The organism is Candidatus Poriferisodalis sp., assembly GCF_965205175.1.
In the GTDB taxonomy this organism is placed as follows: Bacteria; Actinomycetota; Acidimicrobiia; order Acidimicrobiales; family Poriferisodalaceae; genus Poriferisodalis.
Genome location: NZ_OZ242038.1, coordinates 286545 through 401887, shown reverse-complemented (window position 1 = coordinate 401887; position 115343 = coordinate 286545). Strand labels below are relative to the sequence as shown.

Here is a 115343-nt window from a genome sequence, read left to right as displayed (position 1 = left end):
ACCCACATGAACGAACTCGGCGCCTGAGCCGGCACCGCCCCCGGCCAGATCACCGCCCGGACAATCTCTTGATGAGCAGGCAACTGAGCAGGTAAGTCTCATGCTTCGACTTGGCATCAAATCGCTGCTGGCCCACAAGGTCCGCTTCGCGCTGACGGCCAGCTCCATCGTCATCGGCGTGGCCTTCGTGGTGGCCTCGTTCGTGACGGCCGACTCGCTGCGGTCCGGCTTCGACCAGCTCGCAGAGGACATCAACACCGGCACCGATTATACCGTCCGAGGCGAACTCCCGTTCGGCGACCTCACCGATGCCGTTCCGTCACCGGTGTCTGCCGAGCTGGTGGACCAAATCGCAGCCCTCGACGGCGTGAGCGCCGCCGCCGGCACGTTCTTCGTGGACGGAGTGATCCCGGTGGACGGCGCCGGCGAGGCGGTCACCACCTTCGGGCCGCCGGCGGCCGGCGCCAACTGGCTCGAGGATGAGACGCTGTCGCAGCTCTACCTGATGGAAGGCCGCTGGCCCGTCGGCGGCAGCGAGTTCGCCATCGACATCGACACCTTCCAGGGCCGCGACTTCGAGCTGGGCGGCGCCTATCGGGTCGTCACTCCCACCGGCCCACGCGACTTCACGCTCACGGGCGTGGCACAGTTCGGCTTCCCCGACAACGCCAGCTTCGGCGCGGTGTTCTCGCTGTTCGACACGGCCACGGCCCAAGAAGTGCTCGGCTACCCGGGCCAGTTCACCGTCATCAGCGTGCGTGCCGCGGCCGGCGCAGACCTCGAAGCGGTGCAAGACCGCATCGAAGCGGTACTGCCCGATGGCATCGAAGTCATCACTGCGGCCGAGTCCACCGAAGAATTCAGCGACGCCACCGAGATCTTCATCGGACCGTTCCAGACGATCCTGCTGGTGTTCGCGTTCATCGTGCTGTTCGTGGCCACGTTCATCATCTCCAACACGTTCAACATCGTGCTGGGCCAGAGGGTGCGGGAGCTCTCGCTGCTGCGCGCCGTCGGCGCCACGCCCCAGCAGGTGCGCCGGTCGGTGCTGACCGAGTCCGCCATCATCGGCGTGTTCGCCTCGGTGGCCGGCTTGGGGCTGGGGCTGCTCGGCGCCCTCGGGCTGCAGGGGCTGTTCAACGCGCTCGGCGCGTCGTTGCCGCCCACCTCGCTGCCGCTGACGCTGCGCACGGTGCTGTGGGCGGTCTTCGTGGGCGTGGGCTTCACGGTGGTGGCCTCGCTGGTGCCGGCCGTGAAGGCCTCGCGCATCTCGCCCATCGCCGGCTTGACCGAGGGCGCGACCTCCGAGGAAGGTGCCGGCCTGGGCTGGAAGCGACTCGCCGTCGGGTCGCTGCTGCTGGCCATCGGGCTGCTGCTGACCGGCAGCGGGCTGTTCGCCGACTTCGACGGTGCCACGCCGCAGCTGATCACCCTCGGTACCGGTGCTGCGGTCACGTTCGTGGCAGTGGCGGTGCTGAGTCCGCTTGTCGCCCGATCGGTGGTGTCGCTGCTGGCGCGCCCGTTGGAGTGGCTGATGCCGATCTCGGGCCGGCTGGCCCGCGCCAACGCCGCCCGCAATCCGCGGCGCACCGCTGCCACGGCGGTGGCGCTCACCATTGGGCTGGCCCTCGTCACGATGGTGTCGATTGTGGGCCAGTCCCTCAAGACGTCGTTCGGCGAGCGCCTTGCCAGCGCGGTGAGAGCCGACTTCGTGGTCACCGGGCCCGCCCAGTCGGGGCTGCCCAAGACGCTCAGCGCCGAGATCGGCGCTGCCGGCATCGGCACGCCGGTGGGGTTCGACTTCGACCGGGTGCTGATCGAGATGCCGGGTGGACGGGCCGAGGCCTTCGAAGCCGACCTGACTGCCGCCCGCATCAGCGACCTGCCCTTGGTGGTCGACCTCGGCGTGGTCGAGGGCAGCCTGGACGGCGTCAACCCGCAGACCGGACTGCTGGTGGATCGCGAGGTGGCAGTCGACGAGGGCTTAGCGGTCGGAGACGCCGTCAATCTCAGCTTCGTCAGCGGGGACAGCGTCACCACGGTCGTGGCCGCTCTCTTTGAGAACCGCGCCTTCTGGGCGAGCTGGATCATCGACAGTATGCTCTATGAACGGGTGGCGACTACAGCGCTGGACGACCTCGTGCTGGTGAGAGCCGCGGACTCCCTGGACGCAGATGCTACCCGCGCAGCTGCCGACGAAGTGCTGGCCGACTACCCGCAGGCCGACTTGGAGGACCGCCAAGAGTTCCAGGAGAGCATCGAGTCCAGCCTCAACACCGTGCTGGCGCTGGTGAACGTGTTCCTGGGCTTTGCGCTGCTGATCGCGCTGGTGGGCATCGTGAACACGCTCACGCTGTCGGTGTTCGAGCGCATCCGCGAGATCGGGCTGCTGCGCGCTGTCGGCATGACCCGCCGGCAGATGCGGCGCATGATCCGCTGGGAGGCTGCCGTCGTCGCGCTCTACGGCGCCGTGATCGGCGTGGTGCTGGGGGGGGCCTTCGGCATCGCCACCTCCTTGGCTATCCCCGACGACATCATCAACATGGTGTCGGTGCCCGTCGGGCAGGTGGTGCTCTTCTTGGTCGTCTCGGTGCTGTTCGGCTTGTTCGCCGCGTTGTTCCCGGCGTTTCGGGCCAGCCGGATGAACGTGCTCGAGGCCATCGCCGACGAGTAGCCGAAGGGCGGCTCGGTTGGCCGAAGCCGCTTGCGGCACCGTTTCTAAACTGCCGCGATGACGTGTCCGGCGTGCGCGGCCGAGGTCCCTCAGGGCGCACGCTTTTGCCCGGCCTGCGGCAAGCTGCTCGTGCAGACCGAGGAGCGACGCGTCGTCACGGTGCTCTTCGCCGATCTCGTGGGCTTCACCTCGATGGGCGAGGCTGCCGACCCCGAGGAGTTCAAGCACCTCATCGACCAGTGCTTCCAGCGGTTGGTGGCCGACATCACTGCCTTCGGCGGCACCGTCGACAAGATCATCGGCGACGCGATCCTGGCGCTTTTCGGCGCGCCCACAGCGCACGAAGACGATCCCGAGCGTGCGCTGCGCGCAGCGTTCCGGATGCAGCGCTCTTTGGAGGCCTTCAACGCGCAGCGCGGTCTCGACCTGCAGATGCGCATCGGCATCAACACCGGCGAGGTGCTCGTTGGGGCGCTGCGCGCCGGCGGCGACTACACGGCCATGGGCGACACCGTAAACATCGCGAGCCGCCTGGAGACGTTGGCCGAAGCCGGCGAAGTGCTGGTCGGCCCGACCACACAGGCGGCCACGGTCGGCATCGTGAACTACACGGCCCGAGGCGAGATCGGCCTGCGCGGCCGCGACGAGCCTGTGCGCGTCTACTTGGCCAGCGGCGAGTTGGCGCCGCCCGGCCGTCATCGCAGCCCCACGCTCTCGCCGCTGATCGGGCGCGACCTCGAGCACGCCCTGCTGAAGACGGCCATCGACACGGCTGTGGCCCGCAGGCGTGCGGGGCTGTGCCAGATCGTCGGAGAAGCGGGCATGGGAAAGACGCGCCTGGCCCGCGAGGCAGCGCGAGGCGCTGCGGAGCGCCACGACGCGATGGTGCTTGAGAGCATGGCGCTGCCCTACGACGAGACCAATCCGCTGCGCTGCTTGGGTGATGCCATCGCGTCCGCGGCTGGGGTGCATGCAGGCGATTCGACCGTGGTGGCCACCCGCCGGATCACCTCGCTGGTGGCAGAAGCGCTGCAGCCGGCGACTCCCGCCGGCAACCCCAGAGGCGAGCGTGCAGGTGGCCTCCACAACCGGAGCAACGCAGGTGCCCACAGCGTCGCGGCCAACAGCGCGGTGATCACTCCGGTGGTCAACTACGAGGAGATCGACGAGATCGCCGACGTGGTGCTTGCCGTGCTGGGCAGGGTGGGCAGCGGCGATCCCGCCGAGATCGAGTGGCGAGCCGACGCCACCTTCCGGTCCCTGCGGCGCTTCTTGGGGGCGCTGGCGCAGCGCAGGCCGGTGGTGCTGCTGCTCAGCGATGTTCACTGGGCAGAGGAGCGGCTGCTGGGCGTGCTCGAGCGGCTGCTCGCGGCGCTGGCAAACCAGCCGTTCATCGTGATCACCACCGCCCGATGGAACGTGGACGAGCAGCGGTGGACGGTGCCGCCGGGTCGTCACAGCACGGTGGTGCTGAATTTGGATCCGCTCGGCCGCGAAGCCACCTCCGATCTCGCAGCGGAGCTGCTGGGCGGCGCGGTTCCGGCCAATTTGGCCGATCAGCTCTACGAGCGCAGCGGCGGCAACCCGTTCTTCTTGGAGGAGATGTGCGTGTTGCTGCGTGAGTCGGGCGTGGTGAGCCCCGGCGCTCGTCCGGACCACGAGGAGCGGTCGCTGGCGGAGCTGCCGCACACGTTGCGAGGACTGGTCGCGGCTCGTCTCGACACGCTGAGCCCGCCCGAGCGGCGCCTGGTGGACGACGCCTCGGTGCTCGGCAGCGGCTCGATCGGGGAACTGCTGGAGATGACCTCGGCGATGCACCGCGAGACCGGCAGCGACGGCGACCTCGCCACCTTCCAGCGGCTGGTGGACAAGGACATCCTCACCAGCGACGCGGACAGCTGGACGTTCCGCAGCGACGTGGCGCGCGACGTCGCCTACAGCATGCTCACCAAGATCGACCGGGCCGAACGACATCTCAACGTGGCGTCGTGGCTGGCGCGCAACCGAGATGACCCTGCCGGCGATGCGGTGGGCGCCATCGCGGACCATTTCGCCTCGGCGGTGGAGCTGGGCGCCGCCGGCCAGATCGGCACGGACGGCGCGGCGTCAGGCATGGCGGACGACAGTGATGGCGATCTGGCCGAAGTGGCCATCAATTGGCTCGGCAGAGCCGGCGAGTGGGCGGCCGCTCGCGACAGCCACTACGCCTCGGCGCAGTTCTACCGTCGAGCCATCGAGCTGCTCGGGGATGCCGATCCGCGCTTGGTCCAGATGGCGCTGGGTCGGGCCGGGGCGCGCTTGCGGCTGGGCGAGCTGCACGGTGCGCGTGCCGACGCCGAGCTGGCGCGCGCTTTGGCGACGCTGAACGGCAACCGGATCGCCGCCGCGCACGGTTTGCGCGTGCTGGGCGAGGTGGCCTTGGCCGGCGACGAACACGCGGCAGCGGACAAGCTGCTGGCCGACGCGCTGGACCAGTTCCGCACGATGGGCGAGGTGCGTGATGCGGCGGAATCGCTGCGGCTGCGGGGCCTTGCCTCGCTTCGGGCGGGCGAGTACCCGCGCGCCGACCGCTACATCAACGAAGCGAACGGCACCTTCGCCCACCTCGGCGACGAGAGCGGCGTCGCGTGGTGCCTGCAGAACCTGGCATGGCTCTCCTTCGAGCAAGGCCTGATCGCTGAGGCCGGCGATCGCATCACCACGGCCATCGAGCGCTTCAGCGATCTCGGCGACGCCGTCGGCTTGGCGACGGCAGAAGGCTTGCAGGCCTTCTTGTTGTTTCATGCCGGAGAGCGTGATGAGGCCGAACAGCTGGCGCGCTCGGTTTACGCGACCGCTCACGAGCGGGGCGAGCGCTTCACCGAGGCCATGATGGACCTGCTGTTGGGGTCGCTCAGCCTGTGGTCGGGCCGTGCTGCCGATGCCGTCGAGCGCGCCAAGGCAGCCGAGCAGGTGTTCCGCGACGTGTACAGCGATTTCGGCGTGGTGCAGGCGCTGGGTCTGCTGGGACGGTCCTTCGCTGCGGTCGGCGAGCTGCAGCGCAGCCGGGCAATGCTGGCCGAGTGCTTGCAGCGCGCCAACGACATGCGGGGCCGGCCGCTGGAGGGATTCGCTCGGGCTGTGCGCGCAGGCGCCGCGGTGCAGATGGGCCACCCCGAGATGGTGACCGAGGACTTGACCCATGCCGGTTGGCAACAGTCGTCCGAGCCGGCGTCGCGCGAGGTGCCACGACTGCGCGAGCCCGAACGCAGCCCGGACCAAGTTGCAGTCATCGGCCAGCGCGACCTCGACGTCTCCTTGGGGCTGGCACTCGTGCAGCTCGGCTGCGTGGACGACGCAATAGCTGCGTTGGAGGCCGTGCCCACAGCAGGCCTTCCTTCGATCTACCTGCACTCCTGCTTGGCGATCGCCTACGCCGCGGCCGGCCGCACCGTCGATGCGCTGGAGCAGTCCCGCTTCGCCATGGCCAGCGGAACCGGCACCTACGTCGATGTGCGCAATGCGCTCGTGGCGCGGGCCCTTGCGCACGCTCGTGACGGGGACCGGCCCGCGATGGCGGCCGCGTTCGACCAAGTGATGGTTCTCACCGACGCCACCGACAGCCGCCTCAGCCAGGCAGTCGTGCGTCTCGCACGTGCTGTCGGCCACGAAGCCTTCGGCGAACCGAACGCTGCCGCACTGCGCGCCGAGGCCGAGGTGGCGATTGCGCAACTGGGTGTGCGTCCGGGCGGCTGGGAGACAGCATTTCTCCTGGCGGCCGGCGTAGAGGCCCCGAGGCTTGCCGTGGCCGGACCGCTGCCCGAGGCCATTCCGTTCCCGGGACGGACCGACACCTGATGCTCCCTCAAGACTGCTGATCCCGTAAGGTCGCCCTATGCCGGCAAGACCGACGTCAGCGGGAAGGGTGCTGATCGCGAAGCTCGGTCTGGACGGGCACGACCGCGGGGTCAAGGTGGTTGCCCGGATGCTGCGCGACGCCGGCTTCGAGGTCATCTACACCGGCTTGTTCCAGACGCCCCAGAGCGTGGTTGCGGCTGCCATTGACGAGGACGTGGACGCGATTGGCGTGTCCATGCTGTCGGGCGCCCACGAAGCGCTCATGCCGTTGGTCGTCCAGGAGCTGCGCGATCACGACGCCGAGTCGATTCCCGTCGTCCTGGGGGGAATCGTGCCGGACGGCGATCTGGAGGCGATGCGCCAAGCGGGCGTGGCCGCGGTGCTGACGCCGGGCGCGACTGCGGAGGAGGTCGTGGCCGCAGTACGCGGCGCCATCGACCGCTCACAGCAGCCTGCTTGACGCGTCCCGCTAGATTGCCCTGCGTGTCTGACGGGGTAGGCGGTATGCAGAGCGGGTCCATCGATCGGGTTGGCGTCGTCGGCTGCGGCTTGATGGGTTCGGGCATCGCCGAAGTCGCAGCTCGCAACGGCTGCGATGTCAAGGTGGTCGAAGTCGACGAGCCTGCGCTCGCGGCAGGCATGGCCCGCATCGAAAAGAGCCTGGGCCGGGCGGTCAACGCCGGCAAACTCGACGACGCCGAGCGGCAGGCAGCGTTGGGCGCCATCTCCTTCGGACTCGACCTCGGCGATCTTGCCGACCGGCAGTTCGTGATCGAGGCAGTGGTGGAGGCCGAAGCGGCCAAGCTGGAGGTGTTCGCGCAGCTGTCGAAGGTGCTCGCGGACCCCCGCGCGGTCATGGCCTCCAACACGTCCGCCATTCCGATAATGAAGCTGGCGATGGCGACCGACCGACCGGCGCAGGTCATCGGCATGCACTTCTTCAATCCGGTTCCCGTCATGGGCTTGGTCGAGGTCATCTCGTCGCTGCTCACGGGTGAGGACACCGCCGCGCGATGCAGAGAGTTCGCATCGCAGCGGCTCGGCAAACGCGTCGTGAACTCCCAGGACCGGGCCGGATTCGTGGTGAATGCGCTGCTGATTCCCTACATCTTGTCCGCCATTCGGATGCTCGAGTCCGGCTTCGCTTCGACCGAGGACATCGACGCGGGCATGGTGCTGGGCTGCAACCACCCGATGGGTCCGCTGGCACTGTGCGATCTGATCGGCTTGGATACCACCTTGGCGGTGGCGGAGTCGCTCTATGAGGAGTTTCGCGAGCAGCTCTACGCGCCGCCGCCGATGCTGAGCCGCATGTGCGACGCCGGGTTGCTGGGACGCAAGACCGGCCGAGGCTTCTACACCTACGGCTGAGGTTTCCTCTGGCTGCGGGGACTGACGGGGTGACCGTGCCAGCGGGAATCGACGCGCCGGCGCTCAGCTGCTGGTTCGCGGCCCATCTGCCTCACGTGGCGCAGCCGCTTCGTTTCGAGCTGCTCTCAGGCGGCCGATCCAACCTCACCTACCGGGTGCGCTGCGCAGACGGCGACTCGCTGGTGCTGCGCCGGCCGCCGCTGGGCCACGTGCTGGCCACCGCACACGACATGGCCCGTGAGCACACCATCATCTCGGCGGTGGGCCACACCGCGGTGCCGGTGCCCCGGGCGTTGGCGCTGTGTACCGACGAGACGGTGAATGCGGCGGCGTTCTACGTGATGAGCCACTGCGAAGGCGCCGTGCTGCACTCGGCGGACGAATCAGCGCAGCTGCCCGCCGGCGAGCGCATGTCGTTGAGCCGGCAGGTGGCCGAAGTGCTGGCGTTGCTGCATGCCGTGGTGCCCGAAGACGTCGGCTTGGGCGATCTCGGCCGACGGGAGGACTACCTCGGGCGACAGCTGCGACGCTGGAAGCGCCAGTGGGAGCAGTCCAAGACCCGTGAGCTGCCGATCATGGACGACGTCGCTGCAGAGCTGGAGGCTCGCAAGCCCGAGCAGATCGGCTCGTCCATCGTTCATGGCGACTACCGGCTCGGCAACATGATCAGCGCAGACGGCGGCATCGTCGCGGTGCTGGACTGGGAGCTGTGCACGCTGGGCGACCCGATGGCAGACGTGGGCTACCTGATGAACAACTGGGCGTCACCCGACGAGCCGTCGGCGGGCACCTCAGCGCCGACGCAGGCAGGGGGCTTTGCAGATCGCGGCGAGATGCTGGAGTGGTACGCAGCGGCGTCGGGGCGGGACCTCTCGGACATCGACTACTACCGCGCGTTCTCCTACTGGAGATTGGCTGCTATATCAGAAGGCGTGTTGAACAGGTACGTGCGCGGCGCGATGGCCGACGCAGAGGAGACTGACACCGAAGTCTTCCGTGAGCAAGTCGATTTCTTGTCGACGAGCGCGGCTGAGCGTCTCGCTGCCCGCTCATGACGCGCCCCGACGCTGCTGGACCTGTCCAGCCGGACGACTCTGAGCCGCCCGAACAGCCCGCCCAGCCTGACCAGTCATCACCGCCGGAAGACCCTGCGTTGCCGGAACAGCCAGTCCAGCCTGAACAGGCGACGCAGGCCCAACAGGCGGCCGGAGTGCTTGGGTCCCGGCCGGGCTGTGTGCTGACGGCCGTGGCGGGTGCCGTCGGCGCGTTGGCCGGTGCGCTGGTGGCGGGGCTGATTCTGGTGATCGTGCTCAGCGGGGACGACAACGCGCCGGCCGGCGCGCCAACAGCCCGTCCCGACACGGCCTTGCCGACGCGTAGCGCTGCTTCGCCGTCGACCTCTGCCCTCGAAACCGTTTCGTCGCCGTCGGGCGCTGCCGGCGAGCAGGCGGGGGCTACCGGCGATCCTGCCGGTTCGCATGGGTCCGCGAGCGCCGATCCGGACCAGAGCGTTCGCGACCAACTCTCCGACCGCTGGGCGCAGCTGACCGGCGAGGTGGTCGAGCCAGGGGCGCCGTTGGGCAGCCGCATCGACGGCATCAACGTCAAGGCGGTGCTCGAGGCGGTGCAAGAAGCGGTGGTGATCGTGGAGGTCACGAGTGCTGACGGCGAAGGCGGCGGCTCGGGCTTCATCGTGACGCCCCAGGGGCGCATCGTCACCAATGCGCATGTCGTCGACGAGGCCGACACGGTCGAGGTGCGGCTCTTCGGCGGGGAGCTCTTGTCGGCCGAGGTGGTCACCGTCGACCCGACGAGGGATCTCGCCATCCTGCAGGTGGACCGCGAGGGACTGCCGACCGTGCGATTGGGCTCCACCGACGGGGTGGAGGTGGGCGACGAGGTCATCGCCATCGGCAACGCGCTGGACATCACCGGCGAGCCGACGGTGACCTCAGGCATCGTGTCGGGGCTGAATCGCTCCATCGAGCTCGACGAAGGCCGACGACTGGTGCGGCTGATACAGACGGATGCGGCGATCAATCCCGGCAACTCCGGCGGACCGTTGGTGAATGCGGCGGGCGAGGTGATCGGGGTCAACACCGCGATTTCGGCCCTGTCGCCGGACTTTCGCGGCATCGCTGAGGGCATCGGCTACGCCATCTCCATCGACCATGTGCTTCCGATCATCGACGACATGCTCGAAGGCGTAGTGCAGGCTCGAGCGTTTCTGGGCGTGCGCGTCACCTCGGTGGAGGACTTCATCGCCATGAAGCAGCCTCCGGCTGACGTACCCGGCGAGGTCGTGCCCGAGACGGTTCAGCCCGAGGCCGTGCCCGACGAGTACGCCGATATCGAGTTGCCGCCCGGGGTCACCTTCGGTGCGCTCGTCGTGTCCGTGGACCCGGGCGAAGCAGCGGAGGGGGCAGGCATCGAGGTGGGCGACGTCATCGTCGAAGTCGAAGGAGTGGAGATTCGCACGAACGGCGATCTTGTGGTGGAGATCCTGGCCCGGGTGCCTGGAGACGAAGTCGACATGGGCGTGATCGGCGTTGACGGTCAGCGCAGAAGCGTCCGCCTGCAGCTGGGTTCCTTCGTTCCCGACGAGCCGCCCGCGTAGGCCCAGGCACGCGGTCGGCGTGCGGTGTGGTCGGGCGCGCGGTGCGGCGTTTCGCGATACTTGCGGCACTGGCTGCGCTGCGCTCCGGCGACGAGTCCACGTGAACAATCCTGCGAACCGAACAACTGATGTGAACCATGGAGGTACACACGATGGCTGACCGAGTGTTCGACACCGGCACCGACGACATCGGGGTCGAGATCACCGACGGTGTGATGACCATCACGCTGAATCGGCCCGAGCGCCGCAATGCGCTGTCCACTGCGATGCTGGACGGCTTGTCGGCTGCGATTGCCGATGCCGAGGTGGCCTCCGACGTGGGGGCGCTGGTGCTGACCGGCGCAGGCGGCGCATTCTGCGCGGGCGGCGACGTGAAGGGCATGGCAGCCGCCGGCGGCGAGGGCGGAGGCAGCCCGCTGCAGTACGACGCGCGGGTGCACCGGCAGCGTCGAAGCCAACGCGACACCTCAGGGAAGCTGTACGAGATGCCCAAGCCGACCATCGCTGCGATCCCCGGAGCTGCCGCCGGCGCGGGGCTGTCCTTGGCGCTGGCGTGCGACCTGCGCTACGCGGCGCCCAACGCCATCATGACCACGGCGTTCGCTCGGGTCGGGTTCAGCGGCGACTACGGCGGCACGTGGTTCATGTCGCGCTTGGTCGGCTCGGCCAAGGCACGTGAGCTCTACTACCTGTCCGAACGGGTGGGCATGGACGACGCGGCGTCGCTGGGCTTGGTGAACGGGGTCTTTCCTGCCGAGAGCCTGATGGACGAGGTGGCGGCGATCGCGCGGCGGCTGGCTGCCGGCCCGACGGTGGCCTACAGGTACATGAAGGAGAACCTGAACCGGGCTGTACACGGCGAGATGGGCGAGTGCCTGGACATGGAGGCTGCGCACCACATCCACACCGGCCAGACCGAGGACCACAAGGAGGCCGCACAGGCCTTCGTGGACAAGCGAGAGCCGGTCTTCCACGGCCGCTAGCCGCTCGGCTGAGCGATTCGGGGCGCGGACCTGTCTCCGCGCAGGTCCCCTAACGTCAACTTGCCTAACGACTTGCCTAACGACAATTCGATTCTCGTGGCTGTGGGCCGCACACCAGCCCTACGCTGATGTGAGTGCGCCACGAGGTCGAACAGCAGCCCGAACAGCAGTCGGTGGACCTCCGGCGCGTACCGCAAATTCGCCGTCGCACCGCACAGATCGTTCGAGTCGACGGCGATCCAGCCACTGCCGCTACTGCTGTCGATTCGTCCGCCGGCGATTCATCTGCGACCGCTGAACGCAGCGGCCCTGCGGCGCATGGCGCCGGTCGCACCCGTGTTCGCGAGCAGGTGTCGGCTCGGGCCTGGCGAGCACTCGCGGTGGCCTCGCTGGGCACGGTGCTGGTCGGCTTCAACAGCACTGCGACGAACATTGCGCTGGACGCGATTCGCAGCAGCTACGTCGGCGCCACCGCTGCCGACGTCGGCTGGGGCGTCGCCGGATTCATGATCGGCACGGCGGCATTCCTGCCGCTGGCCGGGCGCCTGGCAGACCGCATCGGTCGCAAGTTCATCTTCCAGCTGGGGCTGATGCTGTTTGCGCTGTCGGCGGTTGCCTCGGCGCTGGCGCCCACGGTGTGGACGCTGAACCTGGCGCGGGTGCTCCAAGCTGTGGGCGGCGCGGCGATCCTGCCGGCGTCGCTCAGCTTGGTGCTGCCGCTGTTCCCCGAGTCGCGGCGTACCACAGCGGTGGGGCTGTGGTCCGCTGCCGGCCCGCTGTCCGCGGGCATCGCTCCGGGACTGTCCGCTCTGCTGCTCGACACGATGGGCTGGCGCGTGCTGTACTTCGTGAGCGCGCCGGTTGCCGTAGGAATGCTGCTCGTTGCATGGCGCGTGCTGACCGAGCTGCCGCCTCCAGTGCTGTCGCATCGGCTCGACGTCATCGGCGCAGCTGCGGGCACGGTCGGCCTCGCTGCGTTGGTCACGGCGATCATGCAGGGCGGTCGTGTCTGGGGCTGGATGTCGCCGATCACGCTCACGGTCGCGGCCGTCGGCGTCGTTGCGTTTGCGTTGTTCGTGGTCAACTCGCTGCGCCATCGGGCGCCTCTGCTGAACCTGCACCTGCTAAGAGGCCGCGGCGTGTGGGTGACGCAGTTGGCCAACTTCTTGGTGAGCGTCTCCTCGCAGCCGATCTGGCTGATTTGGCCGCTGTTCATGTTCAACTTCTGGGAGTACTCGGCCAGCCAAGTCGGGCTCGGTGTGACCGTCGGGCCGATCGTGGCCGGAACGTCCACCGTGGTGTTCAGCCGGCTGGGGGAACGCTGGAACGCGATTGCGCTGTGCCGCATCGGCGCGGCAGTGCAGGTCGTGGCCATCGGGTGGCAAGTGGTCGGCTTGGGTGCCGAGGCCGACTATCTCCGTGAGATGGTGCCGACCATTGCGCTGTTCGGGCTGGGCTGGGGCATGTGCGTACCGCTGCTCAACAGCGTGGCGCTGGCATCGGTGGACGAGACCTACTTCGGCGAGATCAGCGGGCTGTTCAACACGCTGCGCTATGCGGCGTCCGCTATCGGCATCGCCGGAGTGTTCGCACTGTTGAAGGAGGAATCCGGGTCGATCGTCTACTACCAGCACGTGCTGGCGTTCTTCTTGGTCTCTGCCATCGCTGCGTTCGTGACCCTGTGGATCCCGATCGGGCCGAGGCCTGGCGCGCGACCTGGACATGCAGCTGTGGCACGCTGATCGGTCGTGACCCTGAGCCAAGCGCTCCGGCTGTTTGCTGTTGCGGCGATTGCGTGCAATGTGGCGACACTCGGTCTCGTGGCCGCCGTCGTGCGGCGCCGGGTGCGCAGCCGAGAGCTGGTGCGCGGCCGGGCTGGTGCCGGCCACCGGTCGATCGTGGGTGTTGCAGCGCTGCTCGCGACTGCGGCCACGGTGGGCTCGCTGTACTTGTCTGAGGTCGCGCACCTCGAGCCGTGTCGCTGGTGCTGGTTCCAGCGAATCGCGATGTACCCGCTTGCGCTGGTGCTCCTCGTGGGCTGGGCACGTCGCGATCGGGGCGTACACCTGTACGGCCTGCCGATGTGTGTGGCAGGCACCGCGATGTCGGCGTGGCACTACGCCCTGCAGCATTTCCCCGACCTCGGGGGTGCCGACACCTGCAGCCTCGCCAGCCCGTGTACGGTGCGCTACGCATGGGAGTTCGGGTTCGTGTCGATCCCGTACATGGCAGGCAGCGTGTTCGTGCTGATCGGTGGGTTGCTGATCGCGTCGCGCCGCCGCTGAAGCGCTGCAGTTCGGGCGTTGCTGTTGTGGCACCGCGGTTCTGGCGCTGCGCCCTCGGCAGGATTCGAACCTGCGACGCACGGTTTAGGAAACCGACGCTCTATCCCCTGAGCTACGAGGGCCCGCAGCACCGAGGCTAAGTCCGAGACTCGGCAGCTGAACCCCGTACACGGCAGCCGCTGTCGCCGGATCGGACGGATCCACAAGAACCTGCATTTGCAGGTACAGCGGTGGGCGCGTACTGCCTACGGTTGCAGCGTGCGGCGGCTGGGACAAGCAGGTTGCGCCATCCGCCTCCGCCGACAGCGAAGGGGGAAGCCGATGCCTGTGCCCGCACCCGAACTGGACGACCTCGCAACCATATCGCAACGGTGGGGCCTGGACATTGACGACAGCGACCTAGCCGTCTTCAAGGCGTTGATCGAGGGCGCCTTGGGCGCCTACCAGCATGTGGACGCGATGTACGAGGCCTCGGCACCCGACGCGCCGCAGCGGCCCAACCGCCGGCCCGCAGATGCGGACAACCAGCTCGGCGCCTGGTATTGGCACTGCGACCTGCAAGAGTCCGACAGCGGCCCCTTGGCGGGCAGGACCGTCGCCGTCAAGGACAACACCGCCGTCGCCGGGGTGCCGATGATGAACGGCTCTCGCATCCTCGAGGGCTACGTGCCGCGCCGCGATGCCACCGTGGTCACGCGCATCCTTGAGGCGGGTGGCCGGATCCTGGGCAAGTCCGCCTGCGAGGACCTGTGCTTCTCCGGCGCCAGCCACACCTGCGCCACGGGGGTGATTCGCAATCCGTGGGACACCGCCCGCACGTCGGGCGGCTCCTCCGGCGGCAGCGGCGCGCTGGTGGCGGCCGGAGAGGTGGACATGGCTATCGCCGGCGATCAGGGCGGATCGATCCGGATGCCTTCGGCGTGGTGCGGCGTCGTCGGGCTGAAGCCGACGTTCGGGTTAGTGCCCTACACCGGTGCCTACCCGATCGAGTCGACCATCGACCATCTGGGCCCGATAGCCCGCAATATCAGCGACTTGGCCGCATTCCTGACGGTGATCGCAGGCCCCGACGGCAACGACCCGCGTCAGGCCGGCGCGCCCTCGGGAATCGACTACGCCGCCGGAATCGATGACGGCATCGAGGGATTGCGTGTCGGCGTGGTGGCGGAGGGATTCGGTTTCGAGGGCCTGAGCGACCCGGACTCCGATGCCAAGGTCGAGGCCGCGGCCCACCGTCTGGCCGACGCCGGCGCCGTCGTTGAGCGAATCTCGATCCCAGAGCACCTCGACGCGCTGCACGTGTGGAACGTGATCGCCACCGACGGTGCCATGTGGCAGATGATCCGCGGCAACGGGTATGGCATGAACTACCGCGGCCTGTTCGATCCCGAGCTCATGGAGCACACCATGCGCGGCTGGCGTGCAGGCGCGCACGAGACTTCCCATACTCTGAAGTTCGTGATGCTCTGTGCCGAGCACGTGTTCGGCCACAGCGGTGGAGGCAGCTACGCGCGTGCCTCCAACGTCAGAGCTCAGATCAGTGCTGCGGTGGAAGATGCGCTGCACCGCTGCGACGTGCTCTGCTATCCGACGCTGCCGTTCCCGGCCAAGGAGATCCCCGCCGCCGACGCGCCCGTGGACGAGTACGTTGCCCGCGCCCTGGAGATGATTCCCAACACGGCGGTCTCCAACGTGACCGGGAACCCTGATCTGACGATTCCCGTGGCGGGCGGCGACGGCATGCCCGTAGGAATGAGCATCGTGGGCGGGCGGTGGAGCGAGCCCGTGCTGCTGAGGGTCGGACGAGCCTATGAGCGACTCGTCGGCGGATTCGCGCTCTCACCGATGGCTGCAGCCCGGCTCGAGTAGAAGGCCGGCCGCTCCATGACGATTGTGGACGCCGAGGACCTGGAGCGGCTGGAGGACCTCAGCCAGAACCTGATCGGGTTTCTGGACCCGGCAGCACTCGCGCAGCGCACCGCGTTGGACCTGTATCGCATACTCGGCTTGCCGCTGGTGTCGGTGGCGGTGCGAGAGGCTTCTTCGCATTTCGCCATGAGGGGGGTTCACGGCGCCCGCACCGAGAGGTTCCGACAGGTCAAGGTGTCCACAGGCAGGGGCCTCGGAGGACGCGTGATGCTGGAGCAACGGCCCGTCGAAGTGCACAGCTACCTCGACGACCCGCGCATCACCAACGACTTCATTGACGTGGTCAGTGCCGAGGGCCTCGGCGGCATGGTCGCCGTGCCGGTCGAACACGACCAAGAGCTCGTGGGCCTGCTCTACGGCGGCCTGCGGTCCATCGGTTCGGTGGGGGACCGCGCCAAGCAGGTCCTCGAACGGGCCGCCTCGGACTTGGCGCCGATGATGGCCGCGTCGATCCATGCTTCGGCGGCGATCCGGCACCGCGTAGATGCCGAGCGCCAGCGCATCGCCGGCAACCTGCACGACGATGTGGGTCAGCTGCTCTTCTCCATCAGCTGCGCGGCGCAGCGACTGCGCGAGGGCGGTGACCATGGTCTTCTCGCCGTGGCCGAACTCATCGAGCAGCAGGCGCAGGAGGCTGCACGGCGCATGCGCCAAGCGTTCAAGGTGCTCGGGCCGCTGTCCTGCGAGGAGGCCGCGGCCACCGCATTGCAAGGTGAGATCGACGACTTCACGCTCCGCTCGGGGGTGGCGGCTCACTTCGTAGTGCGAGGCGTCGCCCGCAGGCTGCCCCCGAACACGGAGGCGGTGCTGCTGGGCGTGGCGCGCCAGGCGCTGTTCAACATCGAGCAGCACGCCGGCGCGTCGCTGGTGGTCGTGACGCTGCACTTCGCCAAGTTGGAGGTTTCGCTGGTCATCCAAGACGACGGCGGCGGCCTGCCCGACGGCTTCGAGCTGGCAGCGGTGCCACGAGGCGGTTCGCACTGGGGGCTGGCTTCCATACTGCGCCAGGCCCAGCGCCAAGGCGGAGATCTGGAGATGCGACCGGGCGAGGATGGGGGCACCACGGTGCGCGTCGCTCTGCCGGTCGACGGCGCCGGCTGAGCGCTCGATCCGAACTCGTCCAGGAGCGCGATGAGCCGACCCACCGCCGAGAGGGCAGTGTCCGCCGCTTCCGCCGCCTCGGCCACGGTTCTGGTAATCGACGACCACCCGGTGGTGATCGACGGCGTCCGGCAGTTGCTGGCGGCAGAGCCGGACTTGGATCTCGTGGGTCATGCCACCGACGGCGAGGAGGGCGTGAGCCTGGCTCGGCGCCTCGCACCGGATGTGGTGGTGCTGGATCTGAAGCTCGGCGAGAGCTTCGCTCCGCATCTGTGCCGGTCGCTCCTGGATGCCTCGGGAACCTCCCGCGTCGTGATCCACACCGCGTTCGGCGCTCGCGAGCCGTTGCGTGCCTGTCTCAACGCGGGCGCGGTCGGCATTGTGCTGAAGGACGCCAGCAATCTGGTCGAGGCGCTGAGGAGGGTGCTGGCAGGCGAGCTGTATGTCGATCCGTCCTTGGTCGAGGACCCGAGGGCGCGGGCGCTGCGCCTCGGCGACGACGGCGGGGTGTACGAATCGCTCACGCAGCGCGAGTACGAGGTGCTCTGCGTGATGGCGCTGGGCCGCACCAGCAAGGAGATCGCAGCCGAGCTCTACCTGGCCGAGAACACCGTGCGCAGCTATACCCAGTCGTTGCTGACCAAGCTGCACGCGCACAACCGCATCGAGGCTCTGGCCAGAGCGCGCGAGCTGAGGCTGCTCTAGCCGTCTCGGGCACCGACGGTCGCTGCTCCCCGGCTCGCTGCGGTGCCAAGCGGAGTGAACCTGCATTCGCGTGTAGTTGGCGGCTGACCTGCATTCGCGTGTGTCGCCGAAGCGTGATCTGCCAGTAGCACGAGTCCCCAGAGAGTTCCGCCGATCCTCAAGGGGCTGCTGCGGAGCCCGCCGCTCACGGCATCGACAGCCGGTGCCCGAGCGTCGAACGACAGGAGGGAAACCATGAGTTCAGCAATCATGAGTTCGCCGGGAACCATCGAGCACCGCCGACCCCGTCTGGCCCGCAGGGGACTGGTAGCGGTCGTCCTCGCGCTAGGGCTGTTCGCGGCAGGCTGCGGCGCCGACGGCGATGACGACACCGCTTCGGCGCCCGCTGCGACGGCGGCGCCCGTCGCGACCTCGGCGCCGGACACGTCGCCGTCGCCCGCCGGCGCCGATTCTGAGGGCGTTGATTCTGAGGGGGCGCCCGAGCCGACGCAGCCAGAGTCCGAGACCGGCGAGCCGATCCGGGTCGGGAGCCTGCTCGATGAGACCGGCCCGCTCAACATCTACGGCACCCCGATGGCCGACGCCACCCGGCTCGCGGTGGCGAGCATCAACGCTGCGGGTGGCGTGCTCGGGCGGCAGCTCGAGCTGGTGGCGCTCGACTCCAAGTCCGATCAGAACGAGTACATCGCCGGCGCAGACCGGCTGGTGGCCGAGGACTTGGCCGTGGTACACGCCGGGATCACCAGCGCTTCGCGCGAGGCGATCCGCCCCACCTTCGGCGAGGCCGAGCTGCTGTACTTCTACAACGTCCTGTACGAGGGCGGCGTGTGCGAACGCAACACCTTCGTGACCGGCGTGGTTCCCACGCAGCAGCTGCAGGTGCTGATCCCGTGGGCCGTCGAGAACTACGGCCCCCGCCTGTACGTGCTGGCAGCGGACTACAACTACGGGCAGATCTCGGCTGACTGGGTGCGCCGCTACGCAGCCGAGGCCGGCGGCGAGATCGTGGGCGAAGACTTCTTCCCCCTCGATGTGGCCGAGTTCGGCACAACCATCTCCGAGGTCCAGCGCGCGGCACCCGACGCAGTGGTGTCGATCCTCGTCGGCGGCGCCCACATGTCCTTCTACAGCCAGTACGCCGCCACTGGCGCTGAGATACCGATTGTCTCGACGACATTCGGGCTCGGCAGCGAGCAGGTGGCCCTCGACGCGGCCTCCTCGGAGGGCATCATCGTGGCGTACCCGTACTTCGAGGAGATCGATACACCTGCCAATGCAGAGTTCACCGCCGCTTGGCACGAGGCCTACGGCGGCGACTACCCCTACATCACGGACCTGGCCGTGTACGTGTGGGAAGGCTGGCACCTCTGGGCAGCCGCCGTGAATGCTGCGGGCACTTTGGACCGCGAGGCTGTGATCGCGCAGCTCCAGAGCGGCAACGTCAGCTTCGACAGCCCCAAGGGCACAGTCGCCCTGGACGGACCGTCGCACCATCTGGTGCAGCCGGTCAGCTTGGCTCGTGCCAATGCCGACAACGGCTTCGACGTGATCGAGACGTTCGCGAACATCCCGCCGTCGTTCGAGCAGGAGAGCTGCGACCTGATCGCCAACCCCGGCACCAACGAGCAGTTCACGCCCTGACTCGCGGGTCCGATGGCGCCTGACAGGATCTTCAACCTCGGTTTCCACCTCGCCACCACGATCTCGATCCTGGTACTGGTGTCGCTTGGACTCGCGGTCATCTTCGGGATGCGCGGCGTCATCAACCTCGCGCACGGCGAGTTCATCATGCTGGGCGCGTTCGCGACGCTCACCGGAGTGCGCAGCGGCCTCAACATCTGGCCGGCGATGGCGCTGGCCGCCTTGGTGGTGGGCGCCTTCGGGATCGTGATCGAGCGACTGCTGATACGGCACCTCTACGGCAGGCTCGCCGACACCATGCTGGCCACCTGGGGCCTGTCGCTGATCCTGGTCCAGGCGGTGGAGAATCTCTACGGCTCGGTCACCGAGGGTCTTGCGGTGCCGGTGGGCAACTTAACGTTCGGTGAGTTCTCGATGTCGACATACAACCTGGTGCTGATGGCCGCAGCCGGGGCCGGGGTGCTGGCGACCCGGACGATCATGCGACGCTCGCGCTACGGACTGCTGGCGCGGGCAGCTACCCAGTCTCCGACGATGGCCGAGGGGCTCGGCGTGAACACCTCTGCGGTGAACATGTGGACCTTTGGGCTCGGGTCGGCTCTCGCCGGCGCGGCCGGCGCGCTGCTCGCGCCAGTCGTCGGGGTGATTCCCACCATGGGCCAGACTTACGTCGCCCGCGCCTTCATGGCCGTCATCGTGGGAGGACCTTCTTTTCTCGCCGGGACCGCGTCGGCGAGCGGGCTGCTGGGCTTCGTCGAGAACGTGGGCACGAACTGGTTCACTCCGGTCATCGGCCAAGCGATGCTGCTCATGGCCGCAATCGTGATGCTGCGGTTCAGGCCTCAGGGACTGACGGGAACACGGCTCGGGCGATGAGCGCAGTCGCTGCCGCCGGCACTCGTCGCGACCTGGCCGGCGCCGGGGCAGTGTTCGCCGCGACAGCGGTGCTGGGCAACTGGGTGGAGGAGTTCACGGTCTTCGAGTGGTCGCTGTGGGCGGTGCAAGCCATTCTCGCCCTGTCGCTCACGCTGGTCTGGGGATACGCGGGCATCTTCAGCCTCGGCCAGGCCGCCATCTACGGGATCGGCGGCTACGCCTACGGGTTCTGGGCCATCAACTTCGCAGACAACACGGGCGAGTCGGTAACTGCACTGGCTGCGGCCGTGGTCGTCGGTGCCGTCTTCTCGGCACTGCTGGGGTACTTCGTGTTCTACGGCAACGTGACCGATGTGTACGTGGCCATCATCACGCTGGCTGTGAGCTTGGTCCTCTTCGCGTTCATGAATTCGACTTCGGGACGCGCCTATCGCATCGGTGACGCGGCGTTCGGCGGCTACAACGGCATGACCGGCATACCGCGCCTCACTTGGCGACTGCCAGGCGGCGCCGGCCAGGAGCTGACCAGGACCCAGTTCTTCCTCTTCTGCGTAGCGGCCGGCCTGTTGATCGCGGTGGCCATTCGCCTGCTGGCGCGCCGGCCGTTCGGTCGTATCGCAGTGGCGCTGCAGCACAACGAAGAGCGCACCGGTCTGCTCGGATACGACGTGAGATGGCACAAGCTGGCGGTGTTCACGATTGGCGGCTGCATTGCCTCGTTCGCCGGCGCGCTGCTCGCCGCGTGGGGCCGGTTCATGAGTCCGACGGTCTTCTCGCTGACGCCCGCCGCTCTGGTGGTGATCTGGGTGCTGGTCGGAGGCCGCGGCAGCGTCGCCGGCGCATTCGTCGGGGTTCTGGTGGTCAAGGGATTCTCGTCGGTGCTCGGGGGTGCCAGCGGCGACAACGAGCCGATCGTGCTGGGCGCGATCCTCGTGCTGATCGTGCTGGCCCTGCCCGGCGGGATCGTCGCCGGCATCGCCAGACTCCTGGGCCGAGTGGACCTGCGCCAGCGTTCCCGCAGACCGTCTCGGGTGCCCGGCAGGGCCGCGACCGGCGCGGCCTCTGAGCCCCCAGCGGCCTTGGAGCACCACGAAGCGCGTGCCGGAGCGGCCGCGCCACCGGGCGGCCCGCAGCGTGCCCGGCTGATCTCGACCGAGGCGGCGACGAAGCGCTTCGGCGGGCTGGCCGCCGTGGACTCGGTGACCCTTGAGTTCCCGCGCGGCGTTTCGTGCCTGATAGGGCCCAACGGCGCCGGCAAGAGCACGCTGCTGGACTTGCTTTCGGGACGCCAGCGCCCCACGGCGGGAGTCGTGAAGCTCGACGGAGCGGACCTCACCAAGTGCGAGCCGTTCCGCAGGGCCCGCGCCGGGCTCGGCACCAAGCTGCAGGTCGCCTCGGTCTACGCCGCCCTGACCGTGCGGGAGAACCTCTGGCTGGCCTGTTACGCCATGCGACGCGACTCCGACGAGGCAGATCGGCGCGTCGCCGGACTGCTGGAGTGGCTCCACCTCACCGACGACGCCGAGCGGGCCGCCGGCACCCTGTCACACGGCAAGAAGCAGTGGCTCGAGATCGGCATGGTCGTGTCAACTGAGCCCTCCGTCGTGCTGCTCGACGAGCCCACCGCAGGCATGACCCGCACCGAGACGGCGCGCACAGCCGACCTCGTCCGGGAACTGGGTGCGACGGCATCGGTGATCGTGGTCGAGCACGACATGGACTTCGTGCGCCGACTCGATGCCCCGATCACCGTTTTGCATATGGGGTCGGTGTTCGCTCGGGGTACCTTCGAGGAAGTCTCCAGCGACGAGAGCGTGATCGAGATTTACCTGGGCACCCACCACGGCGATACCGCCGATACGGACCGGGCTGATGCTGGCGCTTGACGGTCTGCGGGCCGGGTACGGCGCTGTGCCGGTGCTGCACGGCGTCGATCTGGAACTGGCGGCCTCGGAGTGCGCCGCGGTGCTGGGCCGCAACGGCGCCGGCAAGACCACCTTGATGAGAGCCATCACCGGCGCCATCGCCAGCACCGGGGGATCGATCGCGCTCGACGGCACCGACCTGCGCTCGCTCAAGGCCTACGAACGGGCCCGGCTGGGAATCTCCAGCGTGCCGCAGGGACGCGACATCTTCCCGAAGCTGACGGTGCTGGAGAACCTCCGGGTGGGCACCGCGACCCGCCGCCAACTCGGCGGCGACGCGGTCGAGGAGGTTCTCGCAAGGTTTCCCACGCTCGACCGGCGCAGGCACGACCGCGGCGGGCGCCTCTCGGGGGGACAGCAGCAGCTCCTGGCGCTGGCCAGGGCACTGGTGGCCGCGCCCCGTCTGCTGCTGCTGGACGAGCCGTCCGAGGGAATCCAGCCGTCGGTGCTCGACGAAATCGCTCAAGCGGTCAGCAGGATCGACGCCGAGGGCGGTGTCGCCGTGCTGGTCGTGGAGCAGAACCTGGACTTCGCGGCCCGCATCGCCCGGCGCGCCCTGATCATGGAGAAGGGCGAGATCATTGCCGAAGCCACCACCGCGGAACTGCTCGCTGACCGAGCCCTCCACAGGAAGTACTTGGCGCTGTAGTCCGCTTCGACCCGGCTCGCACACGACAATCACTCCCCGATGCATGCACAATTGCACGATCACCCGAAACAGCGAAGAGGAGCACACCCATGAAGTTGTCGTCGGATGCCGGGCCGACCTCGGTGCCGCTCTTGGAAGAGACCATCGGTGAGAACCTGGCTCGAACGGTTGCGCAGCACGGCGACCGCGAGGCATTGGTCTCTGTCGAGCAAGGCGTGCGCCTCACTTACTCGGATTTCGCCTGCGAGGTGGACCGTCTGGCCCGTGCGCTGATGGGCATCGGGGTCGACAAGGGCGACCGGGTGGGCATCTGGAGTCCGAACTTCGCCGAGTGGGTGCTGCTCCAGTACGCCACGGCCCGCATCGGCGCCATCTTGGTGACCATCAACCCGGCGTATCGCACGTCAGAGCTCGAGTACGTGCTGAACCAGTCGGGCACATCGGTGCTGGTGGCGGCCGAGCAGTTCGCCGGCAGCGACTACCGGTCGATGATCGCCGGCGTCTGGGACCGCTTGGCGGTGAGGCAGGCGGTCTACCTGCACACACCGGACTGGGAGCGACTGCTGGAGGCAGCGGACTCCGTCACTGCGGAACAACTCGAGCAGCGCGCCGCGCAGCTCTCGCCCGGCGACGCCATCAACATCCAGTACACCAGCGGCACCACCGGGTTCCCCAAAGGCGCCACGCTGAGCCATCGCAATATCTTGAACAACGGCTACTTCATCGGCGAGGCCTGCAAGTACACGCCTGAGGACCGGGTGTGCATACCTGTTCCCTTTTATCACTGCTTCGGGATGGTGCTGGGCAACCTGGCGTGTACGACTCACGGCGCCGCCATCGTGATTCCCGCGGCGGGCTTCAACGCGGCCGCCACTCTGAGCGCCTGCGCCGTCGAGCGTTGCACGAGCCTGTACGGGGTGCCAACCATGTTCATTGCCGAGCTTGCCGAGCCCGACCTCGACGGTTATGACCTGTCATCGCTGCGCACCGGGATCATGGCGGGCTCGCCGTGCCCCATCGAGGTGATGCGCCAGGTCGTCGAGCGCATGAACATGGCTGAGGTCACCATCGCCTACGGCATGACCGAGACATCGCCCGTGTCCACCCAGACATCCGCGGACGACCCGCTGGACAAGCGCGTGTCTACGGTCGGGCGGGTGCATCCCCATGTCGAAGTTAAGATCGTGGACCCCGACAGCGGCGAGACCGTCCCCCGCGGCGCCGGCGGAGAGTTTCTCACCCGCGGCTACTCGGTGATGGTGGGCTACTGGGACGACCCAGAGCGCACCGCGGAGGCCATCGACGGCGACGGCTGGATGCACACCGGCGACTTGGCGGTCATGGACAGTGAGGGATACGTCAACATCGTCGGTCGCATCAAGGACATGATCATCCGAGGCGGCGAGAACGTGTATCCCCGCGAGATCGAGGAGTTCCTCTACACCCACCCCGACGTGGTGGAGGTGCAGGTGATTGGCCTGCCCGACACGCGCTACGGCGAGCAGGTCATGGCCTGGATACAGCGGCGCGACGGTGCCGACGTGACAGAGGCGGATATCAAGGAGTTCTGCCGGGGCACCATCGCCCGGTACAAGGTGCCCCGCTACGTCAAGTTCACCGACTCGTTCCCGATGACCGCCACCGGCAAGATCCAGAAGTTCAAGATGCGCGAGATCTCGATAGCCGAACTGGGCCTGCAGGAAGCAGCCGGCATAGTCAGCGCCTAGCTGGCCGGCAGACGGTTGGTGCCGCTGGCGACTGAAGCGGGCACGCATCCGGTGCCGCACCGCCCCGGCAACTCACGGCTTCGGGCGAGCAGGCGTCGCATCTCCGTATGTCAGGCATTTCGCTTGTCGGAAGGCCGGCTTCAGGCTCTGTGTCGGTTTGGTGACAACCTGCTGCGGCGCGGATGACCTGCCGTGACATGAACCCGTGGACATGGTAAGCCCGTGACATGGCGACGCGGTCGGCGCGGTGCTGTGCTCGGGTGTTGGGTGTCCTCGGGATCCTCGCCGTTGCGGCGTGCGGTGCGGTTGATCGGTCGGAGCAGATCTCAACTGTCGGCACGAATGCGTCGCAGGTGCCTTCGACTGCCACTTCGGCCGCGCCGACCGACGGTGACGCGCTGCCGACGAACACAGGGGAAGTGCCCTCCGACACTGACCCGTCCGGACGGGCGGCCGCTGGGCTCGAGCTGATCGGCGGGTTCACGCAGTGCGATGACCTCCCAGAAGTCGAGAGCGTCTTCGGGCCAGGGCCGGCATACGACATCCTCCCGAATGCCGTGCTGGAGTCGGTCTACGAATACGGAACGCAGCACGGTGAGCAGTTCGGGCTCCTGTGGAGCGCTCAAGCGCCGGGCGGGGCGGTGGTCGCGGCATTCACCGGCAATCTCGACATGCACCGCGACGCGCTGGCGTCACTGCTGCCCGAGGGAACGCGCTTCGACGTCGTGCAGGTAGACCACTCCTGGGAGGCGCTCACGGTCCTCCAAGACTCCATCGGCGACCTCCAAGGCTTGCAGGGCACCGGCATCACCACGCTGCGAAATCGGGTGTCGCTCGATTTTGTCGATCCGACTGACGCCGCGCTCGAAGCGCTTGCCGAGACCGTCCCGACGGACATGGTCTGCCTCGATGTCGTCTACTCCGTCGAGCCGCCCAGCGGACCGCTCGACGTCATCCCTGCCGTCGGCACTGTTGCCGACACTGGCGCCAGCGCTGTGGACACCGAGTGCTGGTGGGGTGGCTACGGCCTCAGCGCCACCAGGTGCGAGAACCGTGTCGTGCTGCCGCCTGGGCTCGGCCATGTCGCTGTCCATCTCGACCCCAGTGCGCTGCCCGACCCGGCTGCGACCACCATTCAGTTGCTGGTGGCAGAGGCCGGCTGCACGAGCGGTCGCGAGATGGGCGATGCGCTGCGAGGTCCGCAAGTCGTCGAGACGGACGAGGCAGTGCTCGTGGCTTTCGCCGTCGTGCCGTACTACGGCCTTGCCACGTGCCCCAGCAGTCCGGATACCCACGCCACTGTCGAGCTGGCGCAGCCCTTGGGAGACCGCGCACTGCTGCACGGCGTCATGGTGCCGCCGACGCCGATCGAACGCCGGCCCGAGCAGCCCTGAGCGCCAACAGCCGTTGTTGCAGCAGCCGTCGCGGAATCAGCCCGTGAGCGGGTCGCAGAAGCACGGCTGCAGTTCGCTTCCGAGCACATTGTGGGCCACGCCGCAGTATCGCGAGGTTTCTCTCAGGACTCTCGGGCTGTTCTCTCAGGCTGCAGGTGAACGCTGCTGGACCAGTTGCCGCGCCACGTCGAGGAGTCGTTCCTTCCACGCGACTCGGCCGAGCCATTCTGTGGGAATTCCGGACAGGCCGTAGAGGGCGCCGGCGAGTTGGCCGGTGACTGCCGCGACGGTGTCGGCATCGTCAGCCAGGTTGGCTGCCAGCAGGACAGCACTGCGGAAGTCTGCCGTGCGGGCGACCGACCACAGCGCCGCCTCCAGCGTGTCTACCACGTAGCCGCTGGAGCGAATCTCGTCGCGGGCCGCACCGTGCCACGAGCCCCCGAGCACTCGCTGGATCGCCGGTGCGCCGCTGAACGTCCGCCGCGCAAGCACCTCTCGCCGCGGCATGCCGGCAATGGCGTCCGCCAGCAAGCCGGCGAATGCGCGGCACGCATCGACCGCCTCCGCGGCGCCGTGTGTGGTGCGCGACTGGCTCGCGGCGAAACGGTCGAGGCCCGCTCGGTCGTCCCAGTAGCGCAGGACGATCGGCGCGAGCCGCATCAGCGAGCCGTTTCCCGCCGAGTGCGGATCAGTTGAGCCGGCCATGAGGTCGCCAGTGCAGCCGTAGCGCTCGAGGGACTCCCAGGTCGTTGTGCCGATGTCGAAGCAGTGTCCTGTGCAGGAGTATTCGCCGTGATGCCACCACGACGTGAAGCGCTCCATCAGGTCCTCACAGTCGAGCGTCCCGCACGAGCGCAAGCTGTCCGCCAGCGCGAGGGCCATCGCCGTGTCGTCCGTCCAGTAACCGGGCGCAAGGTCGAACGGACCTCCACCGATCATGTCGACGAGCCTCGGCGCCGAGTCGCGGAGGCAGAACTCCAGTGTCGTCCCGAGCGCATCGCCAACGGCCAATCCGAGCAGAGCACCGACCGCGCGGTCTTCGACGGCCTCGGCTGCACCGGAGGGCAGTTCCCGCGACAGCGGCTGGCAGTGTCTGACGTGAGCCTGCTGTTCCTCGGTCTCGATGGCGCCCAAGGAGTGGCTCTCGCGGACTCGCTGAATCGCGTCGTCGGCTGGCTCGCCGAGTTCGACCAACAGGCGGGAGGCGACGGTCGCTGCGCGGTCCAGTCCGCCCTCGCAGTGAACCAGCACGTCGAACCCGAGTTCCAGCCGATCGCGCACGGCACCGCCGACGGTGTTGTCGCCGACAGCACGGCCGCGGTCAGCATGGTCGCCGACAGCGCTGTCGCCGGCTGCACTCTCGTCCGCTGCATTCCAGACGCGTTCGAACCCGGCGCCCGGTGCGCAGCCGTCGGGGACGGGTGCGTGCCACCACTCCATGTGCCGGTCCTGCACCGCTGCGGGCAGCCTGTCCGCTCCCAGCGCATGCAGCTCTTGGTCCGTGTTCAGGCTGATGACCGCGGTGGCGCCCCACTGCTGCACTGCGTCAAGGTCGGAGTCCAGGTCAGCGAGGAGATCGCGTGCGCGTGTGCCGCCTTCGTGGTGTGGTTCTTGGGCAGCGGGCCAGACGGCGATGCCGATCCGTCCGAGGCCGTCTCGCGGCTGTACTGCAGCAATACGAACAGAGGCGGGCATCGGGCCAGGATTCAACGCTGCGCTGCCTGCTCGCGCAGACGGGTTTCTTGCTCGACGAGCTCCGGCGTCATGGCATCGCCGAAGTCGTCGATCTCGAGGATGGGCCGCAGCTCAACCTCGCTCGGCCCCGGCATCCCACCCGCCTCGCTCTCCGCACTGGCCTTGATGATCACCATGATTCCCACGCCCGAGTTTCTGCCCGCTGATGTTTCCCTCAGCCTGTCCTTGGTGCCGATAGCTCACCGCTGCCGAGCAGCCTGCGGGCATCAGCCTGCGGGCATCGCCCAGCTCAGCACCAGCAGGCAGCCTGCCAGCACAACGGCCATCGCCAGCAGCCAGTCGCCCGTGCAAGACCGCGGTTGACCGACACGAACCGCAAGCCGCCCCGCGGGGGTCCGAGACGAACCGATGGCTCGTGACGGATCGGCGTGAGCTTGCAGCGGCCGGCCGGCTGCCCGAGCTGCGCCCACCTGAGTGTGAGATGCCCCCGTGCGAATTCGAGGTGAGCCGGTGTCGGCCGGTGATCCGTCGGCGTGCGATCGAGACGGGGTCGAGATGTGCATCGTGGTGGCTCCGCTGTCGTGAGCAGAGCCGGCTGGGCGTCCCGAGTCCGCGTGCTGCTCGCTGTCCTGCCTGCAAGCACACCAAGGGGGTGTGACATACGAGAGCGACACCCATGAGCAACAGCCATGTGCAACAGCCATGGACAGCGTCAGCGGCGACCGCCGATGCGGGCGGTGCCGAGCGTGTCTGGACTCACCAGGTCGGGCGGGTGAGCACGCCTCCGTCCACCACAAGGTCGATGCCGGTGATCCACCGCGCGAGATCCGAGCACAGGAACACGCAGGCGTCGCCGATGTCCGCAGCGGTGCCGAGCCGTCCCAGCGGTGCCGCTGCGCGCCAGCGCGCCACGCCCTGGGGCCAGTCAGCAGCGAGGCCGGGCCGGTCGATGAGGCCGGGCGAGACGGCATTGACGCGTATCCCCTCGCGCCCGAGTGCGCCTGCCGCTGCGCGGGCATGCATCAGCAGTCCCGCCTTGGCGACGGCGTAGTGGCCGTGCAGGTCAGTGGGCTGATGCCCCTCGATGGAGGCGATGTGGACGATGGACCCGCCGGTGCCGACGCAGCGCATCGCGGCGGCCGCACACTGCGTCAACCGGTGTGCCGCGGTCAGGTTCACCTCGATCATCTCCGACCAGTCGTCGTCGCTCAGCTCACGAAAATGCACCAGCGGCTGAACCGCAGCGTTGTTGACGAGCCCGTCCACACGGCCGTGCTGCGCGATCGCGGCATCGATCACACGCTGGGGCCCGTCGTGTGCGGTCAGATCAGCTTGCACTGATGCTGTCGGTACGCCATCGGCACCAAAGAGCTGATCGACAGGCGACGAGCGGGTGTGAGCCACGACGCAGGCACCCGCAGCGATGAGCCGACGGGCGATGCCGCCGCCGATGCCGCCGCCGGCACCGGTCACCACGATCACCCGGCCGTCCAGCCGAATCAGCCGGTCGGGCGGCACCAGATCGTTCGCTGGCGCATCGTTTGCCCGCACGTCGTCTGCTGGGGCATCGCTTGCCGGCATCTCGTGTGTCGGGGAGTCGTCTGCCGGCATCCCGCGAGACTGCAGTCCGTGCTCAGCCATCAGCCTCGTCCTCGCAGAGCTGTCCTCGCAAGTGTGGTCCTCACGGGCCGTCAGCGCGTTCTTCGAGGTGTGCCGCGGGAACTTCTGGCGAGCGCCGGCCGTCGCTGGCGCACTGCTCGCGTGTGAAGCGCTCAATATCTGCTGCAGCGGCGGGGTATGCAGCTGTCAGCTCGGCGCGGTCGCCCAGTTCACAGCCGGCGTCGTCGAAGGGCGGCGCCATGGTCGTACCCACGAGCGACCACTCCCCACGCGTGTCCGCCGCCATCCACGTGCCAGCCGCCACCGCCGTCATCGGCTGCTCGCTCGCTGCCAAGTCATCTCCGAGCCGCGGCCGTGACACCGTGCCGTCGGGCTGGAGCAAGAGCATCTCCACTGCCGCACCTGCGTAGTGGTGCCACAGCTCGACGCCGTCCAATCGATGCAGCGCCGAGAAGTCGCCGGGGCGGAGCAGGAAGCAGATCGCCGAGGAGTGCCCGTCGCGCCACGTCTGTGCCCACATGCCGCCTTCGCCCGCCAGCGGCTCGAGCCCGAGCAGTTCGATCACCTCATCGGCACCCACCAACTCAACGTAACCTGCTCAGCGAGTCGCGGCAGTTCTACGCTGCCTGCATGGCGAGCGACGGTGCTGTCGGTGTTGATGCTGTCCGTGCCGATGAAGTCCGTGACGATGCTGTCCGTGAAGAGGCGCGCACGTGGCTCGAAGAGCACTGGCACCCCGAGCGGCCGCTCGTCGAGTGGCGCCATCTGCTGGCCGACTCCGGCTGGGGCACGCCGTCGTGGCCCCTCGAATGGCACGGGCGCGGCCTGCCGCCGTCAATGGACGCCGTGGTCGCCCGCGAATTCGATGCCGTCGGAGCGGTGGGTGCCGCAGCGGGCATCGCGATGTACCTGGTCGCGCCGACGCTGCTCGCCCACGCCGATGCCGACCAGAAGCGCCGTCACCTGCGCCCCATCCTGACCGGCGAGCACCGGTGGTGCCAGCTCTTCTCCGAGCCGACCAATGGCTCGGACCTCGCCGGTCTGGTGACCAGGGCCGACCGCGACGGCGACGAGTGGATCGTCAACGGTCAGAAGGTCTGGAACTCAGGGGCGCACCGGGCGCGCTTCGGCATCCTGCTGGCCCGCACCGACTGGGAGGCGCCCAAGCATCGGGGAATCTCGTTCTTTCTCCTGCCGATGGAGCAGCCTGGCGTCGAGGTCCGTCCCCTGCGCCAGATGAACGGCCACGCGACCTTCAACGAGGTGTTCTTCCGCGATGCCCGTGTGCCGGCCGGCGAACTGGTCGGCAGCGCCGGAGACGGCTGGCGCATCGCGCTGACCACGCTGGCGCACGAGCGCTCAGCGGTGGCCACCCGCCGTCCTCGTTACCGGGCCGACGGCGGACCGACAGTCCAGCAGGCCAAGCAGGAGAGCGACGAGTACTTCGCCACCTACCGTTGGTACCCGCAGCGGGCGGGGCGGGCGAATCTCGTCGTTCCCGAGGCGGTGCGGACCGGTCGAGTCAGCGACCCGCTGGTCCGCCAGCAGATTGCCCGGGTGGAGGCGCTGCGACGAATCTCGTCGTGGACCATCCGGCGCGCCCGAGATGCCCGCGCCGCCGGCAAGCCACCCGGCCCAGAAGGATCGCTGACCAAGCTCAACATGTCGGTGACCGCGCGGGCGTGCCACGCTGCGCATTCGATGATCGCCGGCTCGATGGGCATGCTCGTGGGCGCAGGCTCGAACGCGAACGGCGTCGTGTCGGAAGTGCTGATGTCAACGCCGGCCATGTCCATCGCCGGCGGCACGGACGAGATACAGCGAAACATCATCGGCGAGCGGGTGCTGGGCCTGTCCAAGGAACCCGACGAGACCAAGGACATTCCCTACAAGCACGCCCGCCGCAACTGACGCTCTCCCTAGGGTAATTTCGCGGTAGGAGGCGTCATGGCCACGCTCGGCATACGACACGCAGTGCTGTGGGTGACCGACCCGCAGGCATCGGCGGGCTTCTACCGTCGAGCGCTCGGGCTCGAGGTGACCAGCCGCGTCGGCACCGCCGTCTTCATGGCATCGCCGGAATCGAACACCGACCACGACCTCGGCCTGTTCGTCGCAGCGGGCGATGCGGCACCGGCACGACATGTCGGCCTGTACCACCTGGCTTGGGAGGTCGCCACCCTCGCTGAGCTGGCAGAGGCCAAGGTCCGGCTCGACGCCATGGGAGCGCTCGTGGGCGAGAACAACCACGGCACCAGTCGCAGCCTCTACTGCCACGACCCCGACGGCATCGAGTTCGAGCTGATGTGGGAGGTGCCGCCGGAGCTCTGCGACCCCGACGCTGTCCGCAATGTCCCGCTCGACCTTGACGCCGACATCGCCCGCTGGGGCGCCGACTGCCTCAGCCGAGGCGCACGCCCCGTCACTCGCGCTGCGAAGCCGTGAGCTGCTCCTGGCGACGCACCACGAGGAACCAGGTCAACACGAACGACACGGCCACCAGCACCACTCCCATCAGGCCCGCTTCGGCAATGAACGCATCCTCGAACGAGCCGAAGATCTGAGTCGCCAGCGTCGAGAAGCCCAGCGGCGAGATGAGCAGGCTGATCGGCAGTTCCTTCATCACCGACAGCAGCACCAAGCCGGCGCCGGCAACCAACGCAGGGCCCATGAGCGGCAGGTCGATCGTCACCAAGCGGCGCACGGGGCCTGCGCCCAACAGGCGCGCGGAGTCGTGCAGCCGGTCGGGCACGCTGCGCACCGCCACCACGCTCACGCCCATCGCCAGCGAACCGAAGCGGACGACGTAGGCGAAGATCAGCAGCGCGAACGTGTCGCCGAACAGCGAGAACGCGACATCCGAACGCAGCGTCCAAAAGCGCATCGACAACGCGATGAGCAGCCCGGGCAGCGCGAAGGTGCTGATGATCACGGCGTGGGCGAGCCAGCCTGTCCGCGAGCGGTAGCGGCCGACGAGGAAGGCGATCGGCAGTACGGCGGCCACCGCCACCACTGCGGCGATCACGCTCACCCACAGCGTGCTGAACGTGACTTCGAAGATGCGGGGGTAGTCCACGGCCAGCGGCCGCGCATCGGTGAGTGTCCGAGCGATGCCGCCGCCTGCCCAGTCCAGCAGTGCCAGCAGGGGGGCGCCCACGCCGGCGAATCCTGCCGCCGCCACGGCAACGGTCGCCAGCGGCCGCCAGCGGCCGAGACTCAGCGTCGTCGGCTGCAGGCCGCCGATGCCAGAACCGTCGGGCAGCCGTTTGGAGATCCACCGCTCCGCCGTCACCACCACCGCAGCGAGCGCCAGCAGCATCAGGCTGAGCGCAAGCGCCGCAGGCGGATCGGCCAGATGCTTGGTGGCGATGGCGCGCGTCAGCGTGTCGTAGCGCATGAGCTGCACGGCACCGAAGTCGCTCAGCGTGTAGAGGAACACCAGCAGCGTTCCGGCGCCGATCGCCGTGGCGGCGTGGGGCAGCGCGACACGCCAGAACGCGGTGAGCGCGTTGTCGCCGAGCAAGCGGGCGCTCGCTTCCACCGACGGCGGCAGCTGTGTCAAGCGCATGGCGACGGGCAGGTACACGTAGGGGTAGCACATCAGCAGCAGGACGACCCAAGCGCCGAAGAACCCCCGCAGCTCTGGTGTCGAATCGACGCCGAGTCCGACGAGCAGGTCGTTTGCGAGGCCGCCGGGATTCAGGGTTCTGATGAATGCAGCCGCACCCAAGAAGGTCGGATAGACCAGCGGCAGCGGCAGCACGACCCGCCAGACCCGTCGGCCGGGCAGGTCGGTGCGATGGGTCAGCCAAGCCAAGCCGGTGCCCAGCACCAGTGAGCCCGCCGACACCGCCGCGGCGAGCGTGAGCGTCCTGCCCAACGGCGCCAGCGTGCGCTCGCTGAACAGCAGGCTTGCGGGGTCGGAACCCTGGCCGAATGCCCGGTAGGTCAGGTAGATGCCCGGAAACGCGAACACGAATGCGAGCGCCAGCCCGCCGGTGCGCAGCAGCGCCGGTGCCTTGGATCGCCTCGGGCCTCCGGCCAGCTGCGCGGGCCCGGGCGCAACCACACTCACGCGACTGCACCCGCCGTCGGCGCGGCGCCGCTCACCGGCAGGTGCTCAGCGTGCATGGGCTCACTGGTTGAGGATGCCGCTCGCCTCGATGATGGCGGTGGTTTCGGCGAACCCGTCGCCCAAGGCGTCGAAGTCCACGCTGCCGACTGCACGCGCGGTCAGCGGTGGCAGGACGTCTGCGGGCTGGACTCCCGCTGCCAGCGGATACTCGAAGGTCTCCTCGGTGAAGTAGCGCTGGACCGGCTCGCTGAGCAGGTAGGCCAGCAGCTGGGAAGCCTCGGCGGTCTTGTCGCTGGAGGCCGTCAAGGCGGCGGCGGTGATGATGAGCAGGCCGCCGATGTCGTCGTCGGCCAGATCCCAGTTCGCCGCTCGGTGGCCGTCGCCTGCCGCAGCAGCTTCTTGGTGTTGGTAGTAGTGGTTCACGAGTCCCATCTCGATCTCGCCGCGGCCGGCCGCTTCCACGATGGATCGATTGTTGGGGTAGTAGCGGGCGCCGTTCGCGACCATGTCAGACAGCCATTGCGCTGCGATGTCGGATCCGTACTGGTCTGCGAGCACGGTGAACCAGTCGACGAACGAACCGTTCGTCGCCGGAATCGCCACCTTGCCGCGGTACCGCTCGTCGGTGAGGTCGAACACTGATCGGGGCAGCTCATCGGGTTCGACGTTGTCGATGTTGTACACGAGCACCCGCTTGCGCCCTGAGAATCCGACCCAAGTGCCAGATGCCGAGCGATGCTGAGCTTCGACCAAGCCCAGCACGTCAGCGTCGATCGTGCCGAGCAGACCCTGGTTCTCGAGGAAACCCACCGGACCTGGAGAGCGGGACAGGTACACGTCGGCCGCAGTTCGGTCGCCTTCCTCGGCCAGCAACAGCGCCAGTTCGGTCGAATCGCCCCAGCGCACCGTGACGTCGATGCCGGTCTCGCAGGTGAAGGCGTCGAGGACCGGCGCGATGAGATTCTCGGTTCGGCCCGAATAGACGGCGATGGCGCCGTTGTTCTCCGTGGTGCATTCGCCGCCGTAGATTGCTGCCGCAGTGCCGTCGAGGGTGCGTGCTGAGCTGGTGCTGCACGCCGACGCGAGCAGCGCGACTGCCGCGATGAGCGCTGTGATCGTCTGGGCTGAGCGTGTTCGGCGCCGAACGCCGCGCAGCGGGGCCAACAGGTGGAGGGGTGGTGTCGTCATGGGGCGTGACTCTAGCGGTCCTGGTTCCTAAATGTAAGGTATGCCTAACTACATGTAGTGTGCATCGTGAACTCGATGAACGCCCTATCGCTTGGCTAGCGCGCCACATGCTCGGCCACACAGCCCGACTGCCGACATTTGATTCCGAGCAATGCATAAATTCGACACCATTGAGTGCCGTTTGTCGACATCGGCTTGGGGCGCTGGGCCGTGACACGTCCACGGGACGCACGGCGAGCGCTCGCCCGGCGGCAACGGCGTGCTCGACGCACTCGGCGTCACTGCCGCCGAGGCTCACCCTCAGCAGCACTGCTATCAGGAGACGACCTACGTCAACCGCGGCGGCTACGTCCCGACCGGCGTCACACGAACCGTTTGTGTCGACATCGCCCACGAACACTCAAGCTGGTGGACGCGAGCACTCTACTGGGGCGCTACTACAACCTTGTGCGGCACGTTCGCCGTGGCCGTTGGCGGCGCAACAGCGGGGGCGGGCACCTTTCCTGCTGCGGCCGGCTGCGGTGCGACATTTGCGATCCTGCCCGGACCGTAGGGTGTTGATCATGCAGTACGTGTACAACACGAAGTCGTACAGGAGCAAACGTGAAGCGCTGATGTGGAGCTTGAGCGCAGCTGGCGCGCTGGCGCCCATTATGTTGTCCTACGGCCTGCTGGGCTATCCGCGTTCCCTCTACCTAGTCCTGTTGGCCGGATATATGCTGCTGGGCCTCGCTGTGTGGTCGTGGTGGAAGCGTCGGGGGCGTGACAGGTTTCCGCTGCGCCCGTCTGCTGACCGCGAAGAGTGAAGCTCGCTGCGTCAGCAATCGCGGTGCTGCTCATTTCGGCGTTGGCTATAGCGGCGTGTTCTGCTGTTGAGCCGTCGGCGGCGTGCGCGAACGCTGCCGAGCGGGCCTACGGCACCAGTGTCGAGGCTCATGAAGCGGCGCATGCTGCGGGCGAGGATCACACCGACGAAGACATTTTCGACGCTCGTGTGGCGATGATCCTCGCGGAGGCCGAGACGCGGCGGCACTGTGGCTGAGACTTAGACGGTCTCAGCACAGCAACACTGCTGTGCTGCAGCGGTTCGGCGTTGGCTTCGGCTTTATCGGTGCGTTCGTGTCATGCACTGCAGGCATCGATCGCTGCGGGGTTGTTCATCGCACACCGGTTCGTTGACTTCATCGCTTGCAGCGATGGGATCAACGCCGGCGACAGAAATCGTTCAAGCTGACATCTCGCACCCAAGACCGCATTGTTCGTCTGTGCCACAAGTGTGCAGCCGAGTTGATGGTGAGGTCAGGTGAAGTGCAGAGGGTTGGCTTGGCTCCAGTGGACTGGTTGCTGGTCGAGACTGAGTGTCAATCGATTCCAGAACAGCTCGACGGCACTCGACGTTGCCGGATCGCTCTGGTCGGCGTCGGATGCGGCGTACACCGTCAGCTCGTACATGGCACCGTCGGTCTCTTCGGTCGGTCGGGCCAGCAGCGCCATGAACGCTTTGGCCATCTCATACGGCTCCAGCATTCGCGGCTGCCAGCGGCCGAACACCCGCTCATTGCCGGCGTATTCGTTGGTCATGCCGGTTCGCACGAAGGGAAGCAGCAGCGTGAAGCAGCTGACCAGATCGGCGCTGCGGCCCAAGTTCACCTTCAGCACCTTGGGCAGCTGCAGCACTGCCCAGTTGCTGAGCGCGTAGCCGGGCACGGCTGGGCCCGGGTCAACCGCTTGACGGGACGACACGTAGACAATCTGCGCTGGCGTCCCGGCGTAGACCGCCTCGCCCGCCCACAGATGCGTCGACGCCAGAAAGCCGTCGACCTTGGTGTCCAGCACCAGCCGCGACTGTTCCAGGTTGTCGATGAAGTGCTGACGCACCCGAGCCCGCCGCAGCGATGTGGACTCGCCCTCGACTGGCCGCAGCGTCCGTCCCAAGTTGTAGCCGGACTCGGTGAGGCCGGAGTTGCAGATCACCAAGTCCGGCGGCAGCCCGCCCATCTGGTCCATCACGTAGCTGCGAATCGCCCAGAGGTCTCGCAGGTTCGTCACATCCGCCTGCACCGGAAAGGCATGTACGCCCTCGTCGCGGAGGCGGTCGACCAAATCGAAGCCGTCCTCGTAGCTGCGATGAAAATGCACGCCGACCGACGCGGCGCCGTTCAGACCGGCGCTGAGCGCGAACGCCTGGCCGATGCCGCCGTCCTTGCCGGCCCCGGTGATGAGGACGCGGCGGCCTTCGGCTGCGCGGCGATACTCAGCGAACCGGAACGCATCGGTCGGGGCGGTGTAGGCCATGGTGTTGTACCTCCCAGCAACGGATGGCTCAGCAGCGGATGGTTCGGCAGCGGACGTCGGGCGCGCCGAGGCGGGCAGCATCGGCGGTTTGATCATCGTGCCGAGTCTGACTGTCTCGCTCGGCCGCAACTCGCGCCCGATAGTGCGAGACCTCGCGCTCGACAGTCTCGGGTGACCAGCCGAGTTCTGCACCCATCAGCTCCGCGGCGTCTACGGCTGCGTCGATGCCACGGTTCCAGGACTCGACAGACAGCCGAGTGCGCCGGGCGAGCACGTCGTCGAGGTGCAAGGCGCCCTCGGCTCGCACAGCGTGGACCACCTCGGCCCGCAGGTAGGCCAGCTCGGGTGTCAGCGGCTCGCCCAGATCGGGTTGGGCGGCAATCAGACCGAGCACATCGTGCACTTGGTCGCCGTGGCGGTCCAATAGGTGCGCAGCCGTGGCGCGGCTCATGCCCATATGGGCACCCAGTTCGTCGTGACGTCGACGCAGCTCCTCGTAGCCGTGTGCGCCGACGAGCGGCGTGACCAACGTGGGGGATCGACGGGCCGCAGCGCCGCGGCGCCGCCACCGTGGGGTTCGTCGCGGCGCAGCGTCGCCTCGGGCAGCGGTCACCTCGTCGAGTGCAACCTCGACGGCGTCTGCTGCCATGACCCGGTACGTCGTGTACTTGCCGCCCGCCACCGAGACCAGCCCTGGCGCCACCCGCGCGACGGTGTGCTCGCGGCTCAGCTTGGCTGACTCCGGGGCATCCCCGGCCAGCAGCGGGCGCAGACCGGCATAGACGCCGCAGATGTCTTGGTGGCTGAGCGGGTTTGCCAGCACGCTGTTGAGGCGTTCGAGCAGCAGGTCGATGTCGGCCCGGCTCGCGGCTGGGTGGGCGTAGTCGAGATCCCAGTCGGTGTCGGTAGTGCCGATGATCCAGCGCTCGCCCCAAGGCACCACGAAGAGCACGCTGGGCGGCATGGCCACGATCAGTCCGCACTGCAGGTCGATGCGATCCCGCGGCACCAGCAGGTGAATCCCTTTCGACGCCCGGAGGCGTGTGCGAGACGGCTGCGTGCTGGAAGCCGGCGTGTCGGCCAGCTGCTCGATCTGGCTCGTCCATACCCCTGTGGCGTTGACCACGGCATCGGCGTGAACCTCAAAGCAGCGACCGGTCTCGGCGCAGTGCGCGATGACGCCTCGCACGGCACCATCGGCGACGAGCAGTTCTCGCACGCAGGCCGAGGTCAAGATGCGCGCGCCGTGCGCAGCGGCGGTGCGGGCGATCGCCACGACCAGTCGGGCATCGTCGGTCTGGCCGTCCCAGTAGGTGATGCCGCCCCGCGCCATGTCGGCATCGAGGGCGGGCGCGAGACGACGGGTGTTGCGCGCGCTGAGGTGGCGGTGCGAGCCGTGCGCGTGAGGTCCCCGGCCGGCCAGCGCGCTGTAGAGCGCGATGCCGAGCCCGGTGTACAGCCGCTCGCGCCAGCCGCGCCGAATGGGGTAGAGGAACTGCACCGGATGCACCAGGTGTGGCGCCAACCGACCGAGCAGCAGGCGGCGCTCGGCCAGCGACTCCCGTACCAAGCCGAACTCGAGACGCGCTAGGTAGCGCAGTCCGCCGTGAACGAGTTTGGACGAGCGGCTCGACGTGCCTGCCGCCAGGTCGCGCTGCTCAAGCAGCGCCACGCTGTGGCCACGCAGCGCGAGGTCTAGCGCGCAGCCCGCTCCGGTGGCGCCGCCGCCGATGACCACGACATCGACACGGCCGCCGTCGAGCTCGTCGAGCCAAGCGGCGCGCTGGGCTGGTCCCAGCCGGCTGTCCGCCGCAGCACGATGGCCGTTGTTCGCCGTGCTGGGATTCGCTGCTGCGAGTTTCACGGCTTCGCCATGGCGAGATCGGCGTCTGCGCGATGCGATCGGCTCGACGTGCTCAGTCGAGTTCGCAGGACAGGTGGCGGCGCGTCGCCCACCCGAACAGGTTCCAGCCGAAGTCGCCGCGGGTCAGATCGTCGCGGGCGATACGCGCGGCCGGCGCAGAGATCGGGACGGCCGCCGGTGCCTTCATCTGCACCTCAGCAACGCGCTCGGCGAGCACGAACCAGCCCACCGCATCGGCCGGGCTCGCCCCGACGGTCAGCAGACCGTGGTTGGCCAAGACGGCGGCTCGGCAGTCGCCGAGCGCCGTAGCGATGCGCTTGCCGCCGTCCGTGGAGAGGATCTGCACTTCCTCGTCGTCGAAGAGCACATGGTCCTCGAAGAAGCAGGTGGCCTCCTGATTGATCGGCTCGATCATCCGCCGCTCTGCCGAGAACGGCGTGCCCCACTGGGTGTGAGTATGGGCGGCCGCACCGATGTCTGGTCGAGCTTCGTGGAGCGGGTGGTGGATGTAGAAGGCGCTGGCATTGATCGGCGCGGGCCGCCCGTCGCGGTCGGCAGCGTTGCCATCAGGCGCCACCAGCACCAAGTCGTCCACGGTGGCGCGCTCGAAGCTGACCCCGTAGCGCAGCAGCCACATGTGGTCGGGCCGCAGCGGGTCGCGGCAAGTGATGTGCCCGTCGCCCAGCTCCCCCCAACGCAGCGTGCCGAACAGGCGGTAGGCACGCGCGAGGTCCGCCAACAAGCGGCGGCGCTCCGCTCCAGCATCGGCCTCGAATGGCTCAGCCGGCACGCCGGCGAGGTCGCGGGCATTCACGCAACGGATTCTGCCACGACCTCAGCCGCACACGGCACCGCCGCTGTGCAGCACCGCACGGCCAGCCGGCGGGCGCGCAGCCGCGCCGAGTGCAGCGGCGGCGAGTAATGTCATGCAGCGTTGTATCGCTGGTGCCACGAGCCCAGCATCCACACACCCGGCAGTCACGAACCCGGCAGGGGGTCACATGGCAACGGTCACCCTCGACCGGCTGACGAAGAAGTATCCGAACGGCTTCGTCGCAGTCACCGATCTGGACATCGACATCGCCGACGGCGAGTTCTTGGTGCTGGTGGGCCCGTCAGGCTGCGGCAAGTCCACTGCGCTGCGGATGGTCGCCGGACTTGAGGAGATCAGCGACGGGGAGCTGCTGATCGGCAGCGAGCGCATGAACGACGTCGAGCCAAAGGACCGCAACATCGCCATGGTCTTTCAGAGCTACGCGCTGTACCCCCACCTCGACGTGGCCCGCAACATCGGCTTCCCCTTGAAGCTGGCCGGTGTCCCGAAAGCGGAGATCGACGAGCGAGTGCGCACCGCCGCGCGGCTGCTGGAGCTTGAGCCGCTGCTCGGCAACAAGCCGGCGCAGCTCTCCGGCGGCCAGCGCCAGCGCGTCGCCATGGGCCGGGCCATCGTGCGTGACCCGGCCGTGTTCCTCATGGACGAGCCGTTATCCAATTTGGACGCCAAGCTGCGCGTGCAGATGCGCGCCGAGATCACGGCCCTGCAGCACCGACTCGGTGCCACCACCATCTACGTCACTCACGACCAAGTCGAAGCCATGACGATGGGAGACCGGGTCGCCGTGCTCAAGGACGGTGTGCTGCAACAAGTGGACGACCCGACCGACCTGTACGAGCGGCCGGACAACCTCTTCGTGGCCGGATTCATCGGTGCGCCCGCAATGAATCTGCGAATGGCCCGGCTCGAACGCGGCGAGCAGAGCTGGCAGCTGCACCTGGGCACCCAGACGCTGCTGCTGCCCGAACGGGTGCTGAGCACCCATCCTGGCCTGCGCGGCTACGACGGTGCCGATGTCGTGGTCGGCATCCGACCGGAGGCGTTCGAGGATGCCGCGATCGCCAATGGCGAGTCGGGTGCGCGCCTCGCAGCCACGGTGTCGCTGACCGAAGCGCTGGGTTCGGACCTGCTCTTGCACTTCCCGCTGGATGCACACTCCGTCGAGGCCGGGGACCCCGACGCGCTGGAGGGCATCGAGGACCGCATGGTCATCGCCCGAGTGCATCCCCGCAGCACCGCTCGGCCCGGCGCCGACGTCGAGCTGGTGGTGGACATGGACGGTCTGCACTTCTTCGATCCCCACACCGAAGTCGCCATTCGCGACTGAACCCATTCGCGACTGGGCCCATTCGCTACTGGGTCCAGCGGGCGGCTACATCGGGTGCCAGAGGGGCTGGTGCGCAATGGACCCCAGCACGAGGCGTCCGAACAGGTCGCACTCGGCGAGATGGGGGTAGCCCGACAAGATGAAGGCATCGATCCCGACCGCTTGGTAGGCCCGCAGCTTGGCTGCGACCTCGTCGGGGTCGCCCACGATGGCTGCTCCGGCACCGCTTCGGGCCCTGCCGATGCCGGTCCACAGACCTTCCTCCGCAAAGCCATCGGCATCGGCACCTGATCTCAGCTCGGCTTGTCGCTGCACGCCGACGGAGGCCGAGTCCAGTGACCGCGCCCGAATCGCCGCGCCGGCACCGTCGTCGAGGCGGCTCACCAGCCGTCGCGTGGCAGCCATCGCCTCGGCGCTGGTTGGTCGGACGATGACGTGAGACCGCAGCCCGAACGTGAGCTGTCGCCCGACCGCAGCTGCGCGCTCGCGCATCTCGCTGACGGTCGCCGCTACGCCTGCCACCGTGTCGGGCCAGTTCAGGAACACGTCTGCGGCGACCGCGGCAGTGTGCTTGGCGTCCTCGGAAAAGCCGCCGAAGTAGAACGGCGGGCACCGTCCGCTGACGGTGCCGACGCGCGGCGGATCGAGCTGCACCTTGACGAACTCGCCGTCGAATTCGACGGACTCGCCGTCGAGCAGGGTTCGCAAGACCTCCAAGTACTCGCGTGTGCGCCGATAGCGGGGTCCCGAGGGCAGCGGCGCGCCGGGCAGGTCGCTCGAGATGATGTTGACGGTCAGCCGTCCCGCGGCCATGTGGTCGATGGTGGCCAGCTGCCGCGCCAGCTGCGGCGGCCACATCTCGCCCATGCGCACCGCGAGCAGCAGGTTGATCCGCTCGGTCTGCGTGGCGATGCCAGCAGCGAAGGCCGTGGCGTCGATCCCCAGGCTGTAGCCGGAGGGCAGCAGCACGTTGTCGAAGCCGTTGCGCTCCGCCGCAGCGACGATCTGCGCACAGTGCTCCCACGAGCTGGCCAGCGTCGGGTCCGGCACGCCCAGGAACTCGTAGTCGTCGTCGCACAGCGCCGAGAACCATGCGATCTCCGGTGCAGCAGTCCCTCCGCCGGAGCTCGCAGCCCGCGCTGTGCAGCTCACGGCACTGAACCGGCCCGTCTGCATTCCGGCCCGGCGGTCTGCTCGGCGGGGACGTTCATGGCCTCGGCCTCGGTGTGCTGTGCCGGGCGCTCATGGGTTGCGCTTTGCGTCGGTCATCAATTCGTCCATCAATTCGCCCATCGCCACCGGCCGGCCCTCCTCGATCGAGCGATGCGCCGCTCGGCCGATCGCCACCGACCACAGCCCGTCGGCGAGCGTGCATTCCGCGGTCCCTGAGGCACGCACTGCGTCGCAGAAGTGCTCCAGCTCGATGTAAGAGGCGCCGTGGTGATGACCGGCCACTGGTGCCGTGCTGGTCACACTTTGCTCGCTGACGCTGCCGATCCAGTCCCGTCCCCTCACGCCGTCCCGCAGCACGTCGTCGGGGATCAGCGCTTCGAGCTTGCCGGCGGCACCCACCACCGACACTTCCTCCTGGTTGCGGGTGGCGTCGGCGAACATGCACAGGTCCAGCATGGCGCGGGCCCCCGTGGCGAAGTCCACGATCACGAAGGCGTTGTCCAGGATGTCGGGCGTCTCCCCGCCGTAGCGCTCGTCGAGATGGTTCACGGCTTGGCCGCCCGAGGCCATGACGCGCACCGGCTCGCTGCCCACGATGAGGCGCATGAGGTCGAAGAAGTGGCAGCACTTCTCCACCAGCGTTCCGCCGGTGTTGCGGTTGAAGCGGTTCCAGTCGCGCACCTTCGGCTGGAAGGGGAAGCGGTGCTCGCGGATGGCCACCATCGCGACGGTCCCCACTGCGCCGTCGCGGACGCGTTCGATCAGCGCAGCGATCGGCGCCATGTAGCGGTACTCCAGCCCCACCCACACCAGCGGCGCCTCGTGCCCCAGTGCAGCGAAGCCGTCGATGATACGGCGGCAGTCGGCCAGCGTGGTAGCCAGCGGCTTCTCCACCAGCTGCGGCATCCCGGCTGCGGCCGTGTCCAGCACGATGTCGGTGTGCAGGTGGTTCGGCGTGGCCACCACGACGGCATCGCAGAGTCCGGAGTCGAGCAGTTCCCGGTGATCGCCGAAGCGCGGCACCGGCTCGAGTCCGTTGACGGCCAGCTCGCGCTGCGCATTGACCAGCGACGGCGCCCAGTCGTCGCACAGCGCGGCTACCTCGGCGCCGTCGAGCGCAATGATGTTGGCGAGGTGCTCCATGCCCATCATGCCGGTGCCGATGACGCCGAAGCGCATCGGCTCATGGCTGGCATGGCCGGCCGGCAACGTGCTCACCTGTGCCGGCGGCTTTGCCGGAATCGGCCGTCGCTCACGGCAATGGCCGGCCTTCGGACGCCTCGATGATGTCGTAGAGGTCGTTGCGGTCCAGCCGCACTGTCAGCGCCGCCTGCAACGCCACCAGACGCTCCGGCTGCTGTGTGCCGACGATGGCGATCGGCGCAGTGGGGTGGGCCAGCACGAACGCCACGCACACGGCGGCTCGGTCCACGCTTTCTCGTTCGGCCAGCCGGTCCAGCGTGGCGAGCAGACCGTCTCGCACGCTCCCGTCCGGCTTGTCGACAGGATCGCCAACCGGGCCGTCTGGGCCGTCGTTGCCAGATGGTGCCGCTGGTGGTTCGTCGAGGTGCTGGCACTGGGCCGTCAGTCGCCCGCCTGCCAGCGGGCGCTGTGCCATGAGTCGCCCGCCTGCCAGCGGGCTCCAGGCCAGCGGGACCATGCCGGTCTCCGCGCACAGGTCGAGCGTGCCGTCGCGCAACGGGTCCAAGCAGGCCGCTGAGTACTCCGGCTGGGTGCTCACCAGCGGCGCGTCCAAGTGTGTTGCCAGCGCGCGGGTCTGCGCAGGCGTGTAGTTCGAGACCCCGACGGCGCCCGCGAGTCCATCGGCGATCAAGCCGTCGAGCGTGTCGGCCAGCTCAGCCGGATGGGTGAACATGTCCGGCCGGTGGACCTGGTACAGGTCGACGTGGTCGGTCCCGAGGCGTGTCAGCGAGGCCTCGCACGCCGAGCGCAGCGCAGCCGCACCCGAGTCGTAGGGCAGCGGCGGCGCGATGCCGCCCTTCGTCGCGAGCACCATGCGATCGCGCAGCGCGGGCCGGGCTCGCAGCAGTGCGCCCAGGTTGTCCTCGCAGCTGCCGAAGCCGCTGCCTCCCCAGTCCAAGCCGTACACATCGGCAATGTCGATCAGGTTCATGCCGAGGTCGAGTGCTGTCTCGATCAGTGCGGTGTTGCGGTCCACGTCGTCGCCGGTGAAGCGCCACAGCCCCAGTGCCAGCGGACCGATCTGCGGGCCGTTCGCCCCGAGCCTGCGCGCGTCGGCGCGGACCAAGCTCGACACCGGCATGTCGTTCACGAGCTCATCCAGTTCACGCTGTCCAAGTCACGCTGTCGCCCTGTTTGTCCCGCTAGCCCCGTTCACGACTTCACCGAACCGGCCAGCAGGCCGCGCACGAAGAAGCGCTGCAGGGCGAAGAACACGATCAGCGGCACGCCGGCCTGAATGAACGCCCCGGCAGACAGCACATGCTCGCGAACGCCGAACTCACCGGCCATTGATGCAATGCGAATCGTGGCCGGCCACGCCTCGCCGTTGCCGCCGATCATGGTGATGGCCACCAAGTAGTCGTTCCAGGTCCACAGGAACTGGAAGATCGTGAACGCCGCCAGCGCGGGCACCGACAGCGGCACCACCAGCCGCCAGAAGATCGTGACGTGATTCGCTCCGTCGATCCTCGCCGCCTCGAAGAGCTCGCCGGGCAGCGAGGAGATGTAGTTGTGCAGCAGGAACACCGCAAAGGGCAGCGCGAAGGCAGTGTGCGTCAGCCAGACCGCGATGGCTTGGCCGGCAAGGTCGAAGTCCGGAAACAGCGTCAAGGTGAACTCTGTGCCCGGAATCGTCCAGTGCGCCCCGCCCGAATAGAGCTGCAGCAGCGGAATCAGGGCCACTTGGTTCGGCAGCGCCAACAGCGACACGAGTCCGATGAACAGCCACTCCCGACCCCGGAATTTCATCCAGGCGAACGCGTACGCCGCCATCGCAGCGATCGCCACAGGGATCACCGTGGCCGGAATGGCGATGGCGAAGGAGTTGATGAGCGCCCGGGCCAGCCCGCCGCTCTGTTCGGCGCCTAGCACCTCGGTGTAGTTGGACAGCGTCCAGCCGCCCTCGTAGAACGACTCCCACCAGCCGCTGTCGCGCTGCGCGTCGCGGGTGCGGAACGAGTTGACGAACAGGCTGCCCGCGGGAAGGCTCCACACGATCACGATCAGCCACAGCACCCACGTCGGGATGCGGCGCAGGAAGCCGTAGATCAGCTTGCCCGTGCGGTCGATGCCCGCGAATGCGTTGCGCTCGCCGCCAGTGGTCCTGCCGCCGGCGGTCTGCGTCGAATCGGAAGCGGTCATGGCGCTCATGCGTCGGTCCGCTGCATCCGTCGGATGTTGAACGCCATCGCCGGCACCACGGCCAAGAACAGCACGATGGCCAGCGCCGAGCCCAATCCGAGATTGAATTCGGTGAAGGCTCGCTGCCACATCTCGTTGGCGATGACCTGCGTGCCGAAGTTGCCGTTGGTCATCACCTTCACGATGTCGTAGACCTTCATCACGAGCACCACCAGCGTTGTGGCCACCACGACGATCGTGGGGGTGATCGTGGGGACGACGACGTTCCAGAACGTCTGGCGCTCAGTGGCGCCGTCGACGCGCGCCGCTTCGAGCAGCTCGGAGGGCACCGACTTGATGGCTGCTGACAGGATCACCATGGCGAACCCCGTCTGGATCCAGATCAACACCACCATGAGCCACACATTGTTGAACGGCCCCTCCTGCAGGAACAAGATGGTGTCGGCGAAGTAGTCCACGACGGGTTCCCCAGTGGCGGGGTCCACCATGGGTTCCAGGGTGGCGGGGTCCATTCTGGGCGTCGGCGCCAAGCCGCCGAGACCCGGGCCCACGAACCGGTAGACGAGCCACAGCACTGGGAGCGCAGTGACTGCGGCGCCGATGGCCAGCGCCGGTTGGCGCCGCCGCACCCCGTAGGTACACACCATCACCAGCACAGCTGTGACGACGGCCAGAACCAGCACGACGATCCAGGCGCCGGCGGTGCGCGGCCGCAGGCTGCCCAGCCAGACCCAGACGGCGTTGAGCAGTCCGGTTTGGGGCTTCTGAGGCGGCCGTGCGATGTACATGAAGCGCCAGATGATCCCGGCGCCCACGAACGAAATTGCCATCGGCAAGAAGATGAGGCTCTTGGCCACCGACTCCCAGCGCACACCGTCGGCGAGCACTGCTGCCGCTAGGCCGAGCGCCGTCGACAGTCCCGTGACCACCACCACCCACCACAGGTTGTTGATGACGGTGCCGCGCAGCGTGGTGAACACGGCGAAGGAGAGCACGAACAGCCCGATGGCGACTGGGCCGACGGAACCGGGCAAGGGCTCGAGGGTCCGGCCCCGACGACGGCCCACCGCCATGCCGATAGCGATGCCGGCAACGATGAGCACAGCGGCCGCCCAGGTGAGTCGGCTCGTGAAGATGTCGGACCATCCGCTCAAGTCCAGGCTCTGGTCGTTGGTCAGAATCTCGCCGTAGTTGGCGAGTCCTACCCAGGAGTCGGCGCCGGCATCGAGCAGCGAGAGATAGATGGAGCGCAGCAGCGGTATCACCAGCCCGAGCGCGACGAACATCAGCGCCGGGCCGAGGAAGGTGACCAGGCGGCCGCGTTCTGACAGCCGTGTCCGGCTCGCGTTCGAGGGCGTGCCCAGCAGTCCGGCCGCAAAGCCGACGCCGCCTCCGACCAGTGCGCACACGAGCGCCCACAGCCACATCGCACCTCCGGCGATGTCGTTGCCGGCGATGATCGCGCCGATCAGTGCGCCGAGCAGCGCAGCGGTGGTGGCCAGAAAGACGCGCCAGCGGCTGACAGCAAGGTCGAAGAGCCAGTTCGCTCCGAAGAAGACCGCTGCGCTGGCGCCGATGGCGACGACCACGCCGATCAGCGCGCTGACGAGTGCGCCCATCGCCTCAGTACACCTGTCGTCGCTGCACGGTCACCGGCGCAGTCTTGCAGGCGAAGCGCGGCGCGTGCGCAATGCGGCCGGCGGCGCTTTGGCAGGCCATGGCGCCGCCGGCAACGCGACCGCCGAGCGACTTGTTCTTGTGCAACGCCAAGCGCGCCGGAGGCCGGCCCACATCAGCGGACCGGCCTCCTTGCGGCTGAGACGCGGCCTGCAATGTCGGCAGCGTCTGTGGTTGTTCAGTTGCCGCGGTTACTCGGGCCAGGAGGCGTCGATCGCAGCGAATGCCTCGGCGACGGTCTTGTCGCCGTTGACAGCGCTGGTGCCTTCGGTCCAGAAGGTGCCTGCACCCACAACAGCCGGCATCAGGTCCGATCCGTCGAAGCGGGCCGGGCTGGCCGTCTGGAGAATCTGCACGAACGACCGCTCGAGGTCGTTGTACACGCTGAGGTCTTGTTGGGTGTTGGCCGACAGGAAGCCCGACTGGCCGCCGCCTTGACGTTCAGCCTGCGCTGTCTGACGCACCTCGGCGTACTCGGCGCTGCCGAGGAACTCCATCACTGCCCAGACTTCGGGCGCGTCACGGAAGGCGGAGACATACGTGCCGGCGGTCAGCACCGGACGATTGCCCTTCTCTGCGTCGGCGGGGAAGTAGAACACATCGATCTCTTGGCCCGGGCCGACGCCGGTGCCCTCGGGCAGGAATGCTGCGAAGAACGAGGCTTGACGATGCATGGCGCAGTCGCCGGCGACGAGCGGATCGCCGTTGTCGCCGAATGGTGTCGCGGCAATGGAGCCACCAGCGGCGTAGACGACGCCGGGTGTGTTCCAGACGTCGAGAACGGTCTGGGCAATGCTCGCAATGCGCTCGTCGGCGAAGTCGACCTCGCCTGCCACCCACTGGTCATAGACATTCTCGTCCTGGATACGCAAGACGAGGTCTTCCATCCAGTCGGTGAAGGCCCAGCCCGTGGCCGGGCCGGACTCGATGCCGACGCACCACGGCGTGACGCCGGCGGCGACCATCTGGAACGTCAACGCCCAGAGCTCGTCCAGCGATTCCGGCACAGCGAAGCCGCCGCTCTCAAAGATCTCGGTGTTGTACCAGACGATCGACTTGAGGTCGGTCTTGTTGGGGATGCCCCACAGCGTGCCGCCGAAGGTGACCGTGTCCAGCGTGCCGGCCGGCCATTGGCTCTCGATGTTGCTCTTGACGGCATCGGGGATCGGCAGGATCCAGCCCTCGCCTCCGAAGTCGCCGACCTTGCCCGGCTGCGGGAACACGCCGATGTCGGGCGGGTTGCCGCCGGCTGCCTGGGCGTTGATCTGGTCGGAGAAGTCGCGAGCACCGGTGTAGGTGATCTCGATGCCGGTCCGCTCGGCGAAGACGTCCAGGGCGTCCTGCATGGCGCCGGCCTCTTCTTCGGTTGACTCGGGTCCGAAGACGCTTACCTTCGTGCCGGCCATCGACATCCCGTCGTCCATCGCCTCGGTGGTAGCGGGCGATTCGGCCATGGTGGTCGCCGGTGTGTCGTCCATGGCCTCGGTGGTAACCGGCTCGTCGGCCATGGTGGTAGCGGGCGATTCCGCCATGGTGGTCGCCGGCGCAGCAGCCGTCGTTGCCGCAGGCGACGCATCGTCGCCATCGTCGTCGCTGCCGCAAGCAGCTGCGATCAGCGCTAATGCGAGCAGTGCAGCGACGAACCGCGATGCCCGCAGCCGCGTTTGCCTTGTGCGGTGCTGTTTCATGTGCATCTCTCCTGTGTCTCTCCCTGTGCGGTCACCAGGTGCGGTTGCAAGCCCGCACACCTGCTCTGCGCTTCGGCGCGACGTTGTTCGTCTGCCGACATAGCACGCTGCATGCAGTTGCCGCAGCGGCAGCCTAGCTGTCGGTTCGCACCAGGCTGCGCGCTCGTTCCGGTGTTTGCCATACCGCAGCGCTCGCAGGCAGCAGTGTGTAGCCGCCGTTCGGCCCGTTCGGCGCTGCGGTCTCCACCTCGGACGTATCGATGTCTGAGATCGGAGTGCCCGTTGCCGAGGGCGCAGTCGCCGCGCGATCCGATGGGGCATCGGCTGCGGCGAGCGGGTGAGGGCCCGCCACGGCCGAGTCGAACAACAGCGCGGCACCGTCCACTACCGGCGCCGTGCTGGGCGAGTCGCTGACGTTGGCCATCACCTGGAGACTGCCGCGTCGGTAGGAGACGATGGGTCCGCTGCCGCTGTCGATCCAGGCAACGTCGGTGCCCGCCGCCTCCAGTCGAGGACGTTGCTGGTGTAGCACCTCCAGCAGTTCGCGGTACGCGCCGAGCCACGAACGCTTGGCCGCGTCCGACGCCGCTTCCTGCGCGGCGGCAGTCTCGTGGTTCGGCCGTTCGGCCGCTCGCAGCCACGGCGCGGCGTCGCTGAAGCCGTTGTGCGGCCCGTCGGACCACGGCATCGGCGTGCGGCAGCCGTCACGTCCGGCGGCCACGTCGTCGGCCGGGCCCACCGGGTCGAGCTTGTCCTCGGATGCGACCTCGCCGTCGGTCAGTCCGAGTTCCTCGCCTTGGTAGAGCACCAAGGTGCCGGGCAGGAACGCAGCGAGCACGTTGAACGCCAACGTCCGCGCTGCTCCCCAGCCGCTGTGCGCCGCCGCACCGCCGAAGCGGGTCGGTGCCCGCGGCATGTCGTGGCTGCTCATCGCCCACAGCAGCCGTGCGGCCAAGTGCTCAGAAGGAGCGTGCAGGGTGGAGCGGATCTGCGCGGGTTCCCAGCCGATGTGCATCGGCGCGAACCAGTAGCCCCCGTGCATGCCATCCGCGGGCAGCAGCGCGTCCATGCCTCGCGGCTCGAGGTGGTACGTCTCGCCGTGCAGGAAGGCCCCGTAGCTATCGCAGATGGTGCGCCAGCGCCGGAAGACGTCCTGGCTCTCGGGCTGGAACACGTCGTGGAGGTGCTCGAAGCACTCCCATTGTTCCCAGCGCGATGCTCTCGGCGGGACGGGCCGCAGTTGCGGGTTGGAGCGCAGCTGCTCGTCCTTCACCAGACCGCCTGCCACATCGACGCGGAAGCCGTCCACGCCGCGGTCCAGCCAGAATCGCAAGATGTCGTCCCATTCGGCCGCGACCGCCGGATTGCGCCAGTTGAGGTCGGGCTGCGAGGGCAAGAACAGGTGCAGGTAGTACTGGCCTGATTCGGAATCCAAGGACCACGCGGGGCCGCCGAAGTAACCCACCCAGTTGTTGGGTGGGCCTCCCCCGGGTGCCGGATCGCGCCAGATGTAGTAGTCGCGGTAGTGCGCGCGATCGGTGGGGCCCGCGTGGCCGAGCGCGGCCTGGAACCAGCGATGCGCGCTGCTGGTGTGGTTGGGCACCAGGTCGGTGATGACGCGGATGCCGCGGTCGTGCGCGTCGGCCAGCAGTCGGTCGAGCGTGGCCAGGTCGCCGAAGAGCGGGTCGATGTCGCAGTAGTCGGCCACGTCGTAGCCCCAGTCGTCCCCGGGCGACGGGTAGAACGGTGTGATCCACACGAAGTCCACGCCGAGTCGCGCCAAGTAGTCCAGCTTGGCGATCACGCCGCCGAGGTCGCCGACGCCGTCGTTGTCAGAGTCGGCGAAGGAGCGCAGGTACACCTGATAGCCGACGGCATCGGTCCACCAACGCGCCAGCGCGTCGGATTCCGGTGTGCCTGAGTCGGCTGCGAAGCGGTCGGGTTGCTTCGTGGCGAACTTCGGTCGTCGAGTGCCTGTCATCGAGTGCCTGTAGTGGTGTGCCAGCAGCTACGTGCCGATGTGGGCTAGTCAGCGAGCCAGTCGTGTGGGCAGTGTGCCGTTGCCGGCGTGTGCAGCGGGCAGTGTGTGCCGACTCTGGTGGCGTCGCCGGATGCCCGCCGTGGTGTGGTCAGCCCTGCGCGAGCCCCGAGCACGTACCGAGCACGCACGGCCGTCAGTCTGCCGCGCATCGGCGCTCGTGAGCATGATGGCCGGCCGCGGAACGCCGGGAGCTGTGCCGCGTGCAGTACGGGCGCGATCCAACTATTACGATTGTGTGACGAAGACAGGCAGACAGAAAGGCGGCCGAGATGGCTCAACCTCCGGGTCCCTACGACTTCCTCCCAGCAGTCGCATCGTTCGAGCTACGAAGCGACGACATAGCCGATGGGCAGATGCTGTCGATGCCGCAGGTCTCGGGCATCTTTGGCGCGGGCGGCGAAGACCGATCTCCGCACCTGACTTGGTCTGGCGCGCCGGAGGGCACCTTGAGCTACGCGGTGACGTGCTTCGACCCCGATGCGCCCACCGGCAGCGGCTTCTGGCACTGGGTCATGTACGACATCCCGGCATCGCGCACCGAGCTTGCGGCAGCTGCCGGCGATGTCGAGGGCACTGGGCTGCGCTGGGGCATCAAGCAGCTTCGCAACGACGCCGGCATGGCCGGTTATCTCGGTGCTGCACCCCCGCCCGGCCACGGCCCGCACCGCTACATCTTCGCCGTGCATGCGCTGAGCGTCGCCACGTTGCCGATCGACGCGAATGCCTCGCCGGCGTTCTGCGGCTTCAACATGTTCGGCACCACGCTGGGCCGCGCGCTCATCACGCCGATCTACGAACAAGGCTGACCGTGGCGGCCGAGGCCATGGTCACCGACGGTGATTCGGCAACGCTCGAAGTGATCTACCGCGTCATGTGGCAAGACGACCGTCTTGGCCTGCATCACCACGTAGCACGGAGCTTTCGGGAATGGGCGCAGGCACAACACCCTCACCTCGACGTCGCCGATGCGGACTCAGCCGACTCGTCCGATGCAGCAGGTACGGGCCGCAGTGGTGTCGGCGGCAGTGCTGGCGGCAGCAGCTCCTCCGGCGCTGATCCCACTGGCCGGGGACTCAACGGACAAGGTCTCCGTGGCGGTGAAGCCCAAGGCCCCGATCTGCCAAGCAGTGATCTGCCAGGCACTGACCGACCAGGCCTTGGCAGTAGCGGGGACCGCTCGGGGCACGGGCGGCGATGCCGCGCCGAGGTTCGCGGCCTCGACCACAGCGACGCTGACCTGCCAAGAGCGGATTTGCCGAGCGCGGACTTGCAACGGGTCGATCTGAATCGGGAGACGCGCACCAACGGCGGCGTTACGGAGACGACGTTGGAGCTCACGCAACACGCTGCGTCGGGAAGATCGGTCGTGCGAACCCGGGTGGGGAGCCGCGACGGCGAGGCATGGGTCTGGGTAGACGTCGAGGCGCCGCGCCTCGCGTCGGCGCCAGCAAGTCTCGGCGCTGTCGAGCCGGCCGGCGGCGTCCCAGGGTCAGATCCGCTCCAGTCGCGCTGGACCCAGTTGAGTGACAGCGGCGTAGCGTCGCTCGTCTCGGATCTGCTGGACACGGCACACCGCAACGGGGGGAAGCCTCGCTACGGCCCAGAACCGCTCACAACATCGCCGGTTGTGGTTGAGGATGTCGACCATGTCAAAGCCGTTCGCGGAGCAATCGTGTCGCCTAGACGTCCGGTGCCGTACTTGGTGCTGGCTTGGGATCCCATCAACCCGAATCAGAGTGCGGCGCTCGGCGAGATGTCGCGGCGCGCGAAGAGTGCCGCACTGCAACTGGCCGGCCTGGCGCGCGTATTCGTCTTGCCAATGCAGCAGTTGACGCCCTTTCAGCGGCTCATCGGCGAGGATATGGACCTCGATCCCGGCGAAGCTCGCTTGTACCTGGCAGGTCAGCACGAGCCCCACCGGCATCGAACCCTCGCCGCCGAGGTCGTGCGCTCGGATCCGCATCAAGCCGGGCGTTGGGCAAGCCATCTGCTGAGCCTTGCCATGGTCGAACGCAAGCCGCCTGATCTGTTCAGCCGCTCTCAAGAAGAACTCGGGCACCAGCGCAGGGCGCCAGAGCTTGCCGCTGGTGCTGGCCTGCGCGAGCGCATCGAGGCGCTGGAGTCCGAGCGGGACGATCTGTGGGAAGCGCTGTATGAGACACGCGAGCAGCGCCAAGCCGCCCGCGAGGAACGCGACGAGTTGGACCAGCAGGTACTCGATCTGCAAGAGGAGCTGGAGCTGGCGCAGCTTCGCACCGAAGAACTGCAGGAGACGCTCATCGACAAGGAAGACCAGATCGTGCAGGCGCTCGTCCAGGTGGGCCAAGCGGGCACGCCGATGGCGACCGATGCCGCCGGCAGGAAGTACCCGCAGGTGACCTCGGTGAGCCAAGCGCTGTCGCTGGCACGAGCGAACCTGTTGCGGGTCGAAATCCCGCGTGAGATCGACAGCCATGTGGCCGATCTCGACCAAGTGATCGGGTCGCACCGCTCGTGGGCTCGCAGCGTGTTCGACGGGTTGCTGGCGCTGGAGATCTACGCCCACCAAGGCTCCGGCAACGGCGACTTTCGCGACTGGTGCAGGCAGAGCAACCACCCGCGCAAGTGGTTCTCGAACGCGAAGAAACTGGCCATGCACGAATCGCAAGAAGTGATGCGCCGGCCCCAACTGAAGGTCCTGCGCGAGATGCCCGTGTCGAAGCGAGTCGCCGCCGGCGGTCGCATCGTGATGGAAGCGCATCTGAAGCTCTCCAACAGCGGTGTCGCGCCACGGCTCTACTTCTACGACGACACCGGCGGCACCACCGGCAAGGTGCATGTGGGGTACATCGGCCGGCACCTGCCGACCAAGCTGTTCGGGTCCTGACCGGCACTTGCACTTGTTGGCCGGTACCGCTTGGCGGGTTACGCCGCGCTGGTCGGGACGCGTTGGCGATCGCCGTGCGGGTCGCGGCGGGAGGTGAATCCGTCGAGTCCGCACGCCTCGCGCACTGCCGCGCTCATGTCAAACGTCCCCGGGTCCAGCGGAGTCCCGGTGCCGTCGGCGACCCGGGTCATCATGTGAAAGTTCGCGCTGACCGCGACGGCGTCGATCATCACCTCAGCGCCTGCGGCTTCGACCACGGCGTTGCGCGCCGCAGCGGTGGCGTCGGCATCGCCGGCCCACATCGCCTCGACCAGACCGGCCAGCAGCGCGCCGTGGAGCACGCCGCCGTCGCCGTGTTCGGCACCGTTGACGGCCTCGTAGCTGATGTCCAAGTCCTTGTGCTGGCCGCTCAGACCGAGCAGCAACGCGTGGGCAGACGTTCAGTAGAAGCACTCGTTGAGCTTCGACGTTCGAGCTGCGATCAGCTCGATCTGTGGACGGCTCAGCGAGTTCTGGTCGTTGATCAGCTCGCCTCGTACACGGTCCATCGGCACGTACTGGGCATCGGAGAGGATGAACAGCGCCTCGTTCTCTGCCGGAACCGCGCTGAGCGCCTTGATCACGTTGGGCATCTTCAGCTCGGCGGTGGGCACCCAGTGGTACTTCACCTGGTACTCCACTGGCGTCGGAGCGGTGTGCTGTGTGGGCGGGCCGTCGACGGGTTCGCCCAGCGCAATCCGGGGCAGTCCGAGCGCGTCAGCGAAGCGATCGACGCAGTTGGCCTGAGCGACCAGGCCCACCAGCTCTACGTAGGCCAGCGGGTCGATGCCTCTGCCGATGATCGACCGGTACCAGTCCTGCGTCAGCGTGCCTGGGTGGTTGGTGATGCGCCAGACGGCATCGACAGCGGCGGGGGGCAGCAGGCCGTTGGCGTCTGCGGGTTCTGGACGTGCTTGGCCTGCTCGCTGTGCGAGCGTGCTGGGCTGCACCCACGGCGGCAACGGGTCGTCGCCGTTGGAGCGATGGTCACGCTCGTCACGTGCCGCTCGCACCTGCGCCACGATCTCTGTGCGCTGCACCGCGGTCCACCAGGTGCCGGGTTGGGACCACCGCGCTGCGATCTCGCCGTGCGCAGCCTGGAGGTCGTCGCGTATCGGCAGCTCGGTGTCGTAGGGCCGCCGGCTCGTGCGCTGCGCCGTGACAGTGCTCGTGTCGGTGCTGTTCGCATCTTCGTTCTTGGCGACGGTGTAGCTCGCTGGTGTACGGCTCATGTCTGCAACTCCTGTTTCCGTTGCCGAGGGCTGTCTTGCCGAGGGCTGCTTTGCCGAGGGCTGTCTTGCCGAAGGCTCATTTCTGCGGGCCTGTCTCTGACGGCTTCGTCTCCTCGGGTTCCGTCTCACCCCGGATGCTGCCCGGACCCGCCAGCACGCCCGTCGTCACACAGATCATCGCGCCTGCGGTGTCGGGGTCCCATGCGATGTCGTAGCTGTACCGTCAGTACGGCCGTCGTCACGCAGGTCATCACGCCGACCAAGATGGCCCAGCATGTCTGAGCGCACGGCATCCGAGCTTAGGGACGCTGACCCTTGGCCGCCCGCTTAGCCGCTGGCCCAGCACCCGTCTGGCCCGGGCGGTGTGCGACCGATCTTTGGCTGCCCGCTGGCTCGCTGGTGTGAGTGCGGGCGGCGCGGGCGTCGGCCTACCATCGGCCACCATCTGCGAGCAGGTCGCGCCGCAGCGCCGTCGGCGGCAGGGCGGGGCGCGATTGGTTCATGTGGCTCGCACTGCGGGGACTGGCTGGACCCGCTGACAGCACCAGCTGGCTGCACGAACGGCACGCACCTGCCGTTCGCCCGTGCTGTCTGCGTCCGTGCAGGCTGTGTCCTGATCGTCATGGGCAAGAACGACCCTGACGGCCCGGTTCGCTCGTACTGTCTGTGCCCGTAGTGTCTGTGCGTCACTGTCTGTGCGTGCCTACCATTCGTTCGTTCACTCGATACTGATCCACCCGAGTTTGCAGGGTCCCAACCGTCGAACCCTGTCGAGTCCCGTTCAGTCCTGTCGAACCCAAAGGAGCAACTATGCCGACACCGCAGAAGGCGATCTTCAACGAGATGGGCGCCAACCAGTGGTACGTCCACCTGAGCCGCGTCGAGGGTGCCGACCTCGGGGTGATCAGGTCCGTGCTCGCAGATCTGCGCACGGCCTGCGATGCCGAGGGCATCAACTTGACGCTCGGCTTCGGGCCAAGCCTGCTGGGCGAACTCACCGACGACGTGCCCGACGACTTTCAGGCCTACGTGACTGTGCAGTCCGAGGACGGTTCGGGGCGCGAGGCCAAGGGAACGCAGGAAGAGCTGCTGCTGTGGCTGAACCACGACGCCAAGGACAGAGTGTGGAAGGCGCAGTACGACGCTCGCACTGCGCTCGTCGGTCACATGGCCGTCGCTCGTGAGACGCCCACGTTCATCTACGGCGACTCGCTGGACATGACCGGCTTCAAGGACGGCACCGGCAACCCGGCCGAGGAGGACCAGCCGGCGGTGGCCATCGTTCCCGACGGCGAGCCCGGCGCAGGCGGCAGTCACATCATCGCTCAGCGCTGGGTGCATGATCTGGACAGCTGGAATGCGTTGTCCGACGAGCAGCAGGAGAAGAACTTCGGCCGCAAGAAGTTCCCCGAGACCGACAAGACCGACACGCAGGAGCCCTACAGCCACTTGAGCCACGTGGAACTGCGAGCCGACGGCAACCACGGCAACGAAGGCAGCGACAAGATCAACGAGATCGCTCGCCGCTCCACGCCGTATGCCTTCCACGACGGCACGCTCGGGCTGTACTTCATGGCGTTCTGCAAGGATCAGGCGCCGCTGCGTCGGCGTCTGCGCCGGATGTACGGCCTCGACGATGCTGCTGGCGTGCGCGATGCCATCACCGACTTCTCGAATCCGGCTTCAGGCTCGTTCTACTTCGCGCCCAGCGAGGAAACGCTCGACGGCATCACCGGCTGAGTGGCGACGCATGGCGCAGGGCTCAGGCCGAGCATCTTGATATCGCATGAGCGAGCCGTCGTGACGTCTGCATGCGCACAACACTGACTTCAGCCGCTTTCGTGGACTGCGTTGGCGAAACCCCCTCGCACAGCACCGGTAATTCTCGGTAGTTCTCGATAGTTGGCGGTGCCTGACGGCCAGCCTCGTACTGTCTGTCTTGAACTGTCTGCCTCGAACCGCCACTCTCGGCCGTGTCGAGGCTCAGTCGAGCACGACGACGGGCGTGCCGGGCGGTGCCCAGTAGTACAGGCGCTCTGCCTTGTCGTCTCGTTGGCGCACGCAACCCAGCGACAGCGCGTCGCCAAGCTCTGCTTCTGTTTGCACTGGCATGTCGTGCCAGTTTCGAGGAATGGAGTGGAAGCCGATCCTGCCGCCATTCACGCCGACCGTGAATCGCACCATGTGACGCATGGTGACCAGACCGTTGTAGGAGACCGCATCGAGCGACTTTGAGATGACCTCGTAGCGGCCGGGTGCCGGCGATGTGCGTCGACCGCTGACGGGGTAGTTGTCGACCATGCGCCCGTCGGCGTCGATCAGCCACACCCGCTGCTCGCCTCGGTCGTAGATGACGTGGCGGTGCCCGGCGAACCCGACGTCGGTTGCGGAGACGTCCGGCGCTGAGTTGCCGCCTCGCCACAGCACGCGTCCCTCTGGCGTGACGATGGACAAGGTGCCGTCGTTGTCGAGTTGCAGCGCAGCGCCCGTTGTGCTGCGGGTGCCAGAACTCCACAGCGTCGCTGCCAGTCCGCCAGGCAGCATCTCGGCCAGCATCTCGGGCGTCTCAACTGGCACCGGCGCCGGCCTCGCTTGCAGCTCGTCTGAACCCGACTCGGAGCGTCGGTCCTGTTGCTGCTCGCTGGTGTCTGGCCTAGACCCGTCTTGTTGCCCGGACTGGTGCCCGGCACGGGGTTCGCTCCGTTGATGGTTCTGGCTGCTGCGGTGTACGCCCTCGGACCCGTCGTTCAGCGGTGCGTTGTAGAGCACCAGTTCGCCGTCGTGACGCATGGTCAATCTCGCGACATGCTGTGTCGCAGGTGGAGCCGCTCGCTTGGGTCCGCCAGTTGCAGCGCCTGCCGGAGTTCGTGTTCCCGAGGTCTGTCGACCCGCAACCCTTGACCCGGGAATCCCCACTGACCCCGGCGTCCAGAGGGTGCCGTCGACCCCCGGGGGCACCATCGTGACGTACAGCACGAGGCGGCCGCCGGGTTCGAGTCTCAGTCCGTACCAGCCATTGGGCGAGATGACCGCTTGACCGGCCTGCAGCAGTCCACCCGGTGCCAAGACGACTGCGGTGCGTGTTGAGCGAGGGGACCGGCCAGTTGCAGCGTCGGCACTCTCGTTGGCGCCGCGCTGTCGCCCCGAACTGTCATGTTCGCCGACAGCTGCGCCCGAGACTGATGCACCGAACACTGATGCATTGAAGACAGTTGCGCCGAATTCGGACGGCCATGCAGGGTGGGGCTCTGGGTTGGAGACCGCAACCTTGCCGGAGGCCGTGGCACCGACAGGCGCAGCACGGACCAGCACAGAACTTGCAGCCGCATTGCTGCTGAACGGCAACGTGGTGAGCACGGCCGCCACGCCGTACCCGGCCAAGAGTCGTGCGGCCCGCATCCTGGATCTGGCACCACGGCTGCTCTTGCCGCGAACGCTCCAGCCGCGTATGCGGCACGCATATGACGTCGGCTGAGTGGCATTGGCGTCGCCGACGCCACACGCCCATGTGCGACGGGCCGTTGCGCCGGCCGGCAATGCGTTGCGCCGGAGTTGCCGGCAGTCGATGAGGCGATTGGAGCGAGACACAGTGATTGACGTTGTCCCTCGGCGTGCCCCGGTTGAACACGCACTCTGAGAGTGCAAGGCGAGAGTACGGCAGGCGCCGTCAGCCCCGCAAGAGACTGACCCACCGCAGTCGGGCGTGCATTCTTGGGCGCGCGATCACTGCTTGGCCTGCGTGATATCGGTTGACTCCGCTGACGCCCGGTCGTCGACCAACGTCCGCTGATGGTCAGCCGGTCCCGGGTTGCTGAGCAGGTGGCCGGTCTGAAGTGATCCCTGAGCCGCGGGCCAGCACTCGCCGACAGCACCGAGATTGTGCAGGCGCGGGCTGGCTGTGCGAGGCTCAGGCGATGAACATTTCGGATGCACTGGAGTACGTCAGCAAGAATGACCGCGCGGTGCTGGCGACCACGGCACGCGACGGCACGCCGCAGATGTCGCCGGTGACCTTGGCCGTCGTGGACGACACCGTGGTGATGAGCACACGCGACACCGCGTTCAAGGTCAAGAACCTGCGTCGGGACCCGCAGTGCTGGCTGTGCGTTTTCCCCGAGAAATGGCTGGGCCGCTGGGTGCAGCTCGAATGCCGGGCCGAGGTGGTCTCCGGCGATGCCGCCCTTGGGCCGCTGGAGGAGTACTACCGGACGCTTCGCGGCGAGCACCCCGACTGGGACGACTATCGCCGGGCCATGGTGGAGGACCAGCGCTGCTTGGTCCGATTCCGTATCGTCAAAGCTGGCCCCGACCGACACGGTTGACTCTCCCGCTGTGCGTGATGTACTCGTGGGAGTACAGGCCGGCCCCAGCCGGCACGGCTGACTCTCTCAGGGTCGCAACCCGATGCTGGTCGGTGCTGGATGGCCCCGACCGGCACGGCTGACTCGCTCGGGAGCATTACGGCACGCCGGACGGCGGGGCGGGGCGTTGAAGCCGTCGTCCCGGCTTTCGTGACCGCGCGGGGTTGGGTGGCCGTGCGGGATCGGGCACAGCAAGCCGATAGCGGCCGTCGCGGCGCTGTATGCGCCAGTTGTGGTCGTGGATGCGGTCGTGGCAGGACCAGCACACCAGCACGAGATTGTCGATGCGGGTCTTGCCTCCGCAGGTCCACGGCACGATGTGGTGGGCCTCGCATTCGTCCGGCGGTGCACCGCAGCCGATGCATGCGCCGTCGCGTGCGATCAGCGCACGGCGCTGTGCTGCAGTGGGGGCGCGGCTGGGTGTGGTTTCGCACAGTGGCGTGAGCTTGTCGGCGAAGATGACCAGCGAGAGGTCGTTGTTGCAGGCGAGCCGTTGCAGCGTTTCGGCGGGTATGGGGCCGACGGCGGGTATCTCGGCTGCGCCGCCGCGCTGGCCGAGCAGCGCGTGCAGGTCGGCGCGCACGATGATCTGCGCATCGGTGCGACCGCGCTCGGCGCTGTTCGATGGTGTGTGCCCATTCGACGATGGTGCAGCTGCCGAGGCTGCCGGACCGTGTTCGATGCCGCTCGGCTGTGCGTGCCTGTCGGTCGTCAGCCGGGCGACTCTGGACTCGGCTTGCTTGTCCTTCGGAGTGTCTGCGGGCAAGACACTGTTGTCGCTCGGCAGCGCAGCGACGGGATCGGGCAGTGTGTGAGCGGGACGGTCGCTGTTCAGGCGTGAAGCCCCAGAGAATTCTGTGGGAGCGTTCTCGAATAACCCGACGGCCCTAGCCGCGCCGCCGCCGGCATCGTCCGCAGCAGACGAGCTGGCCTCGGTGGTTGCGTGCATGTCTGCATTTGCGTGCGCGTCTGCCAAGAGGCCGTTCAGCGCGTCTGCCATGCGCTGGTCTTGGGTGCGGTCGCTGTCTTCCGGTGCAACGCCGCTGGTGTGTTGTCGTTGACGGCGGCGATCCGCTTGGCGAAGCAGTTCGGATTGATGCCGCAAGCGCCGCTGTATGCGGGCGCCCATCTCGGCGTCGAACGCGCCGCGCATCTGTACCGAGCCGTCGTCGCCGTTCCAGAATCGCACGCTGCGGTTGCGTCGGTTCCGACGATGCTGTTTGGCGAGGTCATCACCGCTTCGGTGCCGCAGTGTCCAGCGTTGCGCGGCGTGGGCGAACTCGTCATCGGGGAGCGCTTTGGCCTTCCGGGCCAGGTCGGCGCAGTCGCGCACGGCTTGGTGTCCGACGCTGCGTGCGGTCTGCACCAGTTTGGCGGCGTTCGCGAAGCTGATCTCGCCTGCTGCGACACCGCTGGCCACCGCAGGCAGTTGGGCGAGTTCGGCATCGGTGCGCGTATTGCGTGCAGCCTCAGCGCGTGACCGCCCGCCCAGTTGGTTCAGCAGCCCGGCACCTCCGTCGCCATGGCACTCGCGACGCGCGACCAGCGCCGCGGCCTTGGTCTCCAAGAGTTCGACACGGGTGCGCAGCGATTTTGCGGCACATAGCGCGCGCCGCAGCTCGTCAGTAGGTGCCGCTTCGACACTGTCGAGCGCTGCGCCGAGGCACTGGAGCGCCTGCTGCACCTGCGAGAACATACATCCATATTATCAGATAGAAGCAACAGATATACGCATTTGGCACTACGAGTTGATCATGGTGAGCTTTCACAACGCAAACACCGTAGACCCGGCCTGCTGTGATTCGAGTTCTTCAGTAAGCGTTCGTGTGGCTCTCAGGAGTATCAGCTTGTAGTCGGATATCCACTGTCCTGACCAGTTATCGATGTTCTTGAAGATGAGTAAAACCAGTTCCGTTCAGCTGAGCTGACGGCGACAATGATCAATCCAAGTCTGGTTGGCTCAGGCGGCGAGTGTCAGCTCGTAGTCGAGGGCCTGTCGGACCTGTGTCTCCGAGAGCAGGTAGTCGTTGCCTATTTCCTTGATGATGCTCGTCTCGTCATCGCCGCCAGCTTCCACGAGTTCTGCGACCATGGGAGTCGGCACTCGGCGACCGTCGACACAGGGTGTCCCTGTCTGGATGTTCGGGTTGATCCACACACCGCTGGCAGGCCGCCAGATTGCTGCCATCTGTTCGTCGTTGAACGTGATCGGCCGCAGCAGCGGCTCGATCATGTGGGAGAAGGCCTGCTGACCGGCGAGGCCTGCGTCGATCCAATCGCCGTCGAGTTCCGCAAAGAAGCCGGAACCCACGGTCGCAAGGCTCTCGTGCGCAAATGGCCGTTCGGTACCCAGTGTCGCGGCGAGATGTCTTGCGCCGTCAGCGATGTGCTGTCTCCACACCCCGGCTGCGCGCAAGAGCGGCCCGCACAAGAACGGCCAGCGTGCCAGCGCGAGACGAGACTCCCGGCAGCTCCGCCAGCTAGCGGGGCGGTGCGGGCTCGACGGGCGGCTGGGCGGCGGCGAAGATGCTGCGCAGGATGCCGCCGATGACGAACTCGCCGAACTCCCGGTCGCTGAGGCTCCGGTCCACGAGGGCCTCGTTCTCGGCTACGCGTTTGACCAGCAGCTGCTTGACGCGGTCTGACGTGCCCAGCCGGAACTTGTCGAAGCCGTTGGCGCGTGCCGTCTCCCGGATGTCCTCCTCCCGGAGCCCGTCCTCGTGGACCGAGAGCAGGAACAGCCGGTCGCTCTCGGTGAAGTCGGTGCCGAATCGGTCGTTCAGCGCCTCGATGATCTCTGAGAGCGGGGCTGCCGCGTCCTCGGCCGTGCCGGTGCCGACCGCTGTAGGGCTGGCGACCGTCGCATCGGCGCCGTCGTCGCCCAGGCTGATCGCCCCGGACGACACTCGCTCGAGCCGGTAGTACTCGAGGTCCACGTCGCTGTCGAGGCGTATCGGCGCAGAGGTGCCGCCGATGTGCAGGCGCGGCAGCAGCAGCCGCCCGAAGGCATAGAGCCGTTCGAGGTCGCAGTCGGCGTACGGGATGATCTGGCTCAGAAACGCGTACAGCCGCACGTAGGCGTTCAGCCGATCCCGGAAGGCGACCTGCGACTCCTCGTCGAGGGCGGCGAACCGACCGGCCGCTGGTGCCAGCGAAGCCTCGATCCGGCCGTGGTCGCTCTTGCGCTGCTTGGCCCGCGGCAGATAGAAGACCTGCGCGAACTCGTCGACCTCACGCTCGAAGTACACCCCCATGCCGTCGAGCTCGTGCTGCAGGCGGTCCAGCTGGTACGGGTCCGAGCAGTTGCGCAGCTCGGGCACCTCGTAGTACGGGGCGAACGCCGCAGCGATGTCGGCGGGGCTGTTCTGGAAGTCGAGCACGAACGGCGGCGGCTTGCCCCGTGCCACCCGGTTGAGCCGCGACAGCGTCTGCACCGCATGCACCCCGCTGAGGGGCTTGTCGACGTACATGGCCGCCAGCAGCGGCTGATCGAAGCCGGTCTGGTACTTCTCGGCCACGATGAGGATCTGGTAGTCGTCGGAGGCGAAGCGCCCGGGCAGGGCTGCCTCGCTGATCGGCTTGTCGGTGCGCCAGTCGAGGTTCATCTTCGGCTCGGTGCATTCGATGCCGTTGTCCGGCAGCGTGACAGTGCCGCTGAAAGCCACGAGCGCCCGGACGTCGCTGCTGCCCTGCTCGTGGAGGTACTTGTTGAAGGTCTCCATGTAGCGGACTGCGTGTAGCCGCGACGACGCAACGACCATTGCCTTCCCCTTGCCGCCCATGCACGGCCGCACGTGCTCGCGGAAGTGCTCGATGATGACCTCCGTCTGCTGCTCCAGCCGGTGGGGGTGCAGGTGTGCGAACTTCGCCAGCTTCTTCGCCGCTTCGCGCCGCGGGAACTCCGGGTCGTCCTCGGCGCCCTTGGCCAGGCGGTAGAAGGTGTCGTAGTCGGTGTAGTTCGCCAGCACGTCGAGGATGAACCCCTCTTCGATGGCCTGGCGCATGCTGTAGGTGTGGAACGGCGCCGGCTTGGCGTCGGCCCCGGCCGGGCGCCCGAACAGCTCGATGGTCTTGCCCTTCGGCGTAGCGGTGAAGGCGAAGAAGCTCAGGTTGGGCTGGCGGCCGCGTGCCGCGACGACGGCGTTGAGGCCGTCCTCCCAGTCCTCGGCCTCGGCGTTCTCAGTCCCCCCGTCCTCCGTTGATCCGCCGCTTGCCGACCCGCCGCTTGCAGCGCACGCCGCGCCGAGCAGCGCCTTCATGTCGTGGGCGCTCTCGCCGGTCTGGCTGGAGTGGGCCTCGTCGACGATCACGGCGTAGTTGCGCTCAGCGAGCCTGCGGGCCAGTTCGTCGGCCTGTGCCTGCTCGTCGGGGCTCGGGCCTTCGCCTGGCGCCGTGCCGGAGAGCTGGAGCAGCTGCCTCATCACGAACGGGAACTTCTGCAGGGTGGTGATCACGATCTTCGTGCCGTCCACCAGCGCTCGGGCGAGCTGCTGCGAGTCTTGGTCGATGGCTTGCACGACGCCGTGGGTGTGGTCGATCTGGTATATCGCCTGTTGCAGCTGCGCGTCGAGCACGCGTCGGTCGGTGATGACCAGAACGCAGTCGAACACTTTGTTGTCGTCTGCGTCGTGCAAGCAGGACAGCTGGTGTGCCAGCCATGAGATCGAATTGGTCTTGCCGCTGCCTGCAGAGTGCTGGACGAGATAGCTGTGCCCAGGGCCCTCACGGCGTGCGGCCTCCACCAGCTTGTCGACGGCTGTGAGCTGGTGATACCTCGGGAACACGAGTGTTCCGCCGCGGCCTCTGTGGACCGGTTTCTGAGAGGCGGCCGACGTGCCGTCTTGCTCGAGGAACATGTACGAACCGATGATGCGCAGGAAGCGCTCCCGCTCAAACACCTCTTGCCAGAGGTAGTCGGTCCGGTAGCAGCCTGGCCGGGGCTGCGGGTTGCCGGCACCACAACCTTTCTCGCCCGGAGCGCTGCCGCGGTTGAACGGCAGGAACCGAGTTGCAGCCTTGTCGAGCTGTGTCGTCATGCGGACTTCGTCGGCGTCGGCAGCGAAATGCACCAGCGCCCGCTTGCCGGACCGGAACAGTGGCGCCTTCGGGTCGCGGTCCGTGCGGTACTGCTTGACTGCGTGACGCCAGCTCTGGCCGGTCGACGGGTTCTTGAGTTCACAGGTGGCAACGGGGATGCCGTTCAGCGCGAACACCAAGTCGACGGTGTCGTTCTTTCCGGGGTGGCAGCGCACCTGGCGGGTCACCGTGAGCTGGTTGCCGGCGAACTGTTCCACCGCGTGTGGGTTGAGGCCGTGCGCAGGCTTGAACCACGCCATGCGGAACCTCTTGCCGTAGAACTTGAAACCGTGCCGCAAGACGTCGAGCGCGTTCTTGGTATCGAGTTCACGCTCCAGTGCTGAGACAATCTGCCGCGGAAGCTCTGTGCCGTGCAGCGCCTCGACCGCCTGCCAGAGTTCCGGCTGTGTGGATTGCAGAAACTCGACGACTCGGGCAGGGAACAGTGCCTGATCCACCTCCCACTCTGCACGATCGCCCTCGACCCAACCCACCTCGGTGAGCATTGAGACGACCGTGGCCTCGAATGCCGTTTCACCGGTCTGCTCCGACATCAGTCCCTCACCTCCGCTAAGGCATCCACGGCGTCGCGAACATCGATCTTGCCCGTCACAGCTGCCGAGATCAGCGCGGTGCGATACTCCCTCAGGCGTTCGATCAGCTGCTCAGCCTTGCCCCGCAACTCATCGAGCCGCGCTGTTTCCCGGTCTAGGTACGCGGCAATAGCCAACTGTTCATCTATTGCTGGAATCAGAATCGGAAGTCTGTGTACCGTATCTGCGTTGAGGTTGGCCTGCGTGTTGTCACGAGTCAGTGATGCTACTGGACCACGAAGTGCTTGAAGCCACCAGTATAACCATGGCTTTGCAATATGGTCGCGAGGCTGCAGTCCGAGAATTGCTTGGTTAGTGACAGCCGCTAAGCCTAGGATCGCTACAACTCCGATCGATGCATACATCGAGTAGATGATCGTTTGACGGGGAAGTATCTTGAGACGTGTATCGCTGATGCCGAGTTCAGTGACTGCCTTCGACGTGCGTTCTACAGTTCTGCCATTTGACATATCAGCAATAGCCACCCACGGTATTCCACATTCATCAGTCTCGGCCCAGTAGTCTTCACGGTCGGTGCTGGGAGTGCCGCCCGCAGTCGAATCGGCAAGGGCGAAACCAAGCCGTTGAAGTCCCCACTTGTTCGGAATTGTGCCCAACCAATCCACGCCAGATGGCTTCATTGGCGGTTCGGGGTCGAGACCTGCGGCTTTGGCGGTGTTCGGTGGCAGGCCCTTGGTGACGGCACGAGTGATGAGGGCCGAGCTGTACTCGTCGAGCCGTTCGATCAACTCGCGCTGCTTCGCAACCAACGCATCAATCCGCTCCGTCTCCCGATCCAAGTACGCACCGATGACTGTTTGTTCATTAGTGGACGGTACAGGAAGGTAAAGGTTGCCGATGAACTCCCAGTCGGTTCTCGGCATTCGAGCGCCATAGGTTGATTGGTCGGCTTGCGAAATGAAGCCATCTGACAAGAGCAGATACAGCAGGTACCGCCGCTGGTAGTGCGTAGGTTCAAGAACGAGCAGTTCAGTTGTGCAAATGCCATCGAATTCTGCACAGAATGCCTTCGCCAAGTAGGGGCGCAGTTTTCCAAAGAGCACATCTCCATGGATGAATCGGCTTACCTGACCGGTCTTTTCTTCCCAAAGTTGCGGCATTCTGAGCAGATTTCCTGCTTTTGATTCAATATGCTCTAATCCGATGTAAGGCAGCTGATTTGATGCGTCAGACGCCGCCTTAGTGTCTCGCCGCTGCGCAGTGGCCTTTAGGCGCTTCAACTTCCAGTGTGAAGGCAGGTCACCGAGCCAGTCCACGCCGGAGTCGCGATAATCCGGATACGACGGCCTTGGCTTGTTCGTGCGGCTATTGGCCATCGGTCCCGTGTCGAGTTCTTTGGCCACCTGCTGTCCATCGTCAATCATGCGGCAACCTCGGCGAGCAGGTTCGTGATCCCGGTTTCGAGGGTGCGCAGGTCGGATGCGATGTCTTGCAGTGGCCGCGGTGGCTGTAGCGTGCTCTTGTGGCGATCAACTCGCAGCGTCGGTGTTGCCAATTTGATGCTGCACGCATACGACCGCATATGTGACACAGCTAGCGGCCCGCTTAGCAGCGCATGCGACATTGTGCCTGCGTCTTGTCTATGAGGTCTCGAACTGAAAGGAATCGAGATTGAGTCGAGGCGAGCGGCTCGACACGTTCAGCAACTCGACGCCAACGACTTGCTCTGCGCTGTCGAAATCCAGGATCACGCCGGGTGCCACTTCAAGCGAGTCGACGATGTCGGACTCGTCAAGGCGCAGGTACAGCGCATCGTCGACCGTGTCGATGCGGAGCTTCACGCGGTCACCTCGGCGAGCAGGCTGGTGATCTCGGCTTCGAGGGTACGCAGGTCGGCTGCGATGTCGTCGAGCGGTCGTGGCGGCTCGTAAACGTAGAAGAGCCGGTTGAAGGGAATCTCGTAACCCACCTTGGTCTTGGTGTGGTCAACCCACGCGTCCGGTACGTGCGGCAGCACCTCGCGGGCCATGTACTCCTCGATGTCCTCGTCGAGCGGCACGGTCTCGGTGTCGCGCAGCTCAGGGTCGGGCTCAGGGCCGTTCGTGCCTTGGCAGGGCTCGGCTGTGGGATCGCGCTCGCTCAGCGCAGCAACCACCGCCTTGCGCTCCGCAGCGGAGAGCCGCACCCCATGGCCGTCGGCGACGAGGCGCAACCGCAGCAGGAACTCGTCGCGATCGGTGATGACTTCGCCGTCGGTGCTGGCGGCCAGCGCGTCGAGCAGGTCGCGCAGCTCGTCTTGGCGCAGTTCGCCCTTGACGATCTCGGCATCGCGTGCAGGGCCGGGTTTGCGCTTGCTCGTGGCAATGTTGACAAACACACGTTCGTCTTCGATGCGGCTGATGCGCTCGGCGGTAGCCGCAAAATTGAGGCGCAGCGGACGCTCGACGGTGACCTTGCGGAACCCGAAGTCGGAGTTCGCCAGCACCTTGCTGACGACGCGTGGGCGCGTCCGCGGCTGGTGGGTCACTGGGTCCTCGTCGGTGAGGTTCCGCGTTTCGCCGTCGGTGAAGCTGCCGTGGATGCGCGTGAGTTCGCGTAGCTGATCATCGGAGATCTCGTTGCGCTTGTTGCCGAGGCTGCGGCGCATCTTCTCGAAGAACTGCCTGCCGTCGATGAGTTGCACCTTGCCGCGACGTCGCTCCTCCTTGCGGTTGGTGAGCACCCAGATGTAGGTGGATATGCCGGTGTTGTAGAACAGCTGGTCGGGGAGCGCGACGACGGCTTCGAGCCAGTCGTTCTCGATGATCCAGCGCCGGATGTTGCTCTCGCCGCTGCCGGCGTCGCCGGTGAACAGCGGCGAACCGTTGAACACGATGGCGATGCGGCTGCCGCCGGTGCCGTCGGGTGCCACCGGCTGCCGCTTGTGCAGCATGTGCTGCAGGAACAGCAGCGCACCGTCGTTAATCCGTGGCAGACCGGCACCGAAACGGCCAGTGTCGCCTTGCGTGTCGCGCTCGCGCTCGATGAACTGCCGCTGCTGCTTCCATTCCACGCCGAAGGGCGGGTTGGCGAGCATGTAGTCGAAGGTGGAGTGGGTGCCGCTGTGGGGCGTGAACTCGTCGCATGTGAACGAGTCGCCGAGCTTAATGTTGTCGCCCTCGTGGCCCTTGATGAGCATGTCCGAGCGGCATACGGCCCAGGCTTCGTCGTTCCAGTCCTGCCCGAACAGGAGCGGTTGGGCGTCCTGGTTGTGGCGGCGCAGAAACGATTCGGCTTCTGCGAGCATGCCGCCTGAGCCGCAGGCCGGGTCGTAGACGGTCTTGACGACGTAAGGCTTGGCGAGGTCTTCCTCGGGCGTCAGCAGCAGGCCGACCATCAGCCGGATGACCTCGCGCGGCGTGAAGTGCTCGCCCGCCTCTTCGTTCGCCTGCTCCGCGCCGAGCCGGATCAGCTCCTCGAACACGTAGCCCATCTGCGCACTGTCGATGCGACTGGGCGACAGGTCCAAGTTCGCGAAGCGCTGCAGGACTTGGAAGAGCAGGTTCCTTTCGTTCATGCGAGCGATGTGGGCATCGAAGCCGAAGCGTTCCATGATCTCGCGCACGTTCTGCGAGTAGCCCGCAATGTAGGCGGTGAGGTTCTGCGCGACGCTGTTCGGGTCGTTGAGCAGTTTCGTGAAGTCCAGTTCAGACTCGTTGTAAAAGCTGTGCAGCGCAGCGGTCTTGAGCATCTCGTGCCGGATGCTGTCGCTCGCATTGCTGTACTGAATCGTTGCCTCGAGCACGGCCTGCTTGGTCGGCGCGAGCACGCAGTCGAATCGGCGAAGCACTGTCAGCGGCAGGATCACCTTGCGGTACTCGTTGCGCTTGTACGGGCCGCGCAGCAGGTTGCAGATGTCCCAGATGAAGTTAACCATCTCCCCATGCGTCCGCGCGTTCACTCAACCGCCTTCGGTCGTTCGGATGCGCCGTCTCATGAACTGCACCGGTTCGTCATATTTTTCGCCGCTGACTGCTTCTAGTTGATTGTGAACAATGTCCTCAAGGCTGCCCATTTTGCTGAGCCACCTCGTGCTTCCGATTTCTTGGCGAGCCGCATGTCTCGGTAAATCACCGATTGCGAAAATCGCTATCTTCTCATAACCGGCATCGCGGTGCTCACTATCACAGGTCACATAGTCAACTGACTCGAAGGCCTGGACGAATGCTGGAATCGTTTGTACCATAGGAGCATTCGGGGGCCAATAGTAGCCCGAACGATGCTCTGGCCACCACCATCGCGTAGTATCGCCAGCTGCGAATGCAATGCAATTGTAGACGCCATCTTTCGGGCTGCGGAGTTCAAAAGCGTCCGGGCCTGCGAGGCCCGGAACGATGCTTGCAAAGTACGAGTCACTGCTAGGCAAATGTCAGTCCTTCGTGTTCGGCCCAGTCCAACCAAGCCTTGGTAGCATCTCTCAGGTTGTCAGTGCCTGTAGCCGGATCCTCGCCCGTGATGGCCGACATCGCGGCTCCCCAATGGAGTCCGCCCTGCTTCATCTGATCAAGTATCAACGGGATCGCTTGCGGACCCAACCCAATGATGCGCAAGTACGGGTAGCTCTGCAGCATTACCGATGAAGACGACTCCAACGCGACCTCCTCCTCCCACTGCTGGGCGAGTTCATGGAATTGCTTGCGCAAACGACTGAAGGCATCTGTGCCGCATTCGATGTCTGCGCCAAGTGACGACGTCGGCAGGCTCGTATTCGGTGCACCTGTAACCCACTGACTAGGCTCGCTTCCTGCTCGGTTTAGCGACTGTTGTCGCCAGTAATGTTGCTTAGCCGAGATGTCCTGATACAAGCGCTCGGATCGGTGATGAGGCCAGTGTGCGTCCTCGTGATGTGAATGCAGGTTAGGTGCTCGATTGAGTTCAGCTAGGGACATCTTGACTCATGTCGACTAGCCCGGCTTCTGTGATAGTTGAGCGAAGTTCTTTCGATTTCTTGAGCGCGCGCATGATCGCGTCGCGGAGGGATAGCATGTCGGATTCGTCGAGGCTTATGTACACGCTCTTGTATCCGCCATCAAGCGCAGCGTCCTGGTATTCGAGCTTGAGTGTATGGGAAACGAACATGGCTTCAGGCCTAGAATCATCGGCCAGCGAGTCAGCGAATATGGGTCGTATGTCGCTGATGATGCGTGCATCGGCGAGGGTGCGTTGGTGTTCCCGTCGGAGGTCAGCTGATTTGCCAAGTAGTCGAAGTGCAGTTGAATCAGTCAGCGACACGAGGCGTTGCGCGAGAGTCTGGCTGTCATTCGATCCGGCGTTCAGCTCGTCGTTTGCGGCAAGCCGCGGCACCAATGAATGGAGATGTTGGCGCGATTGGTCAGCGAAGGCAATAAGCCCCGCCAAGGCCCGCAAAATAGCATGAGTATGCGTCTGTGCTGTCGCGGGCAGTTTGCAATTGACCTGCTTCACAAGGTTCGTGAGCTGACTGGTTGGATGTGCGTCGTGCAATGCGGCGTTCAAGCTGGCAAAGGCGACATCGCCGAGGTCGCGTATGTGCTCAAAGGCCGCGAGATCGTCTTCAGGAACGCTGAGTGGGAGTATTGCTTCTGGCGCTTCCGGTGACTGCTCCATGTCTCCTCACTCCGTGCTTACCGGTATCGGGCGCGCCGACGCGTATTCGGCACTGGCCGCAACTGTGTTGATCGTATGGTCGGTTCGGCGGGTCTTGGCAGGCGGACGTGTCAGCTGCCGGGCTGAGGCTAGGCTCCGGCTTGGCTGACTCATCCTTGCTCATCCTTGCACACGTTGCGCGAACCGGCAAATCGGTATGCGCGCCTTGCTGAGCGATCAGCTTGCGGGCAATTGCCAGTGGACGAGGGTGTAGGGCGGGCTGGCTTCGTCGTGGTCCTCGAACACTGCTTCCACAGCGTGGCCGATGACGACCTCCTGCATCGGGTCGCCGAGCAGGTTGCCGACCATGCGCAGGCAGTCGGCATGGGGCAGCTCGACGAGCACGACGACGTAAGGGCCGTGGTCGGCCAGCGCGGGATGCACCGGATGATGCACGCGCTGCCATGAGTAGATGCGGGCGGTGGGCTCGACGGCCACCCATTCGATGCGGAACGACTGGCAGGCGTGGCACATCCAGTCCGGCCCCCACTGATGCGTGCCGCAGTCGGCGCACCGCTGCACCCGCAGCTCGTGCGCTCGGGTGCCCTCCCAGTACGGCAGATCCAGGCCGTCGCGCATCGGCGCGGGCTGCGGCAGGCCCCTCGGCAGGTACGTGCCTCCGACACCGCCGCCGACGCTGCCGCTCATGCTCAACCCAGCGCCTCGACCGTGCCGTAGATGGCGGTGGACGCAATCTCCACCATCGGTCCGGCGTTGGACAGCGACACCTTCACGTTCGGCACCTGGTTGGTGGAATCTCCGCGCACCTGGCGGACCGCTTCGATCTGCATGCCGAGGCCGTGCATGTAGCACTCGGCCAGGTTGCCGCCGCTGGTGTTCAACGGCAGCGAGCCGCCGTCGGCCCGCAGGTTCTCGAACGTCAGCACCTCGTTGGCGTTCTCGTAGTTACACAGGCCGTGCTCGATGAGGCTCATCACCACGGCGCCGGTGAAGTTCTCGTAGCTCTGGACCACATCGACGTCTGCGGGCGTGACGCCTGCCTGCTCGTAGAGATGCTGTGCTGCGAGCTTGAAGCTGGAGGTGGCGTAGTCGGTGGGGTTGTGCGCCCACGCCCCGGAGCGATGCCCGCCGCTCTGCTGGGCAGCGAGCACCAGCACGGGCGTGTCCCGCAAGTCCGCGGCACGCTCGGCCGAGGTGACGATCATGGCTGCGGCGCCGTCGTTCTCCAAACAGCAGTCGTACAGCCTGAACGGCTCGGTGATCCAGCGCGACGAGTCGTACGCGGCTGCGTCGAGCGGACGGCCGTGCATCACCGCTCGTGGGTTTTTCTGCGCATGGTGGTACGCAGCCAGCGCCACCGCCCGCATCGTCGAGCGGTCGATGCTGTGCTCGTGCATGAGACGGGTAGTGCGCATCGCGTACATCTGGGCGGGGCTCATCACGCCGTAGGGGACGGTGTAGGCGAACTCGCCGCTGATCGACTGGCGGCGACCGCCTTGGCCGAACCGGCCGTACTGGCCCTGTGCGAGTCCGCGGTAGGCCACGACCACCGTTGCCGAGCCCGCCAGCACGGCGCTTGCGGCGTTCTGCACTACCGCCGCCGCGCCACCGCCGCCTCCACCCCACTGCATGTTCGAATAGCGCAGCTCGGCGAGACCCAGGGAGTTGGCCAGGCGCGCCGGCGTGTTGCGGTCGTTGCTGTAGGAGCAGAAGCCGTCGATCTCGCGAGGGCTGATGCCGGCGTCCTCGCAAGCGGCCAGGATCGCCTTCAAGACCAGGACGAACTCCGGGTCGGGCGACTGGCCACGCCGGTAGTAGACGGTCTCCCCGACGCCGGCGATGGCTGTGCGGCCGCGCAGGTCATGTCGTGGATCCGGCGTGCTCATCGCCGCAAACCGTAGTCAGACCGAGTCCGCTGCTGTCGGCGTTGCCCCGCCCGCTTCGTGCGACCGACACGGCTTCGACGGCGAGCGATGACGCCAGACACGACGAGGCGCAACAAGCAGCGGGAGGCTGGCCGGTGAAGGCCCGTGCGTGACAGGCTAGAAACACTGCCGATGGGTGACGACGAGCTGGCGGCCTACCGCCGACGCATCGACGAAGCGGACGAGCAACTGGTGAGCGTGCTTGCGCGGCGCTTTCGCATCACGCACGAGATCGGCGTATTCAAGGCAGCGCATGGCGTGCCCGCGGTCGATCTCGAGCGCCAGGATCAGCAGATCGCCAAGCTGCGGCAGCTCGCCGAGCAGGAGGGGCTGGACCCGGACTTCTGCGAGCGGTTTGCGCTGTTCGTGATGGACGAGGTGGTCCGCAACCACGTCCGCATAGCGGAGTCCGCCTCCAAGAACATCGCCGCGCCGGCACACCCACCAGCAGACGACCCCGCCTAGAGCCGCCAGCCAATGGGCTGCGCGGTTGCCGCGCAGCGCGACACCGCGAAGCGCTCTGACCCTGCGTGGCCGCAGACCAGCAAGTGTCTCAGTAGACAATTCGTCGCCGACCTGCGATAATCTTGCTGTGAGTTCCGAAACTACGACCACAGGTCCGTCCGCGCTCGTGAACTTTCGGGCTGAGAATGTGCATTCGTACCGGGACGAGTTCGAGTTCAGCCTCGAAGCGACCTCCATCGCAGAGCCCGACTGCGTCCACGAGGTCCCGTGGCGCGAGGGCGGCTCGCCGATGAAGGTGTTGCCGGCGGCCGGAGTGTTCGGCGCGAATGCTTCGGGCAAGACGAAACTGCTAGAAGCGATGTGGGACATGAGCCACCACGTCATGGATTCGTTCCGGCAGGGCGGGCTCGGTGACCCGATTCCGCGTTCGCCCTTCAGCCTTGACGATCATTCAGGTAGCAGACCGTCTCGTTATGAGGTCGATTTCATTCTTGGCGGCGTGTGGCACACCTACGGTTTTGTGCTCGACAGCGAGCGGGTCCACGAGGAGTGGTCATACCGGAGGCCGAAGGGCCGATCGGCGCTGATGTTCCATCGCGATGGTGACACCATTGAGTTCGGTGCCCTCGACAAGGCGCGCAGCCGTGCAGCGCGTGATCTGTTACGGCCCAACGCACTTTACCTCTCGACGGCTGCCGCTGCTGGACATCCTCAACTGTCGATGTTGAGCAGGTGGTTCTTCGAGAATTTCAGTTACGCGGAGACCGCTTCTCGGCCTTGGCGCCAGCTGGTAAGCCGCAGGATGTTGGACAACAGTCGGGATCGGAGCGCAGTGCTAACCATGCTGTGGGCCGCCGATCTCGGCATATCCGATGTACGTGAGCGGGTACCCGCGCCTCAGGCACAAGAGATGTTGCAGCAGATTGCGAGTCAGCTTTCTGAAACAGGTTGGACGCCATTCGCCGAGAATTTCTTGCTAGATGATCTCGCAACAATCAACTTTGTGCATACCGGATCAACCGGTGAGTATGAATTAGAAGCAAGTCAGGAATCACGTGGAACATTGGAGTGGTTCGACTTGGTCGGACCAGTGCTGGAAGCACTCGCGAAGGGCTCGTTGTTACTCGTTGATGAACTGGACACCAGTTTGCATCCCGATTTGACGCGACTTCTCGTTCGCTTCTTCCAAAACCGCGAGACCAATCCGCGGCTTGCGCAGCTCGTGTTCAACAGCCACGATTTGACACTCATGGGCGACAGCATAGATGCTCGCCTACTCGGGCGGGATCAGATCTGGTTCACCGAAAAACTGCATGACGGTAGCTCGCGCCTGTATCCGCTGTCCGACTTAGGACCGCGCAAGAATGAAGCCGTTGCCAAACGATACCGTGAAGGCTACTATGGTGCTCGACCGATCCTTATGGAGGGCGCGCTCGAGGGAGCGGCCAAGCAAGCTATGTCGTCAGCACCTTGAAGCAGCAGCGCCGTGGGCAACGCAAGGGCCGCAAGGCTGTTAGCGAACACCAGCCGCATCGACGGCGCCTGTTGGCATTCACTGAAGGCAAGATTACAGAGCCTGAGTATATTCGGTACTGGTACGGAATACACCGAGAGCGAGTGTTTGTCCAAATTCACGATTATCGTGGTGTTGATCCGATGAGTCTCGTGGAGCGTGCCGTCCAACAGAGGCGCGATGACTTGCGCGAACAGAAACGCGGGCGTGGTGATGAGTGGGATGAGTATTGGTGTGTCTTCGACCGTGATGCGCACACTAAGTTTGATGAAGCAATCAGGCTGGCCGAATCGAACCAAATATGTGTCGCATGCTCGAACCCCTGTATTGAACTGTGGTTCATGCTTCACCTTAAGGAACAATACTCTCACATTGAGCGCGGAAGTGCTCAGCGCGAGGTGTATGGGTTGCTCGGCTGCAACAAGAACCTTGGGCGAGATGCACTTGCGTCACTCGAAGAGAAGTTCAAGGTAGCGAAGGACAGAGCACAGGCGTTGGACCGCAAACATCAAGGCGACGGTTCACCGCCTCGATCCAATCCCAGCAGCAATGTCTGGCAACTCGTGGAGAGCATTACACAGGCCTGAGGATGCAGCGGGGGAGCGGCTGTCATCGCGCTTGTGGAGTGGTGTGATCGGGATGTGGGCCGTGCGACGGCGCGGGCGGCTCAGCGGGAGGCGATGACGGTTACGCCGGCGTTTGCGAGTTCAGCACGCGCGGCGGATTCGGTCTCGGGTGCGACCGACGCAGAGAAACTCTCGAGCACGGTCGTGACGTAGCCGTTCGCAGCGGCGTCCACCGCGGTGGCGCGCACGCAGTGGTCGAACGCCAGGCCGACCACGTCGACGTCGGTCACGCCCGCGGCGGACAGCATGTCGTGCAGGGTCTTGCCGCTGCCGTCCACACCCTCGAAGCCGGAGTAGGCAGCGGCGTGCATGCCTTTGCGGACACCCGCGTCGATACGCCCGGACACCGGTGCAAGCGCAGGGTGCAGTTCGGCTTCCGCCGTGCCCGCCACGCCGTGAGGCGGCCAAGTGTCGACGAAGTCCGGCTCGTCGCTGAAGTGAGCGCCCGGGTCGATGTGCCAGTCCTGGGTGGTCACCACCAGGTCGTAGCCGTGCGCGCCCGCCAGCAGGCCGGCCACTGCGGCAGCCACATCGTTGCCGCCTTGCACGGGCAGCGCCCCGCCTTCGCAGAACGTCGGCTGCACGTCCACCACGAGCAGCGCTGTGCGGGAAGGCCGACGCTCCGGTCGCGGTTTAGGGTCGTTGGTCATTCCCGCTCTCCAGCACAAGAGTAGGTCACAGCACGAGGGGCGACACCTAGCGCCCTATGCACCGAATTCGAGTTCGTCCCGGACCGCTCGGACCGCTTCAACAATGGTCTCGACATCTACGACCGTCGGTGCCGCTGCCGCAGCTTCGTCGAGCCAGCGGTCGAGCGAGCAGGCATCGAGTTCGCTCCATATGGCATCTTGCACGAGTCCGGACAAGTCGAGGCCAGCGGCATGAGCCTTCGCCGCGAACTCGTCGGGCAGGTGGACACTGACGCGCTCCATCTGCGGACAGTACCAAGCTGCTGGGCAATCTCGTTGGGCAGAGCGCCCCTACCGCCACGTCGCAGTGGCGGTCTCAGCCGCCGTGGCGGAGCAGTTGGCCGCTGTAGGTCTCCGTCTGGGCGTCCTCGCAGATGGTCTCTTGGCCGTTCACGATCACACTGCGGTAGCCGCTGGCGCGCTGGACCCGGCGCCATTCCCCGCCCGGCAGGTCATAGGTCACCTCGTTGGGACCGACCGAGAGGTTCTCGGGGTCGTACACCACCACATCGGCGGGGCCGCCCTTGCGGATCAAGCCTCGGTCTCGGAATCCGGCGAGCTGCGCAGGCAGGGCCGCCAGCCTTCGGTGCGCCTCCTCATAGGTCACCCACTGACGGTCGCGCACCTGTTCGGTGAGCGTCTCGGTGGGGTAGCGGCCGGCGGTGAGGAACTTGGTGTGCGCACCGCCGTCGGAGACGCCGAACAGCATGTGTGGGTACTGCACCACCTCGCGCAGCAGGTCCGAGCTGCCCTGCGGCGGCGCCACGAAGAACAGCGTGTCGAGCCCGTCGGTCACGGCCACGTCCAGCATCAGGTCCACCGGATGCTTGCCGGCGATCTCGGCCGCCTGCCCTACCGACATCTCCCGGTACGCCTCGGTGGACTCGCTGCGCGGCGACAGGATCGTCACGGTCTCGATCCCCGCTGTGGCTGTGCGCGGCAGTGTGTCCTTGAGGGCCTGGCGGCGAGAGGGGTCGGCCATCTTCGTCAGCCGCTCGTCCTTGGTGCCCATGCAAGCTTCCATCCAGGCCTCGGAGTCGTCGTAGAGATTCCAGTCCTCCAGCGTGAATGTGAAGCCAGCATCGCTGGTCACGCCCTGCCCGTACACCGGCACGCCTTGGTCGCGGCACCGCTCCAGCCACTCGATCTGACGCCGGTGGATGTTCGGCTTGTCCTCGAACGCCTGCACCACGTTGTGCAGCAGCGGTCGGCCGCTGATCGACGCGATCTCTTCGAGGTGTGCCATGTCGTGAGCGACGTTGCCGCTCGTGAGCGTCATCTGCACGACGCCCTCGTTTCGCTGCGCCAGCACCCGCGCGAGCACCCGGGCCGTCTCGTCGTTCATCATGTCGGTCGGCATCGGAGTGCCGTCCCAGTCGCGCTGCACCGCAGCCGGACCGGTCGGGGGCAGCCGCTGAGCCGACCAGCCGCACCCGCCGGCGTCCATCGCCTCGTGTACCAGCTTGGCCAGCATCTCGTGCTCGCCGTCGGTGGGAAGACGTCCGGACTTGGCGTCGTCGAGGCCGAGCACCATCACCAGCATCGGCCCGATCGGCACGTAGGGCAGGATGTTCAGCGCCTTGGGGGTGCGCTCGAGACTGTCGAGGTACTCCGGGAACGTCACCCAGTCCCACGGCATGCCCTGGCGCATCGACTCGTAGGGAATGGCCTCCACGCGGGTCATCGAGCGCATGGCGTACTCGCGCATGTCGGGATCGACCGGGGCGAAGCCGAACCCGCAGTTGCCGATGGCCACCGAGGTGATGCCGTGCCAGCCCGACAGCGTGCAGTACGGGTCCCAGAAGACTTGGGCGTCGTAGTGGGTGTGCAGGTCGACGAAGCCCGGTGCGACGTGCATGCCCGACGCGTCGATCACCTTGGCACCGTCGCGTGCATCCACTCGGCCGACCGCTGCAATTCGGCCGCCGCTGACGGCGACATCGCCGCGTACCCGTGGTGCGCCCGTGCCGTCGAAGATCAGGCCGTCCTTGATGACGATGTCGTAGTTGCCCATGGTGAACTCTCCTGCATGCTTGCCGGCGCTTCAGGGCGCGGTGGCTCGCAGCGCGTCGTCGAGCCGATCGAAGATCTGGCCGATCTCGGCATCGGTGATGACGAGCGGCGGACAGAATCCCAGCGCATTGCCGATAGGCCGCGAGATCACGCCACGCTTGAGGAGAGCCTCACGGGTGTCAGCGGCGTCGCGGCCCAGATCGCAGGCCCAGATGCCGGCGAGGCCGCGATAGCTCTCGATCATGCCGTCGCCTGTGAGCGCCCGCAGGCCGGCTTCCATCTGTTCGCCGATGCGCTGGGCGCGCTGCACCAGCCCTTCGGACTCGATCACGCCGATGTTGGCCACGCCCGCTGCGCAGGCCGTGGGGTGCCCCGAGTAGGTGTAGCCGTGCATGAATTTGGTCTCGTCAGATTCGAGCGTGTCTGCCACCTCGCGTGACACCACCACGCCAGACAGCGGGATGTAGCCCGAGGTCACCCCCTTCGCGAAGGTGAACATGTCCGGCACCACGCCGAAGGTCTGGCCGCCGAACCAGCTGCCGGTGCGGCCGAAACCGCAGATCACCTCGTCGAACACGAGCAGCGCACCGTGTTCGTCGCACAGCCGTCGCAGACCCTCGAAGTAGCCCGGCGGCGGCGGAATCACGCCGCCTGCGCCTTGGATCGGCTCGGCGATGACCGCCGCAATGCGCTCTCCGTGCTCGGCGAACAGCTGCGCGGCGGGCTCCACGTCGTCATTGGGAATCTCGACCACGTGCGGCAGCAGATCGCCCCAGCCGTCGCGGATCGGCGCGAGCCCCTGCACGCTGGTGCCACCGACGTTCACTCCGTGGTAGCCGCTGGTGCGCCGCACGATGATCTGCCGCTCGTGATGACCGCGCAGCCGCTGGACTCGCCGGGCGAATTTGAGCACGGTGTCGACCGCCTCGGAGCCCGAGCTGCCCAAGAACACCCGGCCGTCGGGGTGCTGCGAGCGTGCGCGGATCATCTCCGCCACCTCGACGGCGGGTCCGTTGGAGAACGGCTCGAACGTGTTGTAGGTGGCCAGCGTGCCGAGCTGGGCGGTGATCGCATCGATGACGGTCCGGTTGCCGTGGCCGATCTGGCACAGCCACAAGCTGGCGAGCGCGTCGATGTAGGAGTTCCCGGCGGCGTCTCGCAGCATGACGCCCTCGCCGGAGACGATCTCGATGAACTCGTTCTCGTCGCGGCGCAGGACCGAGAACGGATGGATGAGTGCGTTGCCGCTCATCGTGGATACCCCCATGCGTGGACCCCGAACCGGCCGGCGCGGTGCATGCCTGCTGACTCACCTGTACTCGAGTCCTGGCCGGCAGCCGAGGCAGACTCTCAGCTTACGCGTGCGGCAGGACCTGTGCGCTGGGCGGCAGGGCCAGGAACGGACTCGCCACGGACTCGCCGCTGGACCGTTCGTAGGCTGATGCAGCTTGGCGCGGTGCGCGAGGTGCCCGCATGCGCTGTCGTCGAAGGGAGCTGCGATGTCGCTGCGATACGGCCGTCCGCTGGTGATGATCCCCGGCCCGTCGGTCATCCCCGACCGAGTGCTGAATGCGATTCACCGCCCGATTCCGAACATCTACGAAGGCGAGGTGGTCGGCCTCACCTATTCGCTGCTGGAGCGGCTGCCGGCGCTGGCCCGCACGCAGCACCGGGCCTACATCGCCATATCGAACGGCCACGGCGCCTGGGAAATGGCCATCACGAACACGCTGTCGCGCGGCGACAAGGTTCTGGTGCTCGAGGTCGGCCACTTCGCCACCAGCTGGGCGGAGATGGCAGCCCAGAGCGGCGTCAAGTTCGAGGTCCTGCATGCCCCCGAACGCGCCGCCATCGAACCTGACGCAGTCACCGAACGACTCCGAGCCGACATCGGGCGAGAGTTTGCGGCAGTGCTCGTGGCGCAGACCGACACGGCCTCGTCAGTCCACAACGACCTCGCCGCGATACGCCGAGCGATGGACGAAGCCGACCATCCCGCGTTGCTGATGGCCGACTGCGTGGCCTCGCTGGGCTGCGAGCCCTTCGAGATGGACGCGTGGGGTGTGGACGTCACGGTCGCGGGAAGCCAGAAGGGGCTGATGGTGCCGCCCGGTCTCGGCATGGTCTGGGTGAGCCCCAAGGCGTGGGAGGCCCATCAGCGAGCAGACCTGCGCACCGCCTACTGGGACTGGACGAGGCGCACAGACCCCGAGGCGCACTACTGGATCTTCTGCGGCACGCCGCCGGTGCAGCATCTGTGGGGTCTGGCCGAAGCGCTCGACATGATCGACGAGGAAGGGCTGGACAACGTCTGGGAACGCCATCGCGTGATGGCCGGCGCTATCCATGCAGCGGTCGATGCGTGGTCGGTGCCGGTTGGGCTGGGGCCGGCCGGGCTGGAGCTGAACGTGGCGGAACCCGCGCATCGTTCGAACTCGGTCACGATGGTTCGCACCGGCGAGGTGTCGGCCCAGCAGCTGCGCGCCACCTGCGAATCCGAAGCCGGCCTCACCCTCGGGCTCAGCATTCATGGCAATCCCGACGCGGGATTGCGCATCGGGCACATGGGCCATCTCAACCCGCCGATGCTGCTCGGCACGCTCGGCACCATCGAAGCTGCCCTCACGGCGCTTGCAGCACCAATGGGCGGCTCGGGAGTGGCCGCCGCAGCGCTGGCAATCGCCAAGTCGACAACGCCGGCGGCCAAGCCCTCGGGCGGTGCTGACGATCCTGGGAATTGACGAGCCTTGGTCTTGACACGCTTCGGATGCGACGGTCTCGGAGGCCGGCCGCGGCGCGTCGGGCTCAGCCGTTGACGAGCTGACGCAGGAGCACCGCCGTAGCGCTCGTCGCGGCGACGCTCAGCACGATGACGCGAAACAGCGGCCCGGCAAGGCGTGGCCGCAGCCACCGGCCGAGCGGCAGTCCGAGCGCGACCGCCGGCAGCAGGGCGAGGCCGAACCACAGCTGACGCAGACCGAACTCGCCGATCACCGCCAAGGTGACGATGATGGAGGTGCCGACGGCCAGCATGTAGGTCGCGAGCGTTGCTCGCAGTGCCGCGGGCGGCCAATGGCTGGCGAACACGGCGTACACGGGACCGGGCACAGCGGCTACCGACGACGAGAATGCGGTGCCGGCACCTGCGGCGTAGTCGGCCAGGCGGCCCTCGGGCGGACGTGTGCCGGCGCCTTGGACCCCGACGGCGAGCAGCACGAACACGCTGACCGCAATGGCCAATGAGCGACTGCTCAATGATGCCAGCAACGTCACGCCGCCTGCCAGGCCCAGCGGGGCCGCCGTCAGCTGACGCCGAAGCGCAGCGACGTTGAGCGAAGCCCGGTCGGCAATGGCGTTGCGAACGTTGATGCCGCCGGCGACCATCAGCATCGGACCCGGCACGAACGTGGGCTCGATGACCACCAGCACCGGCCCGGCGATGAGTCCCATGCCGATGCCGATGCACGCCTGCGTGCCGGCGCCCGCCGCGATGAGCAGCGCTGCCAGCAGGTACTCGGGGATGCTCATCGTGCGCTGTTCGCGCTACTCACTGGGCGCCCGCCCACGCAGCTCATCGAACGCTTCGGCTAGAGCGTGAACGGCGCTCCGTCGGCGCGTTCGCGGCGCACGAACTCCTCCACCGGCTTGCGACTGAGCTTGGTGAGCTGCTTGGTCGGCTTGCCGAGCGGCATCAGCGCGCACACCGCCTCATAGTCGTCGAGACCCAGCAGGTCCTTCACTGCCGGTTCCGAAGCCGTCACCAGCGTGGTGAGCGCCCCGCCGTAGCCCTCGTTGCGGGCGCCGAGCAGGATGTTCCACACCAGCGGGTAGATCGAAGCGCCGCTCACGACTCCGATGCGGTCCTGCTCCTTGTCGATCGACGCCACTTCGCGCAGGTCGACGGTAGCCACGAGCACGACAGGCACCTTGTCCATTGCGGTGAACATCGGGATCATCGTCGGCAGCGACTCGTCTGCCATGGCCTCTTCAAGGTTGACCGACGACGGCTCGTAGCTCTGCCAGTAGACCTCGCCGGCTCGCCTCTGCGCGACAGCCACGCGCATCGCCGGGATGCACAGCTCGCCCAAGCGCTGCTTGCGCTGCGGGTCGCGCACCACGGTGATCTTCCAACCTTGGCGGTTGCCGCCGCTGGCCGCGAAGCGAGCGTGGTCGAAGATGCGGTGCAGCACCTCGTCGGGAACGTCGTCGTCGGTGAAGTCGCGAGCGGCGAACGTGGTGCGCATGACATCGTAGATATCCATCTCGTCAGTCTCGCACCGACCCGCCGATGCCGCGCCGAGCGCCGAGTTCGCGCCAGAATCGCCGGCGTGCGAATGCTGTGAGGCGACGCGGCGCGCTCGCTGAGCCACGAACCGCCGAGCTGCGGTCGTACCGTTCGGCAGCCGTGTGCCGCGTGGCAGCCGTGTTGAGGGGAATGCTGTGATCGACATCAGCCAAGCGAACCTGGACGAGGTGCGGAAACTCATCCCGGGCTTCCACAGTGTCCTGATCGCCAACCGCGGCGAGATCGCCATACGTATCGCCAAGGCGGCCGAGACGCTGGGCATCGAGACGGTGGCGGTGTACTCGACGGTCGATGCGCGTTCGCTGCACCTGGCGCACGCCGACGTGGCCGTGCAGTTGCCGCACAGCGATCCGTTGGCTGCGTACCTGGACATTGACGCGCTCGTGCGCATCGCCCAAGAGCAAGGATGCGACTGCGTCCACCCGGGCTACGGCTTCTTGGCCGAGAACCCCGCCTTCGCTACTGCATGCAACGAAGCGGGCCTCGCCTTCATCGGTCCGCACCCAGACACGCTGGAACTCTTCGGTGACAAGGTACGTGCGCGCGCCCTGGCAGCCTCGCTCGACATTCCCGTGGTCGAAGGGTCGCCCGACGTGCTCGCCGACGCAGCGGCTGCGTCCGCAGCGGCCGCCGCAATCGGGCTGCCGGTGATGCTGAAAGCAGCAGCCGGCGGCGGCGGCCGAGGCATGCGGGTCGTCGAACGCATGGACGACCTTGCCGAGGCGTTCGAGCGATGCACGAGCGAGGCGGCAGCTGCGTTCGGCGACGGCACGGTGTTCATGGAGCGGCTCATCGATCGGCCGCGCCACATCGAGGTCCAGGTGCTGGCCGACGAACACGGCGGCGTTGCGCATCTGTGGGAGCGGGACTGCTCGGTCCAGCGGCGCAATCAGAAGGTCATCGAGATCGCGCCAGCGCTGGGACTGAGCGAGGAGCTGCGAGACCGGCTGCACAACGACGCCATACGGCTGGCCGAGCGAGCCGGCCTGACGAATGTGGCCACGGTGGAGTTCTTGCTGTCGCCGGAGTCGGGAGAGCATTTCTTCATTGAGTGCAATCCGCGCATCCAAGTGGAGCACACGGTCACCGAGCAGGTGACCGGGGTGGACCTCGTCCAGGCGCAGTTCAGGATCGCCGCAGGCTGGAGCTTGAACGAACTCGACCTCGTCGCCGACAACGTCGAACGCAAGGGACTGGAACGTGCGTACGCGGCCGGGCAGCAGATCGCCTTGACGCCTCGCGGCTATGCGGTGCAGGCACGCGTGGTGGCGACCGGCCCGGGCGTGATCGGCACTTACCAAGAGCCCTCGGGAGCAGGCGTGCGTGTCGACGCGGTCGGTTATTCGGGGTATGCGCCGCCGCCGCAGTACGACCCGCTGCTGGCCAAGGTCGTCGGCCGCGGGTCCACGCTCAACGCTGCGGTGTCTTGCACCTTGTCCGCGCTCGCCGACTTCCACATCGGGCGGCTGCCGACCAACATCGGCCGACTGTGCGAGATTCTCCTCCACTCGTCGGTAGTGAGAGGCGATGCGCGCACGACGCTGCTGGCTGAGCATTTCGCTGGGACAGAGGCGGCGTCTGACGCAGCGCCAGGCAGCAACCACGGAGACGGTGACGGTGCGGCAAGCGGCACGATCTCACGCCGCGCAGCGCTGCTGGACGCTGCCTCGCCGGCTGCGCCGACTGCCGTGGGTTTCTCGGATTTTGCGGCGGCAGCGGATTCGCGGCAGTCGGGCTGGCCAGATCGTGAGCTCGCAGCAGGCGAAGTGCCTGTGGTGAGCCCGCTGACTGCGAGTGTGGTGGAGGTGCGGGTGCGAGCGGGCGATGCCGTCAGCGCAGGCCAAGCGCTTGCGGTGGTGTCGGCCATGAAGATGGAGACCGAGATCGCGGCGCCGTGCGACGGCATCATGGCGGCGCTGCGGGAGCTGCGTCCAGGCGACCAGTTGGCTGCGGGCGACGTGTGGGCCGTGCTGAGGGCCGGCACAGCCGGCGAACGCACGGATGGCGAACGTGGTGCCGAGACGCCCGCTGCGAGTGCGGACGGCTGGGTGCCACTGCTCGACGAAGTGCGCACACTGCGGCGCCTCGCAGACGAGCGCCTTGGGCCGGACTCCGATGAGCCCGGCGTCGTACGACAACGCAGCCGAGGGAAGCTGCACTGCCGTGAGCGCATCGCGCTGCTGCTCGACGAAGGCAGCTTCCGCGAGATCGGCAGCCTGGCCGGATTCGCCTCCTACGACGATGCGGGCGAGATCGCTGCGTTCACTCCGGCCAACCACGTCGGCGGCACCGGAAAGATCGACTGTCGGGACGTCGTGGTCTGCGCAGACGACTTCACGTCGCGCGGCGGCCACGCCGACGGCGCCATCGGCGCCAAAAGCTTCCACCTGGACGTGCTGTCCACCGAAATGTGCGTGCCGTCCATCCGGCTGCTGGACGGATCGTCGGGTGGCGGCAGCGTGGCCTCGATGGTGCCCGAGCAGCGCACTGAAGGCGAGAGCAGCGCCAAGGAGAGCAGCGGCGCCATCACGGCCGGGCGCCCGCGTGTGACCGGCGGCGGCGGCTCGTTCCTGCCGTCGCACCTGGGCAGCACCGAGTACGCACGCCAGCTTGCCACAGTGCCCGTGGTCAACATGCTGCTGGGCAGCGTGGTCGGCATCGGTGCGGCGAAGGCGGTGCTTGGGCACTTCTCCGTCATGGTCCGCGACATCTCGCAGCTGTTCGTGGCAGGGCCACCCGTGGTCAGCCACGCCATGGGCTACGACATCTCCAAGGAAGACCTCGGAGACTGGCGCATCCACTGCACGAACGGCTCGGTGGACAACTTGGCCGGGACCGAGCAGGAAGCGGTCGAGATGGTTCGGCGGTTCCTGTCGTACCTGCCGGGCTCGGTCTACGAGACGCCGCCGGTGCGCTCGCCCGATCCCGACGATCCGCCTGACCGACGCGACGAGGAGTTGGCGACGCTCATTCCCCGCAAGCGCACCACCACCTTCGACATCCGCCGCGGCATCGAGCTGATCTGCGACCGCGGCTCGTTCTTCGAGATCGGGCCGCTGTGGGGGACCGACCAGGTGGTCGGGCTGGCCCGCATGAACGGCCAGCCGGTCGGCGTGCTGGCGTCCGACAGCCGACATCCCAACGGCGGAGCGCTCACCGCGGACGGCTGCGACAAGCTGACCCGCCACATCGACCTGTGTGATCTGTTCCACCTGCCGATCCTGAACCTGTGCGACAACCCCGGCTTCGCTGTTGGGGTGGAGCACGAGATGACCGGCACGATCCGCAAGGGCGCGACCTGGATGACAGCCTTCGCCCAAGCCACGGTGCCGATCTTCACGGTGCTCATGCGCCGCAGCTTCGGCGTGGCCGGCAACAACTACGCCACGCCGCGGCGTGCCCACCATGCCCGTGTGGCGTGGCCTTCCGCCGACATGGGCGGCATTCCGCCCGAGGGCGGCATCGAGGCTGCGTACAAGCGGCAGCTGTCCGAGGCTGACGACCCGGCGGCGCTGCGGGCCGAGCTCGAAGCGCGCATCGAAGCCGCCCGCGGTCCTATCGGTCCGCTGAATCGATTCGAGATCGAGGAGATGGTCGACCCGCGCGACACCCGCCGGCTGATCTGTGAGTGGATCGAAGGCGCGTACCGTGTGGCCGGCCGCCCGGCTCAGCTCGCGCCGCGCCCCATCGCGTTCCGCCCCTGAGCTGTCTGCAGTTCCTACGCGGACGACTGCCCTGTCGTCGGTGTAGCTGTTTGCGGCGCGGCCTGCGCTGACTCGACCGTCCAGACCCACGGAGCGGTACGACGTCGAGTGACACGATGCCGAGACTGGACGGACTCGCTGGTCTCGGGTTCGTCTGCGTCCCGCAAGCCGTCGAGCGCGCCGTTGACACTGCTGTTGTCGCTGACCTCGCTGCTGATCTCATGTGCGGCCAGACCAATCCGACTGCGAATGTCCGGCGCGCCGCGTGAACGCGTCTGCTGCGACACGAGCACGGGCCTCGCCGCCGACGGTTCGGGAGCTGGAGTCACCGCGGTTGGGGGCTGCGGCACCGGCACCGTTGGCATGGGAGCGTTGAGGTGGTCGCGGGCAGGCGCACCGCCGAAGCTGTAGACGCCGAGCCCGACAGCGCCGATGACCGCGATGGTGAAGAACGCCGAGCGGTAGCTGAACGCGTCGCGCAGGATGCCCACCAGCGCGGGACCGCCCGCGCCACCGATCACCATGAGCAGCGAGCCAAAGCCGTAGATGCGCGCGTAGTCCCTGATGCCGAAGGCGTCAGCCAGGATCAGTGGATGCAGCATGAGCAGGTTGCCCATAGCGCTGCCCAAGATGACCACGCCGATCACGATGCGCAGCTGGCTCTGAGCTGTCGCCAGCACGTACAGCCCGACGCATTGCACGACCATGAGCGACATCGTCAGCCGACGCAGCGACACCCGCAGCGAGGCAATGCCGCCGCTGATGCGGGCCACGACGCTGGTGCCGGCCAGCAGGGAAACCGCGCCGGCACCCGCTCCTTCCCAGCCGAGACGGTCGCCGGCGAGCTTGTAGACGTGCTGGATGGCGCCGATCTGGCTGCCCATGACGAGCACGAAGCCGATGCCCGTGAAGATGAAGAAGCGAGATCGCACGGCGCGCTCGAACGGCGTACCGAGCGGCGAGCCTCTGCCGACGACTGCGCCTTGGCTGTCGAGCGCGACACGCTCGCCGTCAGGCGCCAGCCCGACATCGTGCGGCCACGCCCGCACCCCGAGCCATGTCGCCAACAGCAGCGCGACGCAGTAGACGACGGCAAATCTCGGTGCCCACTCCACCAATGAGTCCGCTTCGATGCGCCGAGTCATCTGTGGCAGCAGCAGGATGCCGCCCAAGGACAGGCCGGTGGAGGCGATCGACAGCGCGATCGACCGCCGACGCTCGAACCACCGCGTGACCACCGTGGTGGTCGGCACCAAGCCGCACAGCCCGAAGCCGATGCCGAACACGATCATCACCCCGAACATCTGGGGGCCGCTGCGGATCTGCGCCAGCAACGCCATGCCGACGGAGCTGACGAGCGTGCCCGCGGTAATGACCCACCGCACGTCGAATCGATTGACCAAGCCTCCGGTGAAGTAGCCGCAGATGCCCGATGCGATCAAGAATGCGCTGACGCCCGCGCCCGCCAGTCCAGTGCTGAAACCTTGTTCGTCCACCATGGCGTCCAAGTAAGCGCCCAGTGCATAGAACACCATGCCGGAGGTGATCAGCATCACCCCGAAGACCCCGGCCAGCACCACCCAGCCGCGCAACGACCGCTGGCTGCGAGCAGCGGTCGCCGCCGGCACGTTCATTGCCGCACAGCTTGCCATTCAGGTTGCGTCGATGCGCGTGCGCCAGACTTCGCGGCGCAAACGCATGAGGCGGACCGAGGTCGGCGAGCAGCCGGGGGCGAGCAGATGGGGGAACCCAGATGGAGACGATGAAAGCCGGCCGTATGGTCGAGGTCGGGCGCATGGAGTGCGAAGAGATCCCCGTGCCCTCGCTGAACGAGGCCTCGTTGAGCGACGCTCCGTCGACGGTGCCCGATGCCGCCTTCGGTTCGACGAGCCCTGACTTCGACGTGCTCATCCGCTCGGAGATGGCGTCGATTTGCGGCAGCGACCTGCACATGGTGATGATGGGAGCGGGCCTCGCTCACCGTCCGCCCTGCCCGCACGGCTTTCCGGGCCATGAGGGCATCGGCACGGTGGTGGAGAGCCGAGCGCCCGGACTCGCCGAAGGCACCCACGTGCTGACGTTCCCCAACCCTCCGGTGGGCGAGTGCTTCAACGCCTACCAGCGGGTGAACTCCGCCTATTGCGTGCCGCTGCCGGCGGGCGATGTGCCGCGCTCGCAGATGCTCATGGCCCAGCAGTTGGGCACCGTGATCTATGCCATGCGCCGACATCCCCGCGACGTGTCGGGCGAGACGGTCATGGTGATGGGTCAGGGCTCGGCGGGGCTGTTCTTCACCTACTTGCTCAAGCGCGCCGGGGCGCAGCGGGTCATCGTTTCGGACCTCTCTGCCGCGCGCTTGGCCGTGGCGCAGGCCTACGGCGCCGACGAGTGCCTGAACGCTGCCGAACTCGGCAACGCCGGCGTCATCGAAGCTGTCCGGGACATGACCGATGGCGTCGGCGCCGACTACGTGGTCGAGGCGGTGGGGCGTTCGGACACGTTCTTGGACTCGGTGGAGCTCGCACGCATCGACGGCGCTCTGCTGTGGTTCGGGCTGCCGTCCACCGACGACAACATCCACGTGCGCTTCCAGAAGTTCTTTCGCAAGCGGCTCACGGCTGCGAGCACCTACGGCGCACAAGAGGAGCCGGGTGCCATGTCGTTTCGCCAGGCGCTGCGCCTGATCGCCTCCGGAGCGATCGACGTGTCGCCGTTGCTCAGCCATGTGTTCGACGTGAGCGACATCGGTGACGCATTCCGGCTCGCCCACGAGCCCCACGATGCGGGCGCGCTGAAGGTGTCGGTCCGCTTCGACTGAGCGCATTGTTCATGCGCGGGTCGCACTTCAGTCGAGCGTCTCGATCACCTGCGCCAGGATGTCGAGCCCCTCGTCGAGCTCGGCCTCGGTCACGTTCAGCATCGGCGTGATGCGCACGACGTTGCCGTACAGGCCGCCCTTGCCCACGAGCAGGCCGCGGTCCTTGGCCGATTCGAGCACCCGAGCGGTGGTCGCGGCGTCGGGCTCGATGCTGGCGGGGTGGCAGAACTCGATGGCCTGCATCAGACCTTTGCCGCGCAGTTCGGCCACATGCGGCGACGCGTCGCACACGGGCGCGAGCCGCTTGCGCATCTGCGCCCCGCGCGCGGCGGCATTGGATTGCAGGTCGTTGTCGAGCACGTAGCGCAGCGTGGCTCGACCTGCTGCAGTGGAGAGCGGGTTGCCGCCGAAGGTGGTGAGCGAGCTGCGTTTCAGGCAGTTCATCAGCTCCGCCCGGGCCACGATGCCGGCCAACGTGATGCCGTTGCCGACGCCTTTGGCGAAGGTGATGGCGTCGGGAGTGATGCCGTGGGCGCCGTAGCCCCAGAAGTGCTCCCCGGTGCGACCCCAGCCGGTCTGGACTTCGTCGGAGATGAACAAGATCCCCTCGGAGCGCAGCACCTTGCCCATCGCGCCGAAGAAGCCGTCGGGCGGTGTGGCGAAGCCGCCGACGCCTTGGATGGGTTCGGCGATCAGCGCGCCGAATCCGCCCGAGTCGGTCATGTCGATGAGCTGGACGAGGTCCTCCACGCAGGCGTCGGTGAATGCACCGTCATCGAGGTGTCTGAACGGGCTGCGCAGCCGGTAGCCGCCTTGCACGAAGTGCACGTCGAGACCGCTGTAGCTGCTGGTCGACCAGGCGCGGTGGCTGGTGACGGCTTGGGCGGTGAGCGAGCGGCCGTGGTAGCTGTTGCGCATCGCCAGCACCTGATTGGTGCTGCGGTAGTTGGTGGCCAGCAGGATCGCAGTGTCGTTGGCCTCGCTGCCCGAAGTGGTGAACAGCACCCGCGGGTCGGGTATGCCCGACACGGCGGCGACTTCCTCTGCGAAAGCGATCATCTCCTCGTTCAGGTACAGCGTCGAGGTGTGCATGACCTTGGCGGCCTGGGACTGCACGGCCTCCACCACGACAGGATTGGCGTGCCCGATCATGGTGGTGAGGATCCCGCCGAAGAAGTCCAGGTAGGGGTTGCCTTCGTTGTCGAACACGCGGCTGCCTTCGCCGTGGCTGATCGAGATCGGCCGGTTGTAGAGGGGGCTGATGAAGCTGGGGAGCACGGCGCGGTAGCGCTCGGCGAGTTCGGCGGTGCTGGCCATGTCGGCTCTCCTTCGCGTCGCAGGAGCGGAGGGCGCTGGGCGCACATCGTAGAGTTCCTGCCGGCGCACACCGCCGAGTCCAGACGCGAGGGCGGGTCTGATGGCAGGGCTTCCGATGGCAGGACTTCCTATGGCAGGTCTGGGGGTACGGGTGGCACAGGCGTGGCAAGCGGCCCGCAGCGTCATGCAGTTCGGCGAGTTCGAACGTGACGGCGACATCCGGCGACTGCGTCGTGCAGCCGACGTCGCGGACTTGCGCCGCATCGCTCGCCGCCGGCTGCCGCGAGGCTGTTTCGACTACATCGACGGGGCCGCGGAAGACGAGATCAGCGCCGCTCGCAGCGTGGCTGCCTACCGCGGCTGGCAGTTCCGTCCGCGCGTGCTTCGAGACGTGTCCGAGGTGGACATCTCCGGCACGGTGCTGGGTGCCGCGGTGCCGATTCCGCTGGTGATCGCGCCCACCGGCTTCGGCCGCATCGCTCATTCGGCGGGCGAGCTGGCTGTGGCACGCGCCGCTCAGCGTGCGGGCATTCCGTATTCGCTGTCCACTATGGGCACGCGCTCCATCGAGGAGGTCGCAGCGGTGTGCTCGGGGCGCAAGTTCTTCCAAGTGTACGTGTGGCGCGACCGCGCGCTGATGGCCGACCTGCTGGAGCGCTCAGCCGCTGCCGGCTACGAGGCCATCATGATCACGGTCGACACCGCGGTGCTGGGGCGACGCGAGCGTGACGTGCGGCACGGCTTCAGCCTGCCGCCCAAGCTCGGTCTCGACACGATCATCGACGGGCTGACGCATCCGCGCTGGCTGCTGGACTTCCTGAGCAACGAGCCGATCACGTTCTCCAACTGCCGAGGGGCCTCCGGCGGCGCCGGCGCAGACGCGGTGGCGCTGGCGGACTACATCAACAGCCAGTTCGACCCGTCGCTGTCGTGGGACGACATCGAGTGGTTTCGTGATCGCTGGGACGGACCGGTGATGCTCAAGGGGGTGCTGTCGCCTGCCGACGCGAAGATTGCGGCGGACATGGAGCTGGACGCGGTGATCGTGTCCAGCCACGGCGGGCGTCAGCTCGACAGCGCCCCGGCGCCGTTGGAGTGCGTGCCGGCCGTGCGCGACGCCGTGGGCGACCGCTGCGAGGTGATCTGCGACGGGGGCATCCGGCGCGGCAGCGACATCGTGAAGGCGCTGGCGCTCGGGGCCGACTCGGCGATGATCGGCCGGGCGTACCTGTACGCCCTCGGCGCCGCCGGCGAGACTGGCGTGGACTGGCTGCTCGACTACTTCGTTGAGGGGATGACCCGCACGATGCGGCTGGTCGGCGTTCGTTCGACCGCGGAGCTGGCCCCCGACCTGCTCGAGCGGGTCTGAGGACGCTCATGGCCGATCAGGCTGTCGCGCCGCACAGCCGCACGATGCCCGATCGAGCGGCGGTCGTCGTGGTGGGCGGCGGCATCGTGGGGTGCGCGGTGGCGTACCACTTGGTGCGGCGCGGCATCACCGATGTGGTGCTGATCGAGCAGAATCAGCTCACCTCGGGCACGACATGGCACGCCGCCGGCTTGGCGGCGCAGCTCAAGGCGACGCACACCCTCACCAAGCTCGCCACCTACTCGGTCCGCCTGTTCGAAGCGCTGGAGGACGAGACGGGCCAGGCAACCGGCTTCCGCGCGCCTGGGTCCATCTCGGTGGCATCCGATGCGCAGCGCTGGGAGGAGATCCTGCGGGGCGCGTCCATGGGCGCCACCGTCGGCGTGGAGTCTCGTCGGCTCGACATGGACGAGCTGCGCCAGATGTGGCCGCTGATGCGCACCGACGACCTGGTAGGCGCGCTGTACCTGCCCGACGACGGCCTGGTCTCGCCCGTCGACGCCACTATGGCACTGGCCAAGGGCGCACGCGCTCGTGGCTGCCGCATCTTCGAGGGAGTCGCCGTCACCGGGCTCGAGACGCGCCACGGCGCGATCTGCGGCGTGCGGACCGAGCCGGTGCCCAGCGCCGCCGCGAAGGCCGCAGCTGGTGCCGGCAACGACGGCTCGGGACACCTGATCGCCACGGAGACGGTCGTGCTGGCGACCGGCATGTGGACCCGCCGGCTGGCGGGCCAGATCGGCGTGAACGTCCCGCTGCAAGCCTGCGAGCACTTCTACGTGGTGACCGAGCCGCTGGAGGGGCTCGACGCCTCCACGCCCATCGTGCGCGACCCCACCAACTACACCTACTTCAAGGAGGAGACCGGCAAGCTCATGGTCGGCTTCTTCGAGCCCAAGGCCAAGGTTTGGCGTCTCGACGGCATCGATCGCGACTTTGCCTTCGGGACGCTGCCGGAGGACTGGGATCACATCGGCCCAGTGTTCGAGCGGTCCTGCCATCGGGTGCCCGCGCTTGCCGACTGCGGCGTGCAGCTGTTCTTCAACGGTCCCGAGTCGTTCACGCCCGACGGCGTCTACTACCTGGGCGAGTCGCCCGAAGTCGACGGCTGCTTCGTGGCAGCGGGTTTCAACTCCGTCGGCATCCAGTCCGCAGGCGGTGCCGGATGGGTGTTGGCCGACTGGATTGCGGACCGGCACCCGCCGATGGATCTGTCGGCGGTGGACATACGTCGCGCAATGCCGTTCCAGGCCGACAACGCCTACCTCGCCGAGCGCATCAGCGAGAGCCTCGGGCTGCTCTATGCGATGCACTGGCCGCACTTTCAGTACACGAGCGCGCGCGGCCGGCGTTGCTCGGCCCTGCACGACGCGATGGACGCAGCGGGAGCGGTATTCGGCGAGACGGCCGGCTGGGAGCGGCCCAACTGGTTCGCCGAGCCCGGCGGCGAGCACGAGTACCGCTACAGCTACGGCAAGCAGAACTGGTTCGACAACGCCGGACGGGAGTGCGCAGCGGTCCGCGACGGTGTGGCGCTGTTCGATCAGTCCTCGTTCGCGAAGTTCGCGGTGCGCGGCCCAGACGCGCTGGAGGTGCTCGACACGCTGAGCGTGGCGGCAGTGGACGTAGCCGTGGGACGGGCCGTCTACACGCAGTGGTGCAATCAGCGAGGAGGCATCGAGGCGGATCTGACCGTGACCCGACTGGGCGCTCAGGAGTTCTGGGTGGTGACCTCGGCTGCAAGCCAGACCCGTGACTGGGCGTGGCTGCGCCGTCACTGCCGAGGCCACCAGGTCGAGATCGCCGACGTCACCGACGACTGGGCGGTGCTCGGGCTCATGGGACCGCGCTCGCGCGCGTTGCTGGCGCAGGTCACCGACGCCGCGCTGGACAGTGTTCAGTTCAGCTTCGGCACCGCTCGGCACATCACTGTGGCGACATCGGACGGTCCGGTCGAGATGCTGGCGGTGCGCATGAGCTACGTCGGTGAACTGGGGTGGGAGCTGTACGTCCCGAACGCTGGGGCGACGGCGGTCTACGAGGCTCTGCGCGACGCCGCGCACCACGCCGAAAGAGCCGATGCTGCGCAGCGTGCAGCGGGGCTGGACTCGGGGCCGGAGCAGGGGCCGGCACTGGTGCATGCCGGTTACCACGCCATGAACTCGCTGCGGCTGGAGTGCGGCTACCGCCACTGGGGTCACGACATCAGCGACGAGGACACCCCGCTCGAAGCCGGGCTGGGTTTCGCCATTGCCTGGGACAAGCCGGCTGACTTCGTCGGCCGCGCCGCGCTGGAGGCTCAGCGCCACCAGCCGCGCACGCGACGTCTCGTACACTTCAGGCTGGAAGACCCCGAGGCGCTGGCCTACCACGACGAGCCGATCCGCAGGGACGGTCGGCTCGTGGGGCGGGTGACCTCGGCCGCCTGGAGCTACACCGAGCATCGCTGCCTGGCTATGGGCTACGTGACGCATCCGAGCGCATCGGGCCCGGATCCGCAGCCGGTGACCAAGACTTGGCTCGAAGCCGGTGCCTTCGACATCGAGATCGCCGGACGGCTGATCGCGGCCACTGCGTCGATCCGCAGCTTCTACGATCCCGCCAAGCGACGCGTGCGCATGTAGCTGCCGCGCTCACGGGCGTCTGGTATTTTGGCGCGCACCACGTCGGCACGCCTCGGGGCCGCTACTGCTGGTTCGGCTCACGTCTGGCCTGGATCCATGGGGAGCTGTGTATGGCTGAGCAGGCCCAGCTTCGCTGACCATGTCGAAGCAGGCGCGTTGTGTGATCGTCGGAGGCGGGGCGATGGGCGTCGGGCTGCTGTACGCCCTGGCGCACGAAGGCTGGACAGACACGATCCTCGTCGAGAAGGGCGAGCTGACGTCCGGTTCCACGTGGCATGCAGCCGGCCTCGTTCCGAACTTCATCGGCGACCTGAACATGGCCAAGGTTCATCAAGCAGCGGTCGCGCTCTACCCTCGGCTGCAGGCCGAAACCGGATTGTCTGCCGGCTGGCACGACTGCGGCGCGATCCGGCTGGCGCGCACCGCCGACGAAGCCGACTGGCACCGCTACGTCCACGCGATGCTCAGCGGGATCGGCGTCGAGTCGCATCTGATCGGCCCCGACGAGATCGCCGAACGACACCCGCTGCTGACCGACCTCGACGACGTCCGGCTCGGCTTCTACACGCCACACGACGGCTGGACCGATCCGTCGAGCTGCACCAACGCCATGGCCAAAGGCGCACGCGACCTGGGTTGTGAGATCATGCGCCACACGCTCGTGACCGGCATGTCCCAGCGTTCCGACCGCAGCTGGGATGTGGCCGTCGTGCGAGGCGGCGCGGACCCGCACCGACGCCGCAACGGCTCGCACTGCGACGAAGATGCCGACACCATCCACTGCGAGCATGTCGTCAACGCTGCCGGGCACTACGCACCGCAGCTCGGCGCCATGATCGGCCTGCCGGTGCCGATCGTGTCGGTCATCCATCAGTACCTGGTGACCGAGTCGGTGCCCGCAGTCGCAGAACTCGGGTTCGAGCTGCCCGTCGTGCGCGATCCGCGAGCCTCCTGCTACTACCGCCAGGAGATCGACGGACTGCTCATCGGTCCCTATGAGACCTCCGGCGCTCGGACCTACGGCGTCGACGGCATCGACTGGGATCTGCACTTTCACCTGCCCGGCGAGAACCTGGACGTGCTCGAGGAGTGCCTCGACTGGGCGCAGCGACGCATCGGTGTGCTGTCGGAGGCCGGCATCAAGCAGGTGGTGTCCGGGCCGATCACGCACACTCCCGACTCCGGCTACCTCATGGGGCCGGTGCCGGGCGTGCACAACTACTGGCACTGCAACGGAGCGTCCATCGGCATCACCCAAGGTCCCGGTGCAGGGAAGTTCCTGGCGCAGTGGATGGTCCACGGACAGACCGAGATCAACGTGCGAGGCATGGATCCGCGCCGCTTCGGCGACCACGCCGGCCCGAAGTCGCAGTTCGCCGTCGACAAGGCCATCGACGAGTATCACGAGATGTACCAAGTGCGGCTGCCGGGCGAGCAGCGCGCCGCCGGCCGGCCCGTCAAGACCACGCCGCTGTGGGGCCGCCTGGACGCGCTCGGCGCGCAATGGCAGGAGGTCTACGGCTGGGAGCGACCGCAGTACTTCTCGCCCGACGGGGCCCCTGAGGCGCATTCGTTCCGCCGCTCCAATGCCCACGAGGTGGTTGGGGCCGAAGTGCGTGCGGTGCGCGAGCGTGTCGGCGTCGCCGATCTGAGCGCGTTCGCCAAGTTCGAGGTCACCGGTGCCGACGCGTCGGCGTTGCTGGACCGGCTGTCGGCCAACCGCCTGCCCGGTCGCGACGGCGGCATCCGGCTCACCCACATGCTCACCGCCTCGGGCGGCGTCGAGTGCGAGATGACCATTGCGCGACTGTCGCCCGTTCGGTACTGGCTGGCGTCGGCGATCATGGGCCAGAGTCACGATCTGGACTGGTTGCGCGACCATGTCGCGTCCGGCGAGCAGGTCAGCGTCCGCGACGCCACCGACGACACCGCCATCGTGGCGGTGACCGGCCCGTGCGCGCGTGACGTGCTGTCGCCGCTGACCGATGCCGACGTGGGCAATCGCGCATTCGGCTGGCTGACCGCGCAGGAGATCGCCGTGGCAGGGGTAGGAGTACTCGCGCTGCGGGTCTCCTATGTCGGCGAGCTGGGCTGGGAGCTGCACTGCCCGATGTCCGAGGCGGCCCGCATCTACGACGCCGTGGCCGAGGCCGGCGAGCCGCACGGTCTGGTGCCGTTCGGCAGCTACGCCATGAACGTGATGCGTATCGAGAAGGCCTACAAGGCGTGGGGAAGCGAGCTGACCACCGAGATCACCCCGGTCGAAGCCCGCTTGGGCCGCTTCGTGGACTGCAGTCGCCCGTTCATCGGGCGCGATGAGGTCATGGCCCGTCGTGACCAGGAGACTCGCGGCGAGCCGCTGTCGATGGTGTTGGTCTATTGCGAGGTGGACGCCGCAGACAACGACGTGCGCGGCAACGAGCCGGCATTCGCGCCGGACAGCGACGAGCCCATGGGCATCGCCACCAGCGGCGCGTGGGGCCACACGGTGGGCCGCAGCTTGGCGTTCGTGTATGTCGATCCTCATTTCGAAGCGCCCGGCAGCACGTTCGAGCTGGACTTGCTCGGCGAGCGTCGGACCGCAACCGTGCTGGCCGAGGCGGCCTACGACCCACAGAATCGAGCGCTGCGGTCATGAGCGAGGCTGCGTTGAGCGAGGCGCCCCGCCGACGCCGTGGCGGCGGGCGTGCGGGCCGCATCGCCGTCCGCGAAGCAGTGCCGCAGCCTGATCGCAGGCCTGTGCGCCCAGGCCTGCCGGCAGGCCGCTTCAGGCCGCTGTCTGCGGGAGACATGCAGTTGGTCTACGACACGGCGCTGAGCTTGCTCGAAGACGTCGGCATGGGCGATCCGCTCGACGAGTTCGTCGAAGCAGCCGTGCCGCTGGGCGCTTGGATCGACGACGCCGGACGCATCCGATTGCCGCGCAGCATCGTGGAGCGCGCCATCGAGACCGCGGCCAAGGAGTGGATCTGGCACGGCTTCGACGACGACCGGTCGGTGCAGGTGGGCGGCGACCACGTCTATTTCGGCACTGCCGGCGCCGCCGTGATGATCTACGACCACGTGACGGGAACGTTCCGCGACTCGGTGGCCCAGGACGTGTACGACTGCGGGCGCCTCGTGGACGTGCTCGACAACTTGCACTTCTACGTGCGCACTGTCGTCGCACGTGACATCGTCGAGGCGCGTCACCTGGACCTCACCACGGCATACGCGGTGATGTGCAGCACCACCAAGCCGGGCGGCTCGTCGTGGTTCGACCCGCGCTGGGTGTACGAGTCGGTGGAGATGTTCGACTTCGTGCTGGGTGGGGCGGGCGAGTTCGAGAAGCGTCCGTTCATTGCGGCCAACAACACCTTCGTGGTGCCACCGCTGCGCTTCGCCCCCGACTCGGCGCACTGTCTGGTGGCTCAAGTGCGAACCGGCATGCCGATCAATCTGCTCTCGGCCCTGCAGGCCGGTGCCACCGCGCCAGCGGCGCTGGCCGGTGCGCTGGCCCAGGCGGTTGCCGAGTGCCTCGGCGGGCTGACCTTCGTGAACCTGCTGTCGCCCGGACATCCCTGCCTGCTGGGCTTGTGGCCGTTCGTGTCGGATCTGCGCACCGGTGCCATGAGCGGCGGCTCGGGCGAGGAGGGCATTCTCAACGCTGCTGCTGCCGAGATCGGCCGCTGGCTCGGGCTGCCCACCGGCGTGGCGGCGGGCATGACGGACTCGAAGGTGAACGACGCGCAAGCCGGCTACGAGAAGGGCCTGAACGTGGGACTGGCAGGTCACGCGGGCGCGAACCTCGTCTATGAGTCTGCGGGGATGCTGGCGAGCCTGCTGGCCTGCTCGTACGAAGCGCTGGTGATCGACAATGACATGCTGGGCGCGATCAACCGCACCGTGCGTGGCATCGAGGTGAACGCCGACACGCTGTCTGCTGAGCTCATCGCGGAGGTCATCGCCGGGCCTGGCCACTTCCTGGGCTCGCCACAGACGCTCGAGCTGATGGAGAGCGAGTACCTGTACCCGCTGGTGTCCAATCGGGACACGCCCGAGGACTGGACCGACGCTGGCAGCAAGGCGGCTCACGACGTCGCCCACGATCACGTGAACGCCGTGTTGGAGCACCACTGGCCCACCCACATCAGCGCAGCGACCGACACCGCTGTCCGAGATGCGTTCCCGATCCACCTGCCTGCCCAAGGCCCCCCAACGGCAGCACCAGTCTCCAGTTAGCTGGCGGCTGGCGTGAGGTCGTTGCCCCGCGATGCGAACGTTCCGTCGCCGGTGGCAGTTGCGGCGCGCTCGCTGACGACGTAGGCAACGGATCAGCGTCCTAGCGTGACGCGGTGGCTGCTTCGGCCGGGCGCAACGTAGTGCTGACGGGCTTCATGGGCTCGGGCAAGACCACCGTGGGGCGGATCGTCGCACACCAACTCGGCTGGGCGTTCCTCGACACTGACGCGCTCATCGTGGCCCGGCACGGGCCGATCCACGCGATCTTCACTGAGCACGGCGAGGCGGCGTTCCGGGCCCACGAGCGGGAGGTTGCGATCGAGGCAGCGGCCGGCTGGCAACAGGTCATCGCCACAGGCGGCCGGATGATGCTCGATCCGCCCAACGCTGAGGTGTTGAGCGCAACGGGACGAGTCTTCTGCCTGATCGTTGATGCCGCGGAGGTCTACCGGCGTCTGCAAGCCGATCCCGACGGCCCGATGCGACCACTGCTCGCGGGCGACGACCCGGCAACCGCCATAGCCCGACTGCTGGACGAACGGGCAGACGGCTACGGGCAATTCGAGCAGGTGCCCGCAGCAGGCCGCACCCCGGCGGCCATCGCGACGGACATCATCAACCGCCTCAGGAGCTGACCGACGGCTCGCCGGGGGCACCGGACGCGGGAAACCAGAAGGGGCTACGTCCCCCACTCGCGTCCGACGAGGACGGGCGGTACCCATGGCGGCCGAACCGCCGCTGCGAGTGTTCGGATGGACATGGTCGGGCATCGAAGATCTGCTTGACGCCCAAGGTCCGTTCAGTCGGCGGCGACGATGCCTCGCTGGGTCAGGTCGGCGATCTCTTCGTTGCTGAAGCCGAGCAGCTCCGACAGCACTGCATCGGTGTGTTCGCCCGCGCGCGGGGCTGGGCCGCGCACGCCCACGTCGGGGGCGCTGTGCATCCGGAACGGAGCGGCGACGGTCTCGAACTCGCCCGCCTCTGGGTGATGGATGGTCTCGAATGCCCCGGTCGCGCGCACCTGCGGGTCTTGTGCCGCTTGAGCAGTGTCGTTGATCGGCGCCCAGATGCAGCGGTGCTCGTCCAGGCGCGGCATCCAGTAGTGCGACGGCTGCGACTTGAACGTGTCGTCGATGTCGGCCAGCAGCGCTCGCATCGCCCGGTAGCGCTGGCGGCCGGTCTCGTAGTCGGGGTTTGCCAGCAGATCCTCGCGTTCGATGGCCTTGCAAAAGCGCGCCCAGGCGTCTCCGGTGTCGGGCATGGTGAACTGAAGCCAGCGGCCGTCGGCGCACTCGAACGCTTCCAGCATCGGAGACAATCCGCTCTCGCGGGGCCGCTCGGTATTCGGCCGGCCGTCCACCAGCGAAGTGGACAAGTCGATGGCGATGGTCCACGCCGCAGTGCGCAGCAGCGAGGCTTCGACCACTTGGCCTTCGCCTGTCACGTCCCGGGCTCGCAGCCCGGCCATGATCGCGCCGAAGAACGCCAAGCTGGTGGTGTGGTCTCCTTGGCCGGGCCGAGCGTGCGGCGGAACGCCTCCGGGCGGTGTCGCGGCGCCGTGGAGGCCCGAGCGGGAGAAGAACGCGGTCACGTCGTAGCCAGGCCGATCGATCTCGTCTCCCACTTCGCCGTAGCCCGACAGCAAGCCGATCACCAGATCGGGCTTCAGCGCCAGCAGTTCCTCGGTGCCCAGCCCGAAGCGCTCTCGGCGTTCGGGCAACAAGTTCATCACCACCACATCCGACGCCGCAATCAAGCGGCGAGCGACCGCCGACCCGTCCGGATCGTCGAGATTCAGCTGGATCGACTGCTTCCCCCGGTTGATGAACTGGAACGCCACATCGGGGTTGTGCGCGCCCTCGGGCAGCTTCGCCTGCTTCATCAGCCCGCGGATCGGGTCGCCGCCGATGGCCTCGACCTTGATGATCTCTGCTCCGAGGTCGGCCATGATCGCGGCGGCGGACGGCGCAGCAGCGAAGTTCGCAAACTCTGCGACCCGAATGCCCTCAAGCGGTGATGTCATCTGCGCTGCTCCTCAGTGTCGGCACGATCAGGTCGGCAGGATCAGAAGGGGAAAGGTCCGTGGTGACGATGTCGGTCACCACGAACTCGGTTGCCGGCTTCGCAGGCACGCCACCGGCGGCGCGGCATGCGATCGTGGGCACGGTCCGCCCCTCGCGCACGGTCACCGTCCAAGCACGGCCTGCGCATGAAACGATGACGTCGACCTTCCAGCCGTCGTCCGCGCAGCGGGAGCGCACCTCACGCGCCATCGCTTCGAGCGGCCACCCGACCTGCGCGAAGACTGCCCGCTCGCCCACTTGGGCGGGGCCGGTGGATGCCCCCCACCACCCGCGACATCGAGGCGCCAGGTCGGCTGCCACGGCGGAACGGTTCACGATTGCTGCGAGTTCGTGCGCGTCGATCCCTGCCCACATGCGGCCGTCGGGCAGCGTCATCGCCGTCGGAGCGAAGCGGTGGCCTCCGGTGTGACTGACGCGGTAGACCGCGACTCGTCCGTCCGTCTCGGCAGGCGCTTCTCTGGGCGGCTGGTGCGGATCGGTCGGCTGGTGGTCGGCGAGCGGTGCGTCGCTGAGAGATCCGCCGCTGGCACTGCGCGGCGCCTTGCTGCGGGTGCGCAGCAGCGACTCCAAGTCGGCAGCGAGACGTGCGCCTTCGCTCCCGCAGCACACGTCGTGACTGCCTTGGGTGCAGATGAGCACGGCAGACTCGTTCTCGGCGCAACCAACCGCCGTGAAGCCACCCGAGTCAGGCCCTGAATCCGTCGGCATCCGGTGCGCCAGATGGCCAAACAGGCCACGCAGCCCCTCCGGTCCGCAGGCAATGTACCGGACCGACGATGTACCAGCGCCGGAGCGCCAGTGCAGCGTCACGCTGATTTCGTCCCGCTTGCGGCGTGACTCCGAGTGCCTGTCAGGAGGTACGACGGCCAGCACTCTGGTCGCACCGACATGCAGCTCCATCATCGGGGCCAAGCCTTCGAGCAATCCGCTTGTGAAGACCGGCTTGGCCCACGGCAGCGGCGTTTCCACTAGTGCGACAGCGTTCGCGCAGATGGCAGTGCCGCCGGGATCGGCGCCGATGGCGGCGGCATGGGCAGCGCACCGGGGAGCGTCGTGGTCTGCGGGCAGGAGTGCCGCGGCCTCCGGTGTCAGCGGCGGCAGACGCCGGGCCGACCGTGGGTCCAGCACGTCAGCACCCTGTGCTGAACTCGGTGCCGAAGTCACCGCGCCAGCATAGGAATGTCCCTGCGTCTGAGCCGGACGATGCCCAAATCGGGAACCCGCAGCCGCAGCGGACGCGTCGGCTGCTCGCGGAGTACGGCAGATGCCCTGTCCGCCGCAGGCCCGCAGGCTCCTCGCCGGTGCCTCCGGCCCGAGATCGTGTGCCCGCGCGCGGTAGGTTTGCGCCTGTGCCGTGGTGACGCTCCCTCAGCCCCGGGGATCACACGCTCGAAGCGTCTCCCGATGCCCGTCCAATGCGGAGCGTCTTGCGATTTTCGCAAGGCGCGTCTATGCTGTCTACTGTGGCTGTGTCGGTCGGGGGCCAGATTCGGCGATTGCGAGAGGCTGCGGGGCTCAGGGCTACCGATCTTGCCGAGGCGCTCGGTGTGGACCCCAGTGCCGTGTCGAACCTCGAACGAGGCCGACGGAGTGTCAAGGCTGCCGAGCTCGGCACCATTGCGGGCTTCCTGGGAGTCTCCCAGCTCGCCATTCTGGAACCAGACTCGCTACTGGGTCGGCTTCCCGTATCGTGTCGAACCAACGGCGACCATCGCGCCGACGGGGACGCACGGATGCGGCTCACGGCATTGGCCGAACTGCACCAAGTGTTGGACGAAGGCGGCCACCGCGCGGAAGTCCGCATCGGAGATCGCCCGCCGCGGCTTGGCAACTGGCTCGAACACGCCAACGCGTTGGCTGACTGGGCGCGAGAGCGAATTAGCTTATGCGCTGAGGGATCGAGTCGTCTAGCGGAGCTGGCCACGGCCATCGAGGACGCGTTGGGCATAGACGTGATGGTTGAGAGCTTGGGCAAGGACGCGCCCCTTGGCTTGGCGCTCACGGACGATGAGTTCTCGCTGATCTTGGTGAATGCTGATCAGATCCGGTCCAGAGCCTTGTTCACGCTGGGGCACGAATTAGGTCACGTGCTCAGCGGCGACGGAGCCAACCTTAGCATCGACAGGGACATGCGGGCCCGAACCGACGATGAGCGGTTAGCAAATGCGTTTGCTGCAGCGTTCTTGATGCCTGAGCAGCAAGTCAGAGACTCCATCGAAAAGCACGGTCGCAGCGCGCGCTGTCTCGCAATCATGATCCTCAGCTTCGGTGTCAGCTATGAGACTCTCGTCTATCGCTTGCATAACCTTGGGCTCATCAATGCTCAAGGGCGGGATCGCCTGAAGGGGATTGGCTGCGCCGGCCTAGTTCGACACGTCGAGGACGAGGAAGACGCGCGCCGCCTATTGGCAGCGAGCGCTGCACGTCCCGCGATGCGCTCGCCAAGGCTGCTCACCGCGCGGTGCCATCGCGGAGCATTGGAGGGCAGTGTCGGGGCAGGGCCGTTGGCGCGCCTGCTCGGTGCCGATCGCGACGAAATCATTGAGGTGATCGACTCCGGGCATGAGGCGGCGGCGATCTTGAATGGCCACTACGCGAGTCCCAAGGACTCGCCTGACCAAGCGATCCAGGCTTTCGACGTAGATCCGCTCGTTGCCCAGTAACTGCTCCTATAATTAGTACATGGGCCCGGTCTTGCATGACGCTGTCTCGCTCCGCCATTTCGCGGTCGCCGGACGCTTGGATGTACTGCAAGACTGCCATGGACACCGGCCCGAACCCCGGTGGACAGAGGGAATACGCGCGGAGATCGAATCAGCTCAGTTGACGGGGGAAGCACACTGCGCTGCCATCCTCAGCCAGTCATGGCTCGGAGCGCCTGCTGAGCCGAGCGCATCGGAGATGGCCGATGTGTACCGCTTGCAGGTGGGCCTGAATGAGGGCAGAAAGCCCCCCCAGGGTGATCGCGGCGAGGCCGAGTGCATCTACTTCGCCGAGAAGCACGGCGGACAGTTTGTGACGGATGACAACAACGCCTACAGTTTCGCTGTTCGCCGAGTCTCGCTGGGGATCGGCAGAGTGATCGACACCATCCAGATTTTGCGAATCGCCGTTGCCAATGGCTCCCTCACAGCGACGGATGCCTGCGGCATCGCAGACGAAATTGAGAATGCTGGACGTTCTTTCAGGCCGGAACATCGTATCAAGAGAAGTCCCGCCTACTTCAGACTGTGATTGGCTGATTCTTGCTGAACCGAGGAGCGAACAGCAATACCCATATGCGCTATTTCTCCTTGCCGGCCGCCAAACCTCGAGGATTCCGAGATCACCTGCCAATCACCTCAAGTGCTCTCATTGCAGCGAGTCCCATCTGCGATCGAGCCCGACTGGATCAGTTCATTCTGCATTGGCTGCCCAGGAAGTAGCGTCTGCGAGCTTGGTGCCTGCCGGATTCCGCGAGCCGGGAACGCGTTCAGTGCGCCTGCGCACGACCATGCGCCCGCGCGCGGTAGGTTTGCGCCTGTGCCGTGGTGGCTGTGGGGGCTGATCGTCGTCGGTGCCTTGCTGGTGATCGTGTTCGTCCACGACAGCGTCCAAAAGCGCCACTCGATCCTGCGCACCTTTCCCGTCGTCGGCCATCTGCGCTTCCTGCTCGAGAAGGCCGGCCCGGAGATGCGCCAGTACATCGTGGCCGACAACGACGAGGAGCGGCCGTTCAATCGCGATCGGCGGCGGTGGGTGTACGCGACCGCCAAGCAGCAGAACTCCTACTTCGGCTTCGGCACCGACAACGAGATCGACGCTGCGGGCCACATCACCATCCGCCACAGCGCATTTCCGCTCGGCAGGGAGGTTCCCGACGATGCGCCGATCCCGTGCGGCAAGGTCATGGGTGCTCGGCGGGGCCGTGCGAAGGCCTTCCGGCCGGCATCGGTGGTGAACGTGTCGGCCATGAGCTACGGGTCGCTGTCGGGCCCGGCGATCGAAGCGCTGAACCGCGGCTCGCACATGGCCGGCTGCCTGCACAACACCGGCGAGGGCGGCGTGTCGGCCTTCCACCGCAACGGCGGCGAGCTGGTCTTCCAGCTGGGAACCGGCTACTTCGGCTGCCGACATCCGGACGGCACCTTCTCGATGGAACGTCTCGTCGAGACGGTGAGTTCGGCACCGGTTCGGGCTATCGAGATCAAGCTGTCCCAGGGCGCCAAGCCGGGAGTCGGCGGCCTGCTGCCCGCAGCCAAGGTCAGCCCGCAGATCGCGGCGGCGCGGGGCATTCCCGTCGGCCGGGACGTGAGGAGTCCGAGCCGTCATTCGGCCTTCGCCAATGTGGGCGAACTCGTCGATTTCGTCGAGGAGACAGCAGCAGCAACCGGCCTCCCCGTCGGCATCAAGTCGGCTGTCGGCCAGGAGGCCTTCTGGACCGAACTTGCGCAGCACATGGCCACGACGCGTCTCGGCCCGGACTTCGTGACCGTCGACGGTGCCGAGGGCGGCACCGGCGCCGGACCGCTGGTGTTCACCGATCACGTCGCGCTGCCGTTCTGGCGGGCCTTCAGCGTCGTGCATCGAGCCTTCGGCGATGCGGGATTGACCGACGACATCGTGCTCATCGGCTCCGCCAAGCTCGGATTCCCCGCACCTGCGGTGCTGGCGTTCAACGTCGGCGTCGACATGATCGGCGTCGCACGCGAGCCGATGCTGGCCATCGGCTGCATTCAGGCGCAGCGCTGTCACACCAATCACTGCCCGACTGGTGTGACCACGCAGAACAAGTGGCTGGCGCGAGGACTCGACCCGTCGAGCAAGAGCGTGCGGCTGGCGAACTACGTCATCGGTCTGCGCAGAGAGCTCCTCCGCCTCGCAGACGCCTGCGGAGTCGAGCACCCCGGGCTCATCGGCGCAGACAACGTGAACGTCATCAGCCCGTCGGGCCAGCTCGAAGCTGCTGACCGTGCGCTGGGGATGCGCCGCGCGCACACGCATAGCCCCGCCCGAATCGCCGGTCTGCGAGAAGCCGTGCGTGCGGAAGCTACAGTCAATGCGTCCGCAGCGCAGCGGCAGAAGAAGGGGGAACGATGAGCGGACTGCAGGCCGCCGACGCGGCTGACCGCATCACTCAGAAACACAGGACCGTCTTCGCAGCCGACGGCGTGGTCAAGATTGCTGACGCTGTGTCTGGCGAGTGGGTCGAGCGGATCCTCGAGGTGGCGGAACAACAGCTGCGCGTACCCGGCGACTGGGTGTCCGACACCAATCCGGGCGCCACGGAGAACCGGCTGTTCACGAGCCGCTACCGATGGGAGGTCGACCCGGTCATCGGCGAGTTCGTCTTCGGCTCGGGCATGGCGCAGATGGCGGCAGCGCTCATGGAGTCGCGCACGGCTCGCTTCTACTTCGACCACCTCCTCGTCAAGGAGCCGCGCACGGCCAGCCCGACGCCATGGCATCAGGACATTCCCTACTGGCCGTTCCTCGGCAAGCAGATCTGCTCCGCGTGGGTGGCGATGACCGCGGCGACGGTGGCAGAGAGTTCGCTGGAGTTCGTGCGCGGCTCGCATCACTGGGACTCCTACTACGCGCCGGAGTCCTTCGACGGCAAGCGAGGTTTCATGGCGGCATTCGAGGGCGAGAAGATGCCCGATGTCGAGGCGGACCGAGCGGCCTACGACATCGTGGGGTTCGACGTCGAGCCCGGCGATGCGCTGTTCTTCTCGTCGTGGTTGATCCACGGCTCGCCGGGCAATGCCGGCGACCGGCGGCGAGTGGCGCTGTCCACTCGCTGGCTGGGCGACGACGCGGTGTGGCACCCTCACCCCGGTTGCGATCCCACCGTCGGCGATGCCGACACCACCGCGAGAGCCGGCGAGTATCCCGCCGACGACCGCAGGTTCCCGCTCGTGGCAGTGCAGGCAGCGGCGTAGCGCTCGTGCTTCAGCACACCGGCGTATGAGCGCACGCCGATACTCGTTCGCGCGATCCGGCCGCGTCAGCTACGTTCGGCCCATGACCTTTCCCGCCGCTGTTGCGGTCGACTCGCCCGAGCGCATCGCCCGCTGGCGGCCCCTCGTGCATTGGCTGCTGGCGATCCCGCATCTGTTCGTCTTCGAACTGTTGCAGGGCGTCGCTTGGCTGCTCAATCTGATCAGCTGGTTCGCCATCGTGTTCACCGGCAGGATGCCCGAGGGCTTGGCGAACTTCCAGTGCATGTACCTGCGCTACAGCATGCGCCTGTACGCCGACGTCGATTTCCTGCACGAGCGGTACCCGCCGTTCTCATTCGACATGACTGCTGGGGAGCCGGGCGGTACGCCGGTCGCTGCCGACTTCGAGCCGCGGCTCACCGATCGCAACCGGCTCACCGTGGGCTTCCGGTTGATCTTGGCGATCCCGGCAGCGGTGTTCGCGCTGATCGTCTGGATGATCTCGGTGCTGCTGGTCGTGCTGGCGTTCTTCGCCGTGCTGTTCACCGGGCGTTGGCCGAACGGCATGCGTCAGTGGGTCGTCTCGTCGTACGGTGTGAACCTGCGCATGAACGCGTATCTGCACCTGCTCACCGACGAGTATCCGCCGTTCAGCCTTGAGGCGTGAGAACCCTCGGCGGACCTCAGGAGCAGCGATGGACGAGATGAACGGCGGAGCAGCGGTCGCGGCCACGCTGGCGCGCCTCGGCGTGCGGCACGTGTTCGGGATCGTCAGCGTGCACAATCTGCCGATCTACGAGGCACTGTCGCTTCGCGACGACATCGAGGTCGTCAAGGTTCGTCACGAGCAGGCGGCTGCGCACGCCGCCGATGCCTACTTCCGGTCAACCGGCGAGATGGGCGTGCTGCTCACCTCCACCGGGCCAGGCGCCGCCAACGCCGTGCCGGGCCTGTACGAAGCGGCGTTCGCCAGCTCGGCCGTGCTCATGGTGACCGGCCAGACCGAGTCCCGCTTCTGCGGCAAGGGCAAGGGCTTTCTGCACGAGAACGACCGCCAGGCCTCGATGCTGCGCACGGTGTGCCGCAGCGTCGCATCGGTGCGGCACCCGAGCGCGATCTCCACGGAGATTGCACGTGTCGCCGACGACATCCGCACCGGTCGTCCCCAGCCCGGTGCAGTGGAGATCCCCATCGACTTCCAGTACGCACGCTTCGGCGGCGAGGAGATTGCCGGGTCGGCGCAGGTGCAGCGTCTGGCGCCCGACGCCGGTCTGCTCGACGACGCTGCCGAACGCCTCGCAGCGGCGCAGCGGCCGTTGATCTGGGCGGGAGGCGGGGTGGTGAGCGCCGATGCGTCGTCTGAGCTCACCGCGCTCGCGCAGCGGCTGGGCGCGCCGGTCGTCACCACCATCGAGGGCCGCGGCGCCATGAGCGAGCTGCACCGGCTGTCGCTGGGCTTCCGGTCGGATCGGCGGGAGATGGCCGACGTCTTCGCCGAAGCCGATCTATTGCTGGCGGTCGGCACTCGCTTCCAGAACTACGCCACCCGGGTATGGACGCTGCGTCTGCCAGCGGAGCTGATCCATCTCGACGCTGACCCTGGTGTCATCGGCTTGAACTATCCGGCGTCGCTGGCGGCGGTCGGCGACGCGAAGCTGAGCTTGGCCGGACTGCTCGAACGCTTGGGCGACGGCACGCCCACCGTCGACGACGGCTACGTGGATCGGGCCCGCAAGCACCGCGACGCTGACATCGAGTCGATGCGTGAGGAGATCGGCGCCGACCACGCGGCGATCTGCGACGCGATCCGCCGCATGCTCGGCGACGAGGCCCGCATCGTGCGTGACACCACCGTGCCCGGCTACATGTGGGGCAATCGGCTTCTGCCGATCGTTGCGCCGCGCACCTCGATCCGGGCCGCTAATGCCGCCATCGGACCAGGCGTGCCGATGGCGCTCGGCGCTGCGGTGGGCGCCGGACGGCCGACGGTGGTGATCCAAGGCGACGGCGGTCTGCTGCTGTCGGTAGGGGAGCTTTCGGCGCTCGCCGAGCATGGCCTGCCGGTCATCGTGTGCGTCTTCAACGACGGCGGCTACGGCGTGCTGCGCATCATCCAGGACGCGATGTGGGATGCCCACCACGGCACCGAGATCGGCGGCGTCGACTTCGTCGCTGTGGCGCAGGCCATGGGCGTGCCGGCGCAGCGGGTGCGCAGCGTCGCGGAGTTCACCGACGCATTCGGTCGGGCCGTCGCTCGCGCATCCGGCGACGGCGAGCCGGTGGGACCGTCGCTGATCGACGTGGATCTGACTTCGCTCACTCCGATCGACTTTCCGCTGCCTGCCCACCAGCGCCGCCTCCAGGACTGAGCCGCCCCACGCATCGGCGACGCGCGCGGGCACGCTGCGGCGGCTGCCGACGGCGGCCCGAGGCGTGCCTCACAGACCCGAGGTGTCGGCTTCGGGGTCGAAGAAGGTCCGGCCGGCCAGTTCCATGACGGGCATCGCCACCATGAAGTGCGCCGAAGCAGTCTGCGCGTCGCGCAGGTGGCGCTGCAGCGGAGAAGACTCGAAGACGGCCGTGCCGCCCGCAGCGGCGTTCATGGAACTGATGACCCGCAGGCTGGTCTGCATCGCATGGACCGTCGCCGTGCGCAGATTCCGCCGGGTCTCGAGGTCCGCGGGAGCATGCTGTGCTCGCTCCCAAGCGGCGTCGATCGTTGCGTAGAGCAGCGTGCGCGCTGCGCGCACCTCCGTGTCGGCGACGCCCACGGCGCTGTGCAGTGCCGGCCGCTGCGCGAGAGTTCGGGCCGAGCCCATGGGGACCTTCGCCTGAGCGATCCGCATCACCTCAGACACACAGGCCCGCGCCATGCCCAGCGCAATCGCGCCGATCGGCAGCGCCAGCAGGCCGAACAGCGGCATGCGGTACAGCGGCTCGTCGGCGTAGGCCGATTGCAGGATGCTGCCTTCGAACGCTACGCGGGTTGCGGGCACCCACACCTCGTGGGCTTCGAACGTGCTTGAGCCGGAGCCGCGCAGGCCGCTGGTGAACCAGTCGTCGTGGAGTTCGATCTCGGCGGGTCGGAAGAACGCTCGGCCGATCCTCGGCGGCTCGCCGTCAGCCTCGTCCTCAGCGCTGTCGCCTCCGCTGACCTGCACGCCGCCGGAGATCCACGCGGCGTTGTGCGATCCCGACGCCCACGCCCAGCGGCCGCTCACGACGAATCCGTCGGCACCGTCGGGTCCGGCCGCGGGACGGGCGAGGCCCGAGGGAGCGAACACACCGGCGGTGATCACGTCCGGGTCGGCCAGCACCTCAGCGAGCTGGTCCGCCTCGAGCGCCGCGAACGTGATCTGGGAGGTCGCACCGATGAACGTGCACCATGCCGCCGACGCGTTGCCCGTCGCCAGCACCTCGCATACCGTCGCAAACGTCGCCGGCGACAGCCCCAGACCGCCGAGTGTCGGCGGCACGAGTGTCCGGTAGAAGCCGTCGGCGGCGAGCGTCTCGGCCAAGTCCTGCGGGAGCTGTCGCAGCCGGTCGATCTCGACGCTGCGGTCGCGCAGGGCGGGAACCCACGCGGCTGCGCGGGTCAGCATGTCTTGGTGACCGGCGTCGTGCGACGCACCTGCAGCCGTCACGACGAGCCGCCGCGGTTCGACTGGCCGGGCACGGGGGCGCACTCGAACGCTACGCCGAGGTCGTCGCCGACACGGCGGAGCGATCTGACCACCGACGGCGGATAGCTGACCGTGCCTGCGGCGCTGCGCCGGTCCATCTCCAGCTGTTCGAGCTCGCCGGGCAGGTACACGGTCTGGCCGGGCAGCGCATCGTGTTCCCCTGCGGCGCGGACTTGGGCCACCATGTCCTCGATGTCGTCGTAGTAGCGCTCACGGTCCCCGAACACGCCGGGGTCCATCAGCAAGAAGAACTGCCCCCGCCGACCCACCGCCACGTCGCCGGTGTGGGCCGAGCCGGCCAGGATCCCCGCGACGATGTTCGAGGCGGTGACCATGCCGATGCCCTTGTAGCCGCCGATGGCCGGCACGATGCCCCGCATTGCAGCATCCGGATCGACGGTGGGGTTGCCGTCGCGATCCAAGAAACCCCACTCGGCGGGGATGTCGGTGCCCTCAGAGCGGGCTCGCAGCACCTTGCCCAACGCCACCGGCGTCACCGCCATGTCCAGCACGATGGGCGGCCGGCCGCGCCGCGGGAACGTCCACACGATCGGGTTGTTGCCGAACAGCTTGCGGCGGCTCCCGAAGGGCGCGAGGTTGGGAACCGACGTAGTGGTGCCGTAGCACACGAATCCGGCCTCGGCTGCGCGGTAGGGGTAGTTGGCGCCGCACCCCCAGTCGTTGGAGTTGCGGATCACCCCCGCCACGAGCCCGCTGGCGCTCGCGGCGTCGATGAGCTGTTCCATGAAGCGGGTGATCACGAGCTGGCCGAGGCCGTGGTGACCGTCGGCGACGAGCACTGAGGGCGTGCGCGAGACGACTTCGCACTGCGCCTTCGGGTCGGTGGTGCCGTCGCGGAACCACTCCACGTACCAGCTGATCCGCTGGAAGCCGTGGGTGTCGACGCCGCGCCGGTCCGACCAGAGCTGGTTGTCGACCACGGTGGCCGCGTCCGGTGTGCTCATCCCTGCTGCCGCATAGGCCGCAATGCCCCACTCCCGCAGCTCGCTGAGGCGAAACGCGACGGGCGCGCTGCCGGCGGTGCTGTCGTCCTGGTCGCCGCCGCCAGCGGGAGGCCTGTCGTCAGGTATGCCCCGCGGCAGCGCAGAGCTGGTCGCTGCGTGTTCGCTCACGGGTGCCGACGCTACGCGCGCGCAGCCTTGATCGCCGTCTGGAGTGCCAAGCTGATCCGTTGGCCACGCCGCCTGAAGCCGAGTTCGGTCATCATCTCGCGCATCAGGTCGTGCTCCGTGCGCAGCAGCGTGTCCGACTCGATCCACTGGGCCAGTCGCACGAGCTGCGAGCTGCTGTAATCGGAGATGTTGTCGTACCCGCGCGAGCCGACCTTGGGCACGTCCGGTCGCCGCTTGCGCTGGACTGCGCTCGTCTTGCGGTGTCCAGCGACTCGCTCGTCAACGTGCTCGATGCGTTCGACGAGAGGTTCGTCGATGCTCTCATCCATGCGTCCATCAAGGTGCTCATCGGGGCACTCAGCAAGGTGTCTCTCGACAGGGTCGGCACGGCGGACGGCCTCGCGCCACGCGGCCTCCGCCTTGTCGAGTTCGGCTTCCTGGTCGTTGAACCAAGCAGTGGACCAGATGCGGTGGAAGCTCCACCCCTTCGCTTCTAGCACCTGCTGGCGGAGACGGTCGGCGTCTCGCTCAGTCGGCGCGGAGTGATACGAGGCGCCGTCGGCCTCGACCGCCAGCACCATCTGGCCGGGACGCTCGGGGTGAGCGCACGCGAAGTCGATCCGATAGCCGGAGACGCCGAACTGGGGCGTCACCGGTATGGCGCGGCGCTCAAGGCCTGCCTTCACCGACAGCTCGAACGGATTGAGTGCCACGCCGCTGCCGCCCGCGCCCAGGACCTGCCCCCCGCTGGCCGCGTACTCGAGGTACTGCCGCAGCAGCTCGACGCCTTGGGCCTTGGAACGGCCTAGCGCCATGTCGAGATGGCTGAACGACGACACCAGCACGATTCGGGAACGGGCTCTGGTGACTGCCACGTTGAGGCGGCGTTCGCCTCCCTGCTGGTTGAGCGGCCCGAAGCGATAGGGCAGCTTGCCGTTGGCGTCCTTGTGGTAGCCGACGCTGAGCATGATGACGTCTCGCTCGTCGCCCTGCACCCGCTCGATGTTCTTCACGAAGAAGCGTTCCTCGTTCGCGTCGGAGAAGAACCGATCCAGCGCAGGGTCGTTGAGATCACGCAGTTCAAGCCGCAACGCCTCTTCGATGGCATCGGCATGCGCTTGGCCGAACGCGATCACCCCGAGGGTCTGCGTGGGGAAACGCTGCGCGTGCGCCAGGACGCGGTCTGCCACCAGCACCGCCTCGTCGGGATTCGACCGGGTGCCGTTCACCCCGGCAAGCGCGCGGAATGGCACCACGTCATGGCTCAACGGGCTCTCCGTGGTGCATCCGGGAAACGCAGTCAGCAATCCGTTGTAGATGTGCCGGTTGGAGAATGCGATGAGGCGGTCGTCACGGCTGCGGTAATGCCAGGTGAGCATGGTGTCGCGCAGGAAGACGTTGGCGATGTCGAGCAGCGACTCGATGTCGTCGAGAGCCAGCAGGGTTTCCTCGGCGTCCGCGTCGAGGTCGTCGCTCGCGAAGTCGCGGCCGAAGAACGTGGTGGGCGGCAGCTGGCGGCTGTCGCCTGCGATCACCGCTTGCGGTGCACGGGCCAGGCTGCCCATCGCCTCAGCCGGCGGGATCTGCGACGCCTCGTCGAAGATGCCGGCATCGGGCGGGATCATCTCGGCGGCGAGCACTGGCGACATGGTCCAGCCCGGCCGCAAGCCGGTCAGCACGTCGGATGCCTTGGCGAGCAGCTGGCGGATGCTGAGATGCCGGCGCTTCTTGCCGGCTTCGGCCCGGATCAGCGTCGCTTGCTCGGGGTGCGCATCCATGGCCTTGGTGACGCTCTCGGCTATTCGGCGCCGCAGACGTGCGGGCGTTGCATCTCGATGCTCCGCGTCGAACGATGCGTACTCCTCGCGGATCCGGCCGATCCGGTCGCTGTCGAATCCGGACAGCTGCTCATCGGTGAAGCTCAGCTCCTCGAGGACCCGAGACAGCCACGCGTGCTTCACGGCCTCCACGGCTCGCTGCGCCGGGAAACGGCGACCTGCCGCCGCTGCGATCGACATCACTTCGGCCTCGCGCAGGCTCGACTCCAGCTCACGGATGCGCGGCAGCCTGCGTGCCACGTCCGGACTCGACGCCAATCGGTCCAAAGTGTCGGCGAGCGCTGCGGGTGCTGATCCGATGTCCTCGTCGGTCAAGATGTCGTGGTCGAGCAGAGCTGCGATACTCTCGCTCGCGCCCGCCCAGCAGTCGAGGGCTGCCTCCAGCTCCTGCGGCACGCGAGGCGTCCCCTCAGCACCCATGGCGGCCCAGGCCGACACGTCGCGCTCGGCGCGTTCGAGCACGTCGAGGGCAGCCGCGAACGACAGCGCTGCCGGCGAACGCAGCGTCGAGCGCACCGCCTTGCGCGCCCGTCGGTACGCGGGCGAGAACAGCCGCTTGCGTGTACGGGCCCACCTGGACGTGCGCGTCGGTGCGAGCGTGAGGTGCAGTCCAGCATGGTCGAGCCGGTACAGCTCGGCCTGGTGATCGTCGAGTGTGTCGCGGATGTCGCAGAGCGAGTCCAACGCTTCGGCCCATGTTGCCACCGCCGCCGTCGCGCCGATGCCGATGTCGTCGAAGCACGACGCCATCGCCGCGCTGGCCGAAGCGAACTGCTGCTGGGAGAGTTCGCGGATCCGCTCGAATGCGGCTTGGGCCTGTGCTGCGGTCTCGATGTTGCTGCGGGACCACTCCGGATACCTCTGCGGCAGTTCATGGCCGTCGAGGTCGATCCACTCGGTGATCTGTTCGCTCAGGCGCTCGAAGCGTTCCCGATCGATCTGGCCGGCTGCTGCGGACGACACACGCAGCTCGGTCCGCGCTTCGACAGGCACGCCGAGCAGCTGCTGACGCATCTCGAACACGCTGATATCCCACGGCTCGCGCCGCTCGTGAACGGCGGCCTTCTGGGCGAGCAAGGTGTCTCGACGCTCTTGCAGCCTTCGGTGCAGCTTCGTGTGGTCTTGGGCGGCAATCTGCGCGATGTCGTCGAGCGAGTCCGCGAGGCTGCTCGCGAACTTCCGGCGCGAGGTGACGCCGCCGTGGAGGTCCATGACGAGATCGCCCAAGCCGACGGCGTTCAAACGCTTGGTGACCGCCTCGATTGCTGCCCGTTTCTCTGCGACGAACAGCACGCGCTTGTCGTGAGCGGCCAGCGCTCCGATCAGATTGGAGATGGTCTGCGACTTGCCGGTGCCCGGCGGACCCTGGATCACCACGGACTCGCCGCCCAGAATTCGATTGATGGCAAGGTGCTGGCTGGAGTCTGCGTCGAGGATCAGAAACTCCGACCCCGGCGGATCCACGTTCGGCTGACTCGGACTCGGGTCACAGAAGCCGGCCGACAACGACTCGCGGGCGGATGGGTCCCCGGCAATCGCGGCCACCAGATCGTTCTGCGCGAAGACCTCGGCGTTGTTGTCGAGATCCTGCACCAGCGGCATCGTCGAGTACGAGAAATTGCTGATCACGATCCGCAGTTCGACGGCCAACCCGGCGAGGCTGCTCCACGCTGTGATCAGCCTGTCGAAGAGGTGCTCGAAATCGCCGAGCGACGTCGGCGCCTCCTCGGCGACATCGGCGTCGATCTGGTCGGTGTGGATGCCGTGCTCGCTGCGCAGGAGGTGCGCCAGTACCGGGTTCAGGTGGGCATCGCCCGCGATGCAGATTTCGAAGTCGCGTGTGGCAGCCCCGGTGGCTGCGGTGTCCAGCGGCACGAGGATCACCGGTGCGTTGGGCGCCGACCCCTGCGCGACGCTCCAGGTAGCGAGGCCGATTGCCGCGAAGCAGGTGGTGATGCCCTTCTCCTCGAGGTTTGCCAGCGACGTCTTGCGAATCGCCGTCATGCGTCGTCGCGCGTCCTCGAACGGTGCTGAGCGTGTGGCAGCCGCTGCATCCGGCTCAGCCGCATCCAGCGAAACCTTCGGGTAGATGTCGCTCAGTCGCAGCTTCTTGCCGGCGAGCAGCCGGTCCACGGCCGCTGCGCGGGCGCCGGCCGGTGAGTCAGGCGTGAGATCGAGCGTGCCGGTCTTCAGGTCTCGGAAGTGGCGCAGTCGACTGCGGCCGCTGGCGTCCAACAGGTCTTCTCGCCACCGTCGGGCGGCGGTACGCACCGCTTCGACCCGCCCAGCCGCAGCCGAATCATCGCGGCTGTGCGGCGTGTCGTTCGATCCCTCGCTCGACTCGTCGCTCAATCCCGGGCCCGATCCCGGGTCGGGCAGTGTCATCGGCGCAGCATCGTAGCCAGCGGTCGCTCGCGCCGCCGGTCCGTGCGGCTGACGGGGTGCCTACAAGCCGGGCCCTACAAGCCGGGCTTGGTCACCATCACGACGATGGCGGCCACGATGACCAGATTGCTGGCGATGGCCCAGCGCTCGGCCCGCTTGCGCAGCCGCAGCACGTCGTTGGGCCGTGAGTCGCCGGGTGGCGCGCCAGCTTGCTCGGCGTCTACATCATTGGCGGCTTCCACAGCGACCGCGTCCAGTGCCTCGGCCAGCTTGGCGCTCGTGGGGCGCAGCGCGCCGTGGGCGATTGCGGCCCACGCGAAGTACAGGACGAACGCCGCGGTCACCCAGCCTTGCCGGAAGCTCCAGCGATCGTCCACCAGCACGGCGACGACGCCGGCAATCCCCGCCACATACGCGGC

The 115343-nt window shown here is 67.2% G+C and carries 91 protein-coding genes, 1 tRNA gene and 1 pseudogene (2 of these 93 cut by a window edge); 46 read left to right on the top strand and 47 right to left on the bottom strand.

What is annotated here, in order from left to right:
* From ACOGI4_RS01730 to ACOGI4_RS01685, 10 genes are all read left to right on the top strand, one after another.
* Positions 1-27, top strand: the 3' portion of a protein-coding gene (locus ACOGI4_RS01730; RefSeq protein ID WP_419842238.1) for an ABC transporter ATP-binding protein. Its footprint begins 747 nt before the window's first position; the window shows 27 of its 774 coding nt (coding positions 748-774); its start codon lies off the left edge, out of view; the stop codon is at positions 25-27.
* Positions 28-100: 73 nt separating this feature from the next.
* On the top strand, positions 101-2674 hold the full coding sequence (locus ACOGI4_RS01725; RefSeq protein WP_419842237.1) for an ABC transporter permease: 2574 nt from the start codon (positions 101-103) through the stop codon (positions 2672-2674).
* A gap of 57 nt (positions 2675-2731) precedes the next feature.
* The gene (locus tag ACOGI4_RS01720; protein ID WP_419842236.1) at positions 2732-6511 is read left to right on the top strand and encodes an adenylate/guanylate cyclase domain-containing protein; all 3780 of its coding nucleotides are present in this window, start codon (positions 2732-2734) and stop codon (positions 6509-6511) included.
* A 37-nt stretch (positions 6512-6548) separates the two neighbouring features.
* Positions 6549-6971 (top strand): cobalamin B12-binding domain-containing protein, encoded by a 423-nt coding sequence (locus ACOGI4_RS01715; RefSeq protein WP_419842235.1) that lies wholly within the window; start codon positions 6549-6551, stop codon positions 6969-6971.
* Between the two features lie 44 nt (positions 6972-7015).
* Positions 7016-7882, top strand: a complete 867-nt coding sequence (locus tag ACOGI4_RS01710) for a 3-hydroxybutyryl-CoA dehydrogenase (RefSeq protein WP_419843060.1) — start codon at positions 7016-7018, stop codon at positions 7880-7882.
* A 29-nt stretch (positions 7883-7911) separates the two neighbouring features.
* Positions 7912-8937, top strand: a complete 1026-nt coding sequence (locus ACOGI4_RS01705) for a phosphotransferase family protein (RefSeq protein ID WP_419842234.1) — start codon at positions 7912-7914, stop codon at positions 8935-8937.
* A 179-nt stretch (positions 8938-9116) separates the two neighbouring features.
* Complete coding sequence (locus tag ACOGI4_RS01700; protein ID WP_419842233.1) at positions 9117-10499, top strand: S1C family serine protease; 1383 nt, start codon at positions 9117-9119, stop codon at positions 10497-10499.
* 152 nt (positions 10500-10651) lie between these two features.
* Positions 10652-11482 (top strand): enoyl-CoA hydratase-related protein, encoded by an 831-nt coding sequence (locus tag ACOGI4_RS01695; protein ID WP_419842232.1) that lies wholly within the window; start codon positions 10652-10654, stop codon positions 11480-11482.
* A gap of 134 nt (positions 11483-11616) precedes the next feature.
* Entirely contained in the window at positions 11617-13224 is a 1608-nt protein-coding gene (locus tag ACOGI4_RS01690) for an MFS transporter (RefSeq protein WP_419842231.1), read from the top strand.
* A gap of 6 nt (positions 13225-13230) precedes the next feature.
* Positions 13231-13767, top strand: a complete 537-nt coding sequence (locus ACOGI4_RS01685) for a disulfide bond formation protein B (RefSeq protein WP_419842230.1) — start codon at positions 13231-13233, stop codon at positions 13765-13767.
* 49 nt (positions 13768-13816) lie between these two features.
* On the opposite strand, the gene ACOGI4_RS01680 is transcribed toward ACOGI4_RS01685, so the two are convergent.
* Positions 13817-13889, bottom strand: a tRNA-Arg gene (locus ACOGI4_RS01680).
* A gap of 199 nt (positions 13890-14088) precedes the next feature.
* On the opposite strand from ACOGI4_RS01680, the gene ACOGI4_RS01675 reads away from it, so the two are divergent.
* The 9 genes from ACOGI4_RS01675 (at position 14089) to ACOGI4_RS01635 (ending at position 25714) form a co-directional block, all read left to right on the top strand.
* A complete protein-coding gene (locus ACOGI4_RS01675; RefSeq protein ID WP_419842229.1) occupies positions 14089-15636 on the top strand; it encodes an amidase in 1548 nt (515 codons plus the stop codon).
* A gap of 15 nt (positions 15637-15651) precedes the next feature.
* Positions 15652-16797 (top strand): histidine kinase, encoded by a 1146-nt coding sequence (locus ACOGI4_RS01670; RefSeq protein ID WP_419842228.1) that lies wholly within the window; start codon positions 15652-15654, stop codon positions 16795-16797.
* Positions 16798-16854: 57 nt separating this feature from the next.
* Positions 16855-17502, top strand: coding sequence for a response regulator (locus ACOGI4_RS01665; protein ID WP_419842227.1), 648 nt, complete (start codon positions 16855-16857; stop codon positions 17500-17502).
* A gap of 234 nt (positions 17503-17736) precedes the next feature.
* Positions 17737-19143 (top strand): ABC transporter substrate-binding protein, encoded by a 1407-nt coding sequence (locus ACOGI4_RS01660; protein WP_419842226.1) that lies wholly within the window; start codon positions 17737-17739, stop codon positions 19141-19143.
* Between the two features lie 12 nt (positions 19144-19155).
* A complete protein-coding gene (locus ACOGI4_RS01655; protein WP_419842225.1) occupies positions 19156-20019 on the top strand; it encodes an ABC transporter permease subunit in 864 nt (287 codons plus the stop codon).
* Positions 20016-21905: an ABC transporter permease subunit gene (locus ACOGI4_RS01650; RefSeq protein ID WP_419842224.1), complete on the top strand. Its 1890-nt coding sequence runs from the start codon at positions 20016-20018 to the stop codon at positions 21903-21905. The genes ACOGI4_RS01655 and ACOGI4_RS01650 overlap by 4 nt, the downstream gene beginning before the upstream one ends.
* A complete protein-coding gene (locus tag ACOGI4_RS01645) occupies positions 21892-22593 on the top strand; it encodes an ABC transporter ATP-binding protein (protein ID WP_419842223.1) in 702 nt (233 codons plus the stop codon). Before ACOGI4_RS01650 ends, ACOGI4_RS01645 begins: the two co-directional genes overlap by 14 nt.
* A gap of 89 nt (positions 22594-22682) precedes the next feature.
* Positions 22683-24320, top strand: coding sequence for an AMP-binding protein (locus ACOGI4_RS01640; RefSeq protein ID WP_419842222.1), 1638 nt, complete (start codon positions 22683-22685; stop codon positions 24318-24320).
* A gap of 353 nt (positions 24321-24673) precedes the next feature.
* Entirely contained in the window at positions 24674-25714 is a 1041-nt protein-coding gene (locus ACOGI4_RS01635) for a hypothetical protein (protein ID WP_419842221.1), read from the top strand.
* A 144-nt stretch (positions 25715-25858) separates the two neighbouring features.
* On the opposite strand, the gene ACOGI4_RS01630 is transcribed toward ACOGI4_RS01635, so the two are convergent.
* The 4 genes from ACOGI4_RS01630 to ACOGI4_RS01615 all read right to left on the bottom strand — a co-directional run bounded on the left by ACOGI4_RS01630 (position 25859) and on the right by ACOGI4_RS01615 (position 29609).
* Positions 25859-27409: an ADP-ribosylglycohydrolase family protein gene (locus tag ACOGI4_RS01630; RefSeq protein ID WP_419842220.1), complete on the bottom strand. Its 1551-nt coding sequence runs from the start codon at positions 27407-27409 to the stop codon at positions 25859-25861.
* An 11-nt stretch (positions 27410-27420) separates the two neighbouring features.
* On the bottom strand, positions 27421-27585 hold the full coding sequence (locus ACOGI4_RS01625; RefSeq protein WP_419842219.1) for a hypothetical protein: 165 nt from the start codon (positions 27583-27585) through the stop codon (positions 27421-27423).
* A 580-nt stretch (positions 27586-28165) separates the two neighbouring features.
* Complete coding sequence (locus tag ACOGI4_RS01620; RefSeq protein WP_419842218.1) at positions 28166-29050, bottom strand: SDR family NAD(P)-dependent oxidoreductase; 885 nt, start codon at positions 29048-29050, stop codon at positions 28166-28168.
* Between the two features lie 40 nt (positions 29051-29090).
* Positions 29091-29609 (bottom strand): cupin domain-containing protein, encoded by a 519-nt coding sequence (locus ACOGI4_RS01615; RefSeq protein WP_419842217.1) that lies wholly within the window; start codon positions 29607-29609, stop codon positions 29091-29093.
* Between the two features lie 50 nt (positions 29610-29659).
* Here ACOGI4_RS01615 and ACOGI4_RS01610 point away from each other — a divergent pair, with 50 nt between their 5' ends.
* On the top strand, positions 29660-30940 hold the full coding sequence (locus ACOGI4_RS01610) for an acyl-CoA dehydrogenase family protein (RefSeq protein WP_419842216.1): 1281 nt from the start codon (positions 29660-29662) through the stop codon (positions 30938-30940).
* A 36-nt stretch (positions 30941-30976) separates the two neighbouring features.
* Complete coding sequence (locus ACOGI4_RS01605; protein WP_419842215.1) at positions 30977-31474, top strand: VOC family protein; 498 nt, start codon at positions 30977-30979, stop codon at positions 31472-31474.
* Here ACOGI4_RS01605 and ACOGI4_RS01600 read toward each other — a convergent pair.
* Both ACOGI4_RS01600 and ACOGI4_RS01595 read right to left on the bottom strand, forming a co-directional pair.
* The gene (locus ACOGI4_RS01600; protein WP_419842214.1) at positions 31452-33104 is read right to left on the bottom strand and encodes an ABC transporter permease; all 1653 of its coding nucleotides are present in this window, start codon (positions 33102-33104) and stop codon (positions 31452-31454) included. The two genes, ACOGI4_RS01605 and ACOGI4_RS01600, sit on opposite strands and share 23 nt — an antisense overlap.
* A gap of 60 nt (positions 33105-33164) precedes the next feature.
* Positions 33165-34292, bottom strand: coding sequence for an extracellular solute-binding protein (locus ACOGI4_RS01595; protein ID WP_419842213.1), 1128 nt, complete (start codon positions 34290-34292; stop codon positions 33165-33167).
* A gap of 259 nt (positions 34293-34551) precedes the next feature.
* Between ACOGI4_RS01595 and ACOGI4_RS01590 the strand changes: the two genes are divergently transcribed.
* The 3 genes from ACOGI4_RS01590 to ACOGI4_RS01580 are packed head-to-tail and all read left to right on the top strand — an operon-like array spanning position 34552 to position 35334.
* Positions 34552-34845, top strand: coding sequence for a hypothetical protein (locus ACOGI4_RS01590; RefSeq protein WP_419842212.1), 294 nt, complete (start codon positions 34552-34554; stop codon positions 34843-34845).
* 10 nt (positions 34846-34855) lie between these two features.
* A complete protein-coding gene (locus tag ACOGI4_RS01585; RefSeq protein WP_419842211.1) occupies positions 34856-35098 on the top strand; it encodes a hypothetical protein in 243 nt (80 codons plus the stop codon).
* Positions 35095-35334: a hypothetical protein gene (locus ACOGI4_RS01580; protein ID WP_419842210.1), complete on the top strand. Its 240-nt coding sequence runs from the start codon at positions 35095-35097 to the stop codon at positions 35332-35334. Before ACOGI4_RS01585 ends, ACOGI4_RS01580 begins: the two co-directional genes overlap by 4 nt.
* A 257-nt stretch (positions 35335-35591) precedes the next feature.
* On the opposite strand, the gene ACOGI4_RS01575 is transcribed toward ACOGI4_RS01580, so the two are convergent.
* The 3 genes from ACOGI4_RS01575 to ACOGI4_RS01565 all read right to left on the bottom strand — a co-directional run bounded on the left by ACOGI4_RS01575 (position 35592) and on the right by ACOGI4_RS01565 (position 39265).
* Positions 35592-36587 (bottom strand): SDR family NAD(P)-dependent oxidoreductase, encoded by a 996-nt coding sequence (locus ACOGI4_RS01575; protein WP_419842209.1) that lies wholly within the window; start codon positions 36585-36587, stop codon positions 35592-35594.
* A gap of 28 nt (positions 36588-36615) precedes the next feature.
* Positions 36616-38385: a glycerol-3-phosphate dehydrogenase/oxidase gene (locus ACOGI4_RS01570; protein WP_419843059.1), complete on the bottom strand. Its 1770-nt coding sequence runs from the start codon at positions 38383-38385 to the stop codon at positions 36616-36618.
* Between the two features lie 118 nt (positions 38386-38503).
* Positions 38504-39265, bottom strand: a complete 762-nt coding sequence (locus ACOGI4_RS01565) for a class II aldolase/adducin family protein (RefSeq protein ID WP_419842208.1) — start codon at positions 39263-39265, stop codon at positions 38504-38506.
* Positions 39266-39452: 187 nt separating this feature from the next.
* On the opposite strand from ACOGI4_RS01565, the gene ACOGI4_RS01560 reads away from it, so the two are divergent.
* Positions 39453-40613 (top strand): ABC transporter ATP-binding protein, encoded by a 1161-nt coding sequence (locus tag ACOGI4_RS01560; RefSeq protein ID WP_419842207.1) that lies wholly within the window; start codon positions 39453-39455, stop codon positions 40611-40613.
* Between the two features lie 45 nt (positions 40614-40658).
* On the opposite strand, the gene ACOGI4_RS01555 is transcribed toward ACOGI4_RS01560, so the two are convergent.
* The 9 genes and pseudogenes from ACOGI4_RS01555 to ACOGI4_RS01515 all read right to left on the bottom strand — a co-directional run bounded on the left by ACOGI4_RS01555 (position 40659) and on the right by ACOGI4_RS01515 (position 50477).
* Positions 40659-41765 carry an LLM class flavin-dependent oxidoreductase gene (locus ACOGI4_RS01555; RefSeq protein ID WP_419842206.1) on the bottom strand — a complete coding sequence of 369 codons (1107 nt, stop codon included), beginning with the start codon at positions 41763-41765 and terminating at the stop codon, positions 40659-40661.
* A gap of 90 nt (positions 41766-41855) precedes the next feature.
* Entirely contained in the window at positions 41856-43004 is a 1149-nt protein-coding gene (locus ACOGI4_RS01550; protein WP_419842205.1) for a Gfo/Idh/MocA family protein, read from the bottom strand.
* Positions 43005-43038: 34 nt separating this feature from the next.
* Positions 43039-44070 (bottom strand): aldo/keto reductase, encoded by a 1032-nt coding sequence (locus ACOGI4_RS01545; protein WP_419843058.1) that lies wholly within the window; start codon positions 44068-44070, stop codon positions 43039-43041.
* 71 nt (positions 44071-44141) lie between these two features.
* Positions 44142-45140 (bottom strand): carbohydrate ABC transporter permease, encoded by a 999-nt coding sequence (locus tag ACOGI4_RS01540; protein ID WP_419842204.1) that lies wholly within the window; start codon positions 45138-45140, stop codon positions 44142-44144.
* Positions 45137-45778: a carbohydrate ABC transporter permease gene (locus ACOGI4_RS01535; RefSeq protein WP_419843057.1), complete on the bottom strand. Its 642-nt coding sequence runs from the start codon at positions 45776-45778 to the stop codon at positions 45137-45139. The genes ACOGI4_RS01540 and ACOGI4_RS01535 overlap by 4 nt, the downstream gene beginning before the upstream one ends.
* Positions 45779-45850: 72 nt before the next feature.
* A pseudogene (locus tag ACOGI4_RS01530) lies at positions 45851-46018 on the bottom strand (sugar ABC transporter permease); the annotation flags it as partial.
* Between the two features lie 736 nt (positions 46019-46754).
* Positions 46755-46922, bottom strand: coding sequence for a hypothetical protein (locus ACOGI4_RS01525; RefSeq protein ID WP_419842203.1), 168 nt, complete (start codon positions 46920-46922; stop codon positions 46755-46757).
* A gap of 77 nt (positions 46923-46999) precedes the next feature.
* On the bottom strand, positions 47000-48496 hold the full coding sequence (locus ACOGI4_RS01520) for an ABC transporter substrate-binding protein (RefSeq protein ID WP_419842202.1): 1497 nt from the start codon (positions 48494-48496) through the stop codon (positions 47000-47002).
* Between the two features lie 133 nt (positions 48497-48629).
* Positions 48630-50477, bottom strand: a complete 1848-nt coding sequence (locus ACOGI4_RS01515) for an alpha-amylase family glycosyl hydrolase (RefSeq protein WP_419842201.1) — start codon at positions 50475-50477, stop codon at positions 48630-48632.
* Positions 50478-50806: 329 nt separating this feature from the next.
* On the opposite strand from ACOGI4_RS01515, the gene ACOGI4_RS01510 reads away from it, so the two are divergent.
* Positions 50807-51343, top strand: coding sequence for a YbhB/YbcL family Raf kinase inhibitor-like protein (locus ACOGI4_RS01510; protein ID WP_419842200.1), 537 nt, complete (start codon positions 50807-50809; stop codon positions 51341-51343).
* 2 nt (positions 51344-51345) lie between these two features.
* Entirely contained in the window at positions 51346-53403 is a 2058-nt protein-coding gene (locus tag ACOGI4_RS01505; protein ID WP_419842199.1) for a hypothetical protein, read from the top strand.
* Between the two features lie 38 nt (positions 53404-53441).
* On the opposite strand, the gene ACOGI4_RS01500 is transcribed toward ACOGI4_RS01505, so the two are convergent.
* Entirely contained in the window at positions 53442-53828 is a 387-nt protein-coding gene (locus ACOGI4_RS01500) for a hypothetical protein (RefSeq protein ID WP_419842198.1), read from the bottom strand.
* A 15-nt stretch (positions 53829-53843) separates the two neighbouring features.
* Positions 53844-54674 carry an alkylhydroperoxidase-related (seleno)protein gene (locus ACOGI4_RS01495; RefSeq protein ID WP_419842197.1) on the bottom strand — a complete coding sequence of 277 codons (831 nt, stop codon included), beginning with the start codon at positions 54672-54674 and terminating at the stop codon, positions 53844-53846.
* A gap of 810 nt (positions 54675-55484) precedes the next feature.
* Between ACOGI4_RS01495 and ACOGI4_RS01490 the strand changes: the two genes are divergently transcribed.
* On the top strand, positions 55485-56414 hold the full coding sequence (locus ACOGI4_RS01490) for a Dyp-type peroxidase (RefSeq protein WP_419842196.1): 930 nt from the start codon (positions 55485-55487) through the stop codon (positions 56412-56414).
* 243 nt (positions 56415-56657) lie between these two features.
* On the opposite strand, the gene ACOGI4_RS01485 is transcribed toward ACOGI4_RS01490, so the two are convergent.
* Positions 56658-57464, bottom strand: a complete 807-nt coding sequence (locus ACOGI4_RS01485; RefSeq protein ID WP_419842195.1) for a L,D-transpeptidase — start codon at positions 57462-57464, stop codon at positions 56658-56660.
* A gap of 1124 nt (positions 57465-58588) precedes the next feature.
* Between ACOGI4_RS01485 and ACOGI4_RS01480 the strand changes: the two genes are divergently transcribed.
* Positions 58589-58996: a PPOX class F420-dependent oxidoreductase gene (locus tag ACOGI4_RS01480; protein ID WP_419842194.1), complete on the top strand. Its 408-nt coding sequence runs from the start codon at positions 58589-58591 to the stop codon at positions 58994-58996.
* Between the two features lie 136 nt (positions 58997-59132).
* On the opposite strand, the gene ACOGI4_RS01475 is transcribed toward ACOGI4_RS01480, so the two are convergent.
* From ACOGI4_RS01475 to ACOGI4_RS01425, 11 genes are all read right to left on the bottom strand, one after another.
* A complete protein-coding gene (locus tag ACOGI4_RS01475) occupies positions 59133-60731 on the bottom strand; it encodes a DUF222 domain-containing protein (protein ID WP_419842193.1) in 1599 nt (532 codons plus the stop codon).
* Between the two features lie 264 nt (positions 60732-60995).
* Positions 60996-61346 (bottom strand): DUF433 domain-containing protein, encoded by a 351-nt coding sequence (locus ACOGI4_RS01470; RefSeq protein WP_419842192.1) that lies wholly within the window; start codon positions 61344-61346, stop codon positions 60996-60998.
* A gap of 169 nt (positions 61347-61515) precedes the next feature.
* Positions 61516-64665, bottom strand: coding sequence for a type I restriction endonuclease subunit R (locus ACOGI4_RS01465; RefSeq protein WP_419842191.1), 3150 nt, complete (start codon positions 64663-64665; stop codon positions 61516-61518).
* Complete coding sequence (locus ACOGI4_RS01460; protein ID WP_419842190.1) at positions 64665-66089, bottom strand: restriction endonuclease subunit S; 1425 nt, start codon at positions 66087-66089, stop codon at positions 64665-64667. The genes ACOGI4_RS01465 and ACOGI4_RS01460 overlap by 1 nt, the downstream gene beginning before the upstream one ends.
* Before the next feature lie 216 nt (positions 66090-66305).
* Positions 66306-66506: a DUF2283 domain-containing protein gene (locus ACOGI4_RS01455; protein ID WP_419842189.1), complete on the bottom strand. Its 201-nt coding sequence runs from the start codon at positions 66504-66506 to the stop codon at positions 66306-66308.
* The gene (locus ACOGI4_RS01450; protein WP_419842188.1) at positions 66503-68581 is read right to left on the bottom strand and encodes a type I restriction-modification system subunit M; all 2079 of its coding nucleotides are present in this window, start codon (positions 68579-68581) and stop codon (positions 66503-66505) included. Before ACOGI4_RS01450 ends, ACOGI4_RS01455 begins: the two co-directional genes overlap by 4 nt.
* Before the next feature lie 24 nt (positions 68582-68605).
* Complete coding sequence (locus ACOGI4_RS01445; RefSeq protein ID WP_419842187.1) at positions 68606-69070, bottom strand: DUF7689 domain-containing protein; 465 nt, start codon at positions 69068-69070, stop codon at positions 68606-68608.
* Positions 69063-69509, bottom strand: coding sequence for a hypothetical protein (locus tag ACOGI4_RS01440; RefSeq protein WP_419842186.1), 447 nt, complete (start codon positions 69507-69509; stop codon positions 69063-69065). Before ACOGI4_RS01440 ends, ACOGI4_RS01445 begins: the two co-directional genes overlap by 8 nt.
* 70 nt (positions 69510-69579) lie before the next feature.
* Positions 69580-70290 (bottom strand): hypothetical protein, encoded by a 711-nt coding sequence (locus ACOGI4_RS01435; RefSeq protein WP_419842185.1) that lies wholly within the window; start codon positions 70288-70290, stop codon positions 69580-69582.
* A gap of 216 nt (positions 70291-70506) precedes the next feature.
* Positions 70507-70977, bottom strand: a complete 471-nt coding sequence (locus ACOGI4_RS01430; RefSeq protein WP_419842184.1) for a Zn-ribbon domain-containing OB-fold protein — start codon at positions 70975-70977, stop codon at positions 70507-70509.
* A gap of 2 nt (positions 70978-70979) precedes the next feature.
* On the bottom strand, positions 70980-72176 hold the full coding sequence (locus ACOGI4_RS01425) for a thiolase C-terminal domain-containing protein (RefSeq protein ID WP_419842183.1): 1197 nt from the start codon (positions 72174-72176) through the stop codon (positions 70980-70982).
* A gap of 171 nt (positions 72177-72347) precedes the next feature.
* Between ACOGI4_RS01425 and ACOGI4_RS01420 the strand changes: the two genes are divergently transcribed.
* From ACOGI4_RS01420 to ACOGI4_RS01410, 3 genes are all read left to right on the top strand, one after another.
* Complete coding sequence (locus tag ACOGI4_RS01420) at positions 72348-72680, top strand: chorismate mutase (RefSeq protein WP_419842182.1); 333 nt, start codon at positions 72348-72350, stop codon at positions 72678-72680.
* Between the two features lie 127 nt (positions 72681-72807).
* Complete coding sequence (locus tag ACOGI4_RS01415; protein ID WP_419842181.1) at positions 72808-74154, top strand: AAA family ATPase; 1347 nt, start codon at positions 72808-72810, stop codon at positions 74152-74154.
* Complete coding sequence (locus ACOGI4_RS01410; protein ID WP_419842180.1) at positions 74151-74780, top strand: RloB family protein; 630 nt, start codon at positions 74151-74153, stop codon at positions 74778-74780. Before ACOGI4_RS01415 ends, ACOGI4_RS01410 begins: the two co-directional genes overlap by 4 nt.
* Positions 74781-74860: 80 nt before the next feature.
* Here the strand turns inward: ACOGI4_RS01410 and ACOGI4_RS01405 are convergent, their stop codons facing one another.
* The 4 genes from ACOGI4_RS01405 to ACOGI4_RS01390 all read right to left on the bottom strand — a co-directional run bounded on the left by ACOGI4_RS01405 (position 74861) and on the right by ACOGI4_RS01390 (position 78773).
* On the bottom strand, positions 74861-75469 hold the full coding sequence (locus ACOGI4_RS01405; protein ID WP_419842179.1) for an isochorismatase family protein: 609 nt from the start codon (positions 75467-75469) through the stop codon (positions 74861-74863).
* 54 nt (positions 75470-75523) lie between these two features.
* Entirely contained in the window at positions 75524-75751 is a 228-nt protein-coding gene (locus tag ACOGI4_RS01400) for an antitoxin (protein ID WP_419842178.1), read from the bottom strand.
* A 73-nt stretch (positions 75752-75824) separates the two neighbouring features.
* Complete coding sequence (locus ACOGI4_RS01395) at positions 75825-77522, bottom strand: N-acyl-D-amino-acid deacylase family protein (RefSeq protein WP_419842177.1); 1698 nt, start codon at positions 77520-77522, stop codon at positions 75825-75827.
* A 30-nt stretch (positions 77523-77552) separates the two neighbouring features.
* On the bottom strand, positions 77553-78773 hold the full coding sequence (locus ACOGI4_RS01390) for an aspartate aminotransferase family protein (RefSeq protein WP_419842176.1): 1221 nt from the start codon (positions 78771-78773) through the stop codon (positions 77553-77555).
* A gap of 247 nt (positions 78774-79020) precedes the next feature.
* On the opposite strand from ACOGI4_RS01390, the gene ACOGI4_RS01385 reads away from it, so the two are divergent.
* Positions 79021-80262, top strand: coding sequence for a pyridoxal-phosphate-dependent aminotransferase family protein (locus ACOGI4_RS01385; RefSeq protein ID WP_419842175.1), 1242 nt, complete (start codon positions 79021-79023; stop codon positions 80260-80262).
* Between the two features lie 64 nt (positions 80263-80326).
* Here the strand turns inward: ACOGI4_RS01385 and ACOGI4_RS01380 are convergent, their stop codons facing one another.
* Positions 80327-81049, bottom strand: a complete 723-nt coding sequence (locus ACOGI4_RS01380; RefSeq protein ID WP_419842174.1) for a TSUP family transporter — start codon at positions 81047-81049, stop codon at positions 80327-80329.
* A 59-nt stretch (positions 81050-81108) separates the two neighbouring features.
* Positions 81109-81783, bottom strand: coding sequence for a nitroreductase family protein (locus ACOGI4_RS01375; protein WP_419842173.1), 675 nt, complete (start codon positions 81781-81783; stop codon positions 81109-81111).
* Positions 81784-81961: 178 nt separating this feature from the next.
* Between ACOGI4_RS01375 and ACOGI4_RS01370 the strand changes: the two genes are divergently transcribed.
* Positions 81962-85531, top strand: coding sequence for a carboxyl transferase domain-containing protein (locus ACOGI4_RS01370; RefSeq protein WP_419842172.1), 3570 nt, complete (start codon positions 81962-81964; stop codon positions 85529-85531).
* A 14-nt stretch (positions 85532-85545) separates the two neighbouring features.
* Here the strand turns inward: ACOGI4_RS01370 and ACOGI4_RS01365 are convergent, their stop codons facing one another.
* Positions 85546-87165 (bottom strand): MFS transporter, encoded by a 1620-nt coding sequence (locus ACOGI4_RS01365; RefSeq protein WP_419842171.1) that lies wholly within the window; start codon positions 87163-87165, stop codon positions 85546-85548.
* Positions 87166-87293: 128 nt separating this feature from the next.
* Between ACOGI4_RS01365 and ACOGI4_RS01360 the strand changes: the two genes are divergently transcribed.
* Entirely contained in the window at positions 87294-88349 is a 1056-nt protein-coding gene (locus tag ACOGI4_RS01360) for a zinc-dependent alcohol dehydrogenase (RefSeq protein WP_419842170.1), read from the top strand.
* Between the two features lie 27 nt (positions 88350-88376).
* Here ACOGI4_RS01360 and ACOGI4_RS01355 read toward each other — a convergent pair whose 3' ends face one another.
* On the bottom strand, positions 88377-89666 hold the full coding sequence (locus ACOGI4_RS01355; protein ID WP_419842169.1) for an aspartate aminotransferase family protein: 1290 nt from the start codon (positions 89664-89666) through the stop codon (positions 88377-88379).
* A 115-nt stretch (positions 89667-89781) separates the two neighbouring features.
* On the opposite strand from ACOGI4_RS01355, the gene ACOGI4_RS01350 reads away from it, so the two are divergent.
* The 5 genes from ACOGI4_RS01350 to ACOGI4_RS01330 all read left to right on the top strand — a co-directional run bounded on the left by ACOGI4_RS01350 (position 89782) and on the right by ACOGI4_RS01330 (position 98515).
* A complete protein-coding gene (locus ACOGI4_RS01350; protein ID WP_419842168.1) occupies positions 89782-91035 on the top strand; it encodes an alpha-hydroxy acid oxidase in 1254 nt (417 codons plus the stop codon).
* Between the two features lie 8 nt (positions 91036-91043).
* Complete coding sequence (locus ACOGI4_RS01345; protein ID WP_419842167.1) at positions 91044-93659, top strand: GcvT family protein; 2616 nt, start codon at positions 91044-91046, stop codon at positions 93657-93659.
* Positions 93660-93798: 139 nt separating this feature from the next.
* Entirely contained in the window at positions 93799-96297 is a 2499-nt protein-coding gene (locus ACOGI4_RS01340) for a GcvT family protein (protein ID WP_419842166.1), read from the top strand.
* On the top strand, positions 96294-97880 hold the full coding sequence (locus tag ACOGI4_RS01335; protein ID WP_419842165.1) for a trimethylamine methyltransferase family protein: 1587 nt from the start codon (positions 96294-96296) through the stop codon (positions 97878-97880). Before ACOGI4_RS01340 ends, ACOGI4_RS01335 begins: the two co-directional genes overlap by 4 nt.
* 113 nt (positions 97881-97993) lie before the next feature.
* Positions 97994-98515, top strand: a complete 522-nt coding sequence (locus tag ACOGI4_RS01330; protein ID WP_419842164.1) for a shikimate kinase — start codon at positions 97994-97996, stop codon at positions 98513-98515.
* Between the two features lie 164 nt (positions 98516-98679).
* Here the strand turns inward: ACOGI4_RS01330 and ACOGI4_RS01325 are convergent, their stop codons facing one another.
* Together ACOGI4_RS01325 and ACOGI4_RS01320 are read right to left on the bottom strand one after the other, a co-directional pair.
* Entirely contained in the window at positions 98680-99903 is a 1224-nt protein-coding gene (locus ACOGI4_RS01325) for a CaiB/BaiF CoA transferase family protein (RefSeq protein ID WP_419842163.1), read from the bottom strand.
* Positions 99887-101128, bottom strand: a complete 1242-nt coding sequence (locus ACOGI4_RS01320; protein ID WP_419842162.1) for a sucrase ferredoxin — start codon at positions 101126-101128, stop codon at positions 99887-99889. The genes ACOGI4_RS01325 and ACOGI4_RS01320 overlap by 17 nt, the downstream gene beginning before the upstream one ends.
* Positions 101129-101379: 251 nt before the next feature.
* Between ACOGI4_RS01320 and ACOGI4_RS01315 the strand changes: the two genes are divergently transcribed.
* From ACOGI4_RS01315 to ACOGI4_RS01290, 6 genes are all read left to right on the top strand, one after another.
* Positions 101380-102627 (top strand): ImmA/IrrE family metallo-endopeptidase, encoded by a 1248-nt coding sequence (locus ACOGI4_RS01315; RefSeq protein WP_419842161.1) that lies wholly within the window; start codon positions 101380-101382, stop codon positions 102625-102627.
* 19 nt (positions 102628-102646) lie between these two features.
* A complete protein-coding gene (locus ACOGI4_RS01310) occupies positions 102647-103198 on the top strand; it encodes a hypothetical protein (RefSeq protein ID WP_419842160.1) in 552 nt (183 codons plus the stop codon).
* Between the two features lie 288 nt (positions 103199-103486).
* A complete protein-coding gene (locus ACOGI4_RS01305) occupies positions 103487-105043 on the top strand; it encodes a glutamate synthase-related protein (protein ID WP_419842159.1) in 1557 nt (518 codons plus the stop codon).
* The gene (locus tag ACOGI4_RS01300; RefSeq protein WP_419842158.1) at positions 105040-105885 is read left to right on the top strand and encodes a phytanoyl-CoA dioxygenase family protein; all 846 of its coding nucleotides are present in this window, start codon (positions 105040-105042) and stop codon (positions 105883-105885) included. The genes ACOGI4_RS01305 and ACOGI4_RS01300 overlap by 4 nt, the downstream gene beginning before the upstream one ends.
* An 82-nt stretch (positions 105886-105967) precedes the next feature.
* Entirely contained in the window at positions 105968-106552 is a 585-nt protein-coding gene (locus ACOGI4_RS01295; protein WP_419842157.1) for a DUF4389 domain-containing protein, read from the top strand.
* A 28-nt stretch (positions 106553-106580) separates the two neighbouring features.
* Positions 106581-108254, top strand: a complete 1674-nt coding sequence (locus ACOGI4_RS01290; RefSeq protein ID WP_419842156.1) for a thiamine pyrophosphate-binding protein — start codon at positions 106581-106583, stop codon at positions 108252-108254.
* A gap of 69 nt (positions 108255-108323) precedes the next feature.
* On the opposite strand, the gene ACOGI4_RS01285 is transcribed toward ACOGI4_RS01290, so the two are convergent.
* The 4 genes from ACOGI4_RS01285 to ACOGI4_RS01270 all read right to left on the bottom strand — a co-directional run.
* Positions 108324-109529 (bottom strand): acyl-CoA dehydrogenase family protein, encoded by a 1206-nt coding sequence (locus ACOGI4_RS01285; RefSeq protein WP_419842155.1) that lies wholly within the window; start codon positions 109527-109529, stop codon positions 108324-108326.
* Positions 109526-110701 carry an Ldh family oxidoreductase gene (locus tag ACOGI4_RS01280; protein ID WP_419842154.1) on the bottom strand — a complete coding sequence of 392 codons (1176 nt, stop codon included), beginning with the start codon at positions 110699-110701 and terminating at the stop codon, positions 109526-109528. The genes ACOGI4_RS01285 and ACOGI4_RS01280 overlap by 4 nt, the downstream gene beginning before the upstream one ends.
* 11 nt (positions 110702-110712) lie before the next feature.
* Positions 110713-114924: an AAA domain-containing protein gene (locus ACOGI4_RS01275; RefSeq protein WP_419842153.1), complete on the bottom strand. Its 4212-nt coding sequence runs from the start codon at positions 114922-114924 to the stop codon at positions 110713-110715.
* Positions 114925-114998: 74 nt separating this feature from the next.
* Positions 114999-115343 carry the 3' portion of a DUF2269 family protein gene (locus tag ACOGI4_RS01270; protein ID WP_419842152.1) on the bottom strand. The gene runs 216 nt beyond the window's last position, so the window shows 345 of its 561 coding nt (coding positions 217-561); the start codon falls outside the window, past its right edge; the stop codon is at positions 114999-115001.

Coding starts and splice junctions, on each gene's coding strand:
- ACOGI4_RS01725 (WP_419842237.1), top strand. CDS start 101: ATGCTTCGACTTGGCATCAAATCGCTGCTGGCCCACAAGGTCCGCTTC.
- ACOGI4_RS01720 (WP_419842236.1), top strand. CDS start 2,732: ATGACGTGTCCGGCGTGCGCGGCCGAGGTCCCTCAGGGCGCACGCTTT.
- ACOGI4_RS01715 (WP_419842235.1), top strand. CDS start 6,549: ATGCCGGCAAGACCGACGTCAGCGGGAAGGGTGCTGATCGCGAAGCTC.
- ACOGI4_RS01710 (WP_419843060.1), top strand. CDS start 7,016: ATGCAGAGCGGGTCCATCGATCGGGTTGGCGTCGTCGGCTGCGGCTTG.
- ACOGI4_RS01695 (WP_419842232.1), top strand. CDS start 10,652: ATGGCTGACCGAGTGTTCGACACCGGCACCGACGACATCGGGGTCGAG.
- ACOGI4_RS01675 (WP_419842229.1), top strand. CDS start 14,089: ATGCCTGTGCCCGCACCCGAACTGGACGACCTCGCAACCATATCGCAA.
- ACOGI4_RS01670 (WP_419842228.1), top strand. CDS start 15,652: ATGACGATTGTGGACGCCGAGGACCTGGAGCGGCTGGAGGACCTCAGC.
- ACOGI4_RS01660 (WP_419842226.1), top strand. CDS start 17,737: ATGAGTTCAGCAATCATGAGTTCGCCGGGAACCATCGAGCACCGCCGA.
- ACOGI4_RS01655 (WP_419842225.1), top strand. CDS start 19,156: ATGGCGCCTGACAGGATCTTCAACCTCGGTTTCCACCTCGCCACCACG.
- ACOGI4_RS01650 (WP_419842224.1), top strand. CDS start 20,016: ATGAGCGCAGTCGCTGCCGCCGGCACTCGTCGCGACCTGGCCGGCGCC.
- ACOGI4_RS01645 (WP_419842223.1), top strand. CDS start 21,892: ATGCTGGCGCTTGACGGTCTGCGGGCCGGGTACGGCGCTGTGCCGGTG.
- ACOGI4_RS01640 (WP_419842222.1), top strand. CDS start 22,683: ATGAAGTTGTCGTCGGATGCCGGGCCGACCTCGGTGCCGCTCTTGGAA.
- ACOGI4_RS01630 (WP_419842220.1), bottom strand. CDS start 27,409: ATGCCCGCCTCTGTTCGTATTGCTGCAGTACAGCCGCGAGACGGCCTC.
- ACOGI4_RS01625 (WP_419842219.1), bottom strand. CDS start 27,585: ATGGTGATCATCAAGGCCAGTGCGGAGAGCGAGGCGGGTGGGATGCCG.
- ACOGI4_RS01620 (WP_419842218.1), bottom strand. CDS start 29,050: ATGGCTGAGCACGGACTGCAGTCTCGCGGGATGCCGGCAGACGACTCC.
- ACOGI4_RS01610 (WP_419842216.1), top strand. CDS start 29,660: ATGGCGAGCGACGGTGCTGTCGGTGTTGATGCTGTCCGTGCCGATGAA.
- ACOGI4_RS01605 (WP_419842215.1), top strand. CDS start 30,977: ATGGCCACGCTCGGCATACGACACGCAGTGCTGTGGGTGACCGACCCG.
- ACOGI4_RS01595 (WP_419842213.1), bottom strand. CDS start 34,292: ATGACGACACCACCCCTCCACCTGTTGGCCCCGCTGCGCGGCGTTCGG.
- ACOGI4_RS01585 (WP_419842211.1), top strand. CDS start 34,856: ATGCAGTACGTGTACAACACGAAGTCGTACAGGAGCAAACGTGAAGCG.
- ACOGI4_RS01575 (WP_419842209.1), bottom strand. CDS start 36,587: ATGGCCTACACCGCCCCGACCGATGCGTTCCGGTTCGCTGAGTATCGC.
- ACOGI4_RS01560 (WP_419842207.1), top strand. CDS start 39,453: ATGGCAACGGTCACCCTCGACCGGCTGACGAAGAAGTATCCGAACGGC.
- ACOGI4_RS01545 (WP_419843058.1), bottom strand. CDS start 44,070: ATGCCGGTGTCGAGCTTGGTCCGCGCCGACGCGCGCAGGCTCGGGGCG.
- ACOGI4_RS01540 (WP_419842204.1), bottom strand. CDS start 45,140: ATGAGCGCCATGACCGCTTCCGATTCGACGCAGACCGCCGGCGGCAGG.
- ACOGI4_RS01535 (WP_419843057.1), bottom strand. CDS start 45,778: ATGGTGTGTACCTACGGGGTGCGGCGGCGCCAACCGGCGCTGGCCATC.
- ACOGI4_RS01520 (WP_419842202.1), bottom strand. CDS start 48,496: ATGAAACAGCACCGCACAAGGCAAACGCGGCTGCGGGCATCGCGGTTC.
- ACOGI4_RS01515 (WP_419842201.1), bottom strand. CDS start 50,477: ATGACAGGCACTCGACGACCGAAGTTCGCCACGAAGCAACCCGACCGC.
- ACOGI4_RS01510 (WP_419842200.1), top strand. CDS start 50,807: ATGGCTCAACCTCCGGGTCCCTACGACTTCCTCCCAGCAGTCGCATCG.
- ACOGI4_RS01495 (WP_419842197.1), bottom strand. CDS start 54,674: ATGAGCCGTACACCAGCGAGCTACACCGTCGCCAAGAACGAAGATGCG.
- ACOGI4_RS01490 (WP_419842196.1), top strand. CDS start 55,485: ATGCCGACACCGCAGAAGGCGATCTTCAACGAGATGGGCGCCAACCAG.
- ACOGI4_RS01485 (WP_419842195.1), bottom strand. CDS start 57,464: ATGCGTCACGACGGCGAACTGGTGCTCTACAACGCACCGCTGAACGAC.
- ACOGI4_RS01480 (WP_419842194.1), top strand. CDS start 58,589: ATGAACATTTCGGATGCACTGGAGTACGTCAGCAAGAATGACCGCGCG.
- ACOGI4_RS01475 (WP_419842193.1), bottom strand. CDS start 60,731: ATGTTCTCGCAGGTGCAGCAGGCGCTCCAGTGCCTCGGCGCAGCGCTC.
- ACOGI4_RS01465 (WP_419842191.1), bottom strand. CDS start 64,665: ATGTCGGAGCAGACCGGTGAAACGGCATTCGAGGCCACGGTCGTCTCA.
- ACOGI4_RS01460 (WP_419842190.1), bottom strand. CDS start 66,089: ATGATTGACGATGGACAGCAGGTGGCCAAAGAACTCGACACGGGACCG.
- ACOGI4_RS01450 (WP_419842188.1), bottom strand. CDS start 68,581: ATGGTTAACTTCATCTGGGACATCTGCAACCTGCTGCGCGGCCCGTAC.
- ACOGI4_RS01435 (WP_419842185.1), bottom strand. CDS start 70,290: ATGGAGCAGTCACCGGAAGCGCCAGAAGCAATACTCCCACTCAGCGTT.
- ACOGI4_RS01430 (WP_419842184.1), bottom strand. CDS start 70,977: ATGAGCGGCAGCGTCGGCGGCGGTGTCGGAGGCACGTACCTGCCGAGG.
- ACOGI4_RS01425 (WP_419842183.1), bottom strand. CDS start 72,176: ATGAGCACGCCGGATCCACGACATGACCTGCGCGGCCGCACAGCCATC.
- ACOGI4_RS01420 (WP_419842182.1), top strand. CDS start 72,348: ATGGGTGACGACGAGCTGGCGGCCTACCGCCGACGCATCGACGAAGCG.
- ACOGI4_RS01405 (WP_419842179.1), bottom strand. CDS start 75,469: ATGACCAACGACCCTAAACCGCGACCGGAGCGTCGGCCTTCCCGCACA.
- ACOGI4_RS01400 (WP_419842178.1), bottom strand. CDS start 75,751: ATGGAGCGCGTCAGTGTCCACCTGCCCGACGAGTTCGCGGCGAAGGCT.
- ACOGI4_RS01395 (WP_419842177.1), bottom strand. CDS start 77,522: ATGGGCAACTACGACATCGTCATCAAGGACGGCCTGATCTTCGACGGC.
- ACOGI4_RS01390 (WP_419842176.1), bottom strand. CDS start 78,773: ATGAGCGGCAACGCACTCATCCATCCGTTCTCGGTCCTGCGCCGCGAC.
- ACOGI4_RS01385 (WP_419842175.1), top strand. CDS start 79,021: ATGTCGCTGCGATACGGCCGTCCGCTGGTGATGATCCCCGGCCCGTCG.
- ACOGI4_RS01380 (WP_419842174.1), bottom strand. CDS start 81,049: ATGAGCATCCCCGAGTACCTGCTGGCAGCGCTGCTCATCGCGGCGGGC.
- ACOGI4_RS01375 (WP_419842173.1), bottom strand. CDS start 81,783: ATGGATATCTACGATGTCATGCGCACCACGTTCGCCGCTCGCGACTTC.
- ACOGI4_RS01365 (WP_419842171.1), bottom strand. CDS start 87,165: ATGAACGTGCCGGCGGCGACCGCTGCTCGCAGCCAGCGGTCGTTGCGC.
- ACOGI4_RS01360 (WP_419842170.1), top strand. CDS start 87,294: ATGAAAGCCGGCCGTATGGTCGAGGTCGGGCGCATGGAGTGCGAAGAG.
- ACOGI4_RS01355 (WP_419842169.1), bottom strand. CDS start 89,666: ATGGCCAGCACCGCCGAACTCGCCGAGCGCTACCGCGCCGTGCTCCCC.
- ACOGI4_RS01350 (WP_419842168.1), top strand. CDS start 89,782: ATGGCAGGACTTCCTATGGCAGGTCTGGGGGTACGGGTGGCACAGGCG.
- ACOGI4_RS01345 (WP_419842167.1), top strand. CDS start 91,044: ATGGCCGATCAGGCTGTCGCGCCGCACAGCCGCACGATGCCCGATCGA.
- ACOGI4_RS01340 (WP_419842166.1), top strand. CDS start 93,799: ATGTCGAAGCAGGCGCGTTGTGTGATCGTCGGAGGCGGGGCGATGGGC.
- ACOGI4_RS01335 (WP_419842165.1), top strand. CDS start 96,294: ATGAGCGAGGCTGCGTTGAGCGAGGCGCCCCGCCGACGCCGTGGCGGC.
- ACOGI4_RS01325 (WP_419842163.1), bottom strand. CDS start 99,903: ATGACATCACCGCTTGAGGGCATTCGGGTCGCAGAGTTTGCGAACTTC.
- ACOGI4_RS01315 (WP_419842161.1), top strand. CDS start 101,380: ATGCGGAGCGTCTTGCGATTTTCGCAAGGCGCGTCTATGCTGTCTACT.
- ACOGI4_RS01310 (WP_419842160.1), top strand. CDS start 102,647: ATGGGCCCGGTCTTGCATGACGCTGTCTCGCTCCGCCATTTCGCGGTC.
- ACOGI4_RS01300 (WP_419842158.1), top strand. CDS start 105,040: ATGAGCGGACTGCAGGCCGCCGACGCGGCTGACCGCATCACTCAGAAA.
- ACOGI4_RS01295 (WP_419842157.1), top strand. CDS start 105,968: ATGACCTTTCCCGCCGCTGTTGCGGTCGACTCGCCCGAGCGCATCGCC.
- ACOGI4_RS01290 (WP_419842156.1), top strand. CDS start 106,581: ATGGACGAGATGAACGGCGGAGCAGCGGTCGCGGCCACGCTGGCGCGC.
- ACOGI4_RS01275 (WP_419842153.1), bottom strand. CDS start 114,924: ATGACACTGCCCGACCCGGGATCGGGCCCGGGATTGAGCGACGAGTCG.